119 protein-coding genes and 2 pseudogenes (1 of these 121 running past the window's edge) are annotated in these 114,125 nt (G+C 58.3%); 25 read left to right on the forward strand and 96 right to left on the reverse strand.

The genetic code is table 11. The features are described 5' to 3' along the window. From IDL90_RS08885 to IDL90_RS08925, 9 genes are all read right to left on the reverse strand, one after another. Positions 1 to 693: succinate dehydrogenase/fumarate reductase iron-sulfur subunit (locus IDL90_RS08885; RefSeq protein WP_187995241.1), on the reverse strand; the 693-nt coding region annotated here is incomplete at its 3' end. After that, on the reverse strand, positions 690 to 2,672 hold the full coding sequence (locus tag IDL90_RS08890) for a fumarate reductase/succinate dehydrogenase flavoprotein subunit (protein WP_187995016.1): 1,983 nt from the start codon (positions 2,670 to 2,672) through the stop codon (positions 690 to 692). The genes IDL90_RS08890 and IDL90_RS08885, both read right to left, overlap by 4 nt. Before the next feature lie 22 nt (positions 2,673 to 2,694). Further along, positions 2,695 to 3,396: a succinate dehydrogenase cytochrome b subunit gene (locus tag IDL90_RS08895; RefSeq protein ID WP_187995015.1), complete on the reverse strand. Its 702-nt coding sequence runs from the start codon at positions 3,394 to 3,396 to the stop codon at positions 2,695 to 2,697. 220 nt (positions 3,397 to 3,616) lie between these two features. Beyond that, positions 3,617 to 4,057 (reverse strand): ribosomal protein S18-alanine N-acetyltransferase, encoded by a 441-nt coding sequence (gene rimI / locus IDL90_RS08900; protein ID WP_182142059.1) that lies wholly within the window; start codon positions 4,055 to 4,057, stop codon positions 3,617 to 3,619. Next, positions 4,058 to 4,729 carry a tRNA (adenosine(37)-N6)-threonylcarbamoyltransferase complex dimerization subunit type 1 TsaB gene (tsaB, locus tag IDL90_RS08905; RefSeq protein WP_187995014.1) on the reverse strand — a complete coding sequence of 224 codons (672 nt, stop codon included), beginning with the start codon at positions 4,727 to 4,729 and terminating at the stop codon, positions 4,058 to 4,060. Positions 4,730 to 4,741: 12 nt separating this feature from the next. After that, entirely contained in the window at positions 4,742 to 5,227 is a 486-nt protein-coding gene (gene tsaE, locus IDL90_RS08910) for a tRNA (adenosine(37)-N6)-threonylcarbamoyltransferase complex ATPase subunit type 1 TsaE (RefSeq protein WP_187995013.1), read from the reverse strand. Next, positions 5,227 to 6,495, reverse strand: a complete 1,269-nt coding sequence (alr, locus tag IDL90_RS08915; protein ID WP_187995012.1) for an alanine racemase — start codon at positions 6,493 to 6,495, stop codon at positions 5,227 to 5,229. Before alr ends, tsaE begins: the two co-directional genes overlap by 1 nt. A 72-nt stretch (positions 6,496 to 6,567) precedes the next feature. Beyond that, positions 6,568 to 7,548, reverse strand: a complete 981-nt coding sequence (locus IDL90_RS08920; protein WP_187995011.1) for a GRP family sugar transporter — start codon at positions 7,546 to 7,548, stop codon at positions 6,568 to 6,570. A gap of 11 nt (positions 7,549 to 7,559) precedes the next feature. After that, positions 7,560 to 8,438 (reverse strand): ADP/ATP-dependent (S)-NAD(P)H-hydrate dehydratase, encoded by an 879-nt coding sequence (locus IDL90_RS08925; RefSeq protein ID WP_187995010.1) that lies wholly within the window; start codon positions 8,436 to 8,438, stop codon positions 7,560 to 7,562. A gap of 27 nt (positions 8,439 to 8,465) precedes the next feature. On the opposite strand from IDL90_RS08925, the gene coaA reads away from it, so the two are divergent. Then, positions 8,466 to 9,443 carry a type I pantothenate kinase gene (coaA, locus tag IDL90_RS08930; RefSeq protein ID WP_182142053.1) on the forward strand — a complete coding sequence of 326 codons (978 nt, stop codon included), beginning with the start codon at positions 8,466 to 8,468 and terminating at the stop codon, positions 9,441 to 9,443. 4 nt (positions 9,444 to 9,447) lie between these two features. On the opposite strand, the gene glmM is transcribed toward coaA, so the two are convergent. From glmM to IDL90_RS09125, 39 genes and pseudogenes are all read right to left on the reverse strand, one after another. Further along, positions 9,448 to 10,812 (reverse strand): phosphoglucosamine mutase, encoded by a 1,365-nt coding sequence (glmM, locus tag IDL90_RS08935; RefSeq protein ID WP_182142052.1) that lies wholly within the window; start codon positions 10,810 to 10,812, stop codon positions 9,448 to 9,450. Positions 10,813 to 10,944: 132 nt separating this feature from the next. Next, positions 10,945 to 11,436 (reverse strand): 30S ribosomal protein S9, encoded by a 492-nt coding sequence (rpsI, locus tag IDL90_RS08940; RefSeq protein WP_182142051.1) that lies wholly within the window; start codon positions 11,434 to 11,436, stop codon positions 10,945 to 10,947. Between the two features lie 35 nt (positions 11,437 to 11,471). Further along, the gene (rplM, locus tag IDL90_RS08945; RefSeq protein ID WP_182142050.1) at positions 11,472 to 11,915 is read right to left on the reverse strand and encodes a 50S ribosomal protein L13; all 444 of its coding nucleotides are present in this window, start codon (positions 11,913 to 11,915) and stop codon (positions 11,472 to 11,474) included. Positions 11,916 to 12,224: 309 nt separating this feature from the next. Further along, a complete protein-coding gene (locus IDL90_RS08950; RefSeq protein ID WP_316930312.1) occupies positions 12,225 to 13,217 on the reverse strand; it encodes a tRNA pseudouridine synthase A in 993 nt (330 codons plus the stop codon). Further along, positions 13,214 to 13,984: an ROK family protein gene (locus IDL90_RS08955; protein ID WP_187995009.1), complete on the reverse strand. Its 771-nt coding sequence runs from the start codon at positions 13,982 to 13,984 to the stop codon at positions 13,214 to 13,216. The genes IDL90_RS08950 and IDL90_RS08955 overlap by 4 nt, the downstream gene beginning before the upstream one ends. Before the next feature lie 1,104 nt (positions 13,985 to 15,088). Next, a complete protein-coding gene (gene rplQ / locus IDL90_RS08960) occupies positions 15,089 to 15,610 on the reverse strand; it encodes a 50S ribosomal protein L17 (protein WP_182142048.1) in 522 nt (173 codons plus the stop codon). A 45-nt stretch (positions 15,611 to 15,655) separates the two neighbouring features. Then, entirely contained in the window at positions 15,656 to 16,651 is a 996-nt protein-coding gene (locus tag IDL90_RS08965) for a DNA-directed RNA polymerase subunit alpha (RefSeq protein WP_182142047.1), read from the reverse strand. 122 nt (positions 16,652 to 16,773) lie between these two features. Beyond that, entirely contained in the window at positions 16,774 to 17,178 is a 405-nt protein-coding gene (gene rpsK, locus IDL90_RS08970; RefSeq protein WP_182142046.1) for a 30S ribosomal protein S11, read from the reverse strand. A gap of 17 nt (positions 17,179 to 17,195) precedes the next feature. Then, complete coding sequence (gene rpsM, locus IDL90_RS08975; protein ID WP_187995008.1) at positions 17,196 to 17,564, reverse strand: 30S ribosomal protein S13; 369 nt, start codon at positions 17,562 to 17,564, stop codon at positions 17,196 to 17,198. 168 nt (positions 17,565 to 17,732) lie between these two features. Beyond that, positions 17,733 to 17,846, reverse strand: a complete 114-nt coding sequence (gene rpmJ, locus IDL90_RS08980; RefSeq protein WP_182142044.1) for a 50S ribosomal protein L36 — start codon at positions 17,844 to 17,846, stop codon at positions 17,733 to 17,735. Between the two features lie 85 nt (positions 17,847 to 17,931). After that, complete coding sequence (gene infA / locus IDL90_RS08985) at positions 17,932 to 18,153, reverse strand: translation initiation factor IF-1 (RefSeq protein ID WP_182142043.1); 222 nt, start codon at positions 18,151 to 18,153, stop codon at positions 17,932 to 17,934. A gap of 130 nt (positions 18,154 to 18,283) precedes the next feature. Next, positions 18,284 to 19,207: a M24 family metallopeptidase gene (locus IDL90_RS08990; protein ID WP_316930311.1), complete on the reverse strand. Its 924-nt coding sequence runs from the start codon at positions 19,205 to 19,207 to the stop codon at positions 18,284 to 18,286. Next, positions 19,207 to 19,788 carry an adenylate kinase gene (locus IDL90_RS08995; protein WP_187995007.1) on the reverse strand — a complete coding sequence of 194 codons (582 nt, stop codon included), beginning with the start codon at positions 19,786 to 19,788 and terminating at the stop codon, positions 19,207 to 19,209. Before IDL90_RS08995 ends, IDL90_RS08990 begins: the two co-directional genes overlap by 1 nt. Then, complete coding sequence (gene secY / locus IDL90_RS09000) at positions 19,785 to 21,077, reverse strand: preprotein translocase subunit SecY (protein WP_187995006.1); 1,293 nt, start codon at positions 21,075 to 21,077, stop codon at positions 19,785 to 19,787. Before secY ends, IDL90_RS08995 begins: the two co-directional genes overlap by 4 nt. 160 nt (positions 21,078 to 21,237) lie before the next feature. Next, positions 21,238 to 21,720 (reverse strand): 50S ribosomal protein L15, encoded by a 483-nt coding sequence (gene rplO, locus IDL90_RS09005; RefSeq protein ID WP_187995005.1) that lies wholly within the window; start codon positions 21,718 to 21,720, stop codon positions 21,238 to 21,240. Positions 21,721 to 21,722: 2 nt separating this feature from the next. Continuing rightward, the gene (gene rpmD / locus IDL90_RS09010; RefSeq protein WP_182142039.1) at positions 21,723 to 21,905 is read right to left on the reverse strand and encodes a 50S ribosomal protein L30; all 183 of its coding nucleotides are present in this window, start codon (positions 21,903 to 21,905) and stop codon (positions 21,723 to 21,725) included. Further along, entirely contained in the window at positions 21,905 to 22,621 is a 717-nt protein-coding gene (gene rpsE / locus IDL90_RS09015; RefSeq protein ID WP_182142038.1) for a 30S ribosomal protein S5, read from the reverse strand. The genes rpmD and rpsE overlap by 1 nt, the downstream gene beginning before the upstream one ends. Positions 22,622 to 22,649: 28 nt before the next feature. Beyond that, on the reverse strand, positions 22,650 to 23,021 hold the full coding sequence (rplR, locus tag IDL90_RS09020) for a 50S ribosomal protein L18 (protein ID WP_182142037.1): 372 nt from the start codon (positions 23,019 to 23,021) through the stop codon (positions 22,650 to 22,652). Next, positions 23,021 to 23,557: a 50S ribosomal protein L6 gene (gene rplF / locus IDL90_RS09025; protein ID WP_182142036.1), complete on the reverse strand. Its 537-nt coding sequence runs from the start codon at positions 23,555 to 23,557 to the stop codon at positions 23,021 to 23,023. The genes rplR and rplF overlap by 1 nt, the downstream gene beginning before the upstream one ends. Before the next feature lie 11 nt (positions 23,558 to 23,568). Then, positions 23,569 to 23,967: a 30S ribosomal protein S8 gene (rpsH, locus tag IDL90_RS09030; protein ID WP_182142035.1), complete on the reverse strand. Its 399-nt coding sequence runs from the start codon at positions 23,965 to 23,967 to the stop codon at positions 23,569 to 23,571. A gap of 72 nt (positions 23,968 to 24,039) precedes the next feature. Beyond that, positions 24,040 to 24,225 carry a type Z 30S ribosomal protein S14 gene (locus IDL90_RS09035; protein ID WP_182142034.1) on the reverse strand — a complete coding sequence of 62 codons (186 nt, stop codon included), beginning with the start codon at positions 24,223 to 24,225 and terminating at the stop codon, positions 24,040 to 24,042. A gap of 3 nt (positions 24,226 to 24,228) precedes the next feature. Further along, positions 24,229 to 24,774 carry a 50S ribosomal protein L5 gene (rplE, locus tag IDL90_RS09040; protein WP_182142033.1) on the reverse strand — a complete coding sequence of 182 codons (546 nt, stop codon included), beginning with the start codon at positions 24,772 to 24,774 and terminating at the stop codon, positions 24,229 to 24,231. Further along, positions 24,771 to 25,208 (reverse strand): 50S ribosomal protein L24, encoded by a 438-nt coding sequence (rplX, locus tag IDL90_RS09045; protein WP_187995004.1) that lies wholly within the window; start codon positions 25,206 to 25,208, stop codon positions 24,771 to 24,773. The genes rplE and rplX overlap by 4 nt, the downstream gene beginning before the upstream one ends. Continuing rightward, positions 25,208 to 25,579, reverse strand: a complete 372-nt coding sequence (gene rplN / locus IDL90_RS09050; protein ID WP_182142031.1) for a 50S ribosomal protein L14 — start codon at positions 25,577 to 25,579, stop codon at positions 25,208 to 25,210. The genes rplX and rplN overlap by 1 nt, the downstream gene beginning before the upstream one ends. A gap of 126 nt (positions 25,580 to 25,705) precedes the next feature. After that, positions 25,706 to 25,978: a 30S ribosomal protein S17 gene (rpsQ, locus tag IDL90_RS09055; RefSeq protein ID WP_182142030.1), complete on the reverse strand. Its 273-nt coding sequence runs from the start codon at positions 25,976 to 25,978 to the stop codon at positions 25,706 to 25,708. A 5-nt stretch (positions 25,979 to 25,983) separates the two neighbouring features. After that, positions 25,984 to 26,217 (reverse strand): 50S ribosomal protein L29, encoded by a 234-nt coding sequence (rpmC, locus tag IDL90_RS09060; RefSeq protein ID WP_099331611.1) that lies wholly within the window; start codon positions 26,215 to 26,217, stop codon positions 25,984 to 25,986. After that, a complete protein-coding gene (rplP, locus tag IDL90_RS09065) occupies positions 26,217 to 26,636 on the reverse strand; it encodes a 50S ribosomal protein L16 (RefSeq protein WP_182142029.1) in 420 nt (139 codons plus the stop codon). Before rplP ends, rpmC begins: the two co-directional genes overlap by 1 nt. 5 nt (positions 26,637 to 26,641) lie before the next feature. Further along, complete coding sequence (rpsC, locus tag IDL90_RS09070) at positions 26,642 to 27,496, reverse strand: 30S ribosomal protein S3 (protein WP_182142028.1); 855 nt, start codon at positions 27,494 to 27,496, stop codon at positions 26,642 to 26,644. Then, positions 27,497 to 27,865, reverse strand: coding sequence for a 50S ribosomal protein L22 (rplV, locus tag IDL90_RS09075; protein ID WP_182142027.1), 369 nt, complete (start codon positions 27,863 to 27,865; stop codon positions 27,497 to 27,499). A gap of 26 nt (positions 27,866 to 27,891) precedes the next feature. Next, a complete protein-coding gene (gene rpsS, locus IDL90_RS09080) occupies positions 27,892 to 28,173 on the reverse strand; it encodes a 30S ribosomal protein S19 (RefSeq protein ID WP_182142026.1) in 282 nt (93 codons plus the stop codon). 15 nt (positions 28,174 to 28,188) lie between these two features. After that, on the reverse strand, positions 28,189 to 29,025 hold the full coding sequence (gene rplB, locus IDL90_RS09085) for a 50S ribosomal protein L2 (RefSeq protein ID WP_182142025.1): 837 nt from the start codon (positions 29,023 to 29,025) through the stop codon (positions 28,189 to 28,191). Positions 29,026 to 29,045: 20 nt separating this feature from the next. Further along, positions 29,046 to 29,351 (reverse strand): 50S ribosomal protein L23, encoded by a 306-nt coding sequence (gene rplW, locus IDL90_RS09090; RefSeq protein WP_182142024.1) that lies wholly within the window; start codon positions 29,349 to 29,351, stop codon positions 29,046 to 29,048. Between the two features lie 197 nt (positions 29,352 to 29,548). Next, positions 29,549 to 30,199 (reverse strand): annotated as a pseudogene (gene rplD, locus IDL90_RS09095) (50S ribosomal protein L4); the annotation flags it as partial. A gap of 2 nt (positions 30,200 to 30,201) precedes the next feature. Further along, positions 30,202 to 30,852: a 50S ribosomal protein L3 gene (gene rplC, locus IDL90_RS09100; RefSeq protein WP_187995002.1), complete on the reverse strand. Its 651-nt coding sequence runs from the start codon at positions 30,850 to 30,852 to the stop codon at positions 30,202 to 30,204. 10 nt (positions 30,853 to 30,862) lie between these two features. Continuing rightward, positions 30,863 to 31,171: a 30S ribosomal protein S10 gene (rpsJ, locus tag IDL90_RS09105; protein WP_187995001.1), complete on the reverse strand. Its 309-nt coding sequence runs from the start codon at positions 31,169 to 31,171 to the stop codon at positions 30,863 to 30,865. Positions 31,172 to 31,679: 508 nt separating this feature from the next. Then, complete coding sequence (gene mnmA / locus IDL90_RS09110) at positions 31,680 to 32,891, reverse strand: tRNA 2-thiouridine(34) synthase MnmA (protein ID WP_187995000.1); 1,212 nt, start codon at positions 32,889 to 32,891, stop codon at positions 31,680 to 31,682. After that, positions 32,888 to 34,159, reverse strand: a complete 1,272-nt coding sequence (locus IDL90_RS09115) for a cysteine desulfurase family protein (RefSeq protein ID WP_262509127.1) — start codon at positions 34,157 to 34,159, stop codon at positions 32,888 to 32,890. The genes mnmA and IDL90_RS09115 overlap by 4 nt, the downstream gene beginning before the upstream one ends. A gap of 13 nt (positions 34,160 to 34,172) precedes the next feature. Further along, entirely contained in the window at positions 34,173 to 35,153 is a 981-nt protein-coding gene (locus tag IDL90_RS09120) for an electron transfer flavoprotein subunit alpha/FixB family protein (RefSeq protein ID WP_187994998.1), read from the reverse strand. Positions 35,154 to 35,167: 14 nt separating this feature from the next. After that, positions 35,168 to 35,959 carry an electron transfer flavoprotein subunit beta/FixA family protein gene (locus IDL90_RS09125; protein ID WP_182142018.1) on the reverse strand — a complete coding sequence of 264 codons (792 nt, stop codon included), beginning with the start codon at positions 35,957 to 35,959 and terminating at the stop codon, positions 35,168 to 35,170. A 205-nt stretch (positions 35,960 to 36,164) separates the two neighbouring features. Between IDL90_RS09125 and glgX the strand changes: the two genes are divergently transcribed. Continuing rightward, complete coding sequence (gene glgX, locus IDL90_RS09130; protein WP_316930310.1) at positions 36,165 to 38,384, forward strand: glycogen debranching protein GlgX; 2,220 nt, start codon at positions 36,165 to 36,167, stop codon at positions 38,382 to 38,384. A gap of 248 nt (positions 38,385 to 38,632) precedes the next feature. Here the strand turns inward: glgX and IDL90_RS09135 are convergent, their stop codons facing one another. Beyond that, entirely contained in the window at positions 38,633 to 39,241 is a 609-nt protein-coding gene (locus IDL90_RS09135) for a carbohydrate ABC transporter permease (protein WP_187994996.1), read from the reverse strand. 104 nt (positions 39,242 to 39,345) lie between these two features. Next, positions 39,346 to 40,494, reverse strand: coding sequence for an ABC transporter substrate-binding protein (locus IDL90_RS09140; RefSeq protein WP_187994995.1), 1,149 nt, complete (start codon positions 40,492 to 40,494; stop codon positions 39,346 to 39,348). Positions 40,495 to 40,551: 57 nt separating this feature from the next. Between IDL90_RS09140 and gnpA the strand changes: the two genes are divergently transcribed. Continuing rightward, on the forward strand, positions 40,552 to 42,822 hold the full coding sequence (gene gnpA / locus IDL90_RS09145) for a 1,3-beta-galactosyl-N-acetylhexosamine phosphorylase (RefSeq protein ID WP_187994994.1): 2,271 nt from the start codon (positions 40,552 to 40,554) through the stop codon (positions 42,820 to 42,822). Between the two features lie 132 nt (positions 42,823 to 42,954). Here gnpA and IDL90_RS09150 read toward each other — a convergent pair whose 3' ends face one another. Together IDL90_RS09150 and IDL90_RS09155 are read right to left on the reverse strand one after the other, a co-directional pair. Continuing rightward, entirely contained in the window at positions 42,955 to 44,154 is a 1,200-nt protein-coding gene (locus IDL90_RS09150) for a galactokinase family protein (protein ID WP_187994993.1), read from the reverse strand. Then, positions 44,151 to 44,972, reverse strand: a complete 822-nt coding sequence (locus tag IDL90_RS09155; protein ID WP_187994992.1) for a nucleotidyltransferase family protein — start codon at positions 44,970 to 44,972, stop codon at positions 44,151 to 44,153. Before IDL90_RS09155 ends, IDL90_RS09150 begins: the two co-directional genes overlap by 4 nt. A gap of 129 nt (positions 44,973 to 45,101) precedes the next feature. Between IDL90_RS09155 and trpS the strand changes: the two genes are divergently transcribed. After that, positions 45,102 to 46,220, forward strand: coding sequence for a tryptophan--tRNA ligase (trpS, locus tag IDL90_RS09160; RefSeq protein ID WP_187994991.1), 1,119 nt, complete (start codon positions 45,102 to 45,104; stop codon positions 46,218 to 46,220). On the opposite strand, the gene glgP is transcribed toward trpS, so the two are convergent. Continuing rightward, a complete protein-coding gene (gene glgP, locus IDL90_RS09165; protein ID WP_187994990.1) occupies positions 46,214 to 48,838 on the reverse strand; it encodes an alpha-glucan family phosphorylase in 2,625 nt (874 codons plus the stop codon). The two genes, trpS and glgP, sit on opposite strands and share 7 nt — an antisense overlap. A 134-nt stretch (positions 48,839 to 48,972) precedes the next feature. On the opposite strand from glgP, the gene IDL90_RS09170 reads away from it, so the two are divergent. From IDL90_RS09170 to glgB, 3 genes are read left to right on the forward strand one after another with little or no spacing between them, the layout of a single operon-like run. Then, positions 48,973 to 51,081, forward strand: coding sequence for a maltotransferase domain-containing protein (locus tag IDL90_RS09170; protein ID WP_187994989.1), 2,109 nt, complete (start codon positions 48,973 to 48,975; stop codon positions 51,079 to 51,081). 8 nt (positions 51,082 to 51,089) lie between these two features. Beyond that, complete coding sequence (locus IDL90_RS09175; RefSeq protein WP_182142010.1) at positions 51,090 to 52,451, forward strand: phosphotransferase; 1,362 nt, start codon at positions 51,090 to 51,092, stop codon at positions 52,449 to 52,451. After that, positions 52,448 to 54,631: a 1,4-alpha-glucan branching protein GlgB gene (gene glgB, locus IDL90_RS09180; RefSeq protein ID WP_182142009.1), complete on the forward strand. Its 2,184-nt coding sequence runs from the start codon at positions 52,448 to 52,450 to the stop codon at positions 54,629 to 54,631. The genes IDL90_RS09175 and glgB overlap by 4 nt, the downstream gene beginning before the upstream one ends. 376 nt (positions 54,632 to 55,007) lie before the next feature. On the opposite strand, the gene IDL90_RS09185 is transcribed toward glgB, so the two are convergent. From IDL90_RS09185 to atpB, 15 genes are all read right to left on the reverse strand, one after another. Continuing rightward, complete coding sequence (locus IDL90_RS09185) at positions 55,008 to 55,901, reverse strand: co-chaperone YbbN (protein WP_182142008.1); 894 nt, start codon at positions 55,899 to 55,901, stop codon at positions 55,008 to 55,010. 30 nt (positions 55,902 to 55,931) lie between these two features. Further along, positions 55,932 to 56,975 carry a hypothetical protein gene (locus IDL90_RS09190; RefSeq protein ID WP_182142007.1) on the reverse strand — a complete coding sequence of 348 codons (1,044 nt, stop codon included), beginning with the start codon at positions 56,973 to 56,975 and terminating at the stop codon, positions 55,932 to 55,934. A gap of 47 nt (positions 56,976 to 57,022) precedes the next feature. Continuing rightward, positions 57,023 to 58,324: a hypothetical protein gene (locus IDL90_RS09195; protein ID WP_182142006.1), complete on the reverse strand. Its 1,302-nt coding sequence runs from the start codon at positions 58,322 to 58,324 to the stop codon at positions 57,023 to 57,025. Between the two features lie 151 nt (positions 58,325 to 58,475). Further along, positions 58,476 to 58,718 carry a hypothetical protein gene (locus IDL90_RS11555; RefSeq protein WP_259349598.1) on the reverse strand — a complete coding sequence of 81 codons (243 nt, stop codon included), beginning with the start codon at positions 58,716 to 58,718 and terminating at the stop codon, positions 58,476 to 58,478. Positions 58,719 to 58,782: 64 nt separating this feature from the next. Continuing rightward, positions 58,783 to 59,991, reverse strand: a complete 1,209-nt coding sequence (locus IDL90_RS09200) for an N-acetylglucosamine-6-phosphate deacetylase (RefSeq protein ID WP_182142005.1) — start codon at positions 59,989 to 59,991, stop codon at positions 58,783 to 58,785. 31 nt (positions 59,992 to 60,022) lie between these two features. After that, entirely contained in the window at positions 60,023 to 60,721 is a 699-nt protein-coding gene (gene nucS, locus IDL90_RS09205) for an endonuclease NucS (RefSeq protein ID WP_187994988.1), read from the reverse strand. Positions 60,722 to 60,757: 36 nt separating this feature from the next. Further along, complete coding sequence (locus tag IDL90_RS09210) at positions 60,758 to 61,165, reverse strand: DUF2550 family protein (protein ID WP_182142003.1); 408 nt, start codon at positions 61,163 to 61,165, stop codon at positions 60,758 to 60,760. Positions 61,166 to 61,195: 30 nt separating this feature from the next. After that, on the reverse strand, positions 61,196 to 61,468 hold the full coding sequence (locus tag IDL90_RS09215) for a F0F1 ATP synthase subunit epsilon (protein ID WP_182142002.1): 273 nt from the start codon (positions 61,466 to 61,468) through the stop codon (positions 61,196 to 61,198). Next, a complete protein-coding gene (atpD, locus tag IDL90_RS09220; protein ID WP_182142001.1) occupies positions 61,461 to 62,912 on the reverse strand; it encodes a F0F1 ATP synthase subunit beta in 1,452 nt (483 codons plus the stop codon). Before atpD ends, IDL90_RS09215 begins: the two co-directional genes overlap by 8 nt. A gap of 42 nt (positions 62,913 to 62,954) precedes the next feature. Then, on the reverse strand, positions 62,955 to 63,884 hold the full coding sequence (locus IDL90_RS09225) for a F0F1 ATP synthase subunit gamma (protein ID WP_182142000.1): 930 nt from the start codon (positions 63,882 to 63,884) through the stop codon (positions 62,955 to 62,957). 2 nt (positions 63,885 to 63,886) lie between these two features. Beyond that, entirely contained in the window at positions 63,887 to 65,518 is a 1,632-nt protein-coding gene (gene atpA / locus IDL90_RS09230) for a F0F1 ATP synthase subunit alpha (protein WP_182141999.1), read from the reverse strand. 51 nt (positions 65,519 to 65,569) lie between these two features. Then, on the reverse strand, positions 65,570 to 66,382 hold the full coding sequence (locus IDL90_RS11735; RefSeq protein ID WP_182141998.1) for a F0F1 ATP synthase subunit delta: 813 nt from the start codon (positions 66,380 to 66,382) through the stop codon (positions 65,570 to 65,572). After that, positions 66,382 to 66,939, reverse strand: a complete 558-nt coding sequence (atpF, locus tag IDL90_RS09240) for a F0F1 ATP synthase subunit B (protein ID WP_182141997.1) — start codon at positions 66,937 to 66,939, stop codon at positions 66,382 to 66,384. The genes IDL90_RS11735 and atpF overlap by 1 nt, the downstream gene beginning before the upstream one ends. 11 nt (positions 66,940 to 66,950) lie before the next feature. Continuing rightward, the gene (gene atpE, locus IDL90_RS09245; RefSeq protein WP_182141996.1) at positions 66,951 to 67,154 is read right to left on the reverse strand and encodes an ATP synthase F0 subunit C; all 204 of its coding nucleotides are present in this window, start codon (positions 67,152 to 67,154) and stop codon (positions 66,951 to 66,953) included. A 51-nt stretch (positions 67,155 to 67,205) separates the two neighbouring features. Further along, the gene (gene atpB, locus IDL90_RS09250) at positions 67,206 to 68,207 is read right to left on the reverse strand and encodes a F0F1 ATP synthase subunit A (protein WP_316930309.1); all 1,002 of its coding nucleotides are present in this window, start codon (positions 68,205 to 68,207) and stop codon (positions 67,206 to 67,208) included. Positions 68,208 to 68,343: 136 nt separating this feature from the next. On the opposite strand from atpB, the gene IDL90_RS09255 reads away from it, so the two are divergent. After that, positions 68,344 to 69,093 (forward strand): hypothetical protein, encoded by a 750-nt coding sequence (locus IDL90_RS09255; protein ID WP_187994986.1) that lies wholly within the window; start codon positions 68,344 to 68,346, stop codon positions 69,091 to 69,093. Here the strand turns inward: IDL90_RS09255 and IDL90_RS09260 are convergent. From IDL90_RS09260 to IDL90_RS09295, 8 genes are all read right to left on the reverse strand, one after another. Next, positions 69,090 to 69,506 (reverse strand): hypothetical protein, encoded by a 417-nt coding sequence (locus IDL90_RS09260; protein WP_182141994.1) that lies wholly within the window; start codon positions 69,504 to 69,506, stop codon positions 69,090 to 69,092. The two genes, IDL90_RS09255 and IDL90_RS09260, sit on opposite strands and share 4 nt — an antisense overlap. After that, on the reverse strand, positions 69,506 to 70,819 hold the full coding sequence (locus tag IDL90_RS09265; protein WP_182141993.1) for a glycosyltransferase family 4 protein: 1,314 nt from the start codon (positions 70,817 to 70,819) through the stop codon (positions 69,506 to 69,508). Before IDL90_RS09265 ends, IDL90_RS09260 begins: the two co-directional genes overlap by 1 nt. A gap of 85 nt (positions 70,820 to 70,904) precedes the next feature. Beyond that, on the reverse strand, positions 70,905 to 71,570 hold the full coding sequence (locus tag IDL90_RS09270; protein WP_187994324.1) for an L-threonylcarbamoyladenylate synthase: 666 nt from the start codon (positions 71,568 to 71,570) through the stop codon (positions 70,905 to 70,907). Between the two features lie 16 nt (positions 71,571 to 71,586). Further along, positions 71,587 to 72,483 carry a HemK/PrmC family methyltransferase gene (locus IDL90_RS09275; protein WP_187994325.1) on the reverse strand — a complete coding sequence of 299 codons (897 nt, stop codon included), beginning with the start codon at positions 72,481 to 72,483 and terminating at the stop codon, positions 71,587 to 71,589. Positions 72,484 to 72,494: 11 nt separating this feature from the next. Further along, on the reverse strand, positions 72,495 to 73,586 hold the full coding sequence (prfA, locus tag IDL90_RS09280) for a peptide chain release factor 1 (protein ID WP_182141990.1): 1,092 nt from the start codon (positions 73,584 to 73,586) through the stop codon (positions 72,495 to 72,497). A gap of 78 nt (positions 73,587 to 73,664) precedes the next feature. After that, entirely contained in the window at positions 73,665 to 73,883 is a 219-nt protein-coding gene (gene rpmE / locus IDL90_RS09285) for a 50S ribosomal protein L31 (protein ID WP_182141989.1), read from the reverse strand. A 146-nt stretch (positions 73,884 to 74,029) separates the two neighbouring features. Continuing rightward, the gene (rho, locus tag IDL90_RS09290; RefSeq protein WP_182141988.1) at positions 74,030 to 75,829 is read right to left on the reverse strand and encodes a transcription termination factor Rho; all 1,800 of its coding nucleotides are present in this window, start codon (positions 75,827 to 75,829) and stop codon (positions 74,030 to 74,032) included. Positions 75,830 to 76,043: 214 nt separating this feature from the next. Then, positions 76,044 to 76,976: a hypothetical protein gene (locus IDL90_RS09295; RefSeq protein ID WP_182141987.1), complete on the reverse strand. Its 933-nt coding sequence runs from the start codon at positions 76,974 to 76,976 to the stop codon at positions 76,044 to 76,046. Between the two features lie 58 nt (positions 76,977 to 77,034). On the opposite strand from IDL90_RS09295, the gene IDL90_RS09300 reads away from it, so the two are divergent. Beyond that, positions 77,035 to 77,661, forward strand: a complete 627-nt coding sequence (locus IDL90_RS09300; RefSeq protein WP_187994326.1) for a hypothetical protein — start codon at positions 77,035 to 77,037, stop codon at positions 77,659 to 77,661. A 6-nt stretch (positions 77,662 to 77,667) separates the two neighbouring features. Here IDL90_RS09300 and argS read toward each other — a convergent pair whose 3' ends face one another. Continuing rightward, on the reverse strand, positions 77,668 to 79,347 hold the full coding sequence (argS, locus tag IDL90_RS09305) for an arginine--tRNA ligase (RefSeq protein ID WP_187994327.1): 1,680 nt from the start codon (positions 79,345 to 79,347) through the stop codon (positions 77,668 to 77,670). Between the two features lie 238 nt (positions 79,348 to 79,585). Here argS and IDL90_RS09310 point away from each other — a divergent pair, with 238 nt between their 5' ends. Further along, complete coding sequence (locus tag IDL90_RS09310) at positions 79,586 to 79,861, forward strand: hypothetical protein (protein WP_187994328.1); 276 nt, start codon at positions 79,586 to 79,588, stop codon at positions 79,859 to 79,861. Here the strand turns inward: IDL90_RS09310 and IDL90_RS09315 are convergent. The 3 genes from IDL90_RS09315 to IDL90_RS09325 all read right to left on the reverse strand — a co-directional run bounded on the left by IDL90_RS09315 (position 79,858) and on the right by IDL90_RS09325 (position 81,733). After that, on the reverse strand, positions 79,858 to 80,160 hold the full coding sequence (locus IDL90_RS09315) for a helix-turn-helix domain-containing protein (RefSeq protein WP_223175164.1): 303 nt from the start codon (positions 80,158 to 80,160) through the stop codon (positions 79,858 to 79,860). The two genes, IDL90_RS09310 and IDL90_RS09315, sit on opposite strands and share 4 nt — an antisense overlap. Positions 80,161 to 80,329: 169 nt before the next feature. Then, complete coding sequence (locus IDL90_RS09320) at positions 80,330 to 81,280, reverse strand: Gfo/Idh/MocA family protein (protein ID WP_187994329.1); 951 nt, start codon at positions 81,278 to 81,280, stop codon at positions 80,330 to 80,332. 12 nt (positions 81,281 to 81,292) lie between these two features. Then, positions 81,293 to 81,733 (reverse strand): CBS domain-containing protein, encoded by a 441-nt coding sequence (locus tag IDL90_RS09325; RefSeq protein WP_220458770.1) that lies wholly within the window; start codon positions 81,731 to 81,733, stop codon positions 81,293 to 81,295. A 243-nt stretch (positions 81,734 to 81,976) separates the two neighbouring features. On the opposite strand from IDL90_RS09325, the gene IDL90_RS11875 reads away from it, so the two are divergent. Beyond that, positions 81,977 to 82,279, forward strand: coding sequence for a GNAT family N-acetyltransferase (locus IDL90_RS11875; RefSeq protein ID WP_398401755.1), 303 nt, complete (start codon positions 81,977 to 81,979; stop codon positions 82,277 to 82,279). 48 nt (positions 82,280 to 82,327) lie between these two features. On the opposite strand, the pseudogene IDL90_RS09330 reads toward IDL90_RS11875, so the two are convergent. Continuing rightward, a pseudogene (locus IDL90_RS09330) lies at positions 82,328 to 83,524 on the reverse strand (glycoside hydrolase family 1 protein); the annotation flags it as partial. Positions 83,525 to 83,627: 103 nt separating this feature from the next. Here IDL90_RS09330 and IDL90_RS09335 point away from each other — a divergent pair. The 3 genes from IDL90_RS09335 to IDL90_RS09345 all read left to right on the forward strand — a co-directional run bounded on the left by IDL90_RS09335 (position 83,628) and on the right by IDL90_RS09345 (position 85,869). Next, positions 83,628 to 84,233, forward strand: coding sequence for a TetR/AcrR family transcriptional regulator (locus IDL90_RS09335; protein ID WP_187994330.1), 606 nt, complete (start codon positions 83,628 to 83,630; stop codon positions 84,231 to 84,233). Then, the gene (locus IDL90_RS09340) at positions 84,230 to 85,252 is read left to right on the forward strand and encodes a glycoside hydrolase family 5 protein (protein ID WP_187994331.1); all 1,023 of its coding nucleotides are present in this window, start codon (positions 84,230 to 84,232) and stop codon (positions 85,250 to 85,252) included. The genes IDL90_RS09335 and IDL90_RS09340 overlap by 4 nt, the downstream gene beginning before the upstream one ends. Before the next feature lie 95 nt (positions 85,253 to 85,347). After that, on the forward strand, positions 85,348 to 85,869 hold the full coding sequence (locus IDL90_RS09345) for a hypothetical protein (protein WP_316930290.1): 522 nt from the start codon (positions 85,348 to 85,350) through the stop codon (positions 85,867 to 85,869). 41 nt (positions 85,870 to 85,910) lie between these two features. On the opposite strand, the gene IDL90_RS09350 is transcribed toward IDL90_RS09345, so the two are convergent. Continuing rightward, complete coding sequence (locus IDL90_RS09350) at positions 85,911 to 87,425, reverse strand: MFS transporter (protein WP_187994332.1); 1,515 nt, start codon at positions 87,423 to 87,425, stop codon at positions 85,911 to 85,913. A 211-nt stretch (positions 87,426 to 87,636) separates the two neighbouring features. On the opposite strand from IDL90_RS09350, the gene IDL90_RS09355 reads away from it, so the two are divergent. After that, positions 87,637 to 88,770 carry a pyridoxal-phosphate dependent enzyme gene (locus IDL90_RS09355; RefSeq protein WP_187994333.1) on the forward strand — a complete coding sequence of 378 codons (1,134 nt, stop codon included), beginning with the start codon at positions 87,637 to 87,639 and terminating at the stop codon, positions 88,768 to 88,770. A 52-nt stretch (positions 88,771 to 88,822) separates the two neighbouring features. Beyond that, positions 88,823 to 89,815 carry a BCCT family transporter gene (locus IDL90_RS09360; protein WP_182141976.1) on the forward strand — a complete coding sequence of 331 codons (993 nt, stop codon included), beginning with the start codon at positions 88,823 to 88,825 and terminating at the stop codon, positions 89,813 to 89,815. A gap of 35 nt (positions 89,816 to 89,850) precedes the next feature. On the opposite strand, the gene IDL90_RS09365 is transcribed toward IDL90_RS09360, so the two are convergent. The 11 genes from IDL90_RS09365 to IDL90_RS09415 form a co-directional block, all read right to left on the reverse strand. Then, complete coding sequence (locus IDL90_RS09365) at positions 89,851 to 91,248, reverse strand: dicarboxylate/amino acid:cation symporter (protein ID WP_187994334.1); 1,398 nt, start codon at positions 91,246 to 91,248, stop codon at positions 89,851 to 89,853. A gap of 341 nt (positions 91,249 to 91,589) precedes the next feature. Continuing rightward, entirely contained in the window at positions 91,590 to 92,909 is a 1,320-nt protein-coding gene (locus tag IDL90_RS09370) for a GNAT family N-acetyltransferase (RefSeq protein ID WP_187994335.1), read from the reverse strand. A gap of 331 nt (positions 92,910 to 93,240) precedes the next feature. Then, positions 93,241 to 93,465: a FitA-like ribbon-helix-helix domain-containing protein gene (locus tag IDL90_RS09375; protein WP_223175166.1), complete on the reverse strand. Its 225-nt coding sequence runs from the start codon at positions 93,463 to 93,465 to the stop codon at positions 93,241 to 93,243. Between the two features lie 42 nt (positions 93,466 to 93,507). Beyond that, positions 93,508 to 94,779, reverse strand: a complete 1,272-nt coding sequence (locus IDL90_RS09380) for an ATP-binding protein (protein ID WP_182141973.1) — start codon at positions 94,777 to 94,779, stop codon at positions 93,508 to 93,510. Between the two features lie 151 nt (positions 94,780 to 94,930). Next, positions 94,931 to 95,965, reverse strand: coding sequence for an SMI1/KNR4 family protein (locus IDL90_RS09385; protein ID WP_187994336.1), 1,035 nt, complete (start codon positions 95,963 to 95,965; stop codon positions 94,931 to 94,933). Positions 95,966 to 96,159: 194 nt separating this feature from the next. Further along, entirely contained in the window at positions 96,160 to 96,843 is a 684-nt protein-coding gene (locus tag IDL90_RS09390; protein ID WP_187994337.1) for a hypothetical protein, read from the reverse strand. Positions 96,844 to 96,922: 79 nt separating this feature from the next. Continuing rightward, a complete protein-coding gene (gene ychF, locus IDL90_RS09395) occupies positions 96,923 to 98,005 on the reverse strand; it encodes a redox-regulated ATPase YchF (RefSeq protein WP_187994338.1) in 1,083 nt (360 codons plus the stop codon). A gap of 75 nt (positions 98,006 to 98,080) precedes the next feature. After that, positions 98,081 to 99,100, reverse strand: coding sequence for a 4-hydroxy-3-methylbut-2-enyl diphosphate reductase (locus tag IDL90_RS09400; protein ID WP_187994339.1), 1,020 nt, complete (start codon positions 99,098 to 99,100; stop codon positions 98,081 to 98,083). Between the two features lie 106 nt (positions 99,101 to 99,206). Beyond that, positions 99,207 to 100,337 (reverse strand): sugar-binding protein, encoded by a 1,131-nt coding sequence (locus IDL90_RS09405; RefSeq protein WP_182141956.1) that lies wholly within the window; start codon positions 100,335 to 100,337, stop codon positions 99,207 to 99,209. 84 nt (positions 100,338 to 100,421) lie between these two features. Further along, entirely contained in the window at positions 100,422 to 101,738 is a 1,317-nt protein-coding gene (locus tag IDL90_RS09410) for an ABC transporter permease subunit (RefSeq protein WP_182141955.1), read from the reverse strand. Positions 101,739 to 101,756: 18 nt separating this feature from the next. After that, on the reverse strand, positions 101,757 to 103,358 hold the full coding sequence (locus tag IDL90_RS09415) for a sugar ABC transporter ATP-binding protein (protein WP_182141954.1): 1,602 nt from the start codon (positions 103,356 to 103,358) through the stop codon (positions 101,757 to 101,759). Positions 103,359 to 103,637: 279 nt separating this feature from the next. On the opposite strand from IDL90_RS09415, the gene IDL90_RS09420 reads away from it, so the two are divergent. From IDL90_RS09420 to IDL90_RS09445, 6 genes are read left to right on the forward strand one after another with little or no spacing between them, the layout of a single operon-like run. Continuing rightward, a complete protein-coding gene (locus IDL90_RS09420; RefSeq protein WP_182141953.1) occupies positions 103,638 to 104,840 on the forward strand; it encodes an ROK family transcriptional regulator in 1,203 nt (400 codons plus the stop codon). Further along, on the forward strand, positions 104,837 to 105,580 hold the full coding sequence (locus IDL90_RS09425; protein ID WP_182141952.1) for an ATP-binding cassette domain-containing protein: 744 nt from the start codon (positions 104,837 to 104,839) through the stop codon (positions 105,578 to 105,580). The genes IDL90_RS09420 and IDL90_RS09425 overlap by 4 nt, the downstream gene beginning before the upstream one ends. Positions 105,581 to 105,626: 46 nt before the next feature. After that, positions 105,627 to 106,871, forward strand: coding sequence for an AGE family epimerase/isomerase (locus IDL90_RS09430; RefSeq protein WP_316930271.1), 1,245 nt, complete (start codon positions 105,627 to 105,629; stop codon positions 106,869 to 106,871). A gap of 48 nt (positions 106,872 to 106,919) precedes the next feature. Continuing rightward, positions 106,920 to 108,236 (forward strand): exodeoxyribonuclease VII large subunit, encoded by a 1,317-nt coding sequence (xseA, locus tag IDL90_RS09435; protein WP_187994340.1) that lies wholly within the window; start codon positions 106,920 to 106,922, stop codon positions 108,234 to 108,236. Beyond that, positions 108,233 to 108,493, forward strand: a complete 261-nt coding sequence (locus IDL90_RS09440) for an exodeoxyribonuclease VII small subunit (protein WP_316930272.1) — start codon at positions 108,233 to 108,235, stop codon at positions 108,491 to 108,493. The genes xseA and IDL90_RS09440 overlap by 4 nt, the downstream gene beginning before the upstream one ends. A gap of 32 nt (positions 108,494 to 108,525) precedes the next feature. Beyond that, positions 108,526 to 109,470 (forward strand): carbohydrate kinase, encoded by a 945-nt coding sequence (locus IDL90_RS09445; protein ID WP_187994341.1) that lies wholly within the window; start codon positions 108,526 to 108,528, stop codon positions 109,468 to 109,470. Between the two features lie 18 nt (positions 109,471 to 109,488). Here IDL90_RS09445 and uppS read toward each other — a convergent pair whose 3' ends face one another. After that, the gene (gene uppS / locus IDL90_RS09450; protein ID WP_187994342.1) at positions 109,489 to 110,250 is read right to left on the reverse strand and encodes a polyprenyl diphosphate synthase; all 762 of its coding nucleotides are present in this window, start codon (positions 110,248 to 110,250) and stop codon (positions 109,489 to 109,491) included. A gap of 152 nt (positions 110,251 to 110,402) precedes the next feature. On the opposite strand from uppS, the gene IDL90_RS09455 reads away from it, so the two are divergent. Together IDL90_RS09455 and greA are read left to right on the forward strand one after the other, a co-directional pair. Beyond that, positions 110,403 to 111,083 carry a hemolysin III family protein gene (locus tag IDL90_RS09455; protein ID WP_187994343.1) on the forward strand — a complete coding sequence of 227 codons (681 nt, stop codon included), beginning with the start codon at positions 110,403 to 110,405 and terminating at the stop codon, positions 111,081 to 111,083. A 76-nt stretch (positions 111,084 to 111,159) separates the two neighbouring features. Further along, entirely contained in the window at positions 111,160 to 111,639 is a 480-nt protein-coding gene (greA, locus tag IDL90_RS09460) for a transcription elongation factor GreA (RefSeq protein ID WP_187994344.1), read from the forward strand. 100 nt (positions 111,640 to 111,739) lie between these two features. Here greA and IDL90_RS09465 read toward each other — a convergent pair whose 3' ends face one another. Beyond that, complete coding sequence (locus IDL90_RS09465) at positions 111,740 to 113,038, reverse strand: AI-2E family transporter (protein WP_187994345.1); 1,299 nt, start codon at positions 113,036 to 113,038, stop codon at positions 111,740 to 111,742. An 83-nt stretch (positions 113,039 to 113,121) separates the two neighbouring features. Between IDL90_RS09465 and msrA the strand changes: the two genes are divergently transcribed. After that, a complete protein-coding gene (msrA, locus tag IDL90_RS09470) occupies positions 113,122 to 113,709 on the forward strand; it encodes a peptide-methionine (S)-S-oxide reductase MsrA (protein ID WP_187994346.1) in 588 nt (195 codons plus the stop codon). A gap of 76 nt (positions 113,710 to 113,785) precedes the next feature. On the opposite strand, the gene IDL90_RS09475 is transcribed toward msrA, so the two are convergent. After that, positions 113,786 to 114,125, reverse strand: the 3' portion of a protein-coding gene (locus IDL90_RS09475) for an FKBP-type peptidyl-prolyl cis-trans isomerase (RefSeq protein WP_187994347.1). It continues 65 nt past the right edge of the window; the window shows 340 of its 405 coding nt (coding positions 66–405); its start codon lies beyond the right edge, outside the window; its stop codon occupies positions 113,786 to 113,788.

The following is a 114,125-nucleotide window of genomic DNA, read 5'->3' on the forward strand; positions in this document are numbered from 1 at the left end:
AACGTCCAAAGGAATCTCCTTGGGGCAAACCGCTGAGCATTCACCAATGTTCGTGCACCCGCCGAAGCCTTCTTCGTCCATCTGGTTCAGCATGTTTACCACGCGGCTCAGGTTCTCCGGATGTCCCTGCGGAAGCAGACCCAGGTGAGTAACCTTTGCTGCTGTAAACAGCATGGCCGACGCATTGGGGCACGCAGCCACACAGGAGCCGCAACCAATGCAGGCAGCCGCTTCAAACGCGCGATCCGCCTCAGGCTTCGGAATCAGAGTCACATTCGCATCCGGTGCGGCACCTGTATTCACAGAAACATAGCCACCGGCTTGAATGATTCGGTCAAATGCACGGCGATTGACAACCAGGTCCTGAATGATTGGGAAAGCCGTTGCACGCCACGGTTCAATGGTGATCGTGTCACCATCGTTGAACGAGCGCATATGCAACTGACAGGTTGTGGTCTGTTCAGGGCCGTTGGCAATGCCGTTGATGACGATCCCACACTGACCACAGATGCCTTCACGGCAGTCTGAGTCAAACGCGACTGGATCCTCGCCGCGAGCAAAAAGCTCTTCGTTCAGAATGTCGAGCATTTCGAGGAAAGAGGAATCTTCAGAAACCCCCCGCACTTCATACTCAACCATCGCACCATCGACATCGGGAGTCTCCTGGCGCCAAATTCGTAGTTTCAGGTTCACTTGTAGCTCCGCTGCTTCAACTCGATGTTCTCGTACGTGAGGTTCTCTTTATGCAAGATTGGGGGCGTGTCCTCACCCGTCCACTCCCATGCTGAAACGAAGAGGAAGTTCTCGTCGTCACGCTTCGCTTCGCCCTCTTCCGTCTGCGATTCCTCGCGGAAGTGTCCACCTGCGGACTCCTCACGGTTCAGAGCATCAATGCACATCAGCTCACCGAGGCCGAGGAAGTCAGCAACACGCCCAGCCTTCTCAAGCGACTGGTTCATCTCGCCGACCGTCTTGCCCGGAACCCGAAGGTTTGTCCAGAACTCCTTGCGAAGCTCCCGGATCATGTCGATGGCCTCAAGCAACCCCTCACGGGTGCGGGACATGCCGCAACGTTCCCACATGATGTGGCCAAGTTCCTTGTGGAACGAGTCCGCGGAACGATTGCCCTGAATGCTCATCATCCGGTCGATCTGTGCCTGGGCCGCAGCCTTGGCTTCAACCACTGCTGGAGTGGAGTCATCAACCACGGGGAACGACGCAGCGCCGGACAGGTAGTCACACATGACTGCTGGAAGGGCAAAGTAGCCATCCACCAGACCCTGAAGCAGTGCGGACGCGCCGAGTCGGTTCGCACCGTGATCAGAGAAGTTCGCCTCACCGGCAACGTAGAGGCCCGGAACATTCGATTCGAGGTCGTAGTCAACCCACAGGCCACCCATTGTGAAGTGAACTGCGGGGTAGATACGCATGGGAACCGAGTATGGATCCTCTGCGGTAATCCTCTCGTACATGTCGAAGAGGTTGCCGTACTTTGCAGAAACGGCGTCCTTACCCAAGCGGTCAATCGCGTCCTGGAAATCAAGGTAAACACCACGGCGTTCACCGTTCACCTTAGGCCCAACACCCAGACCCGCATCGCACATGTTCTTGGCTTGCCTTGAAGCGATATCACGTGGCACAAGGTTGCCGAACGCAGGGTAGATACGCTCTAGGTAGTAGTCACGATCCTCTTCAGGGATGTCTCTTGGGTCCTTATCGCAGTCGGCTGCATTCTTAGGAACCCAGATCCGCCCATCATTACGCAGCGACTCTGACATGAGAGTTAGCTTCGACTGCTGATCACCGTGCTGCGGGATGCAGGTCGGGTGAATCTGTGTGAAGCAGGGGTTACCGAAGTAAGCACCCTTCCTGTATGCACGCCAAATTGCAGTGGCGTTACAGCCCATCGCATTTGTAGAAAGGAAGAAGACGTTACCGTAGCCGCCGGTAGCCAGGACCACAGCATCTGCCGTGTACGTCTCAAGTTCACCATTGACCATGTTGCGGCAGACGATGCCACGAGCACGACCCTCAGAGATGATCAGTTCAACCATCTCATGGCGTGAGTGCTCACGTACGGTGCCCGCTGCGACTTGCCTCTCCAGTGCCTGGTAAGCACCGATCAGAAGCTGCTGGCCTGTTTGACCACGTGCGTAGAACGTACGGGAAACCTGAACGCCACCGAATGAACGGGTATCAAGGTATCCGCCATACTCGCGGGCAAACGGGACGCCCTGCGCAACTGCCTGGTCGATGACGTTGACCGAGCATTCGGCGAGACGGTAGACGTTAGATTCGCGCGACCGGTAGTCGCCACCTTTCACCGTGTCATAGAACAGGCGGTAGACGCTGTCGTCATCATTGCGGTAGTCCTTAGCGGCATTGATGCCACCCTGAGCTGCAATGGAGTGCGCGCGTCGCGCGGAATCCTGATAGAAGAAGGCGTCAACCTGGTAGCCCTGCTCGCCAAGCGAGGCGGCCGCGGAAGCGCCGGCAAGCCCGGTTCCAACCACGATGATGCTGCGCTTGCGCCGGTTGGCAGGGTTGACCAGTTTGACTTCAGCCTTGCGTGTCTGCCAGACCTTATCAAGCGGCACATTCTTCGGTGCCTTAGTGTCCTCAATATCGTCGCCAAGACGGTAGAGGCCATCAACTAGTTTGTCGTTAGTCATTTTCTCTATATCCTCTGTGCGCCTAGTGGATGACGCCGGTGGCGATGAACAACGGGGGCAGCATGAACATCACGAAGATGACGCCAGCAACTATGCCGGACAGCCACAACATGAAGGTTCGCGTGTTCTTTCGGACCCACCCCATGGTCTGGAAAGCAGACCAGAAACCGTGCCCAACGTGAGCCGTGACCAGCGAGACGAAGATCAGGTAAACCACAAAGATCCACGGCTGCTGGAATGAAGCAATCACCATCTCGTATGGTGATGCATCCGCAGCAAAGCCCGTGCGAATTGTCAGCGTCGTGAACTGCAGGAGGTGGAACACGATCAGGAAGATCAGTAGCACACCGGTGATACGCATGGTGCGTGCCGCATAAGCGTCAACAGCACTCTTCTTCACCGCGTACTGGTGCTTGCGGGCTTTCTTTGACTTGTACCAGGTGTAGAACGCACTGAAGATGTGGATGCCGATCGCAGCGACCATGAGCGCGCGGAAGACCCAGATGAACGTGCCCTTGGGGAAAATCGGGTAGAACGCCTCTCCCTTTAACCAGTGTGCGTAGTGATCGTAAGCCTCAGCTCCAATAAACAGCTTGAGGTTTCCATAGGCATGGAACAGAAGGAACAGAACGAGGAACAGTCCGGAGAGCGCCATCAACTGTTTGATAAATACAGTGGTGGTCCAAGCTCGCCGCCTCTTGATTGCGACAGTATTTGTGGCCATGGGAATTACCCTAATAAGCGAATCTCACTCGCACCCGGGACCTTCAACCATATGCGGCAGGCGGGAGGCGTTAAGCATGACACATCCTTGGAGTTCCGCGGGAAAACGCCATCATCAAGATGACAACGACACTCGAAATCTCGCCACGATAGCACCTCAGAATTCCACTTTGAGAAGGTGATTACGTAACACCGGCTTACGGAAATACCTGAAAGATGACCTAGAGCTCAATCCTCATCGCAACCGCATCTTCTACGGGGTCGCGGTAGTAGTTCGCGATCACGCCAACCGGGGCAAAACCCAGCTCTTGATATAACGCCCGCGCGGGGTCATTCGAAACGCGAACTTCAAGAAACAGCTCACCAATCCCCGCCGCCCGCGCCTGCTCTAAGAGGAGCTCAACAATCTGCCTCCCCAAGCCAAGACGGCGGTAGTCAGCACTGACCGCAAGCGTCATCAGATCACCCTCATGGGCTCCCTTTATTCCACCGTACCCGATGAGGCTCTCCCCCATGAATGCCCCGATATAGTGTCCCCATCGGCTGGTCAGTTCTTCCCTAATGAGGCGCTCCGACCAGGCCTCGGCGGGAAACACTGCCTTCTCAATCTCATGCACCTTTGCCACGTCGGTCGCGGTTAGTCTGCGGAACTCGACCTCCACTTAGGCTGTTCCACCCTGAATATCGGGACGGCGCAGATAGAGAGGCTCTAAGGGAAAGGACGCCTGGGGATTCTGTGTCGTCCGTTCCTGAACGACCGTGGCTAGCACCGCGGGATCAAGCGTCAGGTCAACGGCACTCGAGGACTCAAGGTCATCCAAGAGGTGGGGCGGGCGCACACCTGAGAAGAACACTCGGGCACCACTTGCATCAGCCAGCTTCAATGCATCCGCCAATTTGCCAACCTGCGGGCCTACCCCAGGGGTTCCGCCCTCCTTCGTATACAGCGCAAAGTAGACCTCACGCCTCTTAGCATCGGTCAGGACGAGGACGTCCCCGCCGGGGTGCTCCCTCGCAGCCTGCGATCCGAGGACGTCCAGGCTGGGCACTCCCAAGACACGCACCCCCAGGCCTCGACCCAGGGCGGAGGCGAACGCAATCCCTGCGCGCAACGCCGTAAATGGCCCCGGCCCCACGCCAACGACAATCTGCTCAATGTTGGCCGAGCCCGCACCTGCGGTAACGCCTGCGCTGAGGAGGACGTTTTCGAGTAACATCCCCAAACCCTCCGCCTGGTGGCGGGAGTCCGGGTCGGTTGCTTGGCCAAGAGTGACCCCGTCTTCTACGAGGGCGATCGTGGCGACAACTGAAGTGTCAATACAAAGTGAACGCACTGCATTCCTTTCTTACCCAAGGGGGCGTGTTTGCATCCATTCTGCAAGGCGTCTCTCAGGTTCTTCTCCGAGGGCGACCAGGCTGATTTTTCGCGCGTCCTCGTCCTCGCCATCGAACTGAAGGGTCAACTCAAAGCGGTCTGCGCTGAGGCGGTCGGCTTTCCCCTGTCCCCATTCCACAACCGTGACGGAATCTTCCAAAGAAGCCTCCAGGTCGACGGTTTCCATGTCAAGGTCGTCTTCGACACGGTAGGCATCAACATGGATCAGGTCGGGGCCGGCCTCTTGCGAGCGATGGACACGCGAGACTATATACGTTGGTGATGTCACCCGCCCTCGGACTCCCAATGCGGCGCCAAGTCCTTGAACCAGCGTTGTTTTGCCCGCCCCTAAATCGCCCACCAGGATCACCATGTCACCTGCTTTGAGAAGATGGGCAAGGCTGGCCCCTACAGCGCGGGTCTCATCCGCTGTCTCAGTGCGCACATCAAACCGCATCAGGCACCTCCCCCATCGTTTTTGGCTAGGAACTCGTAGTCGATCTTTTCGGGAGGGTCCAGATAGACGCGGACAATGTGCTCGGGAAGTCTGGAGAGTACCTCGTAGTGGATCGTCTCGCTGGCCCGCGCCCAGTCGTCCACGGACGTCTCCCCTTTTGCGGGATCTCCGAAGAGGACAACCGCGTCACCTACCTGCGCGGGAGTCTCCGGGTCCGTTCCAAGGTCAATCATGATTTGGTCCATACATACTCGTCCGATGATGGGCGCGTTGACTACCCCCGCCGCGGTGTGGACCTGGACCGAGACCCTGTTTGAAATGCTGCGCGGAATCCCGTCGGCATACCCCACTGGAAGCAATCCGATCCACGTCGGCTCGTCGGCTTCCCAAGTTCCTCCGTACGACACGCGGGTGCCCGGCTCAATAAGCTTGATCTGGGTGACAGTGGTTGTGAAACGGCCTGCCGGGACAAGGCCCAGTTGGGACGAGGTCGAGGCCGCCGGGTTCGGCGAGAACCCGTAAATGCCAATCCCGGGGCGGACCATGTCGAAGTGAGCATCCTGGTGCCACAGGGTCCCCGCTGTTGCCCCAAGGTGGCAGACATCCGGGGTCAGACCGGCCGCCAGAACCGACTCCCTGTAGTCGCGGAAGCGGGCAATTTGGGAATCTGTTACCGCCTTGCCCGGTCCGTACGGATCGTCGGCTTCGGGAAGGTGCGCAAGGAGGCCCACAACTTGCACTTCACCTGCGTCTTGGGCCTGCTTGGCGCGGGCAGCCAGTTCGGGTAGCTCCACCTCTGTTGCCCCACCTCTGGACATGCCCACGTCCACATTCAGGTGAATGCGTGCCGGGCGAAGTGGCTCGTTGTTTTCATCGGCTACTTCGCGTGCAGCAAGAATGGCTTGCTCAAGTTGGCCAACAGTGGACACAGAAACATCCAGGTGGGCTTTGTGGGCACTAACCCAGTCGTGGTTGGGAGCGCCAATCCAGGTCAGTATGTGTGTCTCTTGCGGGTCGAGGTGCGCTCCATCAAAGTCACGTCGCAGAGCCAGCGCCTCAGGGATTCTGGAGACGGCAAACCACCGCACGCCCTCGTCGTATGCGGCAAATGCCACCTCTGTTCGGCCAAACCCATAGCCGTTGGACTTCACCACGGCCAGTAGCGCGGACCCGTTGGCGTAGCCTTTCAGCTTTGCCACGTTGTGGCGGATGGCGCCAAGGTCCACGGTTATGCATGCCGGGTAATTGTCGGGTTCTAGGTTTTCCACTCTGCCCATTATTCCACCGCTTGCGCGGACTTCATCGTTGCCTGTACCACGCATCCACTCGGGAAGCCGTAGCTAGGCAACGTCAAGAGACTTCGCCACCCCGAGCAGCAGAGCACCGACGACGAGGACGACGACGCCCAGCGAAATGGCAACCATTTCCTTCCTTGTACGTTTCTCTCCCAGTATCCAGATTCCCCCGAAGGTAGCGATGATTACGCTCAGTTGCGACAGGGAGAATCCGACCGCCACACCCACTTTGACCTGGGAAAACTGCATGATGACAACGCCAAGGCCCCACATACCGCCAGGGATCATCGCCGCCAGCGTGTACTTGGACCATCTGGTATCAACCCGGCCCAACTGCTTGGTGAAGAATGGAAAGGAGACGATGAATCCGACCAGCAGGATCCCGAATGCCTGGTAGAAGAAGGATCGCAGCGGATCAACTTCCCAGTAGCGAATGATAATTGGAAACGCAATGTAGAACAGGGTGGACAGACCCGTATCGATGAGGCCGGACACCAGCTGTTTCGGCCTGGTATCCACGGGGGTTGGGGAGCCTTTGCCGGGTGCGGCAACCGCGACGGGGTCGTAGGGAACCGCCACGACGTCTCCGCCCTCGTCGAAGCCTCCCGTTGGCTTCTGCTGCCAGGATGTGAGCATCACCCCGAGGATGATCAGAGCTAGGCCAACCAGGCCAACCGGTAAGGCCGCTGACCCGAGCCACTCTCCGAAGAGGAGTATGCCGAGCAGTGAGATCCCCAGCAACTGCCCACCTGTAGTCAGTGGCATGACGCGCGAGACGCCAATCTTGTGGAATGCGGAAATCTGCAGGTACGAGGCCAGCCCGACCACGATACCCGCGCAGAAGGCGACAAGAATCGAGGTCGAGTCAGTATCCAATCCCAGGACCAGCGCCAACACAGTCGCACTGACGAAAGAGCCCAAAGCGACGCCAAGTGTGTGCTGCCGGGCATCTCCCCCAACTTTCAAGAGGATAATGCCCATTGATCCATAGAGGAAGGCGGGGACGAGGGCGAGGGCAAAATACACTTGGCTCCCTTTCAGAGGATCTGCTCAAAAGCGTTGGGGACCGCCCTGATGATATCCGTGGCAACAATCGGGTGGCCCTGGGATCCGGTGGGTTCCAGGTTGGTATCAAGAATGCCCGCCGCAGATGCGGCTGCAAACCCATGCAGGCCCACGGCACATGCGACAGGGCCCGCCAGGTCATCGATGCTGAGGGAAGAGCCTTCTTGCAGTGCAAGTGCCTGCACCTGGGCAACCGCCGCGCAGATCATCCCTGCCAGAACATCACCGGCGCCAGCCGTCGCACCCCACGCAGTCGGCGCCTGGAAGCAGAGAGATGTGCCAGCGGGGGTGGCCACACAGGTCGTTGCCCCCTTGACAACGACCACACATCGGGCGAGGTGTGCGAGCCGCACAGCCGCACCTTCGATGTCTTTCTCAACCTCAGCCCGTGACCATTCCTCTCCAAACAGGGTGAGGATTTCGGCTGCTTCCCCAACATGCGGGGTCGCCACAACCAAAGGGTTGTCGTTCGCCCATTCCCGCGCGCCGCGCAAGGCGCCAGCATCCACAATAAGCGGTCGCCCCTCGAGCGCGCACTCTCGCGCTAGGACCTCGACATAGGACGCCATTGAAGAATCCCAGCCACTACCGATGAGTGCTGCGTCAAAACGCCCGCCACCGAGCACCACCTCAGGAAATGCTGAAATAACCAGGTCTTCGCACCGAGCGGCCCCCGTGTAGCGGACCATGCCGGGCCCGACCGAGAGAGCGCCGCCAACTCCCAGTACCGCTGCTCCCGGATAAGTTTGAGAACCTGTGGCAAGCATCGGGACCCCGCGACTGTACTTGTGGTCACGCGGACCCGGAACTCTCAGGTGGGCCGCGATCAGTGTCTGATCAATCTCGTTCATTTGCTCTCCTCCCACCACAGTAGCCGCATGCGGAATAATCATGACGTGATCAATGTTGACATAACGACCACCAGCCCGAGCCCGTTCGAGCATTTCAGCCGCGAACAGTGGTCTGCGCTCGCTTCGCAGAGCCCACTCCCGCTGACCGCCAAGGATGTTGCAGCAATTGCAACCCTCGGCGACCCCATTGACCTTGAAGAGATCGACGCCATCTACCGACCTCTCTCAGCTCTGCTCCAGCTCCACGTTGATGGAACTTGGCGGACGAGGGCGGCGCGACGTTCATTCCTCCATCAGGGCTCGCAGTACCCCACACCCTTCGTGATCGGCGTGGCCGGTTCTGTAGCCGTCGGAAAATCAACTGTTGCAAGACTCTTGCGGCTCCTACTGTCGAGGTGGCCCCGGACACCGCGAGTAGACCTGATCACCACCGACGGGTTCCTCTACCCCAACGCGGAACTCGCGCGGCGGGGCCTGATGGACCGGAAAGGGTTCCCCGAGTCATATGACCGAGCTGCACTCCTTGACTTTGTGGCCCGAATCAAAGCCGGGCAACGATCGGTGTCCGCGCCGATCTACTCCCACGTCACGTACGACATTGTTGAGGGCGAGCAGGTCACAGTGCGGCGCCCCGACATCCTCATCGTCGAGGGGTTGAACGTGTTGCAGCCCGCGAGGACCGGCCCGGATATTCCCGGCGTGACAATTTCGGACTACTTCGACTTTCAGCTTTATGTTGACGCCGCCACAGAGGACATTGAGGAGTGGTACGTAGATAGGTTCCTCACCTTACGTACAGCAGCGTTCGCTGATCCTGCGTCATATTTCCGAAACTATGCTGACCTCCCGGACGATGAGGCAATCGCAACCGCGCGCCGTCTGTGGTCCGCAATCAACCTCCCCAACCTGCTGGACAACATTGAGCCGACCCGCCCTCGCGCAACAATGGTGCTGCGGAAGGCGGCCGACCATACCATCCAGGACATCTACCTCAGGAAGATGTAGATCCCTACTTCTGATCGAGTGCCAGGTGCTTCTTGACTGCGTGTCCCAGCAGTTCGGCAATCCCGTCAGCCTGGAGCTGGGTCGGAGCCTCAACCATGACGCGTACCAGGGGTTCCGTACCGGAAGGCCGCATGAGGACGCGTCCCGTATCACCAAGTAGACGTTCAACGTAACTGACCGTCTCAACAACTTCTGGGTGATCAAGGCCGTTGCGATCCACACCCGAGACGTTGACCAGAGTCTGCGGAAGACGCGGAATGTCGGCTACGAGCGTTGCCAGAGACTTCCCGGACAGCTTCACCATCCTTGCGATCAGCATCGAAGTAAGGACGCCGTCCCCGGTTGTTGCGTACTCAGAGGCAATGACGTGGCCCGACTGTTCACCACCAAGTGAGAATCCGCCGGCGCGCATTGCCTCGAGGACGTAGCGGTCTCCAACCGGGCTCTGCACAATACTGATCCCCTCGGCCTCCATTGCCTTCACCAGGCCCAAGTTCGACATGACAGTAACGACCAGGGTGTCCTCGTGCAGCTTCCCCTCACTGCGCATTGACCGGGCAAGCGCGCCCATGATCTTGTCACCATCGATGAGGCTTCCAGACCCATCAACTGCCAGGCACCTGTCTGCATCCCCGTCAAAGGCAACGCCAAAGTCCGCTCGGGAAGCAACGGTGGCAGCCTGCAGCTGCTCTGGATGCGTGGAACCACAGTTGTCGTTAATGTTGCGACCATCCGGTGAAGCGTTGATGACAACGACGTCCGCACCGCTACGGCGCAAGGCTTCCGGCCCAAACACCGAGGCCGCGCCATTCGCACAATCCACCGCAATACGTAGGCCGGAGAGGTCTGTACCGCAAGACTCAACGAGGTGGTCAACGTAGCTCTTCTCAGCCAGGTCGTCGTCATACCACACCTCACCCACGGCAGCACCCGTCGGACGTTGCCACGGTTTCTCCAAAAGAGCCTCGATCTCATCTTCAATCGAGTCTTCCAGTTTGAAACCGCCGCGGGCAAAGAACTTGATGCCGTTGTCCGGCATGGGGTTGTGTGAAGCAGAAATCATCACGCCGAGGTCGATTCCCTCTTCAGTTGCAGTCACGTGCGCCACCGCGGGTGTCGGAACAACGCCAACGCGAACCACATCCATACCGGCTGCGGCTAGGCCTGCAGCCAGAGCGTGATCAAGGAACTCCCCCGAGATTCGGGTGTCACGACCGATGATTGCACGTGGCCTGCGGGAACCGCGGGACTTCTTATCGGTACCACCAATTCGACGGGCTGCCGCCTCACCCAGTGCTAACGCAAGTTCTGCGGTGATATCTCGGTTAGCGAGGCCACGAACCCCGTCGGTACCGAATAGTCTGCCCATCATCTACCTCTAATCTCTGTTCCTTGCGCAACCCGCTCTTGCGAACACACATCCCTAAGTATAAGAACCTCCGCCACATCTGTGACGGAGGTTCTTATTGTATTTGCGTTGGTCGGCGTTTGATTTGCCGATTTAGCGCTTCGAGTACTGCGGTGCCTTACGGGCCTTCTTCAGGCCGGCCTTCTTGCGCTCAACTGCACGAGCGTCACGTGTAAGGAACCCTGCCTTCTTCAGAGCGGCGCGGTTCGCATCACGATCAATCTCATTCAGCGCGCGGGAAACACCCAGACGAAGAGCACCGGCCTGACCCGAGGGGCCACCACCATGGATACGTGCTACAACGTCAAAGCGACCTTCAAGATCAAGCAGCGCGAACGGGGAGTTCACCAACTGCTGGTGCAACTTGTTCGGGAAGTAGTTGTCCAGGGTGCGACCGTTGATGGTCCACTCTCCGGTGCCTGGAATCAGGCGAACGCGAGCAACTGCTTCCTTACGACGACCGAGGCCAGCGCCCGGTGCCGTGATCGAAGCGCCTGCCCCAGGGGCAGATTCTTCGGATTCTGATGTATACGAACTGGGAGCAACTTCCTCATCCAGTTCCAAAACTTCGGTGGTCTCAGCCACGGTTCTCCTAAAAGTGTGTGCCGTCAGCGCCCGAACTACTGGGCGACCTGCTTCAGCTCGTACGGGATGGGCATCTGGGCTGCGTGGGGGTGCTCTCCACCCGCATATACATGCAGCTTCTTGATCTGCTGGCGGCCCAGCGAGTTGTGGGGAATCATGCCCCACACGGCCTTCTCAATCACGCGCTCAGGGTTCTTGTCCATGAGTGTGCGGTAGGAAACCGTCTTGAGCCCACCCGGGAAACCGGAGTGGCTGTAGGCCTTCTTCTGATCCAGCTTCTTGCCGGTCAGAACAACCTTGTCAGCATTGATCACGATGACGTAATCGCCCATATCAGCGTTAGGGGCGAACGTCGGCTTGTGCTTGCCACGCAGCAGCGTGGCAACCTGGGCAGAGAGACGTCCGAGGACGGCATCGTTTGCATCGATGACGTACCACTTCTTGTCCGCATCTCCAGGTTTCGGTGAGTAGGTGCGCACCTGTCTAGCCTTCAATTCTCTTCGTTCGGAACAGGGGCTCTCACAGTCAGCGGGCAGCCGGAGTCCCTATTCACTTCAAAAGTCACTGTTGCGCAGCGCCGACATAAGGCCGAGTTTCACGGCGCGTCGGGCATATCAAACGAGTGGGAGGTGTTCAATACGCAGACCACACAACAGAGCTGAGTCTATCGACCCGGATTCCCTCCGGTCAAAGGACCCGCGGAATTGTGCTGGACTCCTCAGTCATCTGGGCTGAGCCCGTCAGACTCTCAGTGATCTGGGCTTGGTCCGTCCGCCCATCCCGAATGGTCAGCACTCTGTACAGTCTTCCAGCGTGCGCAGTGTCCTTGCCCGCCGCGACTGCTCTGACCACTCGCGTTCCGGGGGGTAGGCAACCCCCATCAGGGTCAATCCACGTGCCGGTGCGACTGGAACCCCGTGGCCTCGAGTGGGGTTGTCGACTAGGGCCCTCATCCAGTCTTCGTCGCGCGCACCCCTTCCAACCTCGACCAGCGCACCCACCAAGGATCGCACCATTGAGTGACAGAAGGCATCGGCAGAAACGTCAATGGTTAGTTCTCCGTCCTCGCCCTCGGCCACTTCGAGGTGACGCAGGGTGCGGATTGTGGTCGCACCTTCGCGGGGCCTACAGAATGAAAGAAAGTCGTGCTCACCTAAGAGGACGCTGGCTGCGTTGTTCATGGCTGTGACGTCAAGATCGTTGTAGGGAACCCACCAGCGAGCGTTCCTTGTCAGAGGGTCGCGGCTCTGCGGGGAAGCGCTGAGAAGATAACGATACTGACGACCCGTCGCCGAGAATCGTGCGTCAAAGGTGTCGGGCACAACGGCAACCGTGGTGACCACGATGTCGGCCTCCCCCTTTATCAAGGTCCCGCGCGCCACGGAACCACCTGAAATGAGAGGGCGCCAGAGAGCCGAGTAAGAGGAAGCAAGAATCCCGTTGATGCGGTCTCGAAGTTTCTGCGGATCGCCCTCGAACTGATCCACATCGCAGTGAGCCACCTGGTGTTTGGCATGAACACCAGAATCGGTACGGCCCGCTACGGTCAGTGAAATGGGCCGGCGCAAAATCGTCGTCAGTGCGCGTTCCAGTTCGCCCTGAACGGTTCTCAAGCCGTCCTGCTTAGCCCAACCATGCAGGTTTGAGCCGTCGTAGCAAAGATCGAACCGCAACCTTTGCTGCGGAACGGATCCTACTTCGCCGAGCTCTTGCCGCGGAATGAACCCTGCCTCGTCAGGCTCTTGCCGCGGAACGGATCCCGCTTCGCTGGGTCCTCTCACTGGTGTGCTCCAGTCAGATCCCAGGCCCGCACTCCCCCGAAGATTCCAGCCTCGTTGCGCACAAACACGATGTTCCCGGGCAGGGGATTTCGGGGTGACATGATGATTCTTGAGGCGTTGCCACCACCAATGTAGAGCCGGTCCCACATGTAGACGGGAACGAACCCTTCAATGACACGGCGCACCCTGCGTGACCAGTGCGCATCCCCAAGACGGAGGCGTTCATGCTCGCCAAGGTAGTCGTCGAATGTCAGCCCCCAACGTACAAGGCCTTGGGACAATTCCGCGTGGGGAGAAAGTGCTCCGGAATCAAAGATTGCGTTGCCCAAACCCGTCCCCAGGGTGATGATCATTTCGAGGCCGGTCCCAGTGATCACGCCGGTGCCCGCAACCTCCGCATCGTTGAGAACGATGGTGGGGAGGTCAAATGCCCCCTCGATGGCCGCCTTCATATCGAAGTTGCGCCAGGCATCCTTCAGTTCTGGCACCACCTTGGAACGGGGCCCATCCTTGGTTATGTAGTGGGGCGTTGCGATGACACGCCCGTGGCGGATCATGCCCGGCATTCCAACGGTAACGCGGTCGGCACGGGGTAGTTCAGCGGCGATCGAAGATATCGTCTCGACAAGTACCTTCGGGGGCATGGGGTAGGGGGCGCGTTTCCGCACGGGATTCGCAATGACAGTGGCGAACTCGTCGGCAACCGAACCTTTGATGCCACCACCACCGCAATCGATGCACAGGGTGAGGGGACCAGAACTAGACATGATACAAACTTACCCGCAAGTCACCGTGGCCACATTGCAGCCGGCGACACGGTGCCCCCATACCGCGGCTCCACCGCCGCTGCGCTGGCCCTCGCTCCGGCGCTGCTGGGCTGGCCCTCGCTCCGTCGCTGCTGCGCTGGCCCTCGTCCTCCTGCGCCACCCGCGTCCTCGTCCCCCTGCGCGACTCCGCGGTCCCCTCCTGGCCCCTCGGCCCCCCGCACCACCCCCTCCGCCGCCGCACCCCGCCGCCGCACCCCGCCGCCGCACCTCCGACCCCTCGGCCCCCCGCACCACCCCCTCCGCCGTCGCACCCCGCCGCCGCACCCCGCCGCCGCACCTCCGACCCCTCGGCCGGGCGCATCCGCCACTAACTACACTCTTGTGGCTCAAAAAACCCCGAAATCCCCGCAGATTCCTGCCACTTCAGTGCAGTTAGCGGAAATGCCTGCCGCCCCAGCCCACTCCCCCCTCGTCCCCCCGTGCTCCCGGTCCCCCGCAGGTCGGAAAAGCGACTCAGACTGCAACCAGATGCGACCTCCGCGGGACCGAGGCGCCTAGATGGGGCCGAACTCAAGTGATCGCGGGTTGCCAGGCTGTTTCGAGTCGGTGGGTTGTTGTTTGCTCGTTGTTGAGGTTGGTTCCGACGCTGCCCGGTGTCATAAGGGAGCGGGTTGCGCCTTACGGAGCGGGTTTGGTCCGCATAACCGTGTGATTTTAGGGAAAATGCGGCTAAACTCGCTCCGTAAGGCGCAACCGGCCCCGTATGGCGTAACAGTCATAGCTCCGCATCTCCCACCCCAAAACCACAGGCAGTCTCACGCACACGGGGCTTTGACGAGTTGAGAGGTGGACGCCGCCAAATGTATACGTGGGGATGAGACGTGCCTCTCGGGTACGTACCCCAGACGATCATTTCGCCCCCACGTATACATTTCACGGAAGGCTGGGCGTCGAGGAAGGCTGGGCGTCGAGGAAGGCTGGGCGTCGCGGGCGTCGGGGAGGTTGGGGTTGGGCTGAGGCCGACGCGCTGCGCGGCGGCGCAGACACAAAGAAGCCACCCCGGCGATCCATAGCGGATACGGGGTGGCTTCCTAGTGAAACGACCTACTTGGTGTCGTCCTCGTCGGAGGTCTCGTCAGCAACCTCTTCGGCCTCAACGGCCTCTTCGGCTTCTTCGAGAACTTCCTCAACCTCTTCGACCACAGGTTCGGCAACGGCAGCAGCCGCAACCTTTTCTGCAGTCTTGACGGTTGCCTTCTTGACGACAGGTTCAAGGACAATCTCAATCACGCACATCGGGGCGTTGTCACCCTTGCGGTTACCGATACGGGTAATCCGGGTGTAGCCGCCATTGCGCTCTGGATCGAGTTCCGGTGCGATGACATCGAACAGCTCGTAAACGGCATCGCGATCAGTGATCTTGCGCGATACGACGCGGCGATCGTGGATGGTGCCGCTCTTCGCCTTCGTGACAAGCTTTTCGAAGTATGGCTGGAGGGTTTTGGCCTTGGCTTCAGTTGTCTTCAACGAGCGGTTGAAGATTAGCTGAGACGAAAGGTTCGCAAGAATCTTCCGCTGATGTGACGCGCTAGCGCCGAGCCGGGGGCCCTTCTTCGGAGTGGGCATGAATGCTCCTGGATAACTTAGGTTGGATCAGAAAAGTTGGTTGGGCTATAAGCCCAGGTCATCGCTGAAGATTGACTCTCCGGATTCGCCACCCTCACCGGGCAGAGGTGAATCCTTCAAAGCCATTCCCAGAGTCGCAAGGGACTCCTTGATCTCTTCAATCGACTTGGTGCCGAAGTTGCGGATGTCAAGCAGGTCGGCCTCGCTGTGTGCCACCAACTCACCAACGGTGAGGATGCCACGACGACGCAGCGCGTTGTACGAGCGTGACTGCAGGTTCAAGCTTTCGATCGGCAGTGCTAGGTCCGCAGCAAGAGTCTCGTCAGTGGCAGCAACGCCGATTTCGATTCCCTCTGCTTCTACGTTCAAGTCACGTGCCAAACCGAAGAGCTCAACCAGTGTCTTCCCTGCAGATGCAACAGCATCGCGAGGAGCAATGGACGGCTTTGTCTCCACGTCGAGGACGAGGCGGTCAAAGTCGGTACGTTGCTCAACACGTGTTGCTTCCACGCGGTAGGTCACCTTCAGCACCGGAGAGTAGATCGAGTCCACCGGGATCTCGTCGTACGTAGCGTCGAAGTGCTTGTTCTGAGCAGCCGGAACGTAGCCACGGCCACGCTCCACAGTCAGCTCAGCCTCCAACTTCCCATTCTCGTTGAGCGTCGCAATAACGAGATCCGGGTTGTGGATCTCCACGCCAGCGGGAGGTGTGATGTCAGACGCTAGGACGACACCGGGGCCTGACTTACGCAGGTACATCACGACAGGCTCGTCGTTGTCCGAAGCCAACACCAGAGCCTTGATGCTCAGAATGATCTCAGCAACATCTTCCTTTACGCCCTCGATCGTCTCGAATTCGTGCGGAACACCTTCGATACGAAGCGATGTGACTGCAGCGCCCGGAATAGAGGACAGCAGAGTACGGCGCAAAGAGTTACCAAGCGTGTAGCCAAAACCAGGCTCCAGAGGCTCAAGGGTGAAGCGTGAACGGTTATCAGAAATGACTTCTTCAGTCAGGATTGGTCGCTGTGCAATGAGCACGTTGATTCCTTTCTTCCCGGTGCCCGCTATATGACACCGAGGGCGGATCCGCCCCACCGGGCGGGAAATAACCTGTGAAATATGCGCTTGGGCGAGCTCTTACCCGCCCAAGCAGAAGTCAATTAGCCGCGTCGACGCTTAGGAGGACGGCAACCATTGAAAGCCTGTGGTGTGACATCCTGAATGGTGCCAACCTCAAGACCAGCGGCCTGCAGCGAACGGATAGCTGTCTCGCGTCCAGAGCCGGGGCCCTTTACGAAGACATCAACCTTCTTCATGCCCTGTTCCTGCGCACGTCGAGCGGCAGCCTCTGCAGCCAGCTGCGCCGCAAATGGTGTCGACTTACGCGACCCCTTGAAGCCGACCTGACCCGAAGAGCACTGAGCAATGACAGCGCCTGTGGTATCGGTGATCGAAATGATCGTGTTGTTAAAAGTCGAACGGATATGAGCTTGGCCGTTCGTTACATTGCGCCGTTCTTTCCGTCGCGGCTTACGCGAGGTTGTGGCGCGGGTCTTCTGTGCCATATTCCCTACCTACCCGTCTACTTCTTCTTACCGGCGACCGTACGCTTCGGACCCTTACGGGTGCGGGCGTTAGTCTTTGTGCGCTGGCCGCGAACCGGAAGGCCACGACGGTGACGCATGCCCTGGTAGCTGCCGATTTCGATCTTGCGACGGATATCCGCCTGGACCTCACGTCGTAGATCGCCCTCCACCTCAAAGTGGGTTTCGATGTACTGACGTAGGGCAACCATGTCTTCTTCTGTGGCGTCCTTTACGCGCAGGTCGGGGCTAATGCCCGTGGCCTGCAGCGTCTCTATAGAACGGGTGCGTCCAATGCCATAAATGTAGGTAAGCGCAACCTCAAGCCGCTTGTCGCGGGGGAGGTCGACGCCGGCGATACGTGCCATGTTCCTCTATGCTCCATTGTTTTCGAAGGTCTTGCCTTCCCTACTGACGCTGTCCTTTCAGACTGCCGCCAGCCTCGGCCTCCGAACCGAGGGTCCAGGACATCCGTCCTGTTCGGGAGAGCTTTTCCGATACCACCCGAATCTCTTCGGGCTCCTATCTGACTGGTGTCAGCCCTGGCGCTGCTTGTGGCGGGGGTTCTCGCAAATCACCATGACGGTGCCGTGGCGACGAATCACCTTGCACTTGTCACAGATCCGCTTGACGCTTGGTTTTACTTTCATTGCTGTTCCTTTGTTGCAAGTCGCAACTGTCGAGGCCGTCTACGAGGATCCCTTGCGTTCCCCACGAAGATTAACCAACCGAACCTTACTTGTAGCGGTAGACAATCCGTCCACGTGACAAGTCATACGGGCTTAGTTCAACAACCACGCGGTCGTCAGGCAGAATTCGGATGTAGTGCTGCCGCATCTTGCCTGAGATGTGTGCGAGCACGATGTGTCCGTTTTCAAGTTCGACACGAAACATCGCATTTGGGAGCGCCTCAACGACACTGCCCTCGACTTCGATTACGCCGTCCTTTTTTGCCATATATTCCGCTGGTCCTTACGCTTAGCCAGTGGCACCCGAAATGAGTATGCCCGACTGTTTAGCCTAGTGCAGACTTAGTTGTTGACAAAGGGCCAGCAGCAGGTAGTTATGGAACTCACGAAAACTTCTGCTAGATGAAGCTGCGAATCGGCGTAATCCCAAATGGGGCTAGGCCTGCGGCTCCAGCATCGGAAGCAGTCAGCACGGAAATTCCATGTTTACCGATCGCCACGGTGTGTTCCCAGTGAGCGGCATCAGTACCCTCGACTGTGACAACAGTCCACTCGTCATCGAGGACGGCCGAGGTCGAGTCCCCTGCAATGACCATCGGCTCAATACAAATCGCCATCCCGGCGACCAGCTTGCCGCTCCTACCCCGGGTCCGATAGTTGTAGACCGTCGGGTCTTCATGCAGGTGGGTGCCGATTCCATGACCCGTGTAGCCTTCGATAATCTCGGGGGACCACCCTTGATCGGCCTGGATTGCTGCGCCCTCGGCTTCCACGAAGTCCTCGATAGCCGCGGCAACGTCATTGGTCCGCTTTGCTTTGGCTGCTGCTGCAATACCAGCCCACATAGATCCGCGGGTTACGGAAGAGAGTGTGCGGCGCCGCGACAAAGTCACCGGGCTCACTCCGCCAACTTCCCCCTCGGGACGAATCCCCTGCACGAACTGAGCATCCGGAATGTGAGTGTCTCCAACGACCACCGTCACTGCAGCGTCACCATGCCACTTCTTGCCAGCGCGAACCACGTAAGCACCGCAGTCGTACGACACAATATCGCCAAGCTGGATCGCGCGTTTGCCCGGAATGCCGTGCACGACCTCGTCATTAACTGAGATGCACACCGTCGCAGGAAACCCCTGATAATGAAGAAAGTTAGGCTTTGCGCCCGCATCGGCAACAACATTGGCGACAACCTGGTCGAGTTGAGCGGTCGTAACCCCGGGTTTCGTCGCATCAATGAGTGCCTGATGGATTGCCGCTACGACCAGACCTGCTTCACGCATGTACTCAAGTTCAGTTGGCGACTTGATGGTTGGACGTTCCACTACTTGCAGAGACCTTTGTCTTTCAGCACGGCCATGATGGCGTCATGAACGCCTTCACGATCTTGGTTCGCATCGATGACTTCGAGGAGATCCTGATCCGCGTAGTAGGTAGCGATCGGCTCTGTTAGCTCGTGGTAGTCCTTAAGCCTCTGAATAAAGACGTCTACCTTGTCGTCACTGCGGTGTTCCTGTCCAGCCCGGTTCTGCAGGCGTTCCACTACAACGCCCTCGGGGGCCTCGAGCTCGAGGACGATGTCGAGTTTAACCCCCCGACTTGCCAGCAAGTCACGCAGAGCGTGTGCCTGATCTAAGTTGCGGGGGAACCCATCGAGAATAAATCCGCCCTCGACATCCGGAGCTGAAAGCCGGGCGTCCACCATGGGTACCGTTATCGAATCAGGGACAAACTTGCCTTTGGAGATGTAGGAGTCGGCGAGTCGACCTAACTCAGTGCCGTCCTCGATGTTGCTTCTGAAGATCTGCCCCGTCGAAATTGTCGGAACGCCCAGGCACTCCGCAAGCCAGACAGCCTGTGTGCCCTTCCCAACGGCGGGCGGACCGAGCAGGATCATCGCGGTCATTTCAAGAATCCCTCATAGTGGTGCTGTTGTAGTTGAGAGTTTACTTCCTTGACGGTCTGCAGGCCGACACCAACCATGATCAATAGGGTGGTTCCGCCAAATGGCATCTGGTTCGGACCGAGGTTCAGCGGGATCATGATTATCGAAGGCAGAATCGCAACAATCACCAGGTAGATCGATCCGACAGTGGTGATGCGGTTGATGACGTAACGCAGGTAGTCCGCGGTAGGTTTGCCTGCCCTGTACCCAGGAATGAACCCACCGTAGCGCTTCATGTTGTCAGAGACTTCATCAGGGTTGAAGGTGATGGAAGTGTAGAAGAAGGCAAACGCCAGGATCAGCGCAGCGTTGGTCAACATGTACCAACCGCTCTGATGGGAGAAGTTTCGTCCAATCCACTGCACCCAGCCAGATGCGGGATCTCCAAACTGTGCAATCAACGGCGGTAGACCCAGGATGGAAGTGGAGAAGATAACGGGGATAACACCCGCCATGTTGATCTTCAGTGGGATGTAGGTAGTGGTCCCACCGTAGGTGCGCCGACCGACCATTCGCTTGGCGTACTGAACGGGGATTCGCCTCTGCGCTTGTTCAACGTAAACGACCGCAACCGTTACTGCCAAGATGATCACCAGAATGGCCAAGACCGTCAGCCAGCCTTTGGTCATTCCGATGTCCCACAGCTGCATGGGCATAGTTGCGACGATCGAAGTGAAGATCAGCAGGGACATTCCGTTGCCGACTCCGCGCTCCGTAATGAGTTCGCCGAACCACATGATGACGGACGTCCCCGCGGTCATAACCACAACCATGAATAGGTAGGTCGCGAATGTTGCATTCGGGATGACCTCATTGGGGCAGTTGGGGAACATCTGCCCGGACGCTGCCATTGTGATCATCGTTGTCGACTGCAAGATCGCCAGGAAGATTGTCAGATAGCGGGTGTACTGAGTCAGCTTTGACTGTCCCGACTGTCCCTCAAGATGTAGATCCTGCAACCTTGGCACTGCGACCCTGAGAACCTGGATGATGATCGACGCCGTAATGTACGGCATGATGCCGAGGGCGAAGATGGACAGCTGCATCAAAGCGCCGCCCGAGAACAGGTTGAACATGTCGAGCACAGAAGTTGATTCCTGCTGGGCGAGACACGCATTTACGTTCGAAGCCGACACTCCCGGTGTGGGAATAAAGGTTCCAAGGCGGTACAGAGCCATGATTAGCAACGAAAAGAGAATCTTTCGTCGCAGATCAGGCGTACGGAATGCCTGTGCGAAAGCCTTGAACACACTTCCTCCAAACCCCGGGGGGCATTAGCCATCTGGACAAGCTTTGAGACTAGCCCAGACTACTTCCTAAGTCGGGTTGCGGTGCCCACATTCGATGAGCAAGCACAAATTTGATGTAAGAAAAAGGGAGGGCACCGAGTTTCGGTACCCTCCACTCTTACTAGCGAGCGGAGATTGAGCCGCCCGCCTCCTTGATTTTCGCCTCTGCCGAAGCCGACCACTTGTCGACCTCAACTTCCAGTGCCACTGCGATTTCGCCGCCACCGAGAACCTTGACCGGCTCTCCCTTACGTACAAGACGCTTGGCGACAAGATCCTCAACCGTGACTGAACCACCCTCAGGGTAAGCACCAGCCAGAGTGTCCAGATTTACAACCTGGTACTCGACACGGAAGGGGTTTGTGAACCCACGCAGTTTCGGAAGACGCATGTGGATGGGCATCTGGCCACCCTCGAATCCGAGGGGAACCTGATAGCGTGCCTTGGTTCCCTTGGTGCCGCGACCCGCGGTCTTACCCTTGGAACCTTCACCACGACCCACACGGGTGCGATCCTTCTTGGCACCGGGTGCGGGAGCCAAGTGATGTAGCCTCAACACCTCGCCCTCGGCGGGCAGATTGGCGTTCTTCTTGTTAGTAGCCATACCTACTTCGCCTCCTCTACTTCTACCAGGTGCTTGATTGTTTGAATTTGGCCTCGAACAACCGCGGTGTCCTCACGGACAGTCTTTTGACCAATCTTCTTCAGACCCAGGGACTTCGCGGACTCGCGAATGTTCTCTTTCTGGCCGGAAAGTGACTTCTTCAGAGTGATTTCGACCTTCGCCATCAGTTGCTCACCCCCGCTGCTGCCTTGTCTGCTTCAGCGGCTTCCGCCGCTGCCTTCTTGTCAGCAACACCTTCTGCACGTGCACGAAGCATTGCTGCCGGTGCTACACGCTCCAGTGGGAGGCCACGACGAGCAGCCACTGCCTCAGGCTCATCAAGCTGCTTGAGCGCTGCAACTGTTGCACGCACGATGTTGATTGCGTTTGAAGATCCAAGTGACTTCGTCAGCACATCGTGAATGCCAGCGCATTCCAGTACGGCGCGCACAGGACCACCGGCGATTACACCGGTACCCGGAGAGGCAGGACGCAACATTACTACGCCCGCTGCATCTTCACCTTGAACCTTGTGGGGAATCGACCTGCGAATCATGGGAACGCGGAAGAAGCTCTTCTTTGCTTCCTCAACACCCTTGGCAATAGCCGCTGGAACTTCCTTGGCCTTGCCGTAACCGATCCCGACCATACCTTCGCCATCGCCGACAACGACGAGGGCGGTGAAGGAAAAGCGTCGGCCACCCTTCACAACCTTCGACACACGGTTGATAGCGACAACACGCTCCAGATACTGATTGCGATCTTGTTCGCGACGGTTGTCGCGACGGTCACCACCGCGGCCACCACGACCACGGCCCTGGCCTTGACCCTGACCTGCCCCATCGCGGCTCTGGCGCGCGGAACTGTCCTGATCGTTACTACCTCGCTGCTGTGCAGCCATCAGATACTCTCTCTTCCTTTTCTCGCGCCTACAGCTTCAGGCCGCCCTCACGGGCGCCTTCCGCTACTGCCGCAACTCGGCCGTGGTAGACGTTGCCACCGCGGTCAAATACGACCTCTTCAATGCCGGCCTCTTTGGCACGCTGAGCGATGAGCTCACCGACCTTACGAGCCTTGTCCGTCTTCTTCGCATCGTCGCTGCGTAGTTCGGGCTCCATGGTGGACGCCCACACTACGGTGTTGCCCTCAGTGTCGTTGACAACCTGGGCGAACATGTGACGGTTCGAGCGGGTGACGACCAGCCGAGGACGACTGGCGGTGCCATTGACCTTCTGACGCACACGCTGGTGGCGGCGCTTACGAGCAATAACCTTGCCCTTACCTTTGACCGCGTAAGCCATCACTTACCCGCCTTTCCGACCTTGCGACGTACGACTTCGCCCTCGTAGCGAATACCCTTGCCCTTGTAAGGCTCTGGTTTGCGCAGCTTGCGTATGTTCGCCGCGACTTCGCCTACCTGCTGCTTGTCGATTCCGCTCACCACGACCTTGGTCTGTGAAGGGACCGCAAGTTCAATACCGGCTTCTGGTTCCACCGTGATCGAGTGCGAGTACCCAAGCGCAAACTCGACATTCGCGCCCTTCTGAGTTGCACGGTAACCGGTACCGACAATCTCAAGTGTCTTCGAGTACCCGTTGGTGACACCCTCCACCATGTTCGCGACGAGGGTCCGGTACAGGCCGTGCAATGCGCGCGCCTCACGGGTATCCACGGGGCGCTCAAGAACAACCTCGCCACCCTCAACCTTCGCGGTGATGGGGGCACGCAGTTCCTGAGTGAGAGTCCCCTTCGGGCCCACAACGGTGACGACGTTTCCGTCAATCTTTACTTCTACACCGGCGGGAATAACCACCGGCTGCTTACCGATACGTGACATTCGCTCTTCCCTTACCAGACGTAGGCGACAACTTCGCCGCCCACGGCTTTGTCGGCCGCCTGGCGATCTGTCAGCAATCCGGACGAGGTCGAAAGAATCGCCACGCCTAGACCACCGCGGACCTGCGGGAGGTTTGTGGACTTCGCGTATACACGCAGCCCCGGCTTGGAAATGCGCCGCAGGCCGGTGATGGCCCTTTCGCGCTTGTTTCCGTACTTCAGGCTGAGTACCAGAGTCTTGCCCACACGGGCATCCTCGACAGAAATCGCCTTGATGTAGCCCTCACTGAGGAGAATCTGCGCAATGGCATTCTTCAGTTTGGAGTACGGCATCGACACAGACTCATGGTGAGCCTGGTTCGCGTTGCGCAGACGCGTTAGCATATCTGCGATTGGATCAGTCATTGTCATTTTGGGGCGGACCCCTTCCTCGACGCGGTTTCCGCTATCGGGCGTAATGCCCGTAGACCTACGTCGTAAGTGTTACCAGCTGCTCTTCGTTACGCCCGGGAGGTCACCCTTAAGGGCGAGTTCACGCAGGCAGATGCGGCACAGGCCGAACTTACGGTAGACCGACTTGGGTCGACCGCAACGGTTGCACCGGGTGTAGGCACGCACAGCAAACTTGGGCTTGCGGCTAGCCTTGATTTTCAGCGATGTTTTTGCCATCGGTTACGCCTCCTTGAAAGGGAAACCGAGTTTACGCAAGAGCTCACGCCCCTGCTCATCGGTATCTGCAGACGTAACAATGGTGACGTCCATACCGCGAACACGGTCAATGTTGTCAACGTTGATTTCGTGGAACATGGACTGTTCTGTCAAACCAAAGGTGTAGTTGCCATGTCCGTCAAACTGCTTGGGAGACAAGCCGCGGAAGTCGCGAATACGGGGCAGCGAAACCGACAGCAGTCGATCCAGGAACTCCCACATGCGATCGCCACGTAGCGTTACGGACGCACCGATTGCCTGGCCCTCGCGAAGCTTGAACTGGGCAATGGACTTCTTGGCGCGGTTGATGCGCGGCTTCTGACCTGTGATCGCCTGGAGGTCGGCAATAGCACCATCGAGAGCCTTCGCATCCCGAGCGGCTTCACCCACACCCATGTTGACGACAACCTTTACCGGCTTGCCAACCTGCATGACGTTCTCAAGATTGAACTGTTCAATCAGTTCCGCCTTGACCTTGTCCTCGTACTTTTCCTTCAAACGCGGGCTCATGCGTCAAGCTCCTTACCCGGTGTGATGCCACGGCGGCTGCCACCACGGGCAACGCGAACACGGATGGTCTTCTTTTTGCCATCGCGCTCCACGACGTCCTCACGGAACCCGACGCGAACTGGCTTGCCAGTCGAAGGGTCGACGAGGGCGAGCTTTGCCAGGGAAATTGGTGCTTCGCTTGTCACGATGCCCCCCTGATCGCCGGACTGTCCGGGACGGACGTGGCGCGTCTTCAGGTTTACACCTTCGACCAGTGCTGTGCCATCCTCAGGGAAAACCTTGATGACACGACCCTGTTTGCCTTTGTCCCCCGCTGCCAATGGCTCAAGACCCTCGGCGTCGCGGCGAGCATTGCGCGCATTCATCTTCTTCGAGTCCGATGTACGTCCTCGAACGACCTCTACGAGGTCACCCTTTTTGATCTTCGCGGCCATCAGATTACCTCCGGTGCTAGCGAGACGATGCGCATGAACTTCTTGTCACGCAGTTCACGGCCGACAGGGCCGAAAATGCGCGTGCCACGCGGTTCGCTACCGTCAGCTTTCAAGATAACGGCCGAGTTTTCGTCGAAACGGATGTATGAGCCATCCAACCGACGGGATGGTTTCTTCGTGCGGACTATGACAGCCTTGACGACTTCACCCTTCTTGACGTTGCCGCCTGGGATCGCGTCCTTGACCGAGGCGACAATCGTGTCGCCAATGCCCGCGTAGCGCCGACCCGAGCCGCCCAAAACACGGATGCAAAGAAGTTCCTTTGCGCCCGTGTTATCAGCGACCTTGAGTCGTGACTCCTGCTGGATCATTCCTTATGACTCCTGTCGTCGTGCTGGTTCTCTCTGGCGAGCCAGAGAGCCTGGCCGAACGGATTTGGTTGCTTGGAAATGCTAGTGGAATGTTGGGCCAAAGGAGTGATCCTTTGGCCCAACTCACTACTTCGCCTTTTCCAGGATCTCGACTACGCGCCAGTGCTTTGTCGCTGACAGCGGACGAGTCTCCATGATGCGCACGAGGTCACCCACGCCGCATTCGTTATTTTCATCGTGTGCCTTGACCTTGACGGCCTTGCGAAGCACCTTGCCGTACAGCGGGTGCTTGATGCGGTCCTCAAGGACCACCACGACGGTCTTATCCATCTTGTCGCTCGAGACATAGCCTCGGCGCGTCTTGCGCTGATTACGCTCGGGAGCAGTTGAATCTGCCATCTCTTCTAATCCTCGCTACCGGGCGCAGTACGGAAACCAAGTTCACGTTCACGCGCAATCGTGTAAATGCGGGCAATGTTCTTGCGAACTGCCTTCATGCGACCCGAATCCTCAAGACCTCCGACAGCCTGCGAAAAACGCAAGTTGAACAGTTCGGCCTTAGCGCGCTCCAGCTCCTTGCGGAGTGCAGCGTCATCCATTGCATCTAGATCCGCTGTGGTCAATACGTTGTCTGCCATCAGTTCTCCACACCCTCACGGACCACAAATCGGGTCTTAATCGGAAGCTTGTGACGGGCGCGGCGCATAGCCTCACGTGCCAAAGGCTCCGGGACACCACCAAGCTCAAACAGAATGCGTCCGGGCTTAATCGGGGCAACCCACCATTCAGGAGCACCCTTACCCGAACCCATGCGGGTCTCGGCAGGCTTCTTTGTTAGCGGGCGGTCCGGGAACACAGTGATCCAAACCTTACCGCCACGCTTGATGTGACGCGTCATAGCGATACGAGCTGCCTCGATCTGACGGTTGGTCAGGTAGGCGTGCTCCAGCGCTTGAATGCCGTAGTCGCCGAAGGCCAACTCCGTGCCACCCTTGGCCATGCCCTTACGGTTTGGCCGGTGCTGCTTGCGGTACTTTACTCGACGGGGAATCAGCATGTGCTTCAGGCCTCCGTAGCGGTCTCAGCGACAGGTGCCTGCAGATCCGCGTCAGCGGTTGCGGGAGCCTGATCGGCAGCTTCGGTTCCCTGACCACCGGTGCGAGGAGTGCGTCCAGCGCCTCCATCACGCCCGCCACGACGTCCCGGACCACCGCGACGATCTCCGCGGCGTCCTCCGCCACGGTTCGCCTGCTCGGCCTGGGCACGTGCGAACTCGCGTTCGGTCATGTCACCCTTGTAGATCCACACCTTGACGCCAATGCGGCCGAATGTGGTACGTGCTTCAAAGAAGCCGTAATCAATGTTTGCGCGCAGCGTCTGCAAGGGCACGCGGCCCTCACGGTAGAACTCGCTACGTGACATTTCTGCGCCACCAAGTCGCCCGGAGCACTGGACACGAATGCCCTTTGCTCCCGCGCGCTGCGCAGACTGCATTGCCTTACGCATTGCCCGGCGGAAGGAGACGCGTGCAGCAAGCTGCTCTGCTACTCCCTGGGCAACCAACTGAGCATCAATCTCGGGGTTCTTGACCTCAAGGATGTTCAGCTGTACCTGCTTGCCCGTGAGCTTCTCCAGGTCCTGACGCAAACGGTCTGCCTCAGCACCACGACGTCCAATGACAATGCCTGGACGTGCAGTGTGCAGGTCAACTCGTACGCGATCCCGCGTGCGCTCGATCTCTACCTTAGAGATGCCAGCACGTTCGAGGCCGTCCGAAAGAACCTCGCGGATCTTGACGTCCTCGGCTACATAGTCGCTGTAGCGCTGTCCCTTGGTAGTCGAGTCCGAGAACCACCGCGAACGGTGTTCGGTGGTGATCCCCAGGCGGAAACCAGTGGGGTTTACCTTCTGGCCCATCTAGCGATCCCCTTCCTTCTCGTCTTTAGTTCCAACAACCACAGTGATGTGGCTGGTACGCTTCAGAATCGTTCCTGCACGGCCCTGGGCGCGTGGCTGGAAACGCTTCATAGTCGGACCCTCATCGACATATGTCTCAAGAATCCACAAATCGGCATCCTGTACGTTCTCACCGTTCTTGTCGGCAAGGACCTTCACATTGGCAACTGCCGAGTGAAGAATCTTGTTGACATCACGGGCCACCCGCTGGGGGGCGAACGTAAGCATGTCGGCTGCCTCAAGGAAGGACTTCCCACGGACCTCGTTAACGACCCGTCGTGCCTTCTGGGGCGTGACGCGAACGTAGCGCGCCTTCGCCTTGGCTTCCATCTTCTAGCTCCTTGCTTCCCCAGCGTCTAGCGACGCCGGCCCTTACGGTCGTCCTTCACGTGGCTACGGAAAGTGCGCGTAGGCGCAAACTCGCCGAGCTTGTGACCAACCATAGATTCGGTGACGTACACCGGCACATGGCGGCGACCGTCGTGAACTGCGAAGGTGAGGCCCAGGAAGTCCGGAGTAATCATCGAGCGGCGCGACCAAGTCTTGATGACCTGCTTCGTACCCTTCTCAATCTGCTCGTCGACCTTCTTCTGCAAGCTTGGGTCTACGTAGGGACCCTTCTTCAAACTACGTGGCATGTGTCCAGCTCCCTATCAGCGCTTGTTGCCAGTACGACGACGGCGAACAATCTGCTTGTCGCTCGCCTTATTCGGACGCCGAGTACGGCCTTCAGGCTTACCCCATGGGCTGACCGGGTGCCGGCCACCAGAGGTACGCCCCTCGCCGCCACCGTGTGGGTGATCGACCGGGTTCATAGCAACACCACGAACCTTGGGACGCTGGCCCTTCCAACGTGCGCGACCAGCCTTGCCGAGGGAAATATTGCCTTGTTCGGCGTTCCCTACGGTGCCGATCGTTGCACGGCAGTCAACATCCACATTGCGGATCTCACCCGAGGGTAGACGCAACTGAGCGAAGCGACCTTCCTTGGCAACCAGCTGGATCGAAGATCCCGCAGACCGAGCCAGACGTGCTCCCTGTCCAGCGTTGAGTTCAACAGCGTGGATCACAGTACCCAGTGGAATGTTGCGCATGGGCAGGTTGTTACCCGGCTTGATATCGGCCTTAGGACCGTTCTCAATAACCGTTCCAACCGTCACACCCTGAGGAGCGATGATGTAACGCTTCTCTCCGTCTGCGTAGTGCAGCAGAGCGATGTTAGCAGTGCGGTTGGGATCGTATTCGATCTGCGCAACACGTGCTGGTACGCCATCTTTGTCATTCCGCTTGAAGTCAATCAAACGGTACGCGCGCTTGTGGCCGCCACCGCGGTGGCGAGAAGTGACTCGTCCGTAGGAGTTACGTCCACCAGTCTTCGTGATCGGACGCACCAGAGACTTTTCAGGGTAAGAGCGCGTGATCTCAGAGAAGTCTGAGACGCTCCCGTGGCGACGACCAGGAGTCGTCGGATTATATTTGCGAATAGCCATATTTCTTCTACCCCTGCGCTCTAGATCCCGGACTCACCGAAAATGTCGATGGAACCTTCGCGGACAGTGACGATCGCACGCTTGACGTTCTTGCGACGTCCAAGACCATCACGGCGGCGGAAAGCCTTGCCCTGACGGTTCTGAGTCGCCACCTTCTCTACCTTCACGCCAAAGAGATCTTCGATCGCGTTCTTGATTTCCGTCTTGTTGGCCCTGGGGTCAACTTCAAACGTGTACTTTCCTTCGTCCTGGCTCAGCGATGACTTCTCAGTCACGACGGGCTTCAAGATGATGTCACGCGGATTCTTTGTTGCTTCGAGGCTCACTTGTCGTCCTCCTTAGCCTTTTTTGCAGCTTCGGCCTTAGCGGTCTTGGCTTCCTTCTTGGCGTGATCGGCTTCGTAAGACTCCGTGGTCTTGTCTGCCTTCGCTTCCTTCTTCGCCTTGACCTTGGACTCAACGACCTCGTCCTGCGCCTCAGCGATTTCGCGTGCCGCGTGGGCGCGTGCCTTGTTGATGCGCTCGATGTAGGCGGCGAGGGCTGCTTCGGTGAACACAACGCGATCTGAATCAACCACGTCATATGTGTTCAACTGATCCGACCAGACGATGCCTACGCCCTCAATGTTCTTGAAAGAACGTACAGCGACCTCTGCTCCAGCCTGCTCACGATCGATAACGATCAGAACCTTCTTGGCATCTGTAACTGCGCGCAGTGTCGCGATTGCTGCCTTCGTGGAAGGAGTATCAGACGACACAAGGCTTGAGAAGACGATAATCGCGTCGTTACGAGCGCGATCCGACAGTGCAGAGCGCAGAGCGCCCGCAATCATCTTCTTGGGTGTGCGCTGCGAGTAGTCACGCGGCTGTGGTCCGTGGACAACAGCTCCACCCTTCCACTGGGGAGCGCGGATCGAACCCTGACGAGCGCGACCTGTACCCTTCTGACGCCACGGCTTCTTCCCGCCGCCGGAAACCTCCGAGCGAGTCTTCGTCGCGTGGGTTCCCTGTCGGGCTGCAGCACGCTGCGCCTCGACGACCTGGTGGATAAGTGGAATGTTCAGAGCAACGTCGAAAATCGACGCCGGGAGAACAACGGTTGCCTTCGTCTTTGCGCCTTCGGCGTCGTAGACAGGAACCTTACGATCTTCACCTGCGGTGATGTTCTTCGCCATGCTCAGGCCCCCTTCACAGCGGTACGAACCATGACAACAGCCTTACGAGGGCCAGGAATAGCGCCCTTGATCAGCAGGAGGCCACGTTCTGTGTCGACGCCCTGAACAATCAGGTTCTGGACCGTGCGCTTTTCTCCACCCATGCGGCCAGCCATGCGCTGTCCGCGGAAGATGCGACCAGGAGTCGCACAAGCACCGATTGAACCGGGCTTGCGGTGGATTTTGTGAGCGCCGTGTGATGCTGGGCCACCTGCAAAGCCGTGACGCTTCATCACACCTGCGAAGCCCTTGCCCTTGGTGTTGCCAGAAACATCAACCTTCTGGCCCACTTCAAAGGTGTCGGCTGCAAGTTCCGAGCCAACCGCAAAATCTGCGGCTTCGGCTGTGCGGAACTCCGCGAGGTGGCGCTTGGGTGTAACCCCGGCCTTTTCAAAGTGGCCAAGCAGAGGCTTGGTCACGCGACGAGGATCAATATCCTCAAAGCCAATTTGGACGGCAGAGTAGCCGTCGTTCTCTTCGGTACGCACCTGAGTAACGACGTTCTTGCCAACCTGCACAACCGTCAGGGGGACAACTTTTCCGTCCTCGTCCCAGACCTGGGTCATGCCGAGCTTGCGGCCGAGTAGGGCCGCAGTCTTGGTGTCAGTAGTCATTCCGATGTCCTCAGAGTTTAATCTCGATGTTCACGTCCGCCGGCAGGTCGAGACGCATAAGCGAATCAACGGCCTTGGGCGTGGGATCAATGATGTCGATGAGCCGCTTATGCGTGCGCATCTCGAACTGCTCGCGGCTGTCCTTGTACTTGTGCGGCGACCGAATAACGACAAACACGTTCTTCTCGGTCGGAAGCGGCACCGGGCCCACGACAGTGGCACCAGCACGCTGCACAGTATCTACAATCTTGCGCGCAGAGCTATCGATGACCTCGTGGTCATACGACTTCAGCCGGATGCGGATTTTTTGTGCCGCCATGCCGTCTACCTCTTCTCGTACAGATTCGTCACCGGCCCCCGCATTCGGGCGTGTCTGCGATGAGACGCACACCGTTGCGGCTTCCAGATCGGCTCTGGTTGGGCCTATGTCTTGTCAAAAGAACTACGGCTCCGGGGTCCGCTAGTGCCGACTTGTTCTCCCACGTCTTGAACCCTGTCGGAATCGGAACTCAGCGAACTGAGCCCCGACCTGCTTCCACTTTGGAAACTAGGGCTGTGGGGTATTCCCGTCGGCCAGGCTCTGGTGCCCGGGCCTTACCTTTCTGCAAGTACGCACTGAAGAAGGAGGAACCGAAAAGTGCCTCAACCTTCAGCGTCTACCGCGTCCAGGACTACCCCGCTTGCGCAGGGCAGCTTGCATAGTTTGGCATGCCTTGGCCCCCAACGCCAACTCCCTGGGACGAGATACACACCACCCCGTCGGCATCTTCGACTCCAATGCTCACGTTTCGGGCGTGTCGCGGCCCCAAAACACGGCTGATTACAAACTATGCCACATTCGTACGCTGCGATGATGAGACCGACATCGCAGTCCTCACCGCAGTCGCAATGGTCCCCTCTGCAACAACTCGGCGCCCCTTGTAGACCACCAGGGACTGGCCGGGTGCGACCCCACGGATCGGCTCCGCCAGCTTAACGACCAAGTGTTCGAGGGCGTCCCCGTCGTGCGCGGACACAACCTGCAGAGCAGCAACCACCGTTGGTGTGCCGTGAGCTCGAATCTGCACCGTGAAGACGTTCTCAGGGACGTCTCTCAGGGCCCTTGTCCCCATTGCTGTACCAAACGCTTCCTGCGCGTCCTCGTCCACAACGAGGTCTTCCGGAGCTGACTGCCAAACCAGGTTCCTGGTCGCGATCGTGTTCACGGAAAGTAGAGTCGACTCGCCTACCACTACGGTATTGGTTGCAGGTTCGGTCGCCAATACGTACCTTGGTTTTCCTGATGTCGAGGGCGTCCCAATGCGCAGGCCCTTTCTCTGCCCGATCGTGTACTTGTAATACCCGGAATGCTCACCGAGCACCGTGCCGTCTTCATCGACAATCTGCCCGGGCGCCGAGCCGAGGTGGCGCTCAAGGAATCCGCCCGTGTCACCGTCGGGAATGAAGCAAATATCGTACGAATCAGGTTTGTTGGAAACCCCAAGACCACGGATTTCCGCCTGCTCACGGACCCATGCCTTCGAGGGCGCATCGCCCAGTGGAAGTAGAACATGCGATAGCTCGTCGCGGCCCATCACCGCCAGAACGTAACTCTGGTCCTTCAACTCATCATCGCCGCGATGAAGTTCGCAGCCATCTGGTCCATGGACCAACTTCGCGTAGTGACCCGTGCAAACCGCATCGAAACCTAGGGCCCGACCGCGATCCAGCAACTCTTTGAACTTCACGAACTCATTACAACGAACGCAGGGGTTCGGTGTGTGCCCCGCTCGGTACTCCGCCAAGAAGTCGTCAATGACAGTCTCTTCGAACTGCTCCGAAAGGTCCCAAACATAGAAGGGAACCCCGAGGATCTCCGCAGCTCGCGCCGCATCTTGGGAGTCCTCTAACGAGCAGCAGCCCCGGGATCCGACCCGGCAGGCTTGCGGTTCACTAGACAACGCCATGTGCACGGCTGTGACATCATGACCGGCGTCGACCGCAAGCGCCGCTGCAACAGCTGAATCAACGCCGCCCGACAGTGCCGCAAGAACTCTCATTTTGGTACCCCTTGACCTTCCATCTCCCCACCCTTTCGGCGAAATGACCGGGAGCTACCTCGCAGGTCATACTGGTCCATCCGTTGCGCTTGCTCAAGAGCGTGGGGCAAAGCTGCGAGGAATCTGTCAATCTCTTCTTCTGAAGTTGTGGCACTCATTGACACTCTGAGAACCCCGAGGGCGGAGTGTTCATCACGCCCCATGTGGAGGAGGACGGAAGAGGGTCTGGTAACGCCTGCGTGGCACGCGGAACCGGCTGAAACGTGGATGCCCTGGCGGTCCATCTCTAGCAGGATGACCTCGGGGTGGGCAGTCGGGAGGCTGAGGTGAACTATCGACTCAACGGCTCCGGCAGTCGTTGTCAGCGCAACTTGCTCGGGAAGTCCCCCCAGAAGTTTGGCGCGCATTTTGGCTGTCACACGTCGACGCTCACCGAGTTCACCCACTGCTTCCTGTGCTGCGACGCTAAGAGCAACCGCGCCGGCAACATCCGGGGTTCCTGAGCGAATCCCTCTTTCGTGGCCACCTCCGGGCCGATCGGACTTGAGTGCTACACCTCTCTTTACAAGCAGTGCGCCGGTTCCCACTGGCGCCCCAAATTTGTGACCGCCAATCGTCATGAGGTCAAGGCCGAGAGCAGAGAACGACACAGGAAGGTTACCGATCGCTTGCGTCGCATCGGAATGCACGTACGCACCAGGTGCAAGTCTGCGGCAGATCTGCGTGAACTCCTCAAGTGGCTGAATCACTCCGGTCTCGGAGCAAACCATTGCCAGCGAACCAAGGGCAATCTCACGCCCGGCCGTACGAGACGCCAGGGCGTCCTCGTCCAGGTCGATGACTCCGTCATCTTGCAACGGGATCATCAGGTCAGTAATGCCGGTCGCACGTAGGGGCACGCGTTGTTCAAGAACTGCCGGGTGTTCCACACCTGAAAGTAGCCACGCCCACTCTGATTCGGGGAGCATCGCTCTGCGGCCCAATGCAGCACCTGAAACTCCCAGAGCGGCTGACTCCGTTGCGCCGGAAGTGAAGACCACTTCGGCACGTTCGCCACCAAGCGCCTCGGCCAGCCGTTCGCGCGCCTGCTCCAACAGCAACCGGGCACCTCGTCCACCAGCGTGGAGCGACGAGGGGTTTCCCGGTCGAGCCGAGAGTTCATCAACGGTCTCAAGCCAGGCCCGCTTCGCGGACGCTCGCATGGGGGTGGTTGCTGCGTGGTCTAGATAGACGGGACCGAGTGGGGGTTTGTCGAGAGTTTTCCTCAACTTGGTGGCGTCCCTAGCTTTGTGCCGAAAGGATTTCCAGAGCCTGCGGCACGACCTCGCTTACGTCCCCCACAACCGTGAAATCTGCGAGTTCAATTATGGGAGCATCCGGGTCATCAACGACCGCGACGATAATCTGTGATCCCAGCATCCCACACGTGTGATGGACCGCTCCGGAGACGCCGAGACCCACAAACAGTTTGGGAGCAACTGTCACCCCAGTCTGGCCAATCTGAGCCGCTCGCGGGACCCATCCTTCGTCACAGGCTACGCGAGTGGCTCCAACTGCCCCTCCGAGGGCATCTGCGAGATTCTCAACCAAGGTGAAATCGCCATTCGTGCCGCGCCCTCCCGCAACAACCACATCCGCATCGGTCAACGAGACACGCGATCCTTTCGGTTCGACCACGTGAGAAATAACCTCGACCTGCAGTGCGCCCGAGGAGAGTCGGGGTGCGAGCGAGACGATCTCTCCTTCGCCCGCTGGTCCCTCTTTGTCCCCAAACCCCGGCCTAACTGCCAGAACAGGGGCACCCTGCGTGGTGTGGAAGGATGTCTCCCACGCGCCACCAAGGGCCGCTTTCTGTGCAAAGAGTTCAGATCCGCTCACCCAAACACGGGTGACGTCGACGGCTCCGCCCGCTTGAAATGCGGTTGCCAGCATAGCTGTCACAGCGCGACCAAGGTAGGTGGTAACCGTCAGCACAGCACCAACATCACCCAGGTTTTCTACGGCTGAGCGCGCGGTGTCAGCGATTGCAGCTGGAACCAGGGGTGAGTAGCCGCCAGATTCGGGCACATAGATGACGTCAGCCCCGCCAAGGCGAAGCCCGTCCTCGTCAATGTCCTGCGCCACGCTGAGAGCGGCAACGGTGCCGGTTGTTAGAGTTCGGGCGAAATGGAGGACTTTCACCGACGCTAAGGACAGGGTTGGTTCGTCAATGGTCTTCTCATTCTCAACAACGACCAGTATGGGCTTGTCAATCCGTTCCATGTCGACTGTCCTCCCTACTTCTCAATCTTGTCTGCGAGGAACGCAGCCAACGCGCTGCCGCCCTCGCCGGAATCTGTGATGACCACGCCCTCTTCGCGCTGAACGGGGGTCGCCGCGACCACCTCAATCGCGCTGATGGGCAGGGACTCAAGTTCGCTAGCAGGACCCGCCCAATCCCAACCTTCCCAGATGTCAAGGGGCTTGGCCCGAGCTGCACGAAGGTCCTTGAATGACGGATAGCGGGGCTCGTTGACCTGGTCGGTCACGGAAACCACGACGGGGGTACGTGCCTTCAGCGTGTCCAGTGAGCCATCAACCCTGCGCTCGACGGTGACGGTGCTGGGAGCATCGGCAGCAATCTCAACGGAATGGGCAATGTCGAGCAGCGGCCAGTTCAAGTATGTTGCTAAAGCGGGTGCAAGCATTGAGGTCATTCCATCGAGGCTCGCCATTCCCGTAAGCACCAGGTCAACCGGCCCTTCGTCCCCGATCACTTCGATCGCCCGAGCAAGGATTCTGGCGGTTCCAACGGCATCTGCCCCCGCAAGTGAATCATCGCTAATGAGGACACCACGGTCCGCTCCCATCTGCAGGGCTCTCACCAGTGCGTCCTCGGAGTCTGCCGGTCCCATTGTTAGCGCAACTACTTCACCGCCCAGATCTTCGACAATCGAAACGGCTGCCTCAATGGCGTGTTCGTCCAGTTCATTGAGGACATCATCCTCACCGCGTACCAAACGCCCCTGCTCTATTCGCCTGTCCGAGTCAGCATCTGGGACATGTTTTACACATACAACGATTCTCATGAGAATAGTCTGCCATGCACATTTGGACGCTTGTTGGTGAGATCGGGCTCTGAAGGTCAGAAGATGGTGCAAGCTTGGGGTATGAAGAGCCATGCCTTGGAGTGGTGGCGGAGCGCAATGGACCGGGGGGAACAACGTGACAAGCCCTAATGCAACGCGGCCCAATGAAACCGTACTTCTCCCCTCGCCCACGCCCGTTCCTCGAGTGAGCCCCAACCCTGACCGGATTGGGGTTTGGGTGTGCCCTGACGGGGGTGTGGATATCTCAGTAGTTGCAGCACATGCGACCGCAGTTGACTTCTGTGTGGTGTCGGGAGAGGGAAGCGGAAGAAGAGAACAACGCTGGGCCCTTCACGGACCTGACAGAGGCCTGTGGCACGGACACCTCGATGGCATTAGCGAGGGCGCAACCTATGGGTTCCGAGCCTTCGGCCCGTGGGACCCCGATGCGGGGCTCTACTACAACCCTTCAAAATTCCTTATGGATCCGTATGCGCGCGCCATCTCAGGCACCCCTGAACTGAGCGCGGCTCTGCACGCCCACCATGTCGACCACGAAATGTACCCGACGACATATCCTCTCGCGCAGTCGAACCTCAACTCCGCCCTGTTCGCCCCCGTGTCCGTGGTGATTGGCAATGGCTTCGCTATCGCACCACGCCCTCGTATCAGCCCCGATCACACGGTCCTCTACGAGTTGCACGTTAAGGGTTTCACCAAGAATCTCCCTGGCGTACCGGAGGAACTCAGGGGCACTTATGCGGGTCTCGCCCACCCAGCAACAATCGAGTACATCAAATCCCTCGGCGTGACGACACTCGAGCTTCTCCCTGTCCACGCGAAGATGGATGAACCCTTCCTCACGGAACGTGGGCTAACAAACTACTGGGGATACTCGACGATGTCGTTCTTTGCCCCGGAACCATCGTTTGCGACCCGGTCCTCACAGTCGCAAGGGCCGCGGGCCGTTGTTGACGAGTTCCGCGGCATGGTTTCTATCCTGCATGGCGCCGGGATAGAGGTCATCCTGGATGTTGTCTACAACCACACGTGCGAGGGCGGAGACACTGGACCGACTGTATGTTGGCGCGGGCTCGACTCTCTCCTGTACTACCGCCGCGTCCTCGACCGTCCTCGCTACATGATTGATGACACCGGGTGTGGCAACACGTTGAACTTTTCGGAAGAACGCGTCGTGCAGATGACCCTGGACTCCCTGCGCTACTGGGTTGAATCGATGGGTGTTGACGGGTTCCGTTTTGATCTCGCCACAACTCTTGGTCGCCTAGACACGGGGTACACCGACTTCCATCCCTTCCTGGTTGCAGCGGCTCAAGACCCCGTCCTACGTGACGTCAAGCTGATTGCGGAGCCTTGGGATCTTGGCCTCGGCGGCTGGCAAACCGGGCATTTCCCGATACCGTTCGGGGAGTGGAACGATCGCTATCGGGACTCGATTCGCAAGTTCTGGCTGACGGACTTCCAACAGCAGTCCGCTGGACGGCAGGTGTCCGGTCCCAATGATCTGGCTACTCGCCTATCCGGATCTGCAGACATGTTCGGATGGCAACCGGGCGCGAAGCGTGGCCCGCTGGCTTCCGTCAACTTCCTGACGGCACACGACGGATTTGCCCTGGCCGACCTCACCTCCTACGACCATAAGCACAACATGGCGAACCTGGAGAATAACCAGGATGGCACTAACAACAATCACTCCTGGAACCACGGCGTTGAAGGAACGTCCGCAGCGTCTGCTATGAACCCGGATCTAACCGATCCGACCGGTGTTGTTGAGGAGCTTTCATACGCACGTGAAAGGTCACGTCGCAATTTGCTAACAACTCTGCTGGTGTCGGCAGGAACGCCGATGATCACGGCCGGGGATGAGTTCGGCCGTACGCAATATGGAAACAACAATGCATACTGTCAGGACTCCCCGATCTCCTGGGTGGACTGGGAAATGGATGAGAGCCAGGAGGACCTGCTCTCCTGGGTGCGGTACCTACTTGAGCTCCGCGCAGCACACCCCGTGCTACGACCCACGTCGTTTGCAAGCGGACAGATCCCCGAAGGCGACACGCTGCCTGACGTTTCCTGGTTCACCCGGAAAGGTTCGCCCATGAGCGCCGACGGATGGTCGGAGCCCAAGAACCGCGTCTTCCAAATGCGCCGATCAGGACGAATGCTCGACGATGTGGATGCCCTCGTCGTGATCAACGGGACTCTTAACCCGACAAAGATCACGCTGCCGGAGAGCCACGGGAACCCCTGGGTCCTGGTGGCTGACACGTCTTGGCCGACGCAACGTGAGGGCGGGATTGACTCGGCTGCCTTGGCTCTGGCCCAAGGCGAGCAGGCTGCGGTGGGTGGAAGCGACACCATGGAGCCGCAGTCGTTGGCGGTGTACTTCTCGGCAAGTCGCTAGCGCAGACCAGGGCTTTTCCCGGCCATTCAGAGTTGGTTAGGCCTCACGGAGCCAACTCGGCCCCGCCGGCCATATATCACACTGTTTTGCAAGCCGTGCTGGCTCCCTAATCCCTCCGGTGCGAACAAGCCAGCGGCGCCAGCTAGTCAACAAGTCAACAGTGCCTGCCGCATGCGGACCCTGTGGTGTGACAAGGGGCACGACCCGTTGGGTCGTGCCCCTCATTCGTGAGTCCTTGATGGATACTCCTACGCGTGCGCCACGCGCCCTCGTTCTATCCCTTGACTGAACCTGCGGCCAGGCCCGACTGCCAGACCCTTGACCAGCGGGGAGATCTCCGGAGTATATAGGTAGAGCCAGACCATCGCCGCGACAATGCCGGGGATTGCATAGGGGAGGAAGTTGCCCAGGCGGAATATTGCAACCCGCTTAATGATCAGTGCATCGATGAGCAGCGCTAGCACCAGCGCCATAATGATCATCACTGGGATCTGGAAGAGCGTATAGAGGACGACCCGTCCGATGCCATCCCAAAAGCGCTCGTTTGTGATGACGTACTTGTAGTTCTCTAGTCCGACGAAGGAATCAACGAGGTCGCCACCGCCGAAGGCCCCACCCCCAGCAGGGACCTTGCGTGTGAATGACTGCTTGATCGCGACCCCAATAGGGATCAGGAATACCAGGATAAAAGCAAGCGTAAAGGGGGCAACAAAAGCCCACTCTGCGCGTGCTTGACGACGAGAGACTGCCTTTGAACCAGCCTTCCCGCGCTTTCCACTACTTCGAGGTCCACCCAGAGGTTTATCCTTCGGGCTTAGCGCCGGGTCAGCCAGCGTAACTGTGTCTGGTGTTGACATCTCGCTCCATCGCGTCTTCTCTTACCGCTTCATACTCGTGAACGAGGGCGACCTTTCAGAGAAGGCCGCCCCCAATCACCATCATTCAGGCTACTTCGATACTTCTATTCGGCAACCGGGAGGTTTCCGTCAGTCAGCGCCTTGATTGACGCATCCTGTGCAGCAGTGTAGACATCTGCTACCGTTCCGGAACCGGATCCGGCTGCAGCCGCGGCCTCAACCATGGACGGGCCAACTGCCGAGAAGAACGGCATGTAGGCGAAGTCTGCGGAGAGGTTCGCATTTGCGGTTGCTAGCTCAGCGAAGACATCCTGGCCACCGTAGAACGCAGAAATGTTCTCCGGGGTGGTCATCTCACCCTTGGCGGCAATCACGAGGCCCTGGGAAACCAGGTCATCGATCTGGGTGTTGAACCAGTTATTGAACTCCATGGCCTGCTCAGGGTGTTCACAACCCTTCATCACTGCAACGCCTGAACCGCCATCGGGGCCGGTCAGCGCGCCAGCACCGAAGTCAGGAAGCTGTGCGACTGCCCACTTGCCGTCATTGTCGGTCCCAGCCATTGTGTCAACCAGCAGAGGAGTCTCCCAAGCAGCACCAATGGTGCCGATGAGTTCGCCATCGGTCAGCGACTTGCCAAATGCGTCACCCCAACGCTCAAGAACCGAGACGGTCTTGTCGTCGAGCATCTTCTGCCAGAAGTCAGCAACCACTGCGGAGGCGTCAGAGTTTGCGTCAACCTTCCACTCATCGTTCACGAAGTTGTACCAGGAGCCACCGGCAGCAGCGGACTGTGCAGACAGCCAGTACTGAGCCTCATCGGGCTGGAAGGTTGCGATGTACTTGCCAGCGGCGGCAGCAGTTGCAGCCGCGGTCTGGAACTCTTCGAGAGTGGTCGGAACTTCAATGCCGAGCTCTTCGAATGCAGCCTTGTTGTAGAAATAAACAAGGGGTCCGGTGTCCTGCGGGAGACCAACAATGGTCTCACCGACCTTCATCATGTTGAATGCGCCAGAGTAGTTCGACTCGTACTGGGTTGCGTACTCCGTGACGTCCTCGGTCAGACCCTTAACAAAGAGCTCCGGGACCTCTGAGTAGCCGAGCTGCGCGAGGCAAGGTCCGGCACCAGCGTTGATGTCGGTCTCAACCTTCTTGATCATTTCCTGAGCCGCACCATCGAACTTGGTGGCGGTGACATGAATGTTGGGGTTCTCGGTGTTCCAGCGGTCAACGATGTCGTTGACCTTGGTCATACCTTCACCATCGGGTAAGAACTCATCTAACAAAACCTACTCGTAGACAGGACTGTTGTGACCGACGCGAAGCAAGAGAACAGAGCCCCCGCGGGGCGCCTGACCCTACCGATTGAAACAGGCATCGACGACGAGATTCACGCTCTTATGGAGAGACTCCAGGTCGATGCTGTGCGCAACTCAGACGGCACGGAGCTCCCCGACTGGGTGAGCGATGGTTTTGCCAAGGTCTATTCGACATACTTCCCTGCTCGAGGCGACGAAGAATGGGCAGTATCTGTGCCGGAGCAGCGCGTACGCCAGTTCCTCATGTCCCGCCCGGTTACGGCGACCTCGAACGAAGCCCTGTCGATCAACGTCATGGAGGGCTACCTCAGTGCCCAGTTCACACCTGATTTGGTAGCGGATAGGGAGCACTACTGGCAGGTGATTGATCGGACGACGGGAGAAACACTACCGACAAGTGCCTGGACGGTCACTGCAGCACCACCTCTTCCCATGGAGGCGGGCGCAGACGTAGTGGGAGACTATCCCGATGATGCCGGATCGGCGATTGTCGTCATCGACTGCCCTGCGCCCTTCCACATCTACACGGTGGATTTTCTTGCAAAACAGATCTGGGACAGCACCCAGACATACAACTACATCACGAATCACTGGGCAGATGACCCCACGCGACGTAAGGACCGCACGTACGATGTCGCGTATCCCGAGACTTGGAACCACGTCAAAGGGGCCCTGGGCACCTGGCTGGATGCTCACCCCGAAGTGGATGTCGTGCGGTTCACGACCTTCTTCTATCACTTCACCTTGGCATTTGATGACCACGCCCGTGAGAAGTACGTCGACTGGTTCGGCTACTCCGCTGCCGTCTCGATCCCGGCGTTGGAAGAGTTCGCTGTAGAGCACGGCTGGCGAATGACGCCGGAAGACTTCATCGATGCCGGCCACTACAACACACCTCTTCGTGTTCCCAGTAACCAGTTCAAAGCATGGGTCGACTTCACTTCGCGCCGCGTATCTCAGAAAGCTGCCGAGCTGGTGGCAATCACGCATGATGAGGGACGCGAAGCCATCATGTTCCTTGGCGACAACTGGATCGGAACCGAACCCTATGGACCATATTTCCCCGCCATCAATCTGGACGCAGTTGTCGGGTCAGTTGGTTCGGCCGCAACTTGCAGAATGATCTCGGACATTCCCGGCGTGCGCTACACCGAGGGCCGATTCCTCCCCTACTTCTTCCCCGACGTGTTCAACCCAGAAGGTGATCCGATCGGCGAGGCCGTTGTGAGCTGGGCGCAAGCACGTCGTGCCATCGTCCGCAAACCCCTCGACCGAATTGGCTACGGAGGCTATCTCTCCCTAGCCTTACAGTTCCCAGACTTCATCGACAAGGTTGAAGAGATTGTGGCCGAGTTCCGCTCGCTTCACGATGAGAGCAATGGGGAGCTGCCAGCGAACGCAAAGCCGGTTGTGGCGGTCCTCAACTCTTGGGGCGCATTGCGAACCTGGCAAACCTACATGGTCGCGCACGCACTGTGGTACAAGCAGATCTACAGCTACGTCGGAGTTATCGAGTCTCTGGCTGGACTTCCTCTTGACGTCCGCTTTATTTCGTTCGAGGACGTCTGCTCAACGCAGGGAAGCATCCTCAATGATGTCGATGTCATCATCAACGCTGGCGCGCGAGACACTGCTTTTTCCGGTGGAAAGGAATGGAATAACCCCGAACTCCAGAGGCTGGTCCGCGAGTTTGTGTGGAACGGAGGCGGCTTCGTCGGGATTGGTGCGCCAACCGGTGTCACCCCGGAGTCTGGCCCCGCGATTATCCTGGACGATGTGCTCGGAGTTGACATGGAGATCCACTGGACTCTGTCGTCCACGCGCCACCCTGAAAGCCCAGTCCAGGGCCACTTCATCCTTGAAGACCTCCACGGCGACCTCGACACCGGGGAAGATCCCGGTGACATGATCGCGACCGGTCCAAATGTGCAGGTTTTGGCCGAGGACGAAGGCTCAGTGAAGTTGGCTGTCAACAGCTATGGGCAGGGGCGGGCCGTCTACATTGGTGGACTGCCCTACTCGGCTGCGAACTCCCGCCTACTCATGAGGGCATTGACGTGGGCGGCGAACGCTGAAGGTCAGTGGCGAGATGTTCTAGTTACCACGAATCCTGAGGTCGAGGTTGCGTGGTACCCGAACGTGAGCCGCGCATTTGTCTACAACAACTCTGCGGACGAACAATCCACCGAAGTGGTCGGAGCCAATGGATTCAAGCGCGATGTCACGCTGGATGGCTACGGGAGCGCTTGGTTGGACGCCTAGCCACTTGGAGCACCCCAAACGTATACGTGGGGGGGCGGAATGTTCGCCTGGGGTACTGCCCCAAGACGTGCATTTCTCCCCCACGTATACATTTCGCGAAAGACGAATCAGGAGCCAGTGCTGGCCCGCCCTCTACACCCTGTGTGCCGACTCCGCCGGTTCCGTCAGAAGGGTCGAAGCCCGTTCTGAGTGCTCGGGAAACTCCTCAAGGTATGCACGGAGCCAGTTCGCCGCGAAGGCCTCTGCTTCATCCGTGCGTACCAACGCCCAGACAGACCCGCCAAACCCCGCCCCAAACCCAGATGAACCAACCGCTCCTAGCTCACGGGCAAGCCTCTGCAGCGCATTGGTCTCAGCGACCTGGTTACCCAAATTGGCATCCGCGTTCTCATGCGACACCTGGGCGGCTTGGCCAAATCCCTCAACATCGCCATTTCGCAGTGCTTCAATCGCGCTGGGGATGGCCTGTTCCATCTCTACTAAGTAGGCGTTCAGTCTGGCCAACAGTAGCGGGTCTTGCTGTGCCCAGAGAAGCATCTTCTCCCGAGCGCCCTCCTCAGCGAGCACTTCAGCCAGGGTGTTTGCCGAGCCACCGCTCTTGGAGCTCCACAACTCCGCCAGCCTGCGAACCTGTAGTGAGGCATTGTTGTATGCCTGCAGTGCCGCGCCGGTCTTCTCAGCAAGCACCCCTGACACAGCAATGACAAAGGTCCATCCGTCCGGAAGTGACACCGCTCCCTCCGCAACTGTGGGGGCAAACCGGAAGATACCCAATTGTCCAGAATGACAGTTGAGCATTGCCGCGTGGTCCTGGGAACCACCAAATGTTCCAACCCCCCGCGCACCGGGAAGCGCTTTGAATCCGAGGCCGTTTTCAATGGTTGCAAGGTACGCCGCCATGTCGACCCTGTCCAGAATGTTCTCACTCCATGAAGGGTTGTTCCACAGGTCGTTGTGGTCAGCAAGAGCCAGAGCGACAGAAACCACCAGTGCGGAAGAAGAGCTCATTCCCGAGGCTAAGGGCAGGGTTGAATCAACCTCAATGACCACCGGCTTCAATGCCCCGAAGTTGAGGGTCAATCGATCGATCGTTGCCTGCACGTAGTTGCCCCAGTGCCCTGCAGGCAGCTCGGAGGGTTCCCCCGCCACCAACTGAACGTCACCCTCGGCAGCCGTTGATCTTGCGGTGACTGTGCCGGGGAGGGCTCCGTCAGGGCCATCCGTCGCCGATGCTGTTACACCCTGCTGTGAAGCAATCAGCAGTGACCGTCCACCCGCGTAGTCAGTGTGCTTGCCGAAGACTTCGACGCGTCCGGGCACGAACCAGCTCACAGAACTACTTCCAGTTCATTGAGCGCGTCTGCAACGGAAGCAATGTCGTCACGGTTCGACATGTCGAGGACGCCCTCTGCCAGTGGAACCACGGTGAAGGGATCCCCGTCAGCAATTGCCTGCCTGACGGCATCCTGCAACTCATACTCTCCCCTGGTGGAGAGTGGCACCTGCTTCGCAGCCGCAAAGATCGCGGGTGTAAAACGCCACAGGTTCATCGAAACCACGGCCTCGTCCCCCAGCCGAGCAATGGTCTGCGCGTCAGGCTTCTCAACGATTTCTTCCATATTGCCATCAGCGTCCGCAACCACGAAGGCGAAGGCACCCACCCGGTCCGCGGCAATGTTTGATTTCTCAATCAACGCCTCGGGATCAAACCCGATCAAACCGGAGCCATCAAGTTCGTGGAGCGCGCGGTATGCATCAACGGGGTAGTAGTTGTCGGAGTTGAGCACGACCACAGCGTCCTCGCCCGCAAACTCCTCAGCAGCCAGCACCGCATTGGCCGTACCAAGGGGCTCCTCTTGGATCGCATACGAGATCTTCACGCGAGACTTGGGAATGGAATCGTAGTAGTCACGAATGATGTCGTGTTCGGGGCCGATGACAAGACAAATGTCGTCATATCCCGCGTCTGCAAGGCCGCTGATCACGTAGTCGAGGAAAGGCCGTCCAAAGGAAATCATTGCCTTGACTCCCTGGTCTGCTGCGGCAGACTGCTCTTTCGTCAAGGATGCTTCATCCGACTCGCGGCGCATACGCGACCCTAGTCCACGGGCAAGGATAACGGCCTTGTTTGGCTTGGAACTATCGCTCATTCTGACTCCGTATGCAGTAGCAACTGTTGTTCATTCGCGCCATTGACGCCTGTTTAGTCTAGCGAGGGTTCGCCCTCCTTGAGGGCTTCGCAGCTTTGAGTATGCGCGAGCCAAGATAGAATCGTGGCCATGTCAAATACACAGGAGCAAGAAATCGCTATCCCGGAGGGCGACAGTCAGGTCAGCACCGCCTCTGTTCGCAAAGCAGTTGAGCGTTCTAAGGAGATTGAGCGGGAAATCGACCTCGACCCAAGGCGATTTCGCGTTCTTACAGGTGACCGACCCACGGGAAAACTGCACCTTGGCCACTACTTCGGGACACTGAAGGGGCGCGTTGAGCTGCAAAATCGCGGCGTCGAGACGTGGATCCTGATTGCCGACTACCAGGTGATTACGGACCGTGACGGCGTCGGACCAATCCGGGAACGCGTCCTCGGCTTGATGGCAGACTACCTGGCTGCTGGAATCGACCCCGAGAAATCGACGATCTTCGCACACTCTGCGGTTCCGGCCCTCAACCAACTGATGATTCCATTTCTCTCCCTGGTAACAGAGTCGGAACTGCACCGGAACCCCACCGTCAAAGCGGAGCTTCAGGCCACCGGAGGGCGAGCGATGTCAGGGTTGCTCCTCACCTATCCCGTCCACCAGGCGGCTGACATCCTCTTCTGCAAAGCGAACCTGGTCCCAGTTGGGCAGGATCAGTTGCCCCACATCGAACTAACCCGCCAGATCGCAAGCCGCTTTGATCGTCGCTATGGCCGCGACAGTGCCGGCAACCCGGTTTTCCGCCGCCCCGATGCACTTCTCTCGAAGGCTCCAGCCATTCTTGGAACCGACGGCACGAAGATGAGCAAGTCACGTGGGAACACCATTGAGCTGGGGATGAGCGCCGATGAGACCGCCAAGATCCTCAAGAAGGCAAAGACTGACTCAAATCGGGTAATCACGTACGACCCCATTGCACGACCCGAGGTTTCAAACCTCCTTTTGCTGGCATCCATGGCTTCTGATGAAGAACCCGAAGCAATCGCCCAGCGAATCGGTGACGGTGGAGGCGGCGTACTGAAGGCTACGGTCACGGAAGCAATCAATGACCACCTTGCCCCGCTACGCGCACGGCGTGCGGAGCTGGAAGCTGATCCGGGCTATCTCCTGTCCGTTCTCGAAGCAGGAATCACGCAGGCAAATGAAACAGCCAACGCGACCCTGCTTCAGGCACGTGAAGCCATGGGGATGGTCTACTGACCGAAGCTCGTGGTGGTGTGCGCCGCGACCACGGTGGATTCGGCGTTTGCAACCAATCCAAGCTCTGCATCCGAGGCCGTAAGTTTGCTGTGAGGAACAACCCTCACGGCAAACCCAACCGCACCTGAAACTGCCAGCTTCTCGGTGGCGGCAAACCTGTAGGCATCGTTCTCACCGCCATTGACTGGGGTGAGCTCAATAATCTGGCCACTCACTATAGAATCGTCACCCCCTACCCTGCCAAGAACCATTTGCACCTGAACGTCGCTTGGGGAGAGCCCGCCAAGAGCAACCCGCGTAGCGACCTCGACGTTGTCACCCAACTGCACCACGTCGGGGAGTTTGGCCTCCACATACTCCACGTGCACTTTGGGCCAAGCGGCCCGAACCCTCTTCTTCCATGCAGCCAGCTCACGTGCGTTCTTATACGGTGAAACATCCAGCATCCGCGAGGCGGCAGCAATAGGCGTGTAAAGCTGCTGCACGTAGTCCTGCACCATCCGCGTCGCCTGGACCTTCGGCCCCAAAGTCGCCAGTGTATGGCGAATCATTTCAACCCAGCGGCGCGGTGTTCCCTGGTCGTCTCTCTCATAGAATCTGGGGGCAATCGTGTTTTCTATGAGGTCGTAGAGGGCGGCTGCTTCGATCTGGTCACGACGCGCGGGGTCATCCACTCCATCCGCGGTTGGTATCGCCCACCCATTGGACCCGTCGTACATCTCATCCCACCAACCATCGAGAATCGACAGGTTCAGCGCTCCATTGAGAGCACACTTCATCCCTGATGTGCCGGACGCCTCGAGCGGTCGCAACGGGTTGTTGAGCCAGACATCGCAGCCTGGGACAAGTACGTGAGCCAAACCCATGTCGTAGTTGGGGAGGAACGCAATCCGGTCACGCACTCTTGGGTCGTCCGAAAACTGCACCAGACGTTGGATCAGAGAGACACCCTGTTCATCATCAGGGTGCGACTTTCCAGCAATAACCAGCTGTATGGGCCTGTCCGGATCTGTCAGCAGACGAACAAGCCTCTCAGGGTCCGACAGCATCAACGTCAGGCGCTTGTATGTTGGCACTCGGCGCGCAAACCCGATTGTCAGAACATCAGGATCTAGGATCGTGTCAGCCCACCCGATCTCAGCCGGTGATGCTCCACGCTCCAGCCAGGACTCCTTCATTCGTTCGCGCGCAGCTTCCACGAGGTTGACCCGCAACTCACGACGCTTCTCCCAGATGACTCCGGATGGCACGCCTCCCTGCTCACGTGTTCGTAGCCAGAACTCTCCGTCTGCGTCTTGCGACGGTGTCATGTACTCCAGAGCCATCGATTGGAACCGAGGATCGCGCCAGGTTGGGCCGTGCACCCCGTTTGTTATGGAAGTGATCGGCACGTCGGCCACATCGAAACCTGGCCACAGCTGCTGGAACATTCCACGGGAGACCTGGCCATGGAGTTGCGCCACGCCATTGGCCATGCGGGCCATGCGGAGACCGAGAACAGCCATGTTGAAAACGTGTGGGTTTCCGCCCTCGTACGACTCCTTACCCAACGTCAGAACATCTTCCACCTCTACTCCAGGCAGCGGCATCGCTGCTAGGTACGGGCGCACAACATTCTTATCAAATCGATCGATACCTGCTGGGACAGGGGTGTGCGTCGTGAACAGCGTGCCAGAGCGGACCGCTTCAACTGCGGACTCAAAGTCCATAGTTGAGTCCGTCTCCAGGATCTCCCGCAGCCGCTCCACCGAGAGGAACCCGGCGTGCCCTTCATTGCAGTGATACACCTGGGGGCGCGCAGAACCCGTTATCCGTTCGAATGCTCGCAGCGCCCTGATCCCACCCATACCGAGGAGCAGCTCTTGTTCAAGGCGATGCTCCGCTGACCCCCCGTAGAGACGATCGGTTACTTGACGTGAGATCTCATCATTCTTGGGAATGTTGGAATCCAGGAGGAGTAGTGGTACGCGGCCCACATCGGCGATCCACACCTGAGCATTGAGAACTCGTCCTCCAGGAAGAGGCAGTGACACCAGCGTCGGCGTCCCATCTGCTTCCCTAAGCAGTGTCAGTGGGAGATTGTTGGGGTCAAGTAGAGGGTAGGTTTCCCTCTGCCATCCGTCCCTTGTCAGAGACTGCCTGAAATATCCGGCACCGTAGAGCAATCCCACACCGATGATTGGTACACCCAGGTCCGAGGCCGATTTGAGGTGGTCACCTGCGAGGATACCCAGGCCGCCCGAGTACTGGGGCATAACCTCCGTGAGCCCGAACTCCGCGGAAAAGTACGCTATCGCCTCCGGCTTGTCCTCATTATCGAATGCCTCTTGGTACCACTTGGCTGCGGTCATGTACTCGCGCAGCTCCTCGTCGAGCTGCTGTGCTTCCAAGACCACGCCGGCATCTGCCGCCAACTGTTGGAAACGCTCCGGCGTGATCTCCCCGAGGAGTGCCACCGGATCGTGGTTCACTCTCTCCCATGCATCAGGCGCCAGAGAGGCGAAAAACTCAACGGTCGGATAGTGCCAGCACCATCGCAGGTTCCGTGCCAGGCCGTCAAGGATACTCAGTTCCGGCGGAAGAACCGTGCGGACTGTAAATCTACGTATAGCTTTCACAGGGCAAGCTTATGTCACACAACACACTTTCTTGCCCGCCTGTGAAAGATTCTTCGGGCGCAACGGATCTCAAGGCCATAACGTCATTCATGAACTTGGTCTGGTCATTGCCCCACACTCGGTAAGCTGTGTGTGTGAACACGAATGATCCGCGCCTTCTCAGCCGTATACCTGCCATCGAAGTCTTTCCGGTAGTTGCCGATGCGACCCTCCCCGCAAAAGCAACCGAAGGTGAAGCATTCCCTGTCCGCGCAACTGTCTTTAGGGAGGGCCACGACCAGTTCGGTGCCGAGGTCGTCCTCGTAACTCCGGACCGCAAAGAATACTCTCGTACCCGCATGTACCTGATTGCTCCGGGAGTTGATTGTCTTGAAGCGTGGGTTATGCCCGACGCTCCTGGAGACTGGTCGTTCAGGATTGACACGTGGTCTGATCCGTGGGCAACTTGGAAGCACGATGCATCGATAAAGATCCGGGCCGGTGTTGATGCGGATCTCATGTGCGAAGAGGGCGCGCGCGTGCTGGAGCGGGCGGTTCGCGGAGACTACCGGAGGGCCCAGCGTCCCCCAAGTGTTCCCGCCTACCGCAAGGTCAAGCCGGATAGCGACGCTGGAAAGCAGATGCTCTTGGCAATCGAAACACTTCGCGATACTTCGATCTCCCCGACGACACGGTTCGCCGCTGCAGTCTCATCCCGACTCGAGGCAGCAATGGCGGCTTACCCGCTGCGAGACTTCATCGAATGCACCGTGAAGTACCCACTGCGTGTTGATCGTAGGGCCGCACTGTACGGATCCTGGTACGAAGTGTTCCCTCGCTCCTTCGGCGCAGTTCAAGCCGAGGACGGAACCTGGAAGTCAGGAACGCTCAATGCGCTAACCGCAAGCGTCAAGAACATCGCCTCCATGGGCTTCACAGTCCTCTACCTCACCCCAGTCCACCCCATCGGCACCACGTTCCGCAAGGGTCGTAACAATGCCCTGGATGCTCACCCGGGAGACCCGGGATCGCCATATGGGATTGGTTCGCCAGATGGAGGCCATGATGCCCTTCACGCGGACTTGGGGACGTTCAAAGATTTCGACAGGCTGGTAAAAGAGGCCGCAAAGCAGGGCATGGAAGTCGCCCTCGACCTAGCGTTGCAGGCGTCGCCTGATCATCCCTGGGTCACGGAGCACCCCGAATGGTTCACCACCCGCGCCGACGGCACCATTGCCTACGCTGAGAACCCACCTAAGAAGTATCAGGACATCTACCCTCTCAACTTCGACAATGATCCTGAGGGCATCTATCAGGCCATTGTCGACGTAGTGGAAGTGTGGATCAGCCACGGTGTGCGGATATTCCGCGTCGATAATCCCCATACCAAGCCGATCCCGTTCTGGCAGCGCTTCCTCAACTACATGCACAGAACGCACCCCGACGTCCTCTTCCTAGCGGAGGCCTTCACGCGTCCCGCGATGATGAGAACCCTGGGAATGGTGGGGTTCCAGCAGTCCTACACGTACTTCACCTGGCGGGAGTCAAAGCAGGAGCTAATCGATTACTTCGAGGAGGTCGCGAAAGACACCGCGTATGTTATGCGACCCGCGTTCTGGCCTACCACTCACGATATCCTCACGAACCAGATGACCACCGGCGGCACCTCAATCTTTGCGATTCGGGCAATTCTGGCTGCTACCGGCTCACCGACCTGGGGAATCTACTCGGGCTATGAACTGGTTGAGAATGTGCAGCGGCCTGGCTTTGAAGAGCAGATCGACAATGAGAAGTATGAGTATCGTGTCCGCCCTTGGGACGCCATTGAGCAGGCCGGGATCACTGGCCTTCTGAAGCAGTTGAACTCTGCGCGTGCGAGCCACCCGGCCTTGCAGCAGCTGCACCAAATCACGTTCCACCACACCACTAATGAGAACGTCCTCTGCTATTCAAAGCACGTCCCCGCCCGTTTCTCCCCGACTGGCAAAGACGACACCGTGATCGTTGTGGTGAGTTTGGATCCCCACAACGAGGTCGAATCAACGATCTACATTGACAGAGATGCCCTGCTGGAGCCGGAAACAAGGACCCGCCTTGGCGCGATGGACGGCCATGAGGACAGAGGCGCACCTGTGGCACTGGAACTGGTTGATGAACTCGACGGGGCAACCTATCAGTGGGGCCGGGAGAACTACGTTCGACTGTCTCCGTGGACGCGTACTGGGCACGTCTTTTCTGTGCGTGCCATCAGCACTCTAGAATAGGTTCACGCATGGCAAACAACAATGAAGTTGAAGCGCTGGATCCTGACTTCACCGCGAAGGTCACCAGCGCTGTCTCCCCGTGGATACTGCAGCAGCGTTGGTGTCCGACCGGATACCAAGATCTGCACCCGGTTGTCCTGTGGCGATTGCCTTCTAAAGGCGAAGAGAATGCGCATGCGCTGCTCCTCGTGGCGCGTCTTGATGAGAACGGACCCCTCCTGCAAGTCCCCTTGGTGGCAGCAGCAGAAAGCGCGAACCCGTCCTCGGCTACCCTTGTCGCAACCACCGAGGACGGGTCCCTCTGGGACGGGACTGTAGAACCCTTGTTCTGGAAGGCATGGGTGCACGTCGCCTCGGTCCTAGCGGGCACGAGGGCGGAACTAGCCCAGTCGGCCGCGAACGTAAGACCATTGGGCATGGAGCAATCCAACAGCTCTGTGATCCTCACAGGCGGGGCAACTCGCCTGATAGCCAAGGTGTTCCGAGTCCTTCAACCCGGCGTTCATCCCGAGGTGGAGCTTCCTACCGCGCTCACGGAGACGGGATGGTCCGGCGTCCCAAAGCTCTATGCCACGTGGGACCTTCCGCCACTACCAGATGACCTCGGGGGATTCCCCTATTGCTCAGCGGTTGTGTCACAAATGATCACGGGTGCGACGGACGGGTTTGACCTGTTTGTGGACTTGGCGACCAAGGGTGAGGATCCGAGCCGTGAAGCCACCGCCCTCGGTATCCTAACCGCACAGATGCACGGCGGCTTGCGGAGCGCCCTCGGCTCCGGGACCCCCTTTCTTCCTGCAGACTTGGCGGAGAGGGTGGAAGGCGGCCTCAAGCGCGCGAGCCTAGATGACATGAGCTGGCCGCATGCGGATCTTAGGAAGCGACTCACACAAGTACTCGCCGACAATATGGGGGGATTGATCACCTCGATCGAGACCCAACAAATCCATGGCGACCTCCATTTGGGCCAGACCCTCAGATCACCGGATGGTTCCTGGTACGTCCTCGACTTTGAAGGGGAACCACTGGCCGATATCGCGCAGCGTTCCGCTCCGGACACACCGCTTCGGGACATTGCGGGGATGTTGAGATCCTTTGACTACGCGTGGCAACGGGCCAACGATGGACCCGATACGACGATGTGGACAAAGAATGCTCGCGATGCGTTTCTTAGGGGCTACAGCTCAGAGAGCGCACTTACTGACGCCGACTTGATGATTCTCGGCGTCTTAGAAATTGAGAAGGCGCTCTACGAGGTCGAGTATGAGGCCAAGTATCGTCCCGACTACCTAAGGGTCCCGCTAGCCGCCCTGGAAGTGCTTGCGAATCTGCACGGTGAACAATCCAAAGTGAGAGACTTGAAGCTATGACTAATCAGCCTGTTTCCATATCCCCCGAAGTCCTGGATTCGGTCGCTCGAGGTGAGTACCACTCGCCTCACTCTGTGCTAGGCGGTCACCCCGAAGATGGGATCGTGACTGTCCGCACCGTTCGTCACCTCGCTGATGAGGTGACCGTAGTGACCGCTGACGCCGAGTACCCGGCAAGCCACGAACACAACGGCGTGTGGGTTGCTGTTCTTCCTGGCGATACCGTTCCTGACTATCGTCTCCGTATTCGCTACGGCGATACCACCACCGTGGTGGACGACCCCTACCGCTTCCTTCCATTTGTTGGCGAACTGGATCAACACCTGTTCTCCGAAGGCCGATTGGAAGAGCTGTGGCGTACCCTCGGAGCCCACCGCAAGCACCTCTCTGGATCCATGGGTGACGTCGATGGAGTCGCATTTGCAGTTTGGGCACCAAATGCGCGCGCAGTGAGGGTCGTTGGCGACTTCAACTACTGGGATGGTTCGGGGTCCTCGATGCGCTCCCTGGGGTCCTCCGGCATCTGGGAGCTTTTCATCCCGGACGTACAGATCGGCGCTCGATACAAGTTTGAGATCCAGGGACCGGAAGGCAACTGGTTCCAAAAGGCAGACCCTCTCGCGAATGCTACGGAAGTCCCCCCTGCTACGGCCTCGGTGGTAACGCACTCTGAGTACGAATGGGAAGACGAAGAGTGGCTCACCAAACGCGCTGAGACCAATGTTCATGAAGGACCGATTTCGATCTACGAATGCCACATTGGGTCCTGGAAGCAGGGTCTTTCCTACCGCGACCTCGCTGATGAGATGGTCCCCTACCTGCTGGAGATGGGTTACACCCACGTAGAGTTCATGCCTGTCATGGAGCACCCATTCGGTGGCTCGTGGGGCTACCAAGTCACCTCCTACTATGCCCCAACTGCACGTTTTGGCTATCCTGATGACTTCCGCTACCTGGTCGATCAGCTCCACCAGGCCGGTATCGGGGTAATTCTGGACTGGGTTCCCGCACACTTTCCAAAGGACGCTTGGGCGCTTGCCCGTTTTGATGGCACCCCTCTGTACGAGGACGGGGACCCGATGCGCGGCGAACAGCCAGACTGGGGAACCTACGTCTTCAACTTCGGTCGCAATGAGGTCCGTAACTTCCTAGTCGCAAACGCGAACTACTGGTTTGAAGAGTTCCATGTTGATGGCCTACGTGTGGATGCCGTCGCATCGATGCTCTACTTGGACTACTCGCGTGAAGAGGGTCAGTGGCGCCCCAACCAGTTCGGTGGGCGAGAAAATCTTGAGGCCATCCAGTTCATCCAGGAAACCAACGCCACTGTCTACCGCCGCTACCCGGGTGTCATCATGATTGCCGAAGAATCGACTGCCTGGCCCGGTGTTACGGCGCCAACTTCTGGCGGGGGCCTCGGCTATGGCCTGAAGTGGAACATGGGGTGGATGAACGACACTCTGCGCTACATGGCAGAAGATCCGGTTAACCGTCGCTGGCACCATGGTGAGCTGACCTTCTCACTTGTCTATGCATTCTCGGAGAACTTCATTTTGCCTCTGTCTCATGATGAGGTCGTCCACGGCAAGGGCTCGATAATCGCAAAGATGCCCGGCGACAAGTGGCAGAAACTCGCAAACACCAGGGCGCTGTACGCATACCAGTGGTCACACCCCGGCAAACAGCTCTTGTTCATGGGCCAAGAGTTCGCGCAGGAGGGCGAGTGGAGCGAGTCGTATAGCCTCGACTGGTGGCTCCTCGATAACCCGGAACATCAGGGGGTCGCGCGCCTTGTCAGGGATTTGAACCATATCTACCGCTCGTCGCCTGCCATGTGGGATGACGACTACACCGGCTTTGAGTGGATCGATGCGGGGGATGCGGACCACAACGTGGTCTCTTATGTGCGCCAGGGACGCAACGAAGATGGAGAGATGGAGCATCTGCTCTGCATCATCAACTTTGCTGGTAACCCGCACGAGCACTACCGGGTCGGTCTACCATTCGGTGGTGATTGGGAAGAGGTTCTCAACTCTGATGACCTGGCCTACGGAGGATCAGGGGTGACGAACCCCAGCGTCCTACATTCGGAGGAGCTGCACTGGAACAATCGTGATCATTCGTTGTCGCTGTCTGTTCCGCCGTTGGCTGCAACGTTCCTTCGGCCCGTCAAGAAGTAGCCTTGTGAGGAGCTAGGGCAGAGAGCACTTACGGTGGGGGGATTCGCTACGGCGGGTCCCCCCACCCCCATCTCAAACCGCGAGATCGAATAGTATCGACAGCTTCGGGTCCAATAACAGTGTAATATGTCGATACTATTCGATCTCGCGGGGAGGGGGTGGGTAGTGACGGCAGCGGTGACCGGTCGTAGAGGCGAGAGGAATACCCACAGCATCTTCTGCAAAAGCCCCTTAAGCCACATCAATCGTCTTCATCTGCACGTAAGGTTGCCGTAATCCCCTAAGGTTGCCCCCGTTCTTGCGAATTACGAGCAACTCTAAGGGATCCCGGCAACCTTACGTGGCGGAGGGGTAGTCGGGGCGAGAGGTGCCCCGCCTACACCATGAGGTGCGTGGCAAGTCTGTTCCGCGCGGCCTTCACTGCTGCGGTGTCACTCGCTATTGGGAACAAGCCGACGAGGGCGCGACGGTACTTCTCTTTGTCGCTCTCATCTTCTGCTGAGATCAGTGCATCAAGTAGGACGTTAAATGCCCCTTGCTCATCACCAGCCGCGAAGTGAGCGTCAGCAGATGTTGTGGGAGACTCAGTCATCGCTGCCCCGCCCGCTAGTTCCTTTTCATAGCGACGCTCAAACCGCGCTCTAGCAAGGGCGACTTTGGCTTCCTTGTCTGCGGGGTTGTTTGCCAGTACCTTTTTCCACGCTTTTACCGCCCCGTCCCAGTCGCCTTCCTCTTCGGCAGCTCGGGCTGGTAAGTGCTCTTCAGGTGTTGGAATCTCCGTGTCTTCATCAGAAACTTCGAGACGTCCGGTCACACCCAGCTGCTGCGCCGCTTGGAGCACCTCTGTGAGGATGCGCTGCGCCTCTGCCGGTGTTGGTACGCCCTCGAACAAGGGAATGGGGCGCCTTGCAATGATCGCAAATGTTGCTGGGACACTCTGCGCCTGGAATGCGGCTGCAAGCTGCGGACTAGCTTCAACATCAACCCGTCCGAGCTGCAAGGACCCGTCTGCTGAACGTATCAGCGACTCCAAGATCTCAAGGGATTGTTTGGAAGCGAGGGATCGTGGAGAATACAGCGCGAGGACCACTGGCACCTCTTGCGAGAGCGCCATCTGCTCTTCAAAGGTCGCCTCTGTAACATCTACGACAAGTGGCGCGGGAACATTCTGCGCCAGCCCGGAGCCTTCAAGACCCCCATCAGCTACTGGAGCGACTTGGTCTGCAACCATATGTGACAGGTCTACGCCACCAAAATTGCTCGATTCCACAGCTTCCACCAAATTCCCCTCCAGCCGAGGCTAGCCTGCTGGCTCTGTGTCATCCCGGTCAACCGACGTGATGACACGCTCAGAACCCACGACGGAGACTTTCTCGTCAGATCCTTGTGGCGGGACAACGAAGAAGATTGACACTAGATAATTGACGCTGACAGAACCGATAACGTTCTTGTCCTCAAGATAAGCAGCAGGAGTTCCCGCCATCTCCAGCGTTGATCCCGGAACCGTGCGACTGTACGTCATCGAGTATGTGAAAGCCGCCGATACCAACGACTGTTCAGTATCCAATGAGACGCCCACGATGGGATAGTCCCCCACAGCAGCCGAGGCCGTAACACTGCCGGCCACCTGTACCGCCTCGTTGACCTTAGTAAGTTCCTCGGCATACCTGGGAGCAAAGACGTTGTCGTCAAAGAGGGCATACTCTTCGTTGTCAGGACTATTCAGATGGTTAACGTAGGTTGTGAGTGTTTCCTGCGGGGTCATAATTAGGCCCTCGGAATCGGCCTCCAACACCTTGGATCCGTCACGGATACCGACGCCACGCACGGAGGTGCCCCCAACTAGCCGCGTCCAGTTCTCCAGCTTGTACTGGTCTCTAGCGGACTGCTGGGTGATGAAGTAGACCTCTGCGGGCTGGTCTCCCGAAGCATTTGAGGCTACTAGCAGAACACGTGGCCATGAGTCACCAACAGTCGCGGAGAAGACCTCTTGGTTTATGGTCAGTGCAGGAATCTCCGTGTCTGTCTTCTCAGCTCGGACAAACTGGCCTTTTCTCAAGGTCAGCGCGGGGTCAACAACTCGTTCTTCGAGAATCGACGTATCGTTCTCTTCAACCGATGCGTCCAAATCCGCCTGAATATCAGCAACGATTCGCCTCACTTGGTCTTCCGTCAAGGTCAAAGAAAGATCCGAATTGGTTGTGCCTGACTGCGCACCTGACTGCGCACCTGATTGCGTTGCCGACTGTGGGTCGGCAACCTCCAGCACGGGCTGGGAACAGCCGGCAAGAACTAACGCGGAACTAGCGGCTAGAGATAGTAGTGCTGTTGTGGACCGCTTCATGGCTTTCTCCGTTTCCAGACTGCTCGGGCGGCGAGGATGGCGGCAAATCACTGCTCGACGTCACCCATAGCCTCACTCCACTTATTGGGTCGCACGCTGCGCTCGTGGAGCACCCGATCCGGGGTGGGGTCTTCCTCGGTGGGTGTGGCGGTCGTCGTAAACTCTCGCTCCCCGACAACCAGGCGGCTTACTCCGCGCCGGTGCGCGTCGCGTAATGCTCGACGGGTTGGGAACGAGCCCCCACCCTGCTGCAACGCAGAAAGGTTCATCATTCCCGAATCAGTCGTGACCGTTTCGCTACGAGACGCTTCAAGGCGTGACGGTTGATCATCCTTGGTGGACGGCTTGTCCTTGGCTTCCATATCATCCGTGGCCACGCTGAGTTCCTCATCACCGGCTGAGTCTGCATCACCGGCTAAGTCTGCATCACCAGCCGAGTCTGCGTCGGGGCGCGAGGGCGTCACGTCATCAACTTCTTGGTCGATTGACTCCACGGTTTCTGCCGCGTCTTCTGCGACCACCTCCGTGGGATCCGCCGTCTCAGTAGCCTCCACCGAAATAGCATTCGTGGACTCGACGTGGTCAGTCGTGGAGAGTTCCGGAAGAGTAGCAATCTCTGCGGTATCGGTGCTGGCTCTCTCATCCAGCGTCCGCAGCGCCTCAGACCTTGACGCCCGGCGACGAGCTGCCCCCGCAAGCGACACGGCGATAATCAGCGCCATGATCGTCGCAATCGCTGCACCAATGAATGATGCCACGGCCAGCAGGTTTGATTGCGGTGTCTGCCAAGTCAATGTCAACGTTGGCGCGGGGCCCACTCCGTCAGTTGCAGCGAGGATTGACAGTCCCATGTCGTCCCCACTTAGGGTGAGACTGACAGAGCCACGCCCATAGTTTTCCGCGACCCACATGTCAGAGCTAATGGGACTGGCAGCCTGAGCGCCTGACTGTGGCTCTTCCACACTCTCCGCGCCGCGACCTGATTGAGCTTCTCCAGATTGTGGATTCGCCTCAACCCCGTGGGGAATTGTCTTGAGGGTTTGAAGATCAAGCAGACCAACAATTTCCTCATAGGGTTCATCCTGCAACCAGGCGGTGATGTCTTCCGGGCTGCCAACTGCAAGCCAGACATCTTGGTCTGGCTCGGCAGTAACATTGATTCTGACACTGTCCGCATAGAGGGGGAAGACGCCCGCGCGGGTCATGGCAAATGGCTCTGTGGGGTTGTGCGTTGCGCTAACCTGCTGGGCTGGGCGCCACACCGTTAGTGCCAGAGCGCCAACAGCCAGCAATGCTACGGCAATGATGCCGAGCACGATGGGCACCGAATATCTTTTCGCCTTGCTCACGGCCAGTTCCCTCCCAAATACTGCGTTAGTACAGAATAAACCAGCTATTGGGCTCGATGGCGAGCACTAGGACACAATCTGTACTACGCCAAAGATACGCCACATTGGAATCAGCCGCCTCTTTAGTAACAGCTAGGCCCTTTTCATCGGCCTAGTCGGGACGCAACCTTCGCCTCCAGCACTCAGAGTGCCAGTGTCGGCGTGCCTGCACGCCCACAGGGCGCCCAAAGCGCGAATCTTCTGGCCATGCCACGACATGTTCTGTCCCCGCAGGGATCTGTTGCAGACAGCCGGGGCAAATGTACGTCTTATCGCCACCTCCTACATGCTGAACTTGGTAACTATCTCCGCCCGGCCCGCTCTCACTGCGGGGCACGCCCCTCAGCGCGTCCATATTGAGAGGGCGGTGTTCCCTCCCGTTGTGGGCGCGCTTCGAGCCGCGAGACTTTGGCACGACCCTACTGGGCTACGACGCTGGCGCCGTTGCGGAACACCCGAACCGGGTGCAAGTCATCAGATGCCACGAGGATATCAGCCCGCAGACCGACTTTGATCTCACCGCGATCCTCAAGACCCAGGACCTTAGCTCCCTGCTTGCTTGCCATGTACACGGCATCTTCCAGCGGTATACCCCCGTCGACAACGGCGATGCGAACCTGGTCCATGATGTGCGAAGTTCCTCCGGCGAGATTTCCACCTTCGGTCAGACGGGCAACTCCGTCGGCAACTGTGACTGCATTGGGTCCGAGGACGTAGTCGCCATCAGCCATTCCAGCTGCAGCCATAGAGTCCGTGACGAAGACGGCATTGTCGCGCCCGACGATCTGGGCCACCTCATTGACCAGCAGTGGATCGAGGTGCACCCCATCGCAGATCATCTCAGCAATGATTTCGCCGTCCTGAGCGCTCGACAACAATGCCGGAATTGGACCCGGAGAGCGATGGTGCATCGGAGGCATACCGTTAAACAGGTGCGTCACCGTGGCCTTGCCTCCGCGGATCTTGTTCTCTGCAAGCAGGTCAACACCCATTTCGACGGCTTCGTTTGCTTGCGAAACCGTGCAGTCCGAGTGACCCCATGATGGGAGGATCCCTCCCTCAACCAGCAGGCGAACCGCCTCGCGACCGTCCTCGTCCAAACATCTTTCGGGAGCCAGCGTGATGGATACGGCATACCCGCGGCCCGCCTCTACTAGCTTCGTTGCGTCGGTCGGCGTTGCCGGAACTAGGAACGCGGGGTTCTGAGCTCCGCAGCGCGCCTCAGAGAGGAATGGTCCCTCGTAATGAATGCCTGCAATGATGCCCGCCTCAACGGCGTCAGCCAACAGACCTGCCCTCTCTTCAAGCACCGGGATTGCTGCTGTGACAAGTGAGGCAACCAGAGTAGTTGTCCCATATTTCAGGTGTTCATTAGCCGCCTGTTCGACATCAGCCACAGTCAGGGAATCAGGGAACGAAGCCCCGCCACCGCCATGGCAGTGCACATCGATGAGGCCCGGGAGAATGTACCCGTCTGCGTCTAGCCGCGAGGCATCCGCGTAACGGTCCGGCAGATCCGCCTGGCTTCCGACCCAGGCTATTAGCTCACCTTCGATCACTACTGCACCGTTCGTGATGGTTTTATCAGGTAGCACGACTGAACCCGTTAGTAACTGAATATCACTCATTTTCCTTCGGCCTTTGTTTGGAACTCTCTGACTAGAACAGGCGGTCCTGACTGTTATCCATTCCCCGCATTGCCGCATAGTCCAAGCTTAGACACTCAATACCACGGTCCGCGGCAAGAACTTTGGCCTGATTAGTTAGTTCTTGACCCGCAAAGATTCCTCGAATCTCCTTGTAGCGCTCTTCCCGCCCCAGAAGATCCAAGTAGCGGGTCAATTGCTCGACTCCGTCGATGCCGCCGCGCCTCTTGACCTCTATAGCGACAGGATGCCCCTGCGGGTCATAGACCATTAGGTCGACAGGACCAATCGGCGTTGGGTGCTCACGACGTTGCAGGCGCCACCCCGGTCCGAGAATGGTGGAAACCTGTTCTGCCAGGAGCTCTTGGAGGTGGGCCTCTACCCCATCCTTGCGCAGGCCGGGGTCCTCCCCCAGCTCCTCGACAACTTCCGCGATCTTCTCGTAGATGCGGATAAGTAGGGCACCATCCATCTTCTTTGGCTGCACAGTCCACACGGCCACGACACCGAGCTCTGACTCGTCCTCATCCGGTTCGCGTTCCGTAAGGACACACGGAGCTGTCATCCAGTTCAGTGGCTTGTATGAACCCCCATCGGAATGAACCAACACGGAGCCGTCTGCTTTGAGCATGAGCAGACGTCTTGCACGCGGCAGATGGGCATCAAGCCGACCCGTGTAGTCCACCGAGCAATCGGCTATGACCAATCGCAACGCGTACCCCTTTCAGAAGAAACCTAGGAACCCTGGCTATCCACGGAGACCGGGAGGTGCGGAGTTCACCCAAGAGATCAGCCCGGCAGCGTCTCCCTGCGCCAACGCAAGGGTGAAGAGACCTTGAGGGGAGCGGAGTCGGACGATGATGTAGCTATTGTCCGCTGTTGGGACTGGTCCCCCCACCACTTCAAGATAGGCCCGTGGCAGTAGCAGGTCCGGTGTCGTCCTCGGACTGGCCAAACGGTACCAAGCCAGATTGATTTGTCCGTAGAGCGCTACACCACGAATCCATTGGTCGTCACCCGGCCGAATGATCCACGTACTAAATGAGGCTTTTCTACCCACGAGGATCGCTGCGCGCAGTCCCAAGAAGGTCAGCATCGCCAGGATAACCACGAGGATCAAGGCGGAGACAGCAAGAAAAATCATCCCTGCACTCATGCTCGCCTCCGGTTTCGTGACTCTGCAACACTACTTGGAAGAAATCTCTCCGCCCTGGGCGACGATCGTCACATAGTCTGAATCAACGGATGCAAAGCCACCGTCGATTGAGACAGTCACCTTCACTCCCCCTTGCGCTTGGATCTCAACCTCTCCGGCTTCTAATACCGTCAGAAGAGGTTGGCGACCCGTGAGGATACCCAAGCGCCCATCCACCGCTGGGACCGCCACATATGAGGCATTCCCTTGCCAGAGGGGTTCCAGCCGAGAGACAACTTCAACATGAAGCTTAGCGTCACTCACCGTCCTGGATTTCCTTCCATCTACGTTCGATATCCTCGATGCCGCCGATGTTGAAGAAAGCCTGCTCTGGAACATGGTCGTAGTAGCCGTCAGCAATACGCTTGAACGCTTCGATCGTCTCCGAGAGGGGAACCGTGGAGCCGGGTAGGCCCGTAAACTTCTCCGCCATGTATGTGTTTTGTGAGAGGAACTGCTGAATCCTCCGCGCCCTAGCAACAGTGACCTTGTCTTCTTCAGACAGTTCGTCAACACCAAGGATTGCGATGATGTCCTGCAACTCCTTGTTCTTCTGCAGGATCGACTTCACCCGGGTTGCAACATCGTAGTGTTCCTGGCCAACGTGCTTCGGATCAAGCAGTCGCGACGTTGACGTCAGTGGATCAACCGCGGGGTACAAGCCTCGTGAAGCAATCTCACGTGAGAGCTCGGTTGTCGCATCAAGGTGAGCAAACGTCGTTGCAGGCGCCGGGTCCGTGTAGTCATCAGCAGGAACATAGATTGCCTGCAGCGAGGTGATCGAATTTCCACCGGCAGAGGTGATGCGCTCCTGCAACATGCCCATCTCATCTGCAAGGTTCGGCTGGTAGCCGACCGCTGAAGGCATACGGCCCAAGAGTGTCGAAACTTCAGAACCCGCTTGAGTGAAGCGGAAGATGTTGTCGATGAAGAGGAGCACGTCCTGGTTCTGAACATCGCGGAAGTACTCTGCGATCGTCAGCCCTGTGAGGGCGATACGTAGACGCGTCCCAGGCGGTTCGTCCATCTGGCCGAAGACCAGCGCGGTTTTATCCATGACGCCGGCCTCTTCCATTTCGTGGATGAGGTCGTTGCCCTCACGTGTTCGTTCACCCACCCCGGCGAACACAGACACACCACCATGGTCCAGTGCAACTCGTTGGATCATCTCTTGGATGAGGACGGTCTTGCCGACGCCCGCACCGCCAAAGAGTCCGATCTTTCCACCCTGCACATACGGAGTAAGCAGATCGATGACCTTGATCCCCGTCTCAAACATCTTCTCTTGACCTTCAAGCTGGTCAAACGAGGGCGCGTCCCTGTGAATGGGCCAGCGCTCCTTGATGTCGAGAACCTCATCCTTCTCCAAGTTCAGGCATTCGCCTGTCACATTGAAGACGTGGCCCTTGGTCACTTCACCAACCGGGACTGTGATTGGACCACCCGTGTTAGTTACCTGCGCCCCGCGCACCAATCCATCAGTTGGCTTCAGTGCAATGGTTCGCACCATGTTGTCACCCAGATGCTGGGCAACTTCAAGGGTTAGAGTTGTCAGCCCTTCGCCCTCGCCCTGGCCGCGTAGATCGAGATCTACGAGCAACGCATTGTAGAGCGGGGGGATCGCATCCGGGGGGAACTCAACGTCAACTACGGGACCCACAACGCGCGCAACGCGACCCTCGGCGGGCTTAGTCTTTTCGTCTGCCATCTCTGTCTCTTTCCGCGGCCACGGGGGCCTAATCCGTGTTGTCTAGTTGGCCTGCGAAAGAGCGTCTGCACCCGAGACGATTTCGCTAATTTCCTGCGTTATTTCACCCTGGCGTGCCGCATTTGCAAGCCTGGTGTAATCGGTTATCAAGTCTCCGGCATTTTCTGTTGCCGTGTGCATTGCCTGCTGACGTGCTGCCAACTCCGACGCTGCGGACTGGACCATTGCGGTCGCAATGCGATTGGTTACGTAAAGAGGAAGTAGCGTGTTGAGAACGCTGTCCACATCTGGAATGAACTCATACTCTGGGAAGCCCGTACCATCTGGACCAAAGCCCAGCTCGCCTTCGCCCTCGCCTTCTCCCTGGGGAGCATCGACGACCCTAAGCGGCACGATCTGGCGGATTTCAGGTATCTGCTTCACCATGGAAATGAACCTGGTGAAGACAATTTCAACCGCAGCCACACCTGTTGCAGGGTTTGGATCGAGGAAGTACTTGAGTAGTGTGTCACCGACCTCGTACATACGTTCTTCGGACGGACGGTCCGAGTCGCCCTCCCAGGCTTTCTCAATTGGGATGCCACGGAATCTGAAGAACTGCGCCGCCCGCTTACCGGAGGTGAAGAGAACGGGCTCCTTCCCGTCCTCGCGGAGTTCTTCCATCAGCCGTGCCGTTTCACGCAATATTGTTGCCGAGTACGCCCCGGCCAATCCGCGGTCCGAGGAAATGGCAAGAACTGCAACCCTGTTCGTATCAGAACGTTCCTGTGTGAGCGGATGGTGGATGTCCGAGTGCACCGCAACGGCCGCAACGGCCGCCGTCAGGGCACGCGTGTAAGGATCTGCTTCGACTGCGCGCTTACGTGCGGCACCGATTCGAGAAGCAGCAATCATCTCCATCGCTCTGAAGACTTTTTCAAGCGTTTCAGTTGCGCGGATCTTCTGCTTGTAGACCCTCTGTTGACCACCCATTCCTAGTCCTTCTTCGCACCGCCGCGCGTGCGGACGATCTCTTCTTGGGTACGCTCGGCCTCAACTTCGCCCTCTGCTGCCCCATCCTTCGAGACTACAAACGACTGGTGGTAGTCCTCAACCGCACTCTTCAGATCACTCTCGAGATCTTCTTCGAGCGTTCCCGTAGCGACGATCCTCTCCAGAACATCTGTGTGTGCCCGCAAGTGGTCCAGAAGACCGTCTTGGAAGGGGCGAACCTCTTTGAGTTCGAGGTCGTCTAGGTATCCCTTCGTGCCTGCCCAGATCACAGCGACCTGATCCTCAACACTCATCGGGGAACTCTGCGACTGCTTCAGCAGCTCCATCATGTGCTCACCACGTGTCAACTGCGCCCGAGTGGTCGCGTCGAGGTCGGAAGCAAACATGGCGAACGAGGCCATCGAACGGTATTGGGCAAGCGTCAGCTTCAGGGTGCCCGCAACCTTCTTCATAGCCTTGATCTGCGCGTCACCACCAACACGGGAGACGGAGACACCAACGTCAACCGCCGGGCGCTGGTCGGCGTTGAAAAGGTCCGACTGCAGGAAGATCTGGCCGTCGGTGATTGAGATGACGTTCGTCGGAATGTAGGCGGAGACGTCGTTTGCCTTGGTCTCAATGATTGGCAGACCCGTCAGGGAGCCGCCTCCGAGTTCATCCGACAGCTTCGCGCATCGTTCTAGAAGACGCGAGTGGAGGTAGAAGACATCACCCGGGTACGCCTCACGGCCCGGTGGGCGACGAAGCAGAAGTGACACTGCGCGGTAGGCTTCTGCCTGTTTTGAAAGATCGTCAAAGACAATCAGGCAGTGCTTTCCACCGTACATCCAGTGCTGGCCGATAGCGGATCCCGTGTAGGGAGCCAAGTACTTGAATCCTGCGGGGTCCGAGGCCGGTGCAGCAACGATGGTCGTGTACTCCAGTGCACCAGCATCAGCAAGAGTCTTGCGGACGGCAGCGATGGTCGACGCCTTCTGTCCAACGGCAACGTAAATGCAGCGAACCTGCTTCTTGGGGTCACCCGTTGCCCAGTTGTCCTTCTGATTCAGAATCGTATCGATCGCGATAGCAGTCTTGCCAGTTTGCCGGTCGCCAATAATCAGCTGACGCTGTCCACGGCCAATCGGGATCATGGAGTCAATGGCCTTAAGGCCCGTCTGCAAAGGCTCATGCACCGACTTACGCTGCATGACGCCGGGAGCCTGCAGTTCGAGGGCGCGGCGTCCCTCCAGGTCCGTAATCTCTCCGAGGCCGTCGATGGGTTTACCCATGGGATCGACCACGCGCCCCAGGTAGCCGTCGCCAACCTGAACTGAGAGGACCTCACCTGTGCGGCGAACTTCTTGACCTTCTTCAATCCCTGAGAAGTCACCCAGAATGACCGTTCCAATCTTGGTCGGTTCCAGGTTCATCGCGAGTCCGAGCGTTCCGTCCTCGAACTTCAGGAGCTCATTGGCCATCGCTCCCGGAAGACCTTCAACCTGCGCGATGCCGTCGGCGGTTTCAGTAACGTGACCGACCTGCTCGGCCGTTGCGTCCACGGGCGTAAATGACTCAATGTAAGAGTCCAACGCTGCCCGAATGTCTTCCGGGCGAATCCCAAGATCAGTCATTGATCGTTCCTAATCGCTTCTGTGTCCAAGTCATGTGAGAGAGGTCTGTTGCTACTTAGCCATGGCCAGACGTGCCATGGCAATATCCGTACGGATCGAGGTGTCGATTGATTCCTCGCCTATATCGAGACGGAAGCCGCCGATCAACGATGGGTCAACCACTTGCGCCATGTCCACGGGACGTCCCCACTTCCGCTCAGCAAGTGATGCCATCCGGGCTGCCTGGGCCTCAGTCAATGGACGAGCAGTACTACATACCACCAGTGCCCTGCCATTCATGTCAGAAGCCCGTGCCGCCATTCGCCGAAGCAGTTGCACTAGGTGCCCGTAGCGCACGTCGTGGGCTGCCCGCATAATTAGCTTCTGCGCGATTGGGCTGACGTGGCCCTCAAAAATTTTCCCCGCGAGGGCGGCTCTCTGGTCGGCGTCACCCTCCCCCAAGTCAGACAGTTGAATCCGCAAGTCGCGGTTGCTGGCAATCAGCGCGTAGGCATCCACAAGCTGCTGGCTGAGGTCGGGGTTCTTCTCGTAATCCTCTGCGAGAACATACGCGTCCATGCCGAGTTCACGAATTGTGGTCCCCAGTTGGTCCTGATGACCCCAGTGCTGGCCTACCAGCAGGGAGATCACTGCCATGGTGACTGAGCCAACCCGCGCGGAGAAAACACTCTCAGCGAGGTTCACTCGGTCAACTGGCGTTCGGCCAGGGTCCGTCAGTGCCCGCAGGAGGCGCCGGTTCTGGCTCAGCGTGTCGTAAACACCAAACAGTTCAGCACCGACTGCTTCACCCTGGGGACCAATCTTGATGTCCCGGTGAAGCAGGTCGCGTGCGGCCTGAAGGTTCGACTGCTGTTCCGCTCCCACTAGGCATCCGCTCCCGTGGGGGTCGAAGCCAAGTCGGCCTCAACATCGCTCATGAACCTGTCGATTACACGCTGTGACAGTTCTTCATTTGTGAGCTGTTCGCCAACGATGCGCTCTGCCAGCTGTGTCGCTAGAGTACCCACATCTTGACGCAATGATATTGCGGCAGCAGCGCGCTCCGTGGCGATGTGACGGCTTGCAGCTTCGGTAATTCGAGCTGCTTCAGCCTGGGCTTCATGGCGACCTTGGGCCACAATTCGGCCTGCGTCCTTCTGTGCGTCACCGCGGATCTCCCGGGCCTCTTCCTGCGCCTTGCGAAGAACTTCTTCACGCTCACGCTTCGCGAGTGAAGCATCCTCTTTCGCCTTGTCGGCAGCATCGAGTCCCGCGTCGATCATCTCGCGGCGGTCATCTATCATTCCGTAGATTTTCGGAAGCGCTTTGCCCAGCACCAACCACAGCCCAAGCATGATTAGCGCCGACCAGAAGATCTCATAAACCGGCGGAATCAAAACATCAAGGCCACCTACGGCTGCGGCCTCAGCTGGAAACGGCATGGTTGCAACCATCAGACAATAAATGCCAGAACGAAGCCGATCAGGGCAAGGGCCTCGATTAGGGATGCACCGATAATCATGTTCGTAAAGAGGCGACCAGCGACCTCGGGTTGGCGTGCTGTGGCTTCCTGTGTACGCGCAACCAGGATGCCGATGCCGAGGCCCGGGCCGAGTGTTGCAAGGCCGTAGCCCAGAATAGTGATGGAACCGGTCATCGTTTCTTCCTTCTGTTGTTACTTGGTTTTGGTTGGGATCAGTTGTTTGGATTAGTGGGCTTCGACTGACATCTTGATGTAGACGGCAGTCAAGATGGTAAACACATAGGCCTGCAGTACTGCCACGAACATCTCAAACAGAGTCATTACCACGGCTGCGGCCAGGGTCAGTGCGGAGACGGGAACCAGGGCTCCGACGCCAATCAGCAGCACCTGGGTTCCGAAGTATGTCAGGGCTAGGAGCATGTGGCCGGCAATCATGTTAGCCAGAAGACGAATAGCCAACGTAGCGGGTCGCACGATGAAAGTTGAGATTAGTTCGATTGGAGTGAGCAGGAAGTACACGGGCCACGGGATGCCGGGAGGGAACAACTGTTCCTTGAAGAAGCGCAATCCCCCACGTGCCTTTATACCCGCACTGATGAAAGTCACATACGAGATAATCGCGAACACCAGTGGAACTGACATTACAGAAGATGCTGCGATGTTGATTCCCGGAACGATACCGGTGAGGTTCATTCCCAAGACGCCGAAGAAGGTGAAGGCTAGGAGCGTACCGTAGCGCTTGCCGCGGCGAGTCCCGAGGAGCTCGATACCAATGTTCTGGCGAACAAACGACACGCCAAGTTCAATCAGCATTTGGCCGCGAGATGGGCGGAGTGTCACGCCAGCAGCCGTCACGGCAAAGATGAGTGCAACAATAGCGGCAGCGATGATCCGTGCCAGAGTGAGTCGGTTTAGTTCGAAAGCAGTCCCACCCCAGATGATTGTTTCTGGGAAGAAGTCGGCCATGCCGGGACTGTGAACGTCCTCGATCGGATGGCTAAATGCGTCGACTATGCCGGGATAGAACGTCACAACCACGACGCCCAGGAGCAGCACCAGGCCGAGCCACCACCACAGCGGCCGTGCAGGATTGCTCCGTGCAGTCTCTGTCTTGTGGGTAGCGTCAGGCAGGCGATTCTCCGCCGGCTTGGCCACAGTTGCCGTGGTCAGAGCGTACCTCCAGATATTCGTGCCTTCTGCTGTGAAGACAATTGCCCAAACTACCACCGCGTATAGAGGTGGACGACGATCATGCTATCAGGCCAACCGGGAACCGGTTGCATGTGTAGGCTTTCAAAGTGAGTAAGAACGCCCACTAGAAATGAGCTAGTTGGGGCGTCCGGTAGTACTAGGAGGAGGAACTGTGAGCCAATTGGCATCTACCCCGCCCCAAAATGCCAAGTCGGCCGAGCAGAGTGATGACTCACCTGATAGCGAAAAGGTCCCCGGGCAGGACTCTTGGCTCGCGAAGACGGGTGGGGAAGCAGGTATAACGGTTGGCTTAGTTGCGCTGCTCTTATTTCTAAGGATGTTCGCAGTTGCGGACTGGAACTGGACCGTCGTGGCTTCCCTTACTGAGTCATTCAATTTTGACGATGCCTTCTCTATTCTTCTTGGCACCCTGTTTGAGCGACCCACCATTTCTGGAATCCTCATTGCCATTGCCCTACCTCTGGCCATCTACCGGGACTATTGGCTTTCCAAGAGGGATCTGGGTAAGACCCGCGCTAACAACTGGTTCATCATTGTCGTGCTCCTCGCAACCGCCTACGTGTTGACCCGGACCCTGCACATGTGGTGGGTGATCGTCTGGTCGGTAGCCCTCACAGGGCTGTTGATTCTGGTATCGAAGCTGGCGAAGCGTAAGGGCTGGAGGCGCCAGGTTGCGAGACTCGGCACTCACGTGGGTATCGTGATTGGTGTCGCTCTGCTTGCAGTTGCCTCAACAGTAGACACCCCCTGGGTTGAGAGAGAACAGATCGTCCTTCAAGAGGAAACGATCTACGGGTACGTCCTCGACAGCAACCCCGGATTCCTCAAGATCATGACGGATGATCGAGAAATCCTCATCACTCCGGACAGCGACGTGGTGAGCCGGACGATCATGGACTAGTCCGCAATCTCCGACGGAACTGTCTTCTTCTTTTCTGGCACGAACGCCAGCACTTGCACAGCGGACGTGAGCGCAATTCCTGAAATGAGCAGTGTTGCGACCACACCAAGGTTGAACATTTCAAGTTGCTTTGCCATCACCAGAAGTCCCAGAGTGAGGACGATCTTTATCATGTAGTCAAGGGCAATCCACGCAACTGAAGGATCATCAGATTCAAGCGTCTTAGATGTTGTAAACCACGACACCACCAGCATCACAGCTCCCCCACCGACGCCTGCCACCACGGAGGGCCACAGCGTACCGGAAAGAAAGAGGACAATCGCAAGTCCCAAAAGTACGAGGACGCCGCTCCCGATGAGCATCCCCGTCCTCAACCTCTTCAGGCCGCGACGCGCGGCAAGCGAGTTGACCATCAGTCATCTTCCTTGTCTACTAATTCGGCGTGAACCGGACGAAAACGCCCAGATTGCTTTGCCTCGGCGCCCTCCTGAGAACTGCTGCCCTCAGGGTCCTGCTTGTGGTGGCTAAGGGGCGACCACATATGGTCCAGATTCGGCCTCGAAATAACGGTCTGACCATCGTCGACTGCGACACGGCCCCCGGGGACACCCGTCCCCCGAGAGCGTCGCCGTGATGAACCCGCAGCCGAGGGGAACTGGAAGAGTGTCGCTAAAACTATCAGGACTGCCGCGGGAAGCGCCCACGCAAGAACTATGAGTGGCGGCATTAGTAAGAACGACACCGCAACCACGCAGGCCCAAGTCGTCCACGCATACATGATCAAGACGACCCCGCGGTGCGAATGACCATGGAGAAGCAGACGATCGTGGAGGTGCGTGCGGTCTGCCGTCATCGGACTTCTCCCGTGCGCCATACGCAGCACCGGCGTAATGACCAGATCTGCAAGTGGAATAAGTAGGACTGCCAGGGGGAGGATGACTGGAATCCACGGGGTGATCACGGACTGTTCGGTGAGCAGTGCCGGATTTGCCTGTCCGGTGACTATCAGAGTCGCCGATCCAAGCAACAATCCCAAGACCATTGCGCCAGAGTCACCCATGAAGATAGACGCCGGATGGAAATTGAACCAGAGGAACCCTATGCATGCCCCGGCCAGGGCGACGGTAACCACCGCGGCGGCTGTGGCATACGACGTTGCCCCCATAAGTCTTGTGAGGATGTATGAGTATGCGAAAAATGACAGTGAGCCGATTGCGATGACACCGGATGCCAAACCATCAAGCCCATCCACGAAATTCACGGCATTGATGATTGCGACCAAGATCAGTGTTGACACAAGCACAGAGAGCCAAGCAGATCCAACTGTGACACCAAAAATGGGGACACTGAGAAGTTGCACGCCACCCATTGCCATCCCCCCGGAGATGAGGATCTGCCCTGTTAGTTTGGTGAGCCAATCCAGCTCCCACACGTCATCAACCGCCCCCAAGAGTGCTATGGCGACCGTCCCCAAGGCAACCGACCACAGGGTAGGTGAGGACTCATATATTGGGCGCAGATAGGGAATCGCATACCCGAGTGCCAGCGCTGCTAAGACACCACCCGTCATGGCGATACCGCCAAGGCGTGGGATGGGATGTGCGTGGACGTCCCGAGCGCGCAAAGGCGTGAGGATGTTTAAACTTAGAGCCATGCGACGGACAATCGGCGTCAGCACCATCGTCACCGCCAGCGCGGTCAAGAGCACAAGCATGTATACGCGCACTCGACCCCCTGACTCTAACTATCTCTGCCCAGCCTACGCGGTGGGTCCCGCACAGTCCGGGACACTTCTGACCCGACGCTACGGACTACTTTGACTCTAGTAGGTCTTCAATCTGCTTTGCGGTCACGCCCCCGGCGCGGATTACTCGCGGCGCTGATCTGGAACAGTCGACAATCGTCGAGGGTCTGCCCAGCGGTGACGCGCCTCCGTCAATGTAGACGCTCACTTCATCGCCGAAGTACTCGCGGGCCTCATCCAAGGTTTGGGCAGCTGGCATGCCGGTTCTGTTTGCTGAGGTAACTGCCAGGGGCCCCGTTACACGCAGTGCCGAAATCGCAAGGTCGGAGCCCGGCATCCGCACGGCAATGGTGCCATTGACGGACTCAGTATCCCAACCAAATTGGGCCTTACTCGGGGCAATTATCGTCAGTGGCCCAGGCCAAAACTCCCTGGCTAGTTGCTCAACCGTGTCCCGCTGCTCCAGAGAAGTGAAATCAAGAAGCGAAAGAAGCTCCTCACATAACCCACCCAGAACAGGTGGTGGCATTGTTTGATCACGCCCTTTGGCGCCAAGCAGGCGACCAACAGCAGAATGCGAGAACGGATCGGCACCGATGCCGTAGACCGTGTCCGTTGGCAAGACAACCAGCTCACCCTTTGTGACAGCGCGCAGGAGTCGAATCTGGCTATCTTCTTCCAACCACTTCTCATCCCCGGAAGGAAACTCCAAGGTATCTCTGTACACCGCCATCAAAGCCTCCGTTTCACTACTTTACTGCTCTCAAGAAGCGTGGTCTGCCCGTGAGGTCGTCGACTGTTTCCGCACTGTAAAAACCGACATTGACAGCATGCCCGACAAGGGCTGCCCCCTGGTCTTCACCATGTTCCATCAACAGTGTTCCGTGCTTCCGAAGGAGTTCATACGCACGGGTGACGATGCCTCTTGGTGTCACCAATCCGTCCTCTCCCCCACCGAAGAGCGCGATCTCTGGGTCTGCTAGGGCCTCCGGTTGCGTTGGTGCATCTACGATACCCACGTAGGGCGGGTTGGAAACAACAAGGTCAAGAGTCTCTTCACTCCCTGCCAAAGCCCCTGTGGCATCCTCCATGCATATGCGCACCCTCGATCCGGCGGCAAACTGGCCCACTCGACGTGTGTTTGTCTCTAGGTAGCGGCCGGCCGCTGGGCTGATCTCAACCATTGTTACCTGGGTGTCAGACCTTTCGGTGGCCAAAGCCAACCCAATTGCTCCGGAACCAGCACAGAGGTCCGCAACCACGGCGCTTCCTGGTTCCAACGTAGCAAGTGCTAAGTCGACAAGCGTCTCTGTCTCCGGCCTCGTAACAAAAACCCCGGGACCCGCTTTGAGGGTTAGGTAACGGAAAGTCATCTCTCCCGTGATGTGCTGAAAGGGCACTCGGGACCTGCGTTGGGAGATCGCGCTACGGTACTTCTCGGCTGCTCGTATTCCAGCGTGCGTTCGGACACCCAGTGGTTCGCCGAGAGCCCATTCCAGCAGCCACCGAGCTTCAACCTGGGGTATTCCTACACGCTCAAGTTCTCCCCGACCCCAGCGCAACAGCATCTCGACGGGGACGCTGGCGCTTTCGCGAGAATACCCGCGGCTCACCAGGAACTGCTCCTGCTCTTCGCCGGACTGCATCAGCGCAGTGACTACTGTCCGGCGGCTTCTAGTCGAGCCTCTTCATCGGCAGCAATGGCCGACTGAATGACATCGTCAAGGTTGCCTTCCAGGACCTGATCAAGGTTGTAGGCCTTGAATCCCGTCCTGTGGTCCGCGATACGGTTCTCCGGGAAGTTGTAGGTGCGGATCCTCTCAGACCTGTCAACTGTCCGTACCTGGCTGAGGCGCTTCTCAGAAGCTTCCGCTTCTCTCTGGGCACGCGCCTCCGCAATCAGTCGGGTCCGTAGCACTCGCATCGCTGCGTCCTTGTTCTGCAGCTGCGACTTCTCGTTCTGCATGGAGACGACAATCCCCGTTGGCATATGAGTGATCCTCACGGCCGAGTCCGTCGTGTTGACAGACTGTCCTCCCGGACCTGAAGAACGGTAGACGTCAATGCGCAGGTCATTCGGGTCGATTTCAACAGTATCGTCAACCTCAACCTCGGGCATCACCATCACGCCGGCGGCCGAAGTGTGGATACGACCCTGTGATTCCGTAACGGGGACACGTTGCACACGATGTACCCCGCCCTCGTACTTCAGGTGGGTCCACACCCCTTCTTCCGGTGTTGGGTTGCCCTTTGCACGGACGGCGATTGTCACTTCTTTGAGGCCGCCAAGACCCGTGTGAGTCGTCGACAGCTCCGTAACAGTCCAGCCCTTGTTGTCGGCATAGCGGGTGTACATCCGCGCGAGGTCGGCCGCGAACAGTGCGGATTCGTCCCCACCTTCACCTGCCTTAATCTCAAGAATGACGTCACATGCGTCGTCGGGATCACGTGGAGCGAGGACGGAAACCAGCTCTTTCAGCGCTTCCTCGCGTCGCTGAGAGATCTCTTCAACTTCGGCAGCGAACTCCGGGTCCTCGGCAGCCAGTTCCTGCGCCGCGGCAAGGTCACCGTCAACCTCGGCAAGCGTGTGCGCCAACTTAACGATCCGTCCCAGCTCCGCGTAGCGGCGACCCACCTTACGTGCACGGGCTTGGTTTGAGTGCAGTGTGGGATCTGCCAACTGCTTTTCGAGATCTTCGTATTCTGCGATGAGGGGGGCGACGGCTTCGAGACTGGCGTGCGTAGACACAGGATGCTCCGTAAGTTTGAAGGAAATAGGGTATGAGTGAGCGCCGACGAAATGAATCGCCGGCGCTCTTCACATCCGCTACTTCTTGTCGGCCTTCTTGCCGTAACGTGCTTCGAAGCGGGCAACACGCCCACCGGAGTCCAGAATCTTCTGTTTGCCCGTGTAGAACGGGTGGCACTCTGAACACACATCGACACGCATGGTGCCGTCGGCCACTGTGGAGTGGGTAACGAACTCGTTACCACAGGTGCATGTCACCGTGGTCTCCACGTAATTGGGATGAATACCCTGCTTCATGATGTCTCCTCAAGGATCAGTGCCCCGGGTCTGAAACCGCCCCTAGCGGGCAGATACCAGTGAACCGGAACCAGTAGGTAAGTCTGTCACTCTGAGCCGTCCAGGTCTAGCGGGCGCACCCGTGAGATCTGGCACGGCTCCTGTCATTAGTCGCCTGACGTGGTGCGGGAAGCCATCATCAGGAACTCCGCGTTCGACGAAGTCTCTTTTAGCTTGCCCAGCACTGTTTCCAGTGCCTGTGCTTGGTCGAGGCTCCCCAGCGCACGACGTAGTTTCCACATAATTGCCAGTTCTTCGGGCTTTAGGAGCAGCTCTTCACGCCTTGTCCCTGAAGCATTGATGTCGATGGCCGGGAAGATACGCCGGTCTGCGAGGCTACGGGAGAGGCGCAGTTCCATATTGCCCGTTCCCTTGAACTCTTCGAAGATGACTTCATCCATCTTGGAGCCGGTTTCAACCAGAGCTGAGGCGATAATGGTGAGCGACCCACCCTCACGTAGATTACGTGCAGCACCGAAGAACTTCTTCGGTGGGTACAGCGCTGCTGCATCAACACCACCGGACAGGATACGTCCCGACGCTGGGGCAGCAAGGTTGTAGGCACGTGACAGGCGGGTAATGGAGTCAAGGAGAACCACGACATCTTGGCCGAGTTCAACGAGGCGCTTGGCACGCTCGATTGCCAGCTCTGCGACCGTGGTGTGATCTGATGCTGGACGGTCAAAGGTAGAGGCAATGACCTCACCTTTGACGATAGATCGCATATCGGTCACTTCTTCAGGTCGCTCATCCACCAGCACCACCATCAGGTGGACCTGGGGGTTGTTGATTTCGATGGCCTTCGCCATCTGCTGGATGATCATCGTCTTACCCGCTTTAGGGGGCGAGACAATAAGTCCACGTTGGCCCTTGCCCACGGGGGCGACCAGATCGATCATCCTGGAGGTCAACGCCTTGGGAGTGGTCTCCATTCGTAGCTGTTCGCGCGGGTATTCGGGCGTCAACTTGGCGAACTCCCGCCGCTCCAGCGCCTGCTCAATCGTCATGCCATTGACTGAGTCGACACGCACGAGGGCGTTGTGCTTCTGTTGATTGCGCCCGCCACGATCGCCGTCACGAGCAGGTCGCACAGCACCGACGACAGCATCACCGCCGCGTAGACCCCAACGGCGGGCATTCCCCAACGTCACGTAAACATCATTGTTTCCCGGCAGGTAACCGGAGGTACGCACGAATGCGTGATTTGACTGAATATCGACGATTCCAGCAATGGGAATCAGCTGTGAATCATCGACTGGTTCACTGTCGGCCCCACGTGTTTGACCTTGTGTCTGCCCACCACGCTGGCCCACTTCGCGAGTCGTACTGTCGCGATTCGGGTTGCGATCCCGTCCCCGCCTACGGGAGTTCCGGTCGCGTCTGTTGCGGTTCCTATTGGGTTCCCCGCCCTCGGGCAACGCAATCTCATCTAGCGCAACCGCGCCCTGGTCACGCTGGCTGGTGGAGCCCTGCTCACGGTTGGAAGAAGAGTCCTGCTTGTCAGTGCCTCTGTTGCCTCCCGAAGTGTCCCTGCGTTCACCGTCACGGCCCTGCGCGCCGCGCCTTGAACGAACACGATCAAGATCTTCGGCAACTGCAGCACGCACGTCCACGGAAGCAGCCTCTGGCTGCCCCTCACGGGTCTCTGCAACCTTCTCTTGACGGCGCTCTCCCTTGGCGTTGGAGTCGTCAGAACCTTGCTTCTTGGCATCCGCATTAGCACGTCGAGGCGGCCGCGTGGCCTGCTTCTCCGAAGTGCTACGCGAGGGCTGGGAGAGTGCCTCTACCAGATCCGCTTTGCGCATGCGCGAAGTACCTTTGAGGCCTTGCTGAGCGGCGAGGCTCTGAAGCTCTGCAAGCTTCATTTTTCCGAGCGAAGCAACGCTTGCGTCCGATTTACTTTCCATAAGGGAAGAGGATTCCTAACTGTGGGTACCGGCGGGCTCACGCACATTCTTTTTGTGGTGAGATCTGCGGTGGCGAGGCACGAAAGCCTAAGAACAAAGAGAGCTGCGGTTCCCAGTTGGGAGCCACGTTGCGCGCCTGCTAGTTAATAGTACTCATATCTTCAGGACTTTCATCCCCGAAGCGCAAGAAAAACTACTCTACGTGCGGGGGAAATCACACGTCGAGAGTCAGCCCCTCAGTGCTCACACCGAGGTCGATAACTGCCCAACCTGAGTGCTGTGCAGACTTGACCACGTCCGCACCCAGGTCCCAGAGACACACAACCGCGGGCCCACTTCCAGAGAGGAAAGCCGCGTTACCCCTCTCCCTCAGCCATCGTATTAGGGCGACAGAGGCTGGGGAGAAGGAGGCACGATGATCCTCCAGAACGTCATCGACAGTCGCACGAACAAGCCTGTCACGCCACAGTTGATCATCACTGGTTACGGCAGGATCTGCGATTAGTGGCACCAGGGCAGCGGAGCGCCCAGAGTTCGCGGCATAGCGTGGAAATGAGACACCTCGCGGCAGCAGGCCTGGATCCAACGTTTCCTGGTCCGTGAAGCCGGGCACAAGTGCAACAGGTTGAACCGCCTCTCCCACCGGGAGCGGAAGGAAGGAGCCGCCCATAATCCTCAGGACAAGTGGCGCATCCAAGACGGCTCTGGCACGCACCTCGTTTCCCCCGAGCTTACAGACCAGATCAACGAGAACGTCCTCGTTCAACGCTTGCGGCTTTCCCAGAATCGTCCACGCGCCGTACACACCCGCGAGGAGTTCAGCCTCAACATCCCCCAGTCCAACGGAAGTGGGAATAGCCCGTCGATAGGTGAGGTGGACCCCGACCTGTGGTGCACCAACCAGATCAAGGACACCACGAATTGCTGTGATTGTTGGGTGCTTCTCAACTTCGGATGCGCTGAGCCAATGCTCTGGGGACCCCCCGGGAGTTCGGTCGATGACTCGGACCTGAGTGCCACCAGCGACCGCGCGGATTGTTACCTCATCGGAGAGTGCACACGCCATTGCAAGGCAGTCGTGGGTCGGACCGAAATCGACTGTCGTAGCGGGCACCCTGACTTTGACACGGTCTTCCTTAATCCTCATCGCTACTCCAGGCCCCTAACTTCCTCCACCACACTCAAGTTTGCACTACGGTGATGACATGCACACAGGCGACACGGACTTTGAGTTTGAACGTCGCTTCTTGGTGACATCGTTACCCCACCACCTCCTTGAGGACAACTCGCCTGACATAATCGTCCAGACCTACTTCCTAGCAAAAGATGGCTACGGACTTCGCGTCAGGCTACAAGCCACCCAGCCAACTGCCGCCCTGCCTCTGGACATAGATGGCAAGGCCGCGTTGCATCGCTTCGCAGATGAGTTTGATCTCTGCATGCTAACTGTCAAGGGCCCAAATATAGGAGGGACCCGCTACGAAGCCGAACGCCCCATTGATATAGGTGTTGGTGTGGCAATGTGTGCCCGCGGTGGGACGACGCTGGCCAAACGCCGCTATGGCGTGTGGCTTGGGGCCGACGGGTGGGTGATCGACGAGTTTTGCGGTGAGAACCGCCCCCTGGTCGTTGCGGAGTGCGAACGGACCTCTCCCGTTGTCGACCTTGAAATCCCCTCATTTGCCACCGCGGAGATCACCGGGGATTCACGCTTTTCAAATGATGAACTGGTCAACAGTCCCTACTCCGTATGGATGAAGTCCTACCTAGCTCAGCTCTCCAACCAAAGCTCACGTTTCGAGACCGGGTTTGGGAAGAACAGCTACCTATAGCACCCCTCACATACGGTCCGGCGCACTCACCCCAAGCAACCCCAAACCATTCTCTAGCACCTGAGACACCGCCTCATTGAGCCACAGTCTCGCGACATGCGCGTCATTGACTTCCTCACCGGCCCGGGGTGTGACGCGGCACTGTGAGTACCAGGCGTGATACGTCGAGGCCAATGATTCGAGATAGCGTGCAACTCTGTGCGCCTCACGCATTGCCGCAGCCTGCGCGACAATCGCTGGGAACTGAGCCAACACGCCCAAGAGGTCGGTGTCTGCTGCGTGATTCAGAAGCTCCGGGTGGAAACCCGACTCCATAACGACCCCGTGTTCACCAGCGTTCCGCGCCACCGAACGCGTTCGAGCGTGCGCGTATTGAACGTAGTAGACAGGGTTGTCGTTCGTGTTCTTTGTCAACAGGTCAAGGTCGATCACCAGTTTGGTGTCCGCTGAGACACGAACCATCGCGTAGCGCGCAGCGTCTACGCCCACGGCCTCGACTAAGTCTTCTTGCGTCACCACATTGCCGGCTCGTTTCGACATGCGCACCTGTTCACCATCTTTCACCAGGTCAACAAGCTGGCCGATGATGATCTGCATGTTCTCATCGGGGGTATCCCCAAAGGCAGCGCAGACAGCCATCATTCTGCCGATGTACCCGTGATGGTCGGCACCGAGAAGGTAGATGGCCGTGTCCGCTCCTCGCTGGCGCTTGTCAAGGTAGTAGGCAACGTCTCCTGACAGGTAGGCAGGCTCACCGTTGGATTTGATGAGAACCCGGTCCTTGTCATCTCCGAAGTCGCTTGAGCGCAACCACAGCGCACCCTCGGCTTCATAGAGCACGCCGCGATCACGCAGCGCCTCCAGAGCTCGATCAACCGCGCCAGACTCGTGTAGGGAGTCCTCGTGAAAGTAAACATCGAAGGAAACCCGGAAGTCTTCAAGCGCACTCTTTATCTCTGCGAACATGATTTCCACACCCTCGCGCCGGAATACCTCTAGCGCCTCTTCGTCCGGGAGGGAAACTGGATCAGGCTCTCCAGCCTTGACCTGCGCTTCACGAACACGGTCGGCAATCTCTTCGATGTAGAGACCCCCGTAACCATCCTCAGGGGGTTCGACTCCGCGGGCACGCGCCAGGAGTGAGTTAGAGAAGCGATCGATTTGGGTTCCGTGGTCGTTGAAGTAGTACTCACGCACCACTTCGGCCCCCGACACCTCCAGTAGGCGGGCTAGTGCATCCCCAACCGCCGCCCACCGAGCTCCACCCAAATGCACGGGCCCTGTTGGGTTTGCTGAGACGAACTCCAGATTGATTTTCTGGCCCTCAAGTGTTGCGTTCGACCCGTATTTCGCACCTTCTGAAACGATCGTCCGCACCAGTTCCCCCGCCGATGCGGCATCCAAACGGAAGTTGAGGAAGCCGGGTCCAGCAATTTCGACGGCGGCGATGCCAGGCTCGGCCGCCAGGGTGTTGCTAAGGATCTGCGCGAGATCCCTGGGCGACATTCCCATCTGCTTTGCAAGCTGCATTGCCACATTCGTTGACCAATCCCCGTGGTCACGCGACCGAGGACGCTCAACAACGATCGACTTGGGGATATCGTCCTCGGACAAGGCCGAGGATTCGTCTGCAGCAAGACTGGTTAGGGCACCGTGCAAGAGTCGGCTGAGTTCTTCTGGAGTCATGGGCCCAGATTAGTCGCTATTGACCTAAACCTGATATTCGCCCCTGCGAGGGACAGTGAGATGTCCACAGTTCACAAAATCCGGAGCTTTCCCCATTTGCGCGCTAGACGACTAGCGACGCCATCGCTTGGACTACAGACTGGCTAATAGTCGAGAAAGTGGTGAAGAGATGGAAACAAGTGATTGTCCCTCATGGTGCGTCGGCAATCATGAGACGTTAGCGTCTGCCCAAGAACAAATGTATGATCCCAACTTCTCCGACTACGTGCATGCGACCGAACCCACCCCGATCCCCGTGGTAAGTATGGTCCGCCACCGTGACGGAACCGCAATCATCGGCGGTGAAGTATTTGACGTTGTTCTGTTCCAGTACCAGTTCCATGGAAATCAGGGCGACGCCCAACTTGCCACAGAAGAATGGGTCTTTGTCGGGAGCGATGACACTGCCTTCACCGTTACACGTGAAAGCGCTGGGCGTATCTACCGGCTACTAGGAAGCGTCCTCGCAAACTAGAGAAAAGAGTCTTCGCCCGCAATGGACTCGAGTTCGGGAAGTTCCCTGGCGGGCAGAAGTTCTTCAAGCGAAACATCCAGTGAGTTAGCGATTGCCACAAGCGTCAGCAAAGTCGGATTCGCAGGAGCGTTCTTGTTACTCAGACCCTTCTCAATCCGCTGAAAGGTGTACTTGGCCAGACCAGAAGCAAAAGCAACTCGTTCCTGCGACATACTCCGCATCTCACGAATCTCTTTGATCAAATCCCCAAGTTCGCGGACGTACTCGGCCCACTCCTCGGTGTTGCCTCTCTTAGACACACCTAACCCCTTTGCTCAGACGGGGCGCGGGGCCCACTCCTCAAATGTGGTCATATGAATGTGATCACCAACCGCACTGAACCTACCACGCGAAACATGACACCATACTCCGTCCGATCTGCATTTATATATGCGGTCAGGCGCATTATGTTTCGTGTATGGTGCGCGGTTACCGAAGGTGTTCATCCATTATCTGCCGAGCTCGAATCGTGATGTCACGCCAACGGGGATCCACTTGGCCAGCCTGAACTTGACTCACGAAGTCAAGCAGCTCGAAGTGCATGTTCGCCATTGGTGCGGCATCCGGGTCACAAGAGAGCACCTGGGCTTCACCGTCGCGCGGCAGCCATTCAATCAGCGAAGGCTGACCCAGATTGTCAATGGTCAGCGCACCTTTCTCACCGATGATTGTCGAGGGCGTAACCCCTGAAACGATCTTCGAATAAACAACGTCTACCACCATGGCCCCGTAGTCCAATTGAATGGATCCCAAAGCCTCAAAACCATTCTCAAGTCGCACCGAAGTTCCCCTGTGCGTCAGGGGTGAACCAAACCAGTCCAGTGCGGGCTCGAGGCAGTACACTCCGATATCCGCTACCGCACTGTTACCTAAGGCTGGATTGAAGGCGTTCAGCACCTCTCCTGCCCGGTGGCGGTCATATCGGGACGAATACTGCAGGTTCTCAAGGTGTGCGTACCTCAGTGTCCCAAGGCGTCCAAGCGCGTTTCTTACCACCTCATGGGCGGGAGCGTGCAGATTTCGTGTGGCCTCCATTGCCACAACACCCGCCATGTCTGCCGCAGCAAAGAGATCCCTCGTCCCCTCAACACTCTCCGTCATCGTTTTTTCGACGAGGACGTGCCGCCCTCGCTCAATCGCCGCCAGCGCCTGCGGGAGGTGCACATTCGTTGGGCTCGCAATATAGACCGCATCTACAGCATCGATAATCGCGCCCAAGTTGTCGTAATACAGAGGGAGGTTGTGGCGACGCGCAAAGTCCTCACCACGCTTCAAGTCCCTAGAGAACACTGCAGTTGGAAGGACTGCCCCACCGGTGTTCTCTGCGGCCGCAACAAACCACGAACTGACAAAGTTCGTTCCGATAATTCCGAACTTCATGCCGACAGCGAGCTACTCTGGCGTCCCCTGCAAAGCGCCGCGCCCGTGAACGTAGCCGACAAGGTGGTCACGTTCCGCCTCCAGCTCATCCAGTCTTGCCTTGACGATGTCACCGATCGAGACGATACCCACCAGATCCCCGTCCTCCACAACGGGAAGGTGGCGAAAACGCTGTTTGGTCATGATTTCAGCCAAATCACGCGCCTCATCTTCTGGAGAGCAAGTAATAACCGTGGTTGTCATGATCGCCGACAGGGGATCCTCAAGTGTGAGTGCACCCCGCGCAAATCGAACCACGTCACGTTCTGAGACGATGCCCGCAAGAGAGCCTTGATCAACGACGACCACGGCGCCGATCCGTCGCTCTTGCAGTACGTCAACCAGATCGCGAATCGTAGTGGACGGTGGTAGCGAGACGACCTCACTACCCTTTGTTTTTATGATGTCTATCACGCGCATAGATTGAAAGTATCACGGCCACGCCCAATAATTAACCCCGGTCCACCGCACGGACCATGGCAAAGTAGTGCCATGGAGATTGAACTCTACGACGACCAGCGCAGACGACAGTTTGAAGACATGTTCGTCAACTACTTCACCCTGGACTTCCATGCCCCTTTCTCGGAGGCGATGATCCGCAGCGACATCGTGCCGAAGTACGTCGATCTATCCGTGCGCGGCATAGCCCCCTTACTCATGGCCTTCGAGGACGGGGAGCCGATCGGATTCATCAACTTCCAGATCGATTCCGAAGCCTCCAACTGGAATGAAAGGCCCGGCTGGGGGATGATTCGCGAACTCCACGTCGCGCAGGCGTGGAGAAGGCGTGGAGTTGGGTCCGTCCTCGCCGACATCGCCACGCGGGTGATGAAGGAATCGGGCGCAACCCGCGCCTACCTCACAACGGAGGACACCTTCGATTTCTGGGAGGCACTGGGTTGGGAAAAAACCGATGAGATGGCTCCCAACGGCGGAATCGTCATGGAGAAGACGCTTTAGGAGCGAGGTCGCAAGCGCGCTACTTCCGCGAGCCAGTCGGGCGAGGTATGCCGTGCGCTGGGCGTCGTGGACCTTCCCATCCTCTCCGACCTCGTCCGCAAAACTTGCCCCGTTCTCGGTGATGTAGATCGGGGGCAGCCTGTCGCCATACCTCTCATGAACCTCCTTGAGAGCCACCGCGAAGAACTCAGGAGCAACTGGCCAGCCGAAGCCGGTCGTTGGGTACTCGGGGAAGGCTTCGAGGCGGAAGGGCAGTGCCGCCATTGCCTCGGCCTCCCCATCCGGGCTTGTTCCTGAACCGCTACCCGCGGCCACGCGGGTTGGCATGTAGTAGTTGAGGCCGTAGAAGTCTAGCGGGGTGGAGATGATTTCCAAGTCCCCTGCGGGAACATCGGTAAGGACATCGAGGATTCCACCCAGGTAGTCCGGCACCTCCGGGTAGTGGCCAAGCAACACCGGATCTGCAAAGACGCGGTTGTGCACAATGTCGAACAGTTGCGCCATTGCAGCATCTTCCGAACTGTCGCTGGCGGGCACGACTGGCGTGTGGACATTGGTGATACCGATCTGCCCTGGCACCCCAGCCGCCCGAAGGGCCTGGGCCGCCAAGCCGTGGCCGAGAAGTTGGTTGTGCACAGTTGGTAGCGAATCAAACAGCAGCGGGACCCCCGGCGCGTGAATGCCGAGGGCGTAACCGTTCAGTGTGACAGTAGCGGGCTCATTGATGGTTATCCACCCGTCAACTCGGTCTGCGAAGCGCTGCGCAACTAGTCCCGCGAAGTCGCCCAGTCGCTTCGCTGTGTCTCGGCTTAGCCACCCGCCCTCGTACTGAACGGGAATATCCCAGTGGGACAGTGTTACAAACGGGGATATCCCCGCCTGGCAGAGCTCATCGAGAAGGCGATCGTAGAAGTCGACTCCCCCGGCATCAAGCGGGCCTGTGCCTTCTGGCTGAAGGCGAGTCCAACCCAGGGAGAGTCTGTATGCATCAGTCCCGAGCTCTTTCATGGCCCGGACGTCCTCCTCATAGCGGTAATAGTGGTCTGCCGTGACCGCCGTTGTGGATCCGTCAAGAATTCGTCCCGGCTCCGCGGCAAATCTGTCCCACACGCTGGGGGTGCGGCGCCCAATCCGTGTGGCGCCTTCAACCTGCGCCGAAGCGGTTGCGGTCCCGAGTATGAACGAGGGCGGAAGGGCCTGCGCTGTAACCAGGGGATCCCTGTGGACAGGGGTGTCGTTGTGCATTTTTGTCTCCGCTGCGAGAACCTACAAGCAAGAGTGGGACGCTCGTCCCACTTCCGTGTAGTGTATGGGTAAGTTCGTCGGGCAGCAAGGCTGAGGAGGAGAGATGGCAAGAATCCCTGTGGAGGAACGTCGTGAGGCCCTCATAGACGCAGCGTTCCGGGTCATCGGCGAACAGGGGCTCAGCCGCGCGTCAACACGCGCGATTGTTGCTGAGGCTGGAATGTCTCTGGCAAGTTTCCACTACGCTTTCGAGTCCCGCGATCAACTCCTAGAGCTGCTGATCACGGAGGTCCTGGCGAGTGAACAGAGAGCGATTCTGCCCGCAAACCTGAAGGGGAAATCACTCACCGCGCTGCTTACGGAAGGACTGCAAGGATACCTGAACCACTTGAGAGCCGACCCGGGTCGGGAACAGGCGATGCTGGAACTGACCCAGTATGCCCTGCGCTCCGCGCTCCCATTGGCCGAGGGCCAGTATGTCCAGTACACCCGTTTTGCCTTGGAATCCCTGGAGCTGGCGGCCGAGCAAACCGATTCCGAGTGGACTGTGCCTACCTCGGTGGTAGCGCGCCTACTGGTCGCTCTCACCGACGGGTTCACTATTTCATGGCTGATTGACCGAGATGACGCGCACGCGCGTGCCTCAGTTGAGGCGGCGGCGATAGCCATCGCCAGCCTCGCAAAAAGTAAGAGAAGGAGACAGCAATGAAGCTGCGTACTGACGGGCAGCTACTTCGCGATGACGCGGGACGCCACAGGGTCTTCCACGGCATCAACCTGGTGGCGAAGGGAACTGCACTCTCGGAAGGAAGCTTCGTCGATCGTGGCTTCAAGGGTTCCTGGGATGAGGCGGACATCGCTGACCTAGCATCCCGCGGCTTCACCCTGATTCGGCTGGGCATCATCTGGGCTGCAATCGAACCTCAGCCCGGGGAGTACGACAGTGATTACCTCGACTGGGTGAAATCCCAGCTTGACCTGATTGCCGCAGCCGGGATGTGTGCGGTGCTGGATGCCCACCAAGACCTCTACTCTCAAAGCTACAGTGATGGCGCACCACCGTGGGCTACCCTCACGTCCCATGAGTTCGCCGCAACGGACCTGTGGAGTGATGCCTACCTGGCGAGCCCTGCGGTCCACGAAGCACTGGATAACTTTTGGGCTAATACGGCTGGGCCCGGTGGGGTTGGCCTGCAGGATCGCTTCGCTGCAATGTGGGCGCACGTGGCGCAGCGACTGGGGAAGCACCCGGCGGTGGCCGGCTACGACCTCCTTAATGAGCCAACACCGGGAAGCGCAGCGCCTGAGATTTTTGCCAACCTCATTGGCGCCTTCGCCGCCGCAACAGGACAGGATCCTCAAGCATTGGCGGCCGACTTCTCTGATCCACAGGCAAAGTTCAGCCAACTTGACCATTTGAATGACGAGGACGTTCACCGGCAGATCGGCGATTCTCTCCATCCCCTAGTCGCGGCATTTGAGACGGAACTAGTGGCACCACTGATGGCTCGAGTCGTATCTGCGGTACGCCAGGTCGACCCACACACATTAATTTTGCGAGAGCACAACTATTTTGCCAACCTGGGCATCCCGTCGGGTCAGCCACCACTTGAGGACAGCAACTGGGCGTACTCCCCCCCCCCCCCACAGAGGAGTGCTGATCAGCGCGAAGACCCCGGCTTTGCCACCATAGCACTAAGTGGGTCAAGCGCCCCAGTTCTAACTTAGAATGGAGAAGCCCCCGATCGAGAGGTCAATGGCTATGCAGAAGATTGCCAAACCCAGACCGCTTCCCCTCCGGCATGGCCGCCCTCGGCTAAGAAATCCACGCCCGCGGTCTGAAGTTCGGGCTCTACGCCAGTCCGGGCCGCAAGACTTGCGCGAGGATCTACGACCGCTATCCGGGCGACCACCTCGGATCGCTGGGCCATGAACAGACTGATGCTGACACCATGGCGGAATGGGGCGTCGACTATCTGAAATATGACTGGTGTCGGGCTAACAGGGCGGGCAACGATTTGCGCACCATGACGGAGGAAACCCGGGGAGTGCTCACAGACCCCGCACTGCTATCCATCGCGATGGATCCCGCGGGTCAACAGGGGCAGCGAACGGGCCGGGTCGGCAACCTGGAGTTCTGGCGCCGCGACCTGACTCACGGCTTCGCCCTCGGCATCCTCAATCGCGGACGGACAGGTGCGCGACTCAATGAAGACCTACTTCGGGAGCGGATTGGTAACCGCATCGCCCTCGATGTCACGACGGGGACGCAGGCCCTCGACGTCGAACTTGACCCCCACGAAATGCGCATCTGGGCCATCTCCGACTCTCGCGCCGCAGGGTAGCCACACCTCGGAGGAACACCTACCAGGGAGGACCTGCAAGATCACGCGTACAAATCTGGTTCTACGGTGAGCGGCAAAGCCTGTCCGACCTCGTGAACCACCTCAAGATTCTTCCCTGTCGTATCAATCCGGAAGCGACTGGTCACTGCTGCTCCGGCTAATGAGCACACCATCAACCCGATCAGGATAGGTGTCTGTCCGAACCCATCTAGCAGAGTTGGAAAGAGAAACGCCGTGATGGCAGCACCCGCCTTCCCAGACGCTGCGGCGAACCCTGCTCCGGTACCACGCACCGATGTCGGGAATACCTCCCCCGCAATCAGGTAAGTCTGTGCGTTTGGCCCAGCATTGGTCATGAACTGAAAGGTAATAAACCCGGCGAAGATAAGTACGGTCTGCATCGTTGCACTTGGGACAACGGCCGACGCGGCAGCAATTCCAAGCCCTGCTGCACAGCCAACAAAACCCACGATCTGCATGCGAATCGACCCGAATCGGTCAACAAAATGAATCGCGACCAAAATCCCAACGACTAGGAACAGATCAATCATCACGGCACCCTGCGCTCCTACCAGACTGTCGCGGACAACACCCGACACCGAATCTTGCGCATCTGCGGCCTCGGCAAATGGGTCACTAAGCGCGGTGGCAATGATGACGGGTGTGAAGATACCGATTCCGTAGGTAGATAGATCCTGAAGGAACCAAGGCGCCGAAGCAAGAATCGTCGCCCGTAGCGACCCATCATGTCGGAACAGGTCAGCGTAGCTCTCCGATACTCGTTGACTGGCTGGGAGGGCATCCAGCCGCACGCCTGCCGACTTCTCACCCCGGACTTGAAGGATGCGGGCGAGTGCGTCCTCGGCCTCCGTAACCCGCCCCCTTGTCAGGAGCCAATGCGGACTCTGAGGAGTGAAGAACCTTCCCACAGTCACGAGGGCTGCGGGAAGAACCACCAGACCAAACATGACCCGCCAACTCGAAACGCTAGCGTTCGGCATGCTCAGCACAACCACCGCCAGCGTGGCCCCTGCCACCGCACCGACAGCCTGGAACGCAAAAGCGCCGAGGACGGTGCGTGACCTAGAGGATGTCGGCATTGTTTCAGACAACATGAGGTGAGCGGTGGGATAGTCACACCCCAGCGCCATACCCATGCCCAGGAGACACGCGAGTAGCACCGGAAGACTTGGGCTGATCGTGAAGCCCGCTAGAAAAACGGTGAAGAGGACCATCTCAGCGATGAACATCTTTCTCCGTCCAAGTTCATCGGAAAGATGACCGAGGAATAGGGCTCCAAGGAGGATCCCCACCAGACTCGTGGCGGTTACCAGTCCGGCCTCGGCCGAACTTAGGGCGAAGTCTTCGGTGATGAGCGGCAGGGCCATCCCGATCATGAAGATGACCAGCCCCTCAAACAGCTTTCCCGCGCTGGCGAGGAAGAAAATCAATCTTTGGATGGGCGTCTTCGCCGAACGACCTCGACCCGCCTGTGGACGTGGTGGCTCATCAAGGTACTGCTGCACAGTGAGGATGGACGCGGCTTGCTGGCCCACGGGTTACCCTTCTCGAGACTAGTCGACACATTCCACGACTGATGCTCTCAAGCAGGGGTCGCCGGATGGCACTTCCACGCTATCCCTCTGACACGATCGATGCCACCTCCTCGGGTGGACTATGCGTCACCATCTTCGGTCATCTGAGGTCGCGCTCCGTAATCAGGCTGCGACACCGCAGCCTGTGCGAGCCTGAATCTAGAATGAAGTCGTGGAGAAATACGCCGATCCCGTAGACGGTAGCGAGTACAGTCTGGCTGAGCCTCGGTGGCGCTCCGACGCCGGAAGGCCCTTGTGGATCGATCCTGGTCCTGGAATCACACGTAGCGACATTGACACTTGCATTAGCTCGCTGTGGCGTTACCACTGGGCACTTCCCGTCGAGATCCACACTCCCATTTCCTTGGGTGAGGGCCGAACTCCACTAATCGAAGCAGATTGGGAAAGTCGCAGTCGCGTCTTACTCAAGCTGGACTTCTTGAACCCTTCAGGGAGCTTCAAGGACCGCGGAACATCCGTCCTTTTCTCATATCTGCGCCAGAAAGGCATAACATCCGTCCTTGAGGACAGCTCAGGAAATGGAGGCTCCTCTGCAGCGGCCTACGGAGCCGCTGGGGGCCTGGACGTCAAGGTCTTCGCCCCCGCCTCAACATCGCCCTCGAAAATCTCCCAGGTCAAGGCATACGGGGCGAAGGTAGAACTAGTTCCCGGGCCGCGGTCTGCTTCTCAAGATGAAGCGATCCGACAGTCCGAGCGAAAGGGCTTCTACGCCAGCCATAACTGGCAGCCGTTCTTCCTCCAAGGAACCAAGACTTTGGCGTATGAAATTTGGGAAGACCTCGGGTTCCACGTTCCCGACAACGTCATTGTTCCAGTCGGTGGGGGCAGTTCCCTGCTGGGATGCTGGCTCGGCTTCCAGGAACTTGTCAACTCCAGCCAAATCGCTTCGATGCCACGCCTGTTCGCTGCGCAACCACTGAACTGCTCGCCAGTTGACGCCAGGTTCGTGTCCGGCACCGATAAGCCCGTGGACCGGCCCGTACGCCCCACGATTGCCGAGGGCACCTCTATTTCCCGCCCTCTTCGACTGGAGCAAATGATCGCTGCGCTTCGCAAAACCAGGGGAGGAAGTGTCGCCGTCACTGAGTCGAACATCGTCCGCGCGCTGGGATCTCTCTGCGATCGCGGCCTCTTCGTGGAGCCGACCAGTGCTGTCGCAGCCGCAGCATTCTCACTACTCCTTGCTGAGGGCCGCATCACGCCGGGTGAGAAGACCGTTGTTCTACTGACCGGATCCGGCCTCAAGTCCACGCAAACGATAGTGGACCTCCTGGGCAGGAGCTAACGGGGCGCACGCTTGCAGTTGGAGCACCTCCCGTCGCACCGCCGTCGCCGTGATGCTAGCCTCGCCAAGGTCAAAAGAAGGTAAGAGCCCAAAACTAGAGCTCCCAGCCAAGCGGAACATCCCTGCATACGACTGGCTGCTTACGAACATGGGATGGTTCTACATCCTTGGAGTCACCGCATTCCTGGTCTTCCTGATCATCATCGGCGTGGTGTGCGGCTTGGCCACAATATCCGTCGCCCTCGGAATGGGCAGGGGCATCAAAGTTCTCTCCACCATCAACATTTGGGCTGCGGTTCGCCTGTTGGTGTTCGTTCTGCTTGCAGGCTCCACGCTCTACACGTTGAAGGGAACGATCGAATCGTTTGGCGTTTACTTGGCGAGCCTTCCCCAACTGGCATTCTGGAACGATACCTTCGCGGATACCGGCTGGCAGAATTCTTGGACCGTCTTCTACTGGGCGTGGACCATCACCTGGTCCCCATTCGTCGGTATTTTTATCGCGCGCATTTCCAAGGGAAGGACCATCCGTCAGTTCGTAACCGGCGTGCTCGTCGTCCCCGCAACATTTTCCATCCTCTGGTTCGGGATCTTCGGCATGGAAGCAATCAACATTGAAATGAACGGCGGAGGCGGGCTGGTTGACAGGGTTGTTGGTGACAACGACATTCCCGGTGCACTTTTCGCATTCTTAGAACACTTCCCCCTTGCTGGCTTCGTATCAGCATTCTCTATCGCTCTGGTTGCCCCATTCTTCGTGATTGGGTTCTTCCAGATGTACGCCCTTTACCGCGCATTGCGCGAGGACGCTTCGGAACTGCCCCCGCTACGCACCCGTCGGTGGAAGAAAGTGCTTCCACCTGAGGAAGCAGAGCGACGCGCGGGCGATGACGCCGAGTATGAGTCTCAATACCCGGAGGAAGAGATCGTCATTGACCCGCAAATTGATGAGGAAGCACCCGAGTTCAAAGACCCCTATGTCAATGGGGATGAGGACGAGCTTGACACAAGCGGGTGGCCAACCCAGCCCGTAATATCGAGCTAAGTTGGCCACCCGAATCGTGGAGGCGGACTGACGGACTAGCGAACGCCAACTACCTCTTTTGTGATTCCTTCACTCTGATCATCGGAGAGCAAGTCCGCACTGTTTGTGGAGGAGTATTTCTGCAAGTCCAGAATCCCCTCCCGCTTCGCCACAACCGTTGGAACCAGTGCTTGACCAGCAACGTTCACCGCAGTGCGTCCCATGTCTAAAATGGGGTCGATTGCGAGCAGCAGGCCAACACCTTCCAGGGGTAGGCCCAGCGTCGACAGGGTTAGCGTCAGCATGACCGTCGCGCCCGTCATTCCGGCAGTCGCAGCGGAGCCAACGACTGCAACGAAAACGATCAGCAGGTAGTCCGAAAAGCCCAGGGGAACACCGAAGAACTGGGCCACGAAAATCGCCGAAATTGCCGGGTAGATCGCAGCGCAACCATCCATCTTGGTTGTCGCGCCGAGCGGCACAGCAAACGACGCGTATGCGGCAGGTACGCCCAGGTTACGTTGGGTGACGGCCTCCGTAACGGGCAGCGTACCGATGGAAGATCGCGAGACGAAGCCAAGCTGGATCGCTGGCCACGCACCGCGGAAATAGCTGCGAACCGACAGGCGGTTGAAAAGAAGGATCGCCGGGTAGACGACAAGTAAAACCAGGGCCAATCCGATGTAGATGGCGAGGGCGTAAGTGCCCAGCGAACCAACGGATGACCAACCGTAGGAGGCGATCGCATTTCCGATCAGACCCACGGTGCCGATCGGCGCCAACCGGATGATCCACCATAGGGCCTTCTGAATCACTTTCAGCGCGGACGCGGTGAAGTCAAGGAATGGCTGCGCCTTGGCGCCAACGCGCAACGCGGCGATGCCGACCACGATCGCGATGATCAAGATCTGCAGAACGTTGAAGCCGACGTTCGATGACGCGCCGGTGACGAGTCCGCCCTCGTCCGTGGCAAGCCGGGTAAAAACCTCAAGACCCAGGAAGTTGGATGGAATCAGGCCGTTGAGGAAGTCAAGCCAAGACCCGGTACGGGACGGGTCCGCTACCGCATCGGCGGAGACTGTGGTATTCAGGCCGGGTTTCATTATGAGACCGAGGGCGATACCAATAACAACGCTGATCAGGGCGGTAATAGCGAACCAAATCAGCGTCTTGGCGGCAAGTCGTGCTCCGTTGGCGATGCCGCGTAGATTCGCGATCGAGGCAACTATCGCGGTGAAAACCAGTGGTGGGACAACAGCGCGCAAGAGTGTTACAAACGATGAGCCAATGGTGGAGAGTGTGACAACCAGCCAGTTGTCACTGCCGTCAGCGGGCGGCCCGATTGTCAGGGCTAACCAGCCCAGGAGTACGCCCAAGATCAGACCGATGATGACCTGGACGGAAAATGATGGCCACTTGAATCGTTTTTTCGTGGCGGTGGGTGCAGAAGACACAGTTCTGTCCTTTGTTAGTGGATGAGGTTTGCCGAGCACAAACCTGCGCGCCAAACCGTTCGCGCAGGAACGGTGCTACGACGTGGGTGTAGTGGGGCTCAACGCCCGTTTGGGCGGCGGCCGGGGCGCAGGGTTATCGCTGCTGACACATCGTGAACACCATGGGCATGCAGCGACACATCTCCGAGCGGGAAAGCTCGACGTGTGTAGCGGTGATGCGCTGTGCGTTCACGGGTCCTCCACTTTCTGATGACGTTTCTTTGAGAGACGCCAAGAGGACTATAGGCAGATCCCTACCCACCAGCGCAAGGGCGTTTCACTTCCGCCGTACTCTTCCAGGATCAGAAAAAGTTGTTGAACCGCGCCGGGGTGGCAGGCGCGAACATGGCATCCCACTTCTCAACGTCCTCAGCGGGAAGCCCACGGATCATCCCAACTGTGACCAGGTCGCTCACAGAGGCAGAGGCGAAGACGAGCTCGTCGAGGGCGTTAACGGAGATGGTCGTCGAAGTGGCGACTGCAACCGGGTCCTGCGGATCCAACTTGCGCACAGAGGCGCCCTCGTCCCCAAGTTGGATCTGGAAGGTCCCAGAGCAGTAGCCCATCGGATCCTCAACCGTGAACGCTGCAGAAAGGGCAGCGCTCCTCGCAGAGAAGCTGTAAGAGCGGGCCTCCAGGCATGTGACCGGATCTAAAATGCGAGCCCAGAGAAAGTCGGAAACACCGGTCACTTTGACTGCACGTTCATTGACGAGTGCCAGCCGGAGTGGATTGCTGACCGACATGTCCGCGTAGGAAACCTCTGTCTGACCCTCGATCCTGGCCAGGTGGTTCCACAGTGCAATTTCGGCACGCGGATCGGTCGCATCGAGGTCGCGAACCTTCGTCTTCCAACCTTCAGTAACAAACTCATACACTGCGTACCCGACGACTTCACCCGCGGGATCATGCGCGAGGACGCCGCGGTACTTCGACTCGTATTCCCCAGACTCCATGCTCATGAACATCTCAAGGTCGAATGTGAAGTGGCGAGAAGTGGACCCACGGGTGGTTTGGTGTGCCTTCAGGGCAACTTCACGCACGGCCTTGAACAGGTCGTCGCGTAGCGCCCAGTCAACGTAGTAGCCGTCGATCACTGCTTGGGCTTCCTTGGTCAACTTGAACTTGTCGACTTTGATCTCCACGCTTGCTTCAGACACCACACTCTGGAACCCGAATCGACCATAAATGGAAGCATCCGAAGCGGTCAGGAGTGCGAGGGGCACGCCCTCGTCAGCAGCCTGGCGCAGATTCAGTTCGATCATTGCCCGGAGGATTCCGCGACGCTTGTATGCATTGCGGACGGTGGCAGCCGTAAACATAGACACCGGAACTCTGGCGGCTCCCAGGTTTACAGACTCCCGGAACGCACCAAAGGTTCCAACGGGTAACGCACCCGCCCCACCGACGCCCTCGGGAGAATCCAAGTACGCTGCCGTAACCACCAGGTCATCTGACCCGAAGATCTTCAGCTGCGCCTCGATCGCCTTCTCCGAAAGCTGGGGCTGGTTGAAACCCATGTTGACCGCTTGGGCCCACTGCGCGCCGCGCTTGCTGTCACTGGTAGTGAACTGGGTGATAGTCACGCCGTCGGGCTTTGAGGGGAGCATGGTTGAACTCATCGCCCTACTCTATGGGGAGATGACATGGAAGAGCCACTTCAGGGGCGAGGACGACTCCAAGCAAGAGGTCAGCACCCTCCGAGACTTGGCTAGTGCCCCCTGAGATCAAACTCCTCAAAGAGCCAACCGGGCCCGCTTCCCCACGCTTCAACAATGAAGGTGCCAGTATCTCCGCCTTCAGCCATAAATCCGCGCATCCCATGAAACCCCTGCACTTCTGTCGCGGGAACCACGGTGACAGAGAGGTCACCGAGTTGCGGCTGGGAACACGAAGGGTGCGGCAACGATCAACGCGACTAGGATTCCCACGAAGATCCACCCAATCCGGCTCCTAGACCGCGCGGTCAATCCACTCACGAACAACACAGTACCGGTCTCTGGGAGTAGCAGCCAGCAGTGCCATCCCGATGTATGGCCGTCGAGCCGCCCTGGTGAGGATATCGCGGACCTCGGCCTCCATGGACCGGCCGTGTCCCTTCGCCTGCGTGGCAAGTTGCTGCTTCGGTCGGCGCGTCACGAGGCAGCCGGGGCGATCAGCATTGCGGAACGCAATCACACGTTAAACCTGAACTCCACCGAGTTCCGGCGCCGCTACACGTCACGCTCCGAGCAACCCCAGCGGCACCACGCCGATGCCGTCGGGGCGGCGATAAGCATACGGCCCAGTGTTAATCACAATCGCGTCAAGCAGCCGATCGCCCAGTTGTGACTTTAGCCAAACCAAGTGCTTAACGTCCCGATCATCCACAGCTCCCGCTAGTTTTACCTCTACCACGACAACACGCCCGTCTGGACGCACAACAACCAGGTCAACTTCATGATCTCCATTTCTAGTGCGCAAGTGAAACACGTCCGCTTCTGCAGCCTGTGCGGGCACTCGAACGCATAGCGTAACTAAGGACTCAAATAGTGCCCCAAGCAGACTTCCCGCGCGAGAATCCAGCGGCATTCCATCTCCCCTTAGCAATGCTCCTGGAGATAAACCCAACAAACGCGCGCCTAAAGCTGGATCAGCAAGATGATGTTTAGGCGCTTGCCCCAGCCGTGTCATAGGGCTACCCATCGGGGACCATGCTGGCACTGGATCGAGCAGCCACAATGATGAAAGCACATCCCGATAAGCGATAGTTGTCGAACGAGCGGGCTTTTCACCCTGACCTGGAGTAGCCGCGTCTAGAATCTGAGAATAACTAGCCGTACTCGAAATCGCAGAAGCATAAGCCCTTAGCCACGCCATCATTGCTTCCGGACGCCGGACTGCGAGCCCCTGCTCCGGGACATCATGCTCAACAGCATTGCGCAGATACGAATCAAGTTGGAATCTGCGAGCACGCTCAGACATCCGACGCAACCCTGGGAATCCAGAGGCCGTAATCTCTTCGGCGTAATCGCTCAAATTTAGCGAGCTTTCCCCTTCCATTGGAGGGAGCTTTCCAGTCAGTACTTCCCGCAAACTCACCGTGGGATTGGTCAAGCCACGCTCTAGCAACGTCATCGGCCTCATCCGCAGACGACCAATTCGCCCCGCCCCGGAGTGCTGCGGCGCATCATCTCTGGGACTAGCAGACCCAGCCAGCAAGAACTGCCCACCAGAATTGTCCGCATCAACTGCTCTACGCACTACATCCCAGACTTCCGGAACTTTCTGCCACTCGTCAATCAGTAACGGTTTCGGACGGTTAAGTACCTGAGATGGGTCGGCTTCAACTGGCAGTCGAGTTGAACGCGAATCAAGCTCTATCACTTCCCGAACCCTCTGACGGGCTGTCGTGGTCTTACCCACCGCCTTCGGGCCATCAAGCACAAGAGCGGGCACATGCTCAAAAAGTTCGTCTAGTTCACCATCGACGATTCTTCGCTCGTATCCCATGCTCCCATCATACACTTAGCATGATTCGAATCAGTCAATTAGCAGACTATTAATCAGACAGATAGCCCGAATCGGGTAGTGGCTCTCGCCGCGGCGCTACACGCTAAACCTAAACTCCACCGAGTTCCGTACAGGGCTAACGTGTTTAGGCTCACTTTGCGAGTGCGGCCAAGAACTCAGCGAAGGTCCCGCATTCCTTGGAGAAGTCCCACTCTCCCTTCCCGTGCCCGGCCGTAAATATTTCGCCCGTATTGACCTCGATCACCCACGGATCGGCGGTGACGTCGGCAATCACGACGAGTCCCTGAGGCCAACCGGGAAGTCGCTCGGTGCCCGTGGTGGAGTACCCCCGTTGTGCTTCCAGAAGTTCCGCCGCACCGTACAAGTTGAGCTCACCATGCCAGCCGAACCGGCGGCCGGGTAGGTACACCTTCAGCGGAGAGAACTTCTCCAAGAACTCTCGGTAATCCGACGGCAGACTCCACACCGCATCGATGGCGGCCAGATCCCCTGCCTCGGCGGGCACCAGCCAGCCGGTCGGATTCGCAGGGTCATAGCGATCATCCGCCAGCCGACGTCGCGCGAGCTTCTTCGCCAATTTCGAGGCCAAGAGCTCAATCTGGGAGCGGGGTCGAGCCAACGCGGGGTGCTGCTGGGGGTCCGAGGACCCAGTCCCCGAGGGAGCGCCACTGTTGAACCATGCGACGGCCTCGGCAGCTCGGGATTCGATCTCGTCGGGTTCCCAGAACCCTGGATCAGAGCTCAGCCCACGGTCGAACGGCTGTACCGCGCTGCACGCGAGTTGCTTCAAGGCGTGCGCCCGCACATTCTTGGGGGCGTCCGGGTTGGAGGCGAGAGCGACGAGGGTGGGCTCCGCTGCCCGGCCTCGCACCCGAACCAGGCCCAGGACAGCCCAGTACTGGACGTCTGCCCCGTGATCCGAGGTGAGCCACGTCGCGAAGCGGTCCCCCAACGCAGCATCCGTCGGCTCTGCCATCTCTGCGAGATCTGCACAGAGAAACCCCCGCCAATGAAGGAGCTGGCCCTGCACCACATACGAGGACAGCAAGTCGATCAGTTGCGCCCGTGACCCCGCCCGCTTCAACCGTTTGACACGAGCGTCAAACTTCACTCCGTCCGACTCCTCGAACAAGAGCTGGCACTTCTGCTCCCACGTCATGGCCATGACAACAGCCTAAATGTCACTCGTGGCAGTCGGGATCCCGGACCAGATTGCACCGGCCAGCATCATGCTTTCTTCGGCGCAACCGGCGCAACCTTGAACTCCCCTAGTTCACGCACGTACCAAACCTCTAGAGCGCACGCCCGTAGGCACGGATTCGCCGACTTCGGCGTGGTTTGCTCACCGATCACACGTGATCAGATGTGAAAGCGCACCTCGGTGAGTTGCGGATCCGCAGGCATATCCGGGTAGTGGCCGCGGAGGCCCTCCTGGTAATCGGAATCCAAATCCGACATCCGAATGGGACGCACGTCGTCGACGACACCAGACATTGTCACGAAGCCGAGATGCTCCCCGTCCTCAAAGACAAAGGTAGTCAGCCCCAAGGGCACCGGATCCCGGTAACGAATAGTCCTCGTCTTGCGGCCAGCAAGCACATCGTCGAGATAACGGCGGCTGAATCGTACGAAACGGTCCGGGTCTTCGTCCGGCTGTGCATAGGAATATGGCAGCAACTCACGCACGGAGATAGAACGGATTTGGTCATCGTTGGGCACCAGCACACAGATGTCAGGGTGCTGATCCAGCATCACCTGACGACAGCGCCCGCACGGCGAAATGACGCCACGTCCGCCATCGCCCACAGCAACCATGGTCGCCAACCGCCCCGCGTGAGCGCTGGCCGCTATGCCAAGAACGACGAGTTCAGCGCACGGACCCCCATTGAAGTGATAGTTATTCACCCCGGCGTAGATGTTGCCGTTCAGATCCATCGCAGCCGCAGCGACCGTGTGATTCTGGTCATCACCCAGCGTCGCCGCAAGCTCCATCGCTTTGGCAATCACCACATCGTCGTTCGCCCAGCCAGTCGGTGTCGTCATCCCATCATCATCCCACCCGCCGAGAAACGGTCGCAACCGCAATTCAGGCCCCGGCTCAAGCCATCACGCCAAACCGGAACTACACATTGAACCTGAACTCCACTACGTCTCCATCGCGCATGATGTACTCTTTGCCCTCCATGCGCACCTTCCCCTTCGAGCGCGCTTCGACAAGGGAGCCGTGCTCCATGAGTTCGTCAAAGCCGATGATCTCCGCCTTGATGAAGCCCTTCTGGAAGTCAGTGTGGATCACACCCGCCGCCTCGGGCGCAGTGGCGCCCTTCTTGATGGTCCAGGCACGTGATTCCTTGGGACCCGCAGTCAGGTAGGTCTGCAGCCCGAGGGTGTCAAAGCCAACCCGTGCCAGTTGGTCGAGGCCGGACTCTTCCTGTCCCGTCTCAGCCAGCAGCTCGCGGGCATCGTCCTCGTCCAACTCCACCAGTTCTGACTCCAACTGCGCGTCAAGGAAGATCGCGGGCGAGGGCGCGACCAGGGCGCTGAGTTCAGCCTGCAGGTCCTGGTTCGCCAGCCCGTCCTGGTCCATGTTGAACACGTAGATGAAGGGCTTAGAGGTCATGAGTTGGAAGGAGCGAAGCGCTTCCTGATCCAACTTCGCACCCTCCGGTCCAGACAGCAGCCGGCCTTCCGACAGAAGTTTCTGCGCCGCAAGCGCGGTGTCGAGGACGACCTTCTCCGTCTTCTTGCCCCGCACCTCTTTTTCAAGCCGCGGGATCGCCTTTTCGATGGTCTGCAGGTCTGCTAGCAGCAGCTCTGTCGTAATGGTCTCAATGTCGTCTTCAGGGTTGATGCGACCGTCGACGTGTACGACGTCCTCGTCAGCAAACACGCGGGTCACCAGGCAGATGGCGTCGGCTTCACGAATGTTGGCGAGGAACTGGTTGCCCAGCCCCTCCCCTTGTGAAGCTCCGCGGACGATTCCCGCAATGTCGACGAACGACACCACCGCGGGCACCAGTTTCTGAGAGTCGTAGAGGCTTCCGAGCTTCGCCAGCCGCTCGTCGGGCAGTGGCACCATTCCGACGTTGGGCTCAATGGTCGCAAACGGGTAGTTCGCGGCCAGAACCGTGGCGCGGGTGAGGGCGTTGAACAGGGTCGACTTGCCAACGTTGGGCAGTCCAGCAATACCAATAGTCAAAGACACGCCCCCCAGTCTAAATGAGGTAGGCGCGAATAGACCGCTCCGATTCGGTGAGAACCGGCTCAGAGCGGGACGCGACTAGCGCGTGTGATTCGGCGCCGGCGACCTGCCCTTGACGTGCAGGGGAAGAAGACCGTTATTCTTCAGGTCATTCTTCAGGTTGCGCGGAAGTGCGAAAGTGATGGTCTCAACCTGGGTGCGAACTTCCTCGACCTCGCCAAACCCGCGGTCTTGCAACCAGGTAATAACGTCCTTGACCAGGATCTCCGGGACGGAGGCGCCCGAGGTGACACCAACCGTGTTGACGCCCTCGAACCACTTCGGGTCCAGTTCGGCGGCCTTATCAACGCGATATGAGGCACCAGCGCCGGCTTCGAGGGCGACCTCGACAAGTCGAACTGAGTTCGATGAGTTCGCAGAGCCCACCACGACCATAACGTCTGCCTGCGCGCCAATAGCCTTGACCGCTTCCTGGCGGTTCTGCGTCGCATAGCAAATGTCGTCCGAGGGCGGGTCAATCAGAGCTGGAAAGCGCTGCCGAAGGCGACCGACGGTCTCCATTGTTTCGTCGACGCTCAGTGTGGTCTGCGAAATCCACACCACCCGCTCAGGGTCGCGAACCACAACCTGGTCCACGTCCTCGGGCGTTCCCACAATCTGGATATGGTCGGGTGCTTCCCCGTATGTTCCCTCAACCTCTTCGTGTCCCTTGTGACCGACGAGGACGATGTCGTAGTCTCGCTCCGCAAACCGTACGGCTTCGCGGTGCACCTTGGTCACCAGCGGGCAGGTGGCATCAATGGTCCGCAACGATCGTGCCTCCGCGTCCGCGTGAACCTGAGGTGAAACTCCGTGGGCGGAGAACACGGTCACCGCGCCCTCGGGAATCTCATCAACCTCCTCAACGAAGATCGCACCCCGATCAGTCAGCGTCTCTACAACAAACTTGTTGTGAACGATTTCCTTGCGCACGTACACGGGTGCGCCGTGGAGTTGCAGGGCGCGTTCCACGGCTTCCACTGCCCGGTCAACCCCCGCGCAATACCCACGTGGGGCCGCTAGGAGGATCCGCTTGCTGTCTGCATCCACAACGCTCATGGGTCCAATCTATCGAAGCTTTGACGAGTGAAGATAGCGCGGTCGGCCACACATGCGAAAGGGCAGGTGCCCGAAGACACCCACCCAATCGCATTTTAGTACTGCTCTACTTGAGGTTCTCGTCAATCAAAGCCATGCGCTCCGGATCGTTGGCGAACACCTCTTTGAGATTGGCCTGTGTAACGACCACGGGCTCAAGGGCATAAACGCCAACTTCCCTTACTCCGTTGTCGATCGTTTCGCTCGGCTCAGGCATGCCATTTCCGGCCTGGAGAGACTTGATGATCTCAATCGTTGCAGCAACCAGGTCCTGCGTCGGCTTCGCGACTGTGGAGTACTGCTTGCCCTGGGCGATCCAAACGATGGACTCGTTCTCTGCATCAAGGCCTGAAACAACCGGGATTGCCTGACCGGCTTGCTCTGCCGAGGTGATGATTGCTCGCGCAATGCCATCATTCGGTGAGAGGACACCCTGGATTTCCTTGTCTGCGTAGTTACCCGCGAGGATGGAGTCCATTCGCGCCTGCGCCTTACCGTTGTCCCAGTCCTGCGTTGCGGCCTGGGTGAAGTCCGTCTGACCTGAAACGACGACCAGCGTGCCGTCATCGATCTTGGGTTGCAGAACTGTCATTGCGCCATCGAAGAACAGCTGCGCGTTGGGGTCAGCTGGGCCACCCGCGAAGAGCTCGATGTTGTATGGAGGTTCACCCTTCTCTGCGGCAAGGCCGTCGAGAAGTGCCTGTCCCTGGAGCTCACCGGTGCGGATGGAGCCGAACTGCACGACACCATCCACGGCCTCGGTGTTCTCAATCATTCGGTCATATCCGATGATGTAGACACCCTCGGCAGCTGCCTTCTCAAGGACGGAACCAAGTTGAGTGCCATCGATGGGGCCAACCACGATGACCTTCGCACCCTGTTCGATCATTGCTTCAATCTGCTGTTGCTGCTGGGCAACCTTGTTGTCAGCAGCCTGCACGATTGGGGTGAAACCAGCAGCCGCGAGTTCCTCTTGGAACATCGTGTCTGCTTCTTTCCAGTTCTGAGTGCCAAGCCAAGGCAATGACACACCAATGGCTGCATCAGCGGCGAAACCACCGGCTGCCGCTGCATCCCCACCGGACTCCGCGCCACCGGTTGACTCCTCTTCGGTACCGGTACGGCCACCACCACAAGCGCTCAACGAAAGGGCGGCCACCGCCGCAACTGCGGCAAACCCTGCAATACGTCGTTTCATTGTTTTCCTTTCACGGCTTCCTTCCAGAAGCCCATTTCATGCTTTGAACGAATCAGCCGGCGGCCGCGTTCAGGTTCTTAGTGATCATTCGGTTGGGATCGGACGGTTGGGATCGGTCTGTGCATCACTCTCAGGCCCCGCATTGGCAGGCTCGAGTGACACCATCACGTCTTCTATTCCCTTCTCCCCGTCGCCGTCTTTCGACGAGAAGCGCATAAGTCTGCCGATTATCGATGGGCGGCCCTGTTGCTTGTTGTAGACATCGAAGGCAACTGCTGCAAGCAACACCAGGCCTTTGATAACTGCTGTGCGATCTTGACCAACACCGAGGAGCATCAGCCCATTGTTCAGTGTTGCCATCACCAGGCCACCGATCATAGAGCCGAAAACCGTACCGATACCGCCCGAGACAGCCGCACCACCAATAAACACAGCGGCAATCGCGTCAAGCTCCCAGCTGTTGCCATCATTAGGACCTGCCGAGGTAGCGCGACCTACGAAGAGGATTCCGGCAATGGCGGCAAGGAAGGACATGTTCACCATGACCAAGAAGTAGGTGCGTTTGGTGTTCACACCGGACAGGGCAGCCGCTGCTCGGTTCCCACCCACCGCGTAGATGTGCCGTCCGAAAGCGGTACGTTGAGTGATGATGTGGTAAATGATCACCAGCGCGAGCAGGATCAGACCCGGAATTGGGAACGATGTGCCGGGGCGACCGGTACCGAACAAGTACGTCAAGTATCCGATGATAAGTGCGATGAGGACGGAGCGTGAGATTGGCGCCCAGATCGGCATGTTCTCGCCGCGCTTCTGCGCCTTCGCAAACTTCCTGAACTGGGCCCAGGTGAAGTAGGCGATACCCAAGATGCCCAGTAGCAGTGTGGAGTTGTTAAACCCCGTGTTTGGTCCCCATTCCGGCAGGTACCCCGCACCAAGAGTCGCGAACTCACGCGGTACTGGAACCGAGATTGAGCCCGAGATCCAGATGACCACCCCGCGGAACATGAGTAGACCCGCAAGAGTCGTAATGAACCCCGGAATACCCATCTGAGCGAGCCAGAATCCTTGCCAGGAGCCGATGAGGATTCCAACGGCAATACCAACCAGCATTCCAAGCCACCATGGAATCCCCAGGCTTTGAATGGATAGCGCTACAACCATGCCAACCAGGCCCGCGACGGAACCAACTGACAAGTCGATCTGCCCGATCACGATCACCATGACCATGCCAATTGCCAAAATCAGAACGTAGGCATTACCAGAGATCAGGTTTTGCATGTTCGAGGGCGTAAGCATGCGCCCTCCAGACATGACTTGGAAGATAGCAACCAGAGCAACCAGAGCAATGATCATGGTGTACTGCTGTATGTTGCCCCCGAACACTTCCTTAAGTTTGTTCATTTTGTGAGTCCTGTCGTCTCAATCGGTAATCTGGGTATTCGTGGCAACCGCGCCCACGAGTTCAGCGTCGGTCTCTCTTGTTGTCGAGGACGATAGCGTCATGAGGCGCATCAACTCCTCTTGACTAGTTACTTTGGCATCTACAACGCCGGTAATTCTGCCTTCACAGATCGTATAGATCCGATCGCAGATCCCCAGTAGTTCCGGCAGCTCCGAGGAAATGACGATGACCGCTCGCCCCTCGTCTGCCAGCTGGAATATGAGCCTGTAGATCTCAAACTTTGCGCCGACATCGATACCTCTTGTCGGTTCATCCAGCAGGAGCACTTCGGGGTCTGGGTAGAGCCACTTTCCGAGCACGACCTTCTGCTGGTTTCCACCGGAAAGCGTCGTGACCCCGTCACGCACCGATGACGTCTTGATCTGGAGGTCCTTGCGGTACTTCTCGGCTACCGAGGTCTCCTCCGACAGATCCAGCAAGCCGCCTTTGATGATGGCCTTCAGGTTGGCACTGACAATGGTCCGCTGGATGGAGTCCAAGAGGTTAAGACCCAGCGTCTTCCGGTCCTCAGGAACATAGGCGAGACCGGCATTGATGGCCCCTTGGACGTTCGTAAGGTTCTTCTTCTCTCCGTTGATCAGCAGCTCACCACCCAGGTACTGCCCATAGGTCCGGCCAAACAGCGACCGCGCTAGTTCGGTGCGACCGGCTCCCATGAGCCCCGCAAACCCGACTACTTCACCCTTACTAACCTTGAAGGAAGCATCATTTACCGCCAGGCGATCCGGAATCGTCGCGTGCTCAACACTCCAGTTCTTGACCTCAAACATGGTCTCCCCTGGACGTGAAAAGTGGTCAGGATACCGGTTGTCAAGAGAGCGTCCCACCATCGAACGAATGATGCGATCCTCATCCACTTTTCCAGCAACAACATCATACGTTTCAACTGTCTTGCCATCGCGGATGACTGTGACCGCATCCGAGATAGCAGCAATCTCATTGAGTTTGTGGGAGATCATGATGCAGGTGATGCCCTTGGCTTTCAAACTACGCATCAGATCCAGCAGGTTGGCAGAGTCTTCTTCATTGAGCGCCGAGGTCGGCTCGTCGAAGATCAACAGCTTCACATCTTTGGCCAGTGCTTTGGCGATCTCAACCAGCTGCTGCTGCCCAACACCTAGGTTCTTAATCGGGGTGTTCGGGTCAATCGCCAGCCCCACACGGGCGAGCAGGTCCCTAGTGACCTTCCGCTGCTCATCCCAGTCGATTAGGCCCCGGTTGATGATCTCCGATCCCAGGAAGACGTTCTCTGTCACGGAGAGTTCAGGAATGAGTGCCAACTCCTGGTGGATGATGACGATTCCAGCATGCTCGGAGGCCTTGATGTTGGAGAACTCTACGAGACCACCATCAAAAAAGATCTCCCCCTCATAGGTCCCCGAAGGCCAGACCCCCGAAAGGACCTTCATAAGGGTTGACTTGCCAGCTCCGTTCTCTCCACATATTGAATGAATGTCCCCGCGACGCACGGTCATGGTCACATCGTCGAGGGCGCGAACGCCCGGGAACTCCTTGACAATGCCACGCATCTCCAGGATTGGGGGCGGCTTCTGTGCCATGCATCCTCCAACGCTTCTTTGAGTGGATGGGACCATTTGTCCCGCCTGAAACGATATACCTCACCGCTTAGTCTTCACTTCTAAAAGTCAATCTGTTACCAGACTGTTACCTTCCGCATACACGAACTTCGTCGTTCTAGAGAGGGTTTTCCCTGCTATCGGAAGGCTCCCACACTTGAGTCACACGATATCTTATCTTCACGATATAAAGACATAGTGGGGAGACACCTTCCCGGCAAACGAACGGGTTGATGAAGGAGAAACTGGTAAGATCAGGCCGTGACTACAGGACCGGGCTCTCAGTCTTCACTTCGTGAAGCAAATGCAGCGCGCGTTCTTGAGGCTGTCAGAAAATATGGCCAGCTAACTCAAGTTGAGCTTGCCGCGTCCACAGGTTTGTCCCAAGCCTCCGTGTCAAACATCGTCAAGCGTCTTGTCAAAAGTGGAATCCTCGAAGCGAGGAACACCATCCGCTCGGGGCGGCGTGCTCAGAGCGTCTCCCTGGCTCGTCATAGCGGGTTGGTAGCTGGTTTGCAAATCGGGCGGCGGGGAATGGCCGTGGCGATTGCCGACTCGACACTAGAGATTCAAGAGAAGATCTCCCTACCCCTTCCAGTGGATCACCGGCCGGACACCACCTTGGATAGGGCAGCGATTCTCGTCGCAGAACTGCTTGACCGTATGGGGGCGCACCCAACAGATTTGCTGGCTGCTGGGGTTGCCGTGCCCGCACCGATCGACCCCACCTCCGAGATGATTGCCGTCCCCGGGATACTTCCGGGATGGGACAACATCGCCATGGGTGAGGTCCTCAGTAAGCGATTGAACCGCTCCGTCCTCGTTGACAATGACGCGAATGCTGCCCTACTCGCTGAGAGTCGCTTTGGGAGTCTGCGTGGCGTATCTAATGCGATGTACCTGAGAGCCTCGTACGCCACGGGTGCCGCAATCAAGATCAATGGTGAGGTACACAGGGGAGCGCACGGAACCGCTGGAGAGATTGGACATGTCCAGATAGAACCCACTGGGCTCATCTGTCGCTGCGGGGGTAGAGGGTGTCTCAACACCGTGGTTGGCGCAGAGGCCCTGGTTGATCTCCTTCGACTCAATCGAGGGGAGCTTTCCCTCTCCGATATGATCAACTTTGCCATGGATGATGACCCCGGCTGCCGACAGGTTATTGTCGATGCCGCAGCGCAGGTCGGTGGAGTCCTCGCAGACTTCGCCATACTCTTCGAACCTTCGAAAATTGTGGTCGGCGGCGAGCTTGTCAAGGCCGGCGACATGTTCCTTGACCCCATCCGGACCGCATTGGCTTCCCGCCCACTCCTCCGTGACGCGATCTCGGTGGAGAAGGTGGCTCTGGGCGGAAACGCGGAGCTCATGGGCGCCCTTATTCTTGCGAACCGAGCGGCCCAGGCAGCCGCGTCGGCAGGAACGACTGCAGTTGAAGACTCTACTCATGGAGATGAGGTGCAATGACAAAGTCAGGAATCGTTCTCAGCGTTGAGAACCTAAGCAAGAGCTTTGGAGCCGTGAATGCAATCACGGACGTCTCATTTGACGTTTATGAACATGAGGTTGTTGCCCTGGTTGGTGATAACGCGGCTGGAAAATCGACCATTGCACGCATCATTTCCGGAGCCTACGAGCAGAGTTCGGGTGTCATTCGACTCTGCGGAGAAGAAGTGCAGATTTGCTCGGCGCACGAGGCCCTTGAACTCGGCGTCGCAACTGTCTTCCAGGACCTCGCCCTATGTGAAAACCTCGACGTCACGGCGAATATCTTCCTGGGCCGCGAGCTCCACGACGGTACTCGTCTTCTTGCAGAGAGGAGGATGGAAACCTTGGCACGGGAGTACCTCGACGAACTCGGAGGACGTATCCCGGACGTCCGCGCGCCTCTCTACACCCTTTCCGGAGGGCAGAGGCAGTGCGTGGCCATCGCACGGACCCTGGTGACAAACCCACGGCTCCTGGTTCTGGATGAACCAACCGCTTCGCTTTCGGTCGCCCAGTCTGCTGAGGTACTGAACCATATTGAAGGTCTGCGCGCGATGGGCAAGGGGGTAGTCTTTATCAGTCACAACCTGCCGGATGTACGGGCCGTTGCAGACCGGATACTCGTACTACGCCACGGACGAATTGTCGGAAGATTCAACTCAGCAGACGCCTCCTACGAGGACATAATTGCTGCGATCACGGGACTAACAGCAGGGTAATCACCATCATCTCTACAAGGCACCGCATACAACAAAGGAGTTAGCAGTGGAAAGCACCGAACTGGATGCTGAGTTTCGCGCCCTCGTTGACTTTGCGAGAGGTTCGCGGGTCCCAACCGGGTTCGCAACAATGGATGCTAAAGGGGAAGTCGACCTCGAACGCCCCGTTGAGCTGTGGATTTCGGCCAGGATGACGCATGTCTTCGCCCTCGCACAAATGTACGGGATACCTGGCACCGAGGAACTCGTCGCGCACGGGGTGAACTCCCTGAAGAAGTACTTCCACGACCCTGTTTATGGCGGATGGTACTCGTCGATCATGGCAACTGCGGCCGAGGACGGAAACGGGGTGCCTGTCAATGACAGAAAGGAAGCGTACGCACAGGCGTTCGTGATCCTCGCTGCCGCTTCGGCTCTTGCTGCTGGAAATCACGACGCTGGGCCTCTTCTGGAGGACGCCCTCGCCCAGCAGGAAGAGCACTGGCTCGACCCGGAAACGGGGTTGGTGGCCGAATCCTGGGATCGTTCCTTCACGGAATGTGAAGACTACCGCGGCATCAACGCCAACATGCACACTGTTGAAGCGCTGGTGGCTGCGGGGGACGTCCTCGGCGACCCGCAGTTGGTGGAGCGCGCAACCCGCATCCTCAAGTTTGCCTACGACCGGGCCGGTGAAAACAGCTGGCGCATTCCGGAACACTACACGGCCGACTGGCAGGTTGATCCCGACTACAACGTCGATGAACCGGCTCACCCGTTCCGCCCCTACGGCGTGACACCCGGGCACGGGCTGGAGTTCTCCAGGTTGATGCTGGCAACGCGGGGTTCCCGGGCGCTGCGGGACCTTCCCGAGGAGGAATGGTTGCTCGAGGGCGCTGAAGAGCTTGCGCGGACTGCCGTTGCTGACGGATGGGAAGTCGATGGGGAGCCGGGCTTTGTCTACACCACCACTTTCGAAGGTGTTCCAGTGGTGCGGGCACGCATGCACTGGGTGGTCTGTGAAGCAATCGGTCAGGCGACGGTTGCTGCCGCGGTAGCCGAGGAACTTGGGGAACACGCCAGCGCCCAGGCAGCGAGGCAGCGGGTCGATGAATGGTGGAACTACGCAAAGCCTTCCTTCATCGAGGCTCCGGGTAGGTGGACCCACGAACTGGATCCGAGCAATCAAAAGGCGGGGGGAACCTGGGCGGGCAAACCCGATGTCTACCACGCGGCCCAGATGGTTTTGCTGCCAAGGCTGCCTGTCGCACCGGCATTTGCTGCGGCGCTTCGGGACGGAATGATCAACTGAAAACAAGCCGGGGGGCATAGTGTCGGAGGCCCGTGGGAGACTGTCATCATGACTACGAACCCGCATCAGAACCAAGGCTTGGCACTAAAGGCTGCCATGACCACGGCGGAAAATCCGTGGCCCCTGAAACTCCTCACCAGCAATATCCGCGGCTACATCGACCGCATGTCTGAGATGTGGGTAGAGGGACAGGTTGTTGAGTACAGCCCGCGGGGGTCAACACGCATGTCGTTTTTTACCCTGCGTGATGTCGATGAGGACGTCTCAATGCGCGTTACCGCATTCGGTAGTGCGGTTGCAGACGCTGGGGAGGGGTTTGCTGAAGGAGCACGGGTAGTTGTGCGCGTCAAACCGTCTTTCTGGGAACAGCGCGGCTCCCTCTCCCTGCAGGCAAAGGAAATCCGTCTCCAGGGGTTGGGTTCACTGCTTGCCCAGATCGAAAGGTTGCGCGCCCAGTTAGCGAGGGAAGGGCTGTTTGCGGCGCAGCGTAAGCATCCGCTCCCATTCATTCCGCGCAGGATAGGTCTGATTTGCGGCAGGGATGCGAAGGCCAAGGAGGACGTTCTTGAAAATGCACGGCTGCGGTGGCCGACTGCCCAGTTTGTGATTCGGGAAGTCGCGGTTCAGGGCCAGTACGCGGTTGAACAGGTCACGGCGGCGCTCACCGAACTTGATGCGGTCCCGGACGTGGACGTCATCATTATTGCTAGAGGTGGCGGGTCGGTTGAGGATCTGTTGCCGTTCTCTGACGAACGCATGGTCCGCGCCGCGGCAGGTGCTGCGACACCAATCGTGTCAGCCATTGGTCACGAGGGCGATGCGCCGCTTCTGGACCTGGTTGCCGACTATCGTGCCTCCACGCCGACAGATGCAGCTAGGCGTGTGGTCCCGGACTTTCGGGAAGAACTCAGCGGGGTTTCCCATCTGCATACCCGACTGGTTGCGGCGACAAGCCGCGTGCTTGCCCGGGAAGCTGAAAGCCTTAACCTACTTACCTCACGCCCTATTCTTCAAAGGCCCACTGCTGCACTTGAACAGCAGGCATCAAGCCTGGAACAGGCGATGCTCCGGATGCGCGGGGGGGTCTCAAGAACACTGTCCGCGCAGCAGGCTGAGGTCGCGCAACTACAGGCCATGCTCAACACGCTGTCTCCCACCGCCACTTTGGCCAGGGGATATTCGATTCTGCGAACGCCTTCGAAGACTATCCTCCGCACTACTGGTGAGATCAAGGCAGGCTCACTCATAGAGGGCATGCTTTCCGAAGGAACGTTTGTGGCAAACATTGTTGGGGTGAACCCCAAGGGATCATTCGTAACGGACCCACAACCAAGTCAGTCTTCAACAGAAGGGGAATCACGGTGAACGCAAAGAACGAACCAGCACCCGCAAATGGCGGTTCCACGCTAGCGGACCCAGCCACCATGAACTATGAGGCGGCAAAGGCGGAGCTGTGGAACATTGTTCAACAGCTCGAAGCTGGCTCTGTCCCACTAGAACAGACACTAGAGTTGTGGCAACGGGGGGAAGCTCTTGCATCTCGATGCCGCTCAATCCTTGAGAGTGCGGCGAAGCAGATTGAGGATCAGTCAGCGAACGGGACTGTGGCAGGTTCACTCTAGAGTGTCGACGCAGACCGCAGAAGGGGAATGAAATGAAGGCCACCGGTACCGACTCCGTATTGGTCATGGGTGAAGCCCTGGTTGACCTGGTTATCAAGGCTGGAAGTGACTCAAGCAATGTAACTGCTGTTCCAGGCGGTTCACCCGCTAACGTCGCTTTAGCTCTCAGTCGCCTGGGCGTGGATGTTGACCTGGTTGCCTGGTTTGGTCGCGACGACTACGGGACCATGATTGCGGAGCATTTGGCGGCCTCAAACGTTCGCATTATGCCTGGCTCGGACCAGGCTGCTTTCACCCCTACTGCACAGGCCCACCTTGATGCTTCGGGCGCTGCCACCTACACCTTCAATCTTGAGTGGGCTCCGCTCTCTCCAATCGCGATTCCTGAGACTGCGAAGATAGCCCATACGGGTTCGATTGGTGCGGTGCTCCAGCCGGGCGCATCAACGGTTCTGGATGCCTTCAAACGTGCTCACGTGCAGGCACTAACCACGTATGACCCCAACGCGCGCCCCACCCTCATGGGTGAAGTGAGTCAGGCGCGAACAATTGTTGAAGATTTCGTCCGCGAAGCGGATGTCGTGAAGGTCTCTGATGAGGACTTGGAGTGGCTCTACGAAGGAGCTGACCCTGTTGCATCAGCCCAAACCTGGACTGATGAGCTCGGGGTAACCCTCCTTGTCATCACTCGGGGCAAGCAGGGCCCGATCGCATGGACGCCAACCAGTTCCAAGGTGGAATTCACACCTGCCAAGGTAAAGGTTGTGGACACTGTCGGCGCAGGTGACACATTCATGGGTGGACTGATCGATACCCTGTGGCGCAGGGGCTTCCGTGGCGCACACGCAGCATCTCAACTTGCCCTCATCGGCGACGATGTCCTCCGCGAGATTCTCAGCGATGCCAGTGAGGTTGCGGATATCGTCGTTCAGCGGCGCGGAGCCAATCCTCCCTGGGCTAGCGAACTAGGGAGATAGCCGAGGGGGTGCAGGCGCTTACTTGCCGAGGCGTCGCTCCCTCTGTGAGAACGACCTGAGTGCGCGAAGGAAGTCAACTTTACGGAAGTCGGGCCAGAAGGTCTCGCAGAAGTAATACTCAGAATGGGCGGACTGCCAGAGAAGGAACCCTGAAAGACGCTGTTCTCCCGATGTGCGAATGATCAGTTCCGGGTCTGGCTGACCCCGGGTGTACAGGTGCTCAGTAATGTCATCGACACTGAGGGTGCTCGCTACATCCTCGATAGACCGACCTTCATCGGCGGCATCCTTCAGAACGCCCCGCACTGCATCGACAAGTTCCTGCCTGCCGCCATACCCCACGGCGATGTTCACTTGCATTGCGTCACTGAGCCCAGATGTTTTCGCTGCTTCGCGCCCCACGTCCTCCACAAACTCGGGTGACAGCTGCGTCATGTCTCCCACAATCTTCACCCGATAGTTCCCGGACTCAACCAAATGACCGACCAGCTGCCTGATAATTTCTAGCAGCTCGTTTATCTCTTGGGGTTCTCTTGAGAGGTTGTCGGTGGATAGTAGCCACAGCGTTACTACCTCTGTCTTGACTTCGTCAGCCCACTGCAAGAAGTCCAGCACTTTGTCGGCGCCCGCCCTGTGTCCCTCCGAAGCAGGGGAACCGAAGGCCTTAGCCCAACGACGATTCCCGTCGAGGATCACCCCGATGTGCCGAGGAAGGACCCCGGGATCCAAGGAGCGTTGCAAGCGGAACTCGTAGACCTCATAGAGAAGATTTGCTTGCATGGCCACAACTTTCAGTCGATGAGATTACTCTACAGAACGCGGTTGAATCTTCACGCAATTTAGTGAGCCGTGCGCCCGCAAATGCGGGTAGTCCCGGGCAGGCAATTATGCCACAGCGGATGCGGTAGCCTTGTGAACCGGAGAGGAATCAAATGCCAGTCGCTTCAAGACAGCCAGTCTCCTGGATTCCAGGAAACCCCATTGTTCGCAAACCTAAGCTGCGCGGATGGGTCCACTTCATTGCTGCGCCGCTTTCACTAGCAGCCTCCATCGTGCTTGTGGTCCTAGCCCCGACCACCGGTTTGAAATGGGCCTCAGCCGTTTACTTGGCATCCTCCTTCATCCTCTTCGGAGTCTCTGCGCTCTACCACCTCTTCTACTGGAAGCCGAAGTTTGAGCGGGTTCTGAAGCGCCTTGATCACTCCAATATCTTCCTTCTCATTGCTGGCACCTACACGCCCATCACCGTTGGCACCCTTACAGGCAATAGCAGGGTCGTTCTTCTCTGCGTCGTGTGGATCGGCGCTCTACTCGGAATCAGCATCAACCTCCTCTGGCCCTCCGCACCACGTTGGCTCTCCACCCTTATCTACGTGATCCTGGGTTGGACGGCCGTGTGGTTCCTGCCGCAGATGTGGCAACAGGGGGGGCCTGCAATCGTCATTCTCGTCGGAGTCGGCGGCGTGCTTTACACCGTGGGCGCGGTTGCCTACGCATTGAAGAAGCCCAACCCGTGGCCCGAATGGTTCGGCTTCCATGAGATCTTCCATGTCTTCACAGTTCTTGCCTGGGCTTGCCAGTGCGTGGCAGCATACATGGCTGTCCTTAGCTAACCCACAGCGTGATTAAGTGTGAGTTCACTCAAGAGTCACATCACAACAATCCCAGCGCCAGCGTAAGATCTCCCATATGGCAGAGAAGACTTGGCTGACCCAGGGTCAGTACGACAAATTGAAGGGCGAGCTGGACGAACGCAGGGATGTGAAGCGTCCGGAGATCGCACGGCTTATCGAGAACGCGCGCCGTGAGGGCGACCTCAGCGAGAATGGTGGATATCAAGCTGCCCGCGAAGAGCAGTCGATGAATGAGACCCGGGTTCTTCAACTTGAAGATCTGCTGCGCGATGCCGAGGTCGGAGAGACTCCTGCTGATGACGGCGTAGTCGAGCCGGGTATGGTCGTGGTTGCAAAAATTGCTGGAGTTGAGGAAACCTTCCTACTCGGAGCTCGTGATGCCGGCGAAGGACTGAACATGTCGGTGTACTCCCCAGCCGCTCCCATTGGCAAAGCGCTTATCGGTCACACCGCCGGCGACACTGTCAAGTATGAGACGCCCGCTGGAAAGGCGATCGCAGTAGAAATAATCTCTGTCTCACCATTCCAAGGCTGACGTACATGAGTAAAGCCCGCACCCCCTCTCGCAGGGGGTGCGGGCTTTACTCATGACCTGGGCTTCACTCACGCATGGGGCGCAATGGTACCGCTAGCTGTTACGGAGCGCCAGACACCTCGGGCCCTGCCACTATGGCCTGTTCGATCTCGACCCGGCCCGCGTCCGCGTTCCCTTTCTTTCCAGATCCCTTGTTCACTTTGCGAGCTGTCCAGTATGAGGCAGTAATCTGCTCCTGAAGTGAACCAGGCGGCCCTCCTGGGCGGTTATCGTCAGTCACCAACTCCGGGAACATGTCATGCCCGTGCAGGTACATGAGCGTCACGTTAATGAAGGCTAGAAGCGGAACTGCGAAGATCGCACCAACGATTCCTGCAACGGCGCTACCGGCCGTTACCGCCAACACCACTGCGACCGGGTGCAGCGACACTGCGTTTGACATCAACCAGGGCTGCAGGACATTGCTCTCAATCTGCTGAACCGCGAGAACCACCAGTAGCATGATGATTGCGCTAGTGACCCCATTGTTGACGAGGGCGAGTAGCACGGCCACGGCTCCCGAAATGAACGCACCCACAATCGGGATGAAGGAAAAGAAGAACACCAACACCATAATCGGTATAGCTGCGGGTACACCGAGCGCGAAGGCGCCAAGGCCAATGCCAATCGCGTCGATACCAGCAACCTTCAGCTGGGTGCGGATGTATGAACCAAGGGTCACCCAGCCGCGAATTCCGGCCTCGTTTGTTTGTTCACGCCACTGTTTGGGCAGGCAACGAAGGAACCAAATCCACATGGACCGGCCGTCCTTGAGCATGAAGAACAGGGTGAAGAGCGCAATCAAGGCGGATGCTGCAAGACTGACCGCCGACGTAGCGAAACTCCACGCCTCAGAGGCGATTACCCCTCCATAGTTGCGCAGGACAGAAGTCAGGTCATCTTGGAAGCTCTCCAAGAAGCCATCCAAGAACGCGAAATCAAGTCCGAGGGGACCATCTTGGACCCAGGCAAGCAAATCATCTAAACCACCAAGGGTCTGCGAGACCAGGGCCGGTAGCTGCGCGACAACCTGACCCAATGCGATAGCCATCAGCCCGGTGACAAGGATCAGCCCAGAGACCAGACCCACCGCAGCCGAAGAGGTCTTGCCCATGTGGAGTTTACCGCGAAGGAACGACAGAAGCGGCGCCAAAAGGAGAGCCAACAGGAGGGCAACCAGAACAGCGACAACGATGCTGGCCACGTAGCGCAGCCCCCAGACGATAACACTGACAGTCACGATCACGATCAGTATGCGCCAGCTCCAGGCTGCTGCAACTCGTAGTGGCACACTAACCTGCTCTGAGATACTCCGATCCGAGGCATTTGCGGATTGCTTAGACACTGGTTCTTGACTCATGTTCACCTTTAGCTGGTTGCTGGCTATGCGGGTACTGAAAGTGCGAGACTGGATTGACCATCATCTATCACGTCAGGACCATTATGACGGAAAACTCCACAGCACCACACGTTGTTCTCGGTGCACCACTGAACCTTCCTGCAGATAATGGCCTGCTTGAGATCTATTTGGCGGGCGGGTGCTTCTGGGGCGTGGAACGCTTCCTCTGGGAAACCCCCGGCGTGAAAGTCACCGCTGTTGGCTACATGGGTGGCGCGGCACCGAATCCCTCATACGTGCAGGTTTGCACGGGCTTCACGGGTCACGCTGAAACAGTTCGCGTTGTCTACGACCCCACGGAAGTAACCACTGATGATCTGCTTGCCGTCTTCTTTGAAAACCATGATCCAACCCAAATGAACCGGCAGGGAAACGACCGTGGAACCCAGTACCGCAGTGCAGTTTGGACAACCACACCCGAGCAGTTCGAAGTGGCACAGCGTCTTAAATCTGCCTACGAAGCCAAGCTGATCGAGGCCGGATACGGCCCTATCGTCACGGAAATCCACTCACCACCACCCCCGGTGTTCCACCTCGCCGAGGACTACCACCAGGGCTACCTGCAGAAGAACCCTGGCGGCTACTGCAACCATGGTTTCAACGGAGTGGAGTGCCCCCGAGGCTTGCTCTAACGAGAACAGAACCAAGAACGCCCCACCGAGCGATCTCAGTGGGGCGTTGTGCTGCAACGCAGCGTTGTGGAGAACCCTAGCGTTTGATTGCTTCCAAAATGTCGGTCACAAAGACCAGCGTGTCGCCACCCTTGATACCGGCCTGCGGAACGCCCGCTGGCCCGTAAGCAAGGTGCGACGGGATCGAGAGAAGAACGCGAGAACCGACCTTCTGACCAACGAGCCCGTCATCCCAACCCGCTATCACCATTCCAACACCGATCGCGAAGTCAAGCGGCGCCCCACGGTCGTAGGAGTTGTCAAAGACGTTACCGTTCCACACTTGGCCGAGGTAGTTGCAGACAATCGTGTCACCTGCTTCAACGACGGAGCCTGAGCCCTCTTCCAGTACCTCTACCACCAGGTCCTCCGGAGCA

Origin of the sequence: Schaalia sp. JY-X159 (genome assembly GCF_014525425.1) — a bacterium.
In the GTDB taxonomy this organism is placed as follows: Bacteria; Actinomycetota; Actinomycetes; order Actinomycetales; family Actinomycetaceae; genus Scrofimicrobium.

Coding starts and splice junctions, on each gene's coding strand:
- IDL90_RS08890 (WP_187995016.1), bottom strand. CDS start 2,672: ATGACTAACGACAAACTAGTTGATGGCCTCTACCGTCTTGGCGACGAT.
- IDL90_RS08895 (WP_187995015.1), bottom strand. CDS start 3,396: ATGGCCACAAATACTGTCGCAATCAAGAGGCGGCGAGCTTGGACCACC.
- tsaE (WP_187995013.1), bottom strand. CDS start 5,227: ATGCGGTTTGATGTGCGCACTGAGACAGCGGATGAGACCCGCGCTGTA.
- IDL90_RS08925 (WP_187995010.1), bottom strand. CDS start 8,438: ATGAACGAGATTGATCAGACACTGATCGCGGCCCACCTGAGAGTTCCG.
- coaA (WP_182142053.1), top strand. CDS start 8,466: ATGCGGAATAATCATGACGTGATCAATGTTGACATAACGACCACCAGC.
- glmM (WP_182142052.1), bottom strand. CDS start 10,812: ATGGGCAGACTATTCGGTACCGACGGGGTTCGTGGCCTCGCTAACCGA.
- IDL90_RS08955 (WP_187995009.1), bottom strand. CDS start 13,984: ATGTCTAGTTCTGGTCCCCTCACCCTGTGCATCGATTGCGGTGGTGGT.
- rplQ (WP_182142048.1), bottom strand. CDS start 15,610: ATGCCCACTCCGAAGAAGGGCCCCCGGCTCGGCGCTAGCGCGTCACAT.
- rpsK (WP_182142046.1), bottom strand. CDS start 17,178: ATGGCACAGAAGACCCGCGCCACAACCTCGCGTAAGCCGCGACGGAAA.
- rpsM (WP_187995008.1), bottom strand. CDS start 17,564: ATGGCACGTATCGCCGGCGTCGACCTCCCCCGCGACAAGCGGCTTGAG.
- rpmJ (WP_182142044.1), bottom strand. CDS start 17,846: ATGAAAGTAAAACCAAGCGTCAAGCGGATCTGTGACAAGTGCAAGGTG.
- infA (WP_182142043.1), bottom strand. CDS start 18,153: ATGGCAAAAAAGGACGGCGTAATCGAAGTCGAGGGCAGTGTCGTTGAG.
- IDL90_RS08995 (WP_187995007.1), bottom strand. CDS start 19,788: ATGACCGCGATGATCCTGCTCGGTCCGCCCGCCGTTGGGAAGGGCACA.
- rplO (WP_187995005.1), bottom strand. CDS start 21,720: ATGGCTACTAACAAGAAGAACGCCAATCTGCCCGCCGAGGGCGAGGTG.
- rpmD (WP_182142039.1), bottom strand. CDS start 21,905: ATGGCGAAGGTCGAAATCACTCTGAAGAAGTCACTTTCCGGCCAGAAA.
- rpsE (WP_182142038.1), bottom strand. CDS start 22,621: ATGGCTGCACAGCAGCGAGGTAGTAACGATCAGGACAGTTCCGCGCGC.
- rplR (WP_182142037.1), bottom strand. CDS start 23,021: ATGGCTTACGCGGTCAAAGGTAAGGGCAAGGTTATTGCTCGTAAGCGC.
- rplF (WP_182142036.1), bottom strand. CDS start 23,557: ATGTCACGTATCGGTAAGCAGCCGGTGGTTATTCCCGCCGGTGTAGAA.
- rpsH (WP_182142035.1), bottom strand. CDS start 23,967: ATGACAATGACTGATCCAATCGCAGATATGCTAACGCGTCTGCGCAAC.
- IDL90_RS09035 (WP_182142034.1), bottom strand. CDS start 24,225: ATGGCAAAAACATCGCTGAAAATCAAGGCTAGCCGCAAGCCCAAGTTT.
- rplE (WP_182142033.1), bottom strand. CDS start 24,774: ATGAGCCCGCGTTTGAAGGAAAAGTACGAGGACAAGGTCAAGGCGGAA.
- rplX (WP_187995004.1), bottom strand. CDS start 25,208: ATGGCCGCGAAGATCAAAAAGGGTGACCTCGTAGAGGTCGTTCGAGGA.
- rplN (WP_182142031.1), bottom strand. CDS start 25,579: ATGATCCAGCAGGAGTCACGACTCAAGGTCGCTGATAACACGGGCGCA.
- rpsQ (WP_182142030.1), bottom strand. CDS start 25,978: ATGGCAGATTCAACTGCTCCCGAGCGTAATCAGCGCAAGACGCGCCGA.
- rpmC (WP_099331611.1), bottom strand. CDS start 26,217: ATGGCAGACAACGTATTGACCACAGCGGATCTAGATGCAATGGATGAC.
- rplP (WP_182142029.1), bottom strand. CDS start 26,636: ATGCTGATTCCCCGTCGAGTAAAGTACCGCAAGCAGCACCGGCCAAAC.
- rpsC (WP_182142028.1), bottom strand. CDS start 27,496: ATGGGCCAGAAGGTAAACCCCACTGGTTTCCGCCTGGGGATCACCACC.
- rplV (WP_182142027.1), bottom strand. CDS start 27,865: ATGGAAGCCAAGGCGAAGGCGCGCTACGTTCGCGTCACGCCCCAGAAG.
- rpsS (WP_182142026.1), bottom strand. CDS start 28,173: ATGCCACGTAGTTTGAAGAAGGGTCCCTACGTAGACCCAAGCTTGCAG.
- rplB (WP_182142025.1), bottom strand. CDS start 29,025: ATGGCTATTCGCAAATATAATCCGACGACTCCTGGTCGTCGCCACGGG.
- rplC (WP_187995002.1), bottom strand. CDS start 30,852: ATGACTACTGACACCAAGACTGCGGCCCTACTCGGCCGCAAGCTCGGC.
- rpsJ (WP_187995001.1), bottom strand. CDS start 31,171: ATGGCGGCACAAAAAATCCGCATCCGGCTGAAGTCGTATGACCACGAG.
- mnmA (WP_187995000.1), bottom strand. CDS start 32,891: ATGAGAGTTCTTGCGGCACTGTCGGGCGGCGTTGATTCAGCTGTTGCA.
- IDL90_RS09120 (WP_187994998.1), bottom strand. CDS start 35,153: ATGGAACGGATTGACAAGCCCATACTGGTCGTTGTTGAGAATGAGAAG.
- IDL90_RS09125 (WP_182142018.1), bottom strand. CDS start 35,959: ATGAGAATCGTTGTATGTGTAAAACATGTCCCAGATGCTGACTCGGAC.
- IDL90_RS09135 (WP_187994996.1), bottom strand. CDS start 39,241: ATGTCAACACCAGACACAGTTACGCTGGCTGACCCGGCGCTAAGCCCG.
- IDL90_RS09140 (WP_187994995.1), bottom strand. CDS start 40,494: ATGACCAAGGTCAACGACATCGTTGACCGCTGGAACACCGAGAACCCC.
- IDL90_RS09155 (WP_187994992.1), bottom strand. CDS start 44,972: ATGAGCGATAGTTCCAAGCCAAACAAGGCCGTTATCCTTGCCCGTGGA.
- trpS (WP_187994991.1), top strand. CDS start 45,102: ATGTCAAATACACAGGAGCAAGAAATCGCTATCCCGGAGGGCGACAGT.
- IDL90_RS09175 (WP_182142010.1), top strand. CDS start 51,090: ATGGCAAACAACAATGAAGTTGAAGCGCTGGATCCTGACTTCACCGCG.
- glgB (WP_182142009.1), top strand. CDS start 52,448: ATGACTAATCAGCCTGTTTCCATATCCCCCGAAGTCCTGGATTCGGTC.
- IDL90_RS09190 (WP_182142007.1), bottom strand. CDS start 56,975: ATGAAGCGGTCCACAACAGCACTACTATCTCTAGCCGCTAGTTCCGCG.
- IDL90_RS11555 (WP_259349598.1), bottom strand. CDS start 58,718: ATGGACGCGCTGAGGGGCGTGCCCCGCAGTGAGAGCGGGCCGGGCGGA.
- IDL90_RS09200 (WP_182142005.1), bottom strand. CDS start 59,991: ATGAGTGATATTCAGTTACTAACGGGTTCAGTCGTGCTACCTGATAAA.
- IDL90_RS09210 (WP_182142003.1), bottom strand. CDS start 61,165: ATGAGTGCAGGGATGATTTTTCTTGCTGTCTCCGCCTTGATCCTCGTG.
- atpD (WP_182142001.1), bottom strand. CDS start 62,912: ATGGCAGACGAAAAGACTAAGCCCGCCGAGGGTCGCGTTGCGCGCGTT.
- IDL90_RS09225 (WP_182142000.1), bottom strand. CDS start 63,884: ATGGGTGGTCAACAGAGGGTCTACAAGCAGAAGATCCGCGCAACTGAA.
- atpA (WP_182141999.1), bottom strand. CDS start 65,518: ATGACTGATCTTGGGATTCGCCCGGAAGACATTCGGGCAGCGTTGGAC.
- atpF (WP_182141997.1), bottom strand. CDS start 66,939: ATGCCGTTTCCAGCTGAGGCCGCAGCCGTAGGTGGCCTTGATGTTTTG.
- atpE (WP_182141996.1), bottom strand. CDS start 67,154: ATGACCGGTTCCATCACTATTCTGGGCTACGGCCTTGCAACACTCGGC.
- IDL90_RS09260 (WP_182141994.1), bottom strand. CDS start 69,506: ATGGTCAACTCGCTTGCCGCGCGTCGCGGCCTGAAGAGGTTGAGGACG.
- IDL90_RS09270 (WP_187994324.1), bottom strand. CDS start 71,570: ATGGCGGTGTACAGAGATACCTTGGAGTTTCCTTCCGGGGATGAGAAG.
- IDL90_RS09275 (WP_187994325.1), bottom strand. CDS start 72,483: ATGCAGTCCGGCGAAGAGCAGGAGCAGTTCCTGGTGAGCCGCGGGTAT.
- rpmE (WP_182141989.1), bottom strand. CDS start 73,883: ATGAAGCAGGGTATTCATCCCAATTACGTGGAGACCACGGTGACATGC.
- rho (WP_182141988.1), bottom strand. CDS start 75,829: ATGGAAAGTAAATCGGACGCAAGCGTTGCTTCGCTCGGAAAAATGAAG.
- IDL90_RS09295 (WP_182141987.1), bottom strand. CDS start 76,976: ATGAGGATTAAGGAAGACCGTGTCAAAGTCAGGGTGCCCGCTACGACA.
- IDL90_RS09300 (WP_187994326.1), top strand. CDS start 77,035: ATGCACACAGGCGACACGGACTTTGAGTTTGAACGTCGCTTCTTGGTG.
- argS (WP_187994327.1), bottom strand. CDS start 79,347: ATGACTCCAGAAGAACTCAGCCGACTCTTGCACGGTGCCCTAACCAGT.
- IDL90_RS09310 (WP_187994328.1), top strand. CDS start 79,586: ATGTATGATCCCAACTTCTCCGACTACGTGCATGCGACCGAACCCACC.
- IDL90_RS09320 (WP_187994329.1), bottom strand. CDS start 81,280: ATGAAGTTCGGAATTATCGGAACGAACTTTGTCAGTTCGTGGTTTGTT.
- IDL90_RS11875 (WP_398401755.1), top strand. CDS start 81,977: ATGGCCTTCGAGGACGGGGAGCCGATCGGATTCATCAACTTCCAGATC.
- IDL90_RS09335 (WP_187994330.1), top strand. CDS start 83,628: ATGGCAAGAATCCCTGTGGAGGAACGTCGTGAGGCCCTCATAGACGCA.
- IDL90_RS09340 (WP_187994331.1), top strand. CDS start 84,230: ATGAAGCTGCGTACTGACGGGCAGCTACTTCGCGATGACGCGGGACGC.
- IDL90_RS09360 (WP_182141976.1), top strand. CDS start 88,823: ATGCTAGCCTCGCCAAGGTCAAAAGAAGGTAAGAGCCCAAAACTAGAG.
- IDL90_RS09370 (WP_187994335.1), bottom strand. CDS start 92,909: ATGAGTTCAACCATGCTCCCCTCAAAGCCCGACGGCGTGACTATCACC.
- IDL90_RS09380 (WP_182141973.1), bottom strand. CDS start 94,779: ATGGGATACGAGCGAAGAATCGTCGATGGTGAACTAGACGAACTTTTT.
- IDL90_RS09385 (WP_187994336.1), bottom strand. CDS start 95,965: ATGGCCATGACGTGGGAGCAGAAGTGCCAGCTCTTGTTCGAGGAGTCG.
- IDL90_RS09390 (WP_187994337.1), bottom strand. CDS start 96,843: ATGACGACACCGACTGGCTGGGCGAACGACGATGTGGTGATTGCCAAA.
- IDL90_RS09400 (WP_187994339.1), bottom strand. CDS start 99,100: ATGAGCGTTGTGGATGCAGACAGCAAGCGGATCCTCCTAGCGGCCCCA.
- IDL90_RS09405 (WP_182141956.1), bottom strand. CDS start 100,337: ATGAAACGACGTATTGCAGGGTTTGCCGCAGTTGCGGCGGTGGCCGCC.
- IDL90_RS09410 (WP_182141955.1), bottom strand. CDS start 101,738: ATGAACAAACTTAAGGAAGTGTTCGGGGGCAACATACAGCAGTACACC.
- IDL90_RS09415 (WP_182141954.1), bottom strand. CDS start 103,358: ATGGCACAGAAGCCGCCCCCAATCCTGGAGATGCGTGGCATTGTCAAG.
- IDL90_RS09425 (WP_182141952.1), top strand. CDS start 104,837: ATGACAAAGTCAGGAATCGTTCTCAGCGTTGAGAACCTAAGCAAGAGC.
- xseA (WP_187994340.1), top strand. CDS start 106,920: ATGACTACGAACCCGCATCAGAACCAAGGCTTGGCACTAAAGGCTGCC.
- IDL90_RS09445 (WP_187994341.1), top strand. CDS start 108,526: ATGAAGGCCACCGGTACCGACTCCGTATTGGTCATGGGTGAAGCCCTG.
- uppS (WP_187994342.1), bottom strand. CDS start 110,250: ATGCAAGCAAATCTTCTCTATGAGGTCTACGAGTTCCGCTTGCAACGC.
- IDL90_RS09455 (WP_187994343.1), top strand. CDS start 110,403: ATGCCAGTCGCTTCAAGACAGCCAGTCTCCTGGATTCCAGGAAACCCC.
- greA (WP_187994344.1), top strand. CDS start 111,160: ATGGCAGAGAAGACTTGGCTGACCCAGGGTCAGTACGACAAATTGAAG.
- IDL90_RS09465 (WP_187994345.1), bottom strand. CDS start 113,038: ATGAGTCAAGAACCAGTGTCTAAGCAATCCGCAAATGCCTCGGATCGG.
- msrA (WP_187994346.1), top strand. CDS start 113,122: ATGACGGAAAACTCCACAGCACCACACGTTGTTCTCGGTGCACCACTG.